This is a genomic window from Pseudomonas sp. UBA6315 (genome assembly GCF_002438125.1).
Lineage (GTDB): Bacteria > Pseudomonadota > Gammaproteobacteria > Pseudomonadales > Pseudomonadaceae > Aquipseudomonas > Aquipseudomonas faucium.
Window position 1 is genome coordinate 1 of sequence record NZ_DJTF01000033.1, and the last position, 89,441, is coordinate 89,441.

The window sequence follows — 89,441 nt, forward strand, 5'->3', positions numbered from 1 at the left end:
CCGGCGATGGGCTGCGCAGCAGACCCCTTACTGCCGCAACCGCTCCAGCGCCTCCAGCACATGCCCGGTGGCCTGCCACAGGGGATTGCGCCAGCTTTCAGTCCTTGTGGGAGCCGGCTTGCCGGCGATGGGCTGCGCAGCAGGCCCCTTACTGACGCAGCCGCTCCAGCGCCTCCAGCACATGCGCGGTGGCCTTCTCCAGCTCCCCTTCCCTGCAGGCAATGCCCAGCTGCCGCCACAACCCCGGCCGCAACGGCCGGCGCAGCACCCGCCGGTCCAGCTCCGCCGCCTCGCCTTCCTGAGGCAGCAAGGTGGCGCCGTAACCGGCGCCCACCAGGCTCTTGATCGCGTCGTTGTAGTTCAGCTCGATCCGCGCCTCGGGGTACAAGCCGGCGGCGGCGAACCATTCACCGATCACCCGCGACAGCTGGGTGCTGCCGTCATTGAGAATCAGCGCCCGCTGCCCCAGCCAGGCCGGGGTGACCTTGGCCGGCGGCTGCCAGTCGGCAGGCACGTAGGCCAGGATCGGGTCGCGCCGCCAGGGGGTGAGCCGCACGCCCTTGCCTGCCACTTGCGGCAAGGCCACCAGGCCGATGTCCAGGGCCCCTTCGCGCAAGCGCGCCAGCGACGCCTGGGAGGTCAGTACCTGCACTTGCACATCGATGCCCGGGTGCGCCACCCGCAAGTGCTCCAGCGCCTTGGGCAGCAGGTGGGCAATGGCACCGGTCGAGGCGCCCAGGCGCACCCGGCCGGTAAGGCCCTGCACTTGCCGGCGCACTTCGTCCAGCGCCTGGTCGGCATCGGCCAGCAGGCGCCGGGCGCGGGCCAGCAGGGTGTCGCCGGTGGGCGTCGGGCGCACCTGGTTGCGGTTGCGGGTCAGCAACGGCGCCCCTACCCGCGCCTCGAGCTCGGCCACGTGCAGGCTGATGGTCGGGGGCGCCAGGTTGAGCTGGCGGGCGGCCTCGGCGAACGAGCCGAGGTCAGCGATGACGACCAGCGTGCGTAGGCGGTCGAGGCTGATTTCGCGCATGGGGGCAGGGACCTTTTGGTTCAGAAAAGATGAACGTGAGCGTCATGATATTCAAATTTCCATTATCTGGGCGACAAGCGAGCATAGGCCATCTTCTTCACACCGGACCCCGACCATGCACACCCCTGTAGTTTTCATCGATGGCGACCAAGGCACCACCGGCCTACAGATCCACGCACGCCTGCACGGGCGTGACGACCTGCAGCTGCTGACCCTGCCCGAAGCCGAGCGCAAGGACCCGCAGCGGCGCAGCGACGCCATCAACAGTGCCGACATCGCCCTGCTCTGCCTGCCCGACGACGCTGCCCGCGACGCCGTGGCCGCCATCCGCAACCCTGCGGTGCGGGTGATCGATGCAAGCTCTGCGCACCGCACCACGCCAGGCTGGGTGTATGGCCTGCCGGAGCTCGATGCACAGCAAGCCGAGCGCATTGCCCAGGCCACCCGCGTCAGCAACCCCGGCTGCTACCCCACCGGCGCCATCGCCCTGTTGCGCCCGCTGGTCAACGCCGGCCTGCTGCCGGCCGACTACCCGCTGAGCATCCACGCCATCTCGGGTTACTCCGGCGGCGGCCGGGCGGCGGTCGAGCGCCATGAGCAGGGGGGCGACGAAACGGCGCCGACCCTGCAGATGTATGGCCTGGAACTGGCCCACAAGCATGTGCCGGAAATCGAGCTGCACGCCGGGCTGTCGGCGCGCCCGGTGTTCCTGCCAGGGTATGCCGCCTACCGCCAGGGCATCGTGCTGAGCATCCCGCTGCAATTGCGCCTGCTGCCGGGCGTCAGCGCCGAGCAGCTGCAGGCCTGCCTGCAGCGTCACTACCAGGGTGCCCGCCATGTGCAGGTCATGCCCCTGCACCAGCACGGCGCGGCCACCGCCCTGGACCCCGAGGCCCTGAACGACAGCAACGACCTGCGCCTGGCGCTGTACGCCAACCCCGAGCACGGCCAGGTGCTGCTGACGGCGGTGTTCGACAACCTCGGCAAAGGCGCCTCGGGCGCGGCGGTGCAGAACCTCGACCTGATGCTCGCGGGCCTGCAGGCAAGAGGCTGACCCGGCAAAAAGGGTTTAGACTGTGCACCCCGCGCCACCCCGGCGCGGGGTGATCCACCTGCAGCCGGAGCCCGCCCCCCGATGTTCATCCTGAGCCGCCTCGACAGCGTGCCGCCCGAATCTTTCCAGAACCAGATCCGTGAGCTGGTGATCCACCACGTCGGCGACCTGAGCAGCGTCGCCATTCGTGCCGACAACCCGCTGTATCCGCTGTACCAGTACGGCGTCGGCATGGAGGTGCATCAGTACCTGCAGGCCATGGACGGCACCCGCGGGCTGGCCGTGCAGCTGACCCTGGCGCTGGATGCCGAAGCGCCGGACCAGCTGCTCGGCTTCGCCCTCACCCTGCCCGCCCAGGACAACCCCCAAGCCTGTGCCCTGGCCTTCCTTGCCGTGGTGCCCGAGCGCCGCCGCGAGGGTGTCGCCCGCGCCCTGCTGGGCGATGTGCAGGCACGCTTTGCCAGCGTCGAACTGAATGCCTTTGTGCACCAGGTGCCGTGGTTCGAGGCCATGGGCATGCAGGTGGTGGCGGCCAGCGGGCCGCAGGTGTTGATGAGCAGTACCGGGGTGGCCAGCGGGGCGTTGATCGGGCGCTTGGACATTGCGCCGATCTACCAGGCCCAAGAGGTGCATCAAATTCACACCTACCTGCTCAATCAGCAGGGTGAAGAGGCGATGATCGAGGCCGAGCAGCAGCGCGATGAGCGCCTGGATGAGTTGGCCGTGCAGGCGCGCGAGTGTGTGAGGCAGCGCAAGACGGTGCATTGAGCCGAGCGCCCTATCGCCGGCAAGCCGGCTCCCACAGGATGCTCACCGCCCTCGATGTGGGAGCCGGCTTGCCGGCGATAGGGCCACACTGGCCCGTCAGGCATGCACCCAGCGCCGATGCAGCCCACGCGCCAGGGCATCGAGCATGAACCCCAGCACGCCGATCAGCAGCACCATGGCCATCAGCTCCGAGTACGCCAGCCGGTCGCGGGTATCCAGAATGAAATACCCCAGCCCCGCACTCACCCCCAGCATCTCGCACGGCACCAGCACGATCCACAAGATGCCGATCGCCAGGCGCACACCCGTCAGCACATGCCCGATCACCCCAGGCACGATCACCTTGCACAAGGTTTCCCAACGCGTGGCGCTGAGGCTGCGGCTCAGCTGCAGCCAGCGCGGGTCGAGCTGGCGCACGCCGGCGGCGGTGTTGAGCAGGATCGGCCACAACGCCGCGAAGGCCAGCAGGAAGTAGATCGGCTGGTCGCCCACCCCCATCAGCATCACCACCACCGGCATCCACGACAGCGGCGAAATCATCCGCAGGAACTGAAATGCCGGGGTGGTCGCCGCTTCCAGGTGCCGGTAGCTGCCCACCAGCAAACCCAGCGGCACACCGATCAGCAAGGCCAGCAGCAAGCCAATCAGGATGCGCTTGAGGCTGACCCAAACGTGCCCGTAGACCTCGCCCTGCCCCAGCAACTCGACCAGGCTGGCCAGGGTAGCCTGGGGCGAGAAGCGCGCCGACAGCCCGTCGGCCTCGCCGAATACCGCCACCCCAGCCCACCACAGCAGCAACAAACCCAGCAGGCCGGCCAAACCCAGGCCGGCATGTACGACGTGCTTGCGCATCAGACCACGAACTCCTCGCTGCGCTCGAAATTGTCGGCAATGCCGAACACCGACGGCCCGCCGACGGCGGCAATGGCGTTGCGCACGAAGCGGTCATCGACCAGGTCGCGTGCGGTCTGCGCAGGGTCCAGGGCGGCCAGGAAGCCGTTGTCTCCTTCGATCAGGGTGTGCTTCAGGCGCTTGACCAGCTCCTCGGTGTAGCTGGGGAACGGGTACGGCTGGAAGTCGATGCGCTTCTCGTCCCATTGCTGGTGGCGGATGGCGCCGCTGGCGATGTAGCCGGCGCGGTCCTCGGCAGCCGGCGCCAGCACCTTGGCCAGCACCGCCGGGTCGTGCGGGGTGTACTTGTTGGGGCCGGCCTTGGACAGCAGCGCGGCGGCTTCGGCGCGGTGGTCGCGCGTCCAGTGCTGGGCCTTGACGATGGCGTTGACCACTTTTTGCGACCACTCGGGGCGGTTGTTCAGGTCATGCTCGTGCATGAACACCACGCAGCAGGCATGGTTGCGCCACACATCGCCGGTAAAGCGCTGCACGCGGCCGACCTTGAGATTCTCGGCCAGGGCGTTGAACGGCTCGGCGACGATGTAGCCGGCAATGCGCTTGCTGGCCAGGGCCGGCGGCATGTCCGAGGGCGGCAGCACCAGCAGGTTGACCTCGTTGGCCGCCAGCTGCGCGTTGGCGGGCTTGGACACCGGCGTCAGGCCGTTGTCGTTGAGCATCTGCTGCAGCACCACGTTGTGGATCGAATACCAGAACGGGATGGCCACGGTCTTGCCGCCCAGCTGCTTCATTTCGGTGATGTCCGGCGCCACGGTCAGGCCCGAGCCACCGACGTGGTTCCACGCCACCACCTTGGCCGGCACCTTGCTGCCATAACGCGCCCACACAGTCATCGGCGACAGCAGGTGAATGACGTTGACCTGCCCGGAGATGAACGCCTCGATCACCTGCGCCCAGCTGCGCAGCAGCACCGGGCGCTCGGCCTTGATGCCTTCGGCCTCGAACAGGCCATTGTTGTGCGCCACCAGCAACGGCGTTGCATCGGTGATCGGCAGGTAGCCGATGCGCACCGGCGCGTCAGGCTCGGCGGCAGCGCGCGCCTGCAGGCTCGACAGCAGCGGCACGGCACCGGCGGCGGTGAGCATGGCGCTGAGCTTGAGGAAATCACGACGCGAGGTGGTGGAACAGCAGTCATCCATGCACATGGACAGGCTCCGAAGGCAACGAGGTGGGGGAAGGTTCGGCTGTGCGGCTGGCCCGCCGTAGGGTTTTCAGAATCTCGATGCGCAGCGCGCCCAGCTCCTCGACCCGCTGCGCACGCGGCTGCGGCAGGTCGATGGGCCATTGGCCGAGGATGTGCGCTGGGTGGTCACCCAGTAGCAGCACCCGGTCGGACAACAGCAGGGCTTCGTCGATATCGTGGGTGATCAGCACCGCGGCCGTGTTGTGCGTGGCGATCAGTTGCAGCAGCAGTTGCTGCATGTCGGCGCGGGTCACTTCGTCCAGCGCGCCGAACGGCTCGTCGAGCAGCAGCACTTCAGGCTGGCGCGCCAGGCAGCGGGCCAGCGCGGTGCGCTGGGCCATGCCGCCGGACAGCTGCGCCGGGTACTGATTTCGCGCATGGGCCAGGCCCACGGCGCTGATCGCATGGTCGATGCGCGCGCGGCGCTCGGCCGCGGCGAGCTTGGGCTGGCGGGCGAAGTCCAGGCCGAAGGCGACGTTCTTTTCCAGGCTCAGCCAGGGCAGCAGGCTGGGGTCCTGGAAGGCCACCGCCAGGCGCGGGTGCGGGCCTTGCAGGGCTTCACCGTGCAGGGTCACGCTGCCGCTGCGCGGCTGCTGCAAACCTGCCAGCACCCGCAGCAGGCTGGACTTGCCGACCCCACTGGGGCCAAGGATGGTGACCACCTCCCCGGGCGCCAGTTGCAGGTCGAAGCGCGCCAGCACCTCCTGCCAGCCGCCCTCGCGCGGGTAGCCCAGGCTGATGTCGCGGGCTTGGAGTAACGCGTGGCTCATGCGGCGGTCGCCTGGCGGTGCAGTTCGGCGCGCAGTTGCACCAGGCTCGGGGTGACGATCGGCACGAACGCCGACTCGCGCCAGCGGCGCGCGAAGCCTGCGCCGAATTCATCGAGGTAGGCCTTGCCGCCACTGGCCTGCAGCTCCAGTTGCACCGCGTCGGCGGCGCTTTCGGCGAGGGTGATGCGCAGCTTGAACAGCGCCGCCGGCTGGCTTTGGAAGCGCCCATCGAGCAGGCCTTGCTTGAGCTCGGCCACGGTGTTTTCCAGGCGCTCTTTCAGGACCTGGCGGTGTTCTTCGAGGAACGACAGGCGCCCGTGCAGGTGCGCGTGCACTTCATCCAGCGAACGGCGCGCCAGGCCGATGGCCATGCCGCACTGCAGCGCGAGGAACGCCGGGCGCACCTTGGGCAGGAATTCGCGGGCGTTTTCATGCAGCAGCCAGTCGCGGCTCAAGGCCACCTGATGGAACGCCAGGGCTGCGGTGTTGCTCGACTGCAGGCCCATCAGCTGCAGGTCGTCGGAGCGCTCAAGGCCTGCGCTTTGCGAGGGGATCGCCAGCACGAACGGCGCACCGCCGGCGTCATCCTCGATGGCCGCGGCCACCACGAAGCCGCTCTTGCGCAGGTTGGTCACCCAGTGCAGGCGGCCTTCCAGGGCCCAGCCGTCGGCCTCGGGGCGGGCGCGCACTTGCAGCGCCTCGATGCCGGAAAGGAACTTCATGGCATTGGACAACCCGGTTGCACCGGCCAGCTCGCCGGTCAGCAGGCCCGGCAGCAGGCGCTCGCGCAAGGCCTGGTTGGGGCTTTGCAGCAGGTACTCGATAAAGGCGCGCTGGCCCCAGCAGACGAAGGCGCTGGCCAGCGAGCGGCTGGCGATGGCCGCGATGGCTTCGACGGCGTCGGTCACCGCACCGCCACTGCCACCCAGCGCCGGGTCGACGCCAACGCGCAGCAACTGCGACTCGGCAATCTGCGCCAGCACCTGCTGGGGGTCGCACTGGCCCTGGTCGATGGCCTCGGCATTGGCATCCAGCCACTTGGCAAATGCAGCATCAAGCATATCCCTACTCCTTTTGGTAACGCAGGCGCCACGGCGCCTTGCGCGGTTTATGCAGAAGGCTGCCAGCGGTACTTGCTCAGCTCGTCGTTGAGCGGCGTCTGGGCGAACACATTAGCAAAGTTGCACAAGGTTGCGAGGCTCACGCCGAGAATCACTTCCAGGGCGTTGCCCTCGGTGAAACCGGCCTGGCGGAAGGCGTTATAGGTGGCTTCGCTGACGTTGCCGCGGGTGGCGATGACTTCGCGGGCGAACTCGGCCAGGGTCTCGTAGCGCGCATCGGGCAGCTCGCCACGGGCGCGCAGGGCATCGACCACGTCCTGCGGCAGCTTGGCCTTGTTCAGCGCCACGGCGGTGTGGCCGGCCACGCAGAAGTCGCAACCGTGCTGGGTGGCGGCAATCAGCTGGACCACTTCGCGCTCGGCCAGGGTCAGCTCGGCCTTGCCATTCAATGCCGACACGGTGACGTAGGTTTCCAGCGCAGCCGGAGCGTTGGCCAGCACGCCCAGCAGGTTGGGGATGAAGCCGGAATTCTTCTGGGCGTTCTCGAGGAACGGGCGGGCCGCTTCCGGGGCGCTCTGCAGAGTGTGTAGAGTAATGCGCGAGGACATGGAGTGGTCTCCTTCGGTGTGTGTGCATACAGTCTGTTGGTTATAAGAAATACCCTCCATATTCGTCAGTCGCCTTTCCTTGCTCCTGAGTCTTTACATTAGATGATTTCGTCCAGCCCACTTGTCGATTGGTTATTAGAGGGCCTAGAGCTCGATGCCAGCCTGTTCCACGTCGGCCGCTACTGCGGCGGCTGGCATGCCAGCACCCAGGGCATGGGCCGGGCCAGTTTTCACCTGGTGGTGCAGGGGCATTGCTGGCTGCATGTCGATGGCCAGGCCGAGGCCCAGCGGCTGGAGGCCGGGGACGCGGTGTTTCTGCTGCGCGACATGGGTTATCGGCTGTCCAGCGACCAGGACCCGCTGAGCGCCTGCGCCCAGCCGCGCCAGGCGATGCAGGCGCTCGATAGCCAGGCGGCGGACGGCGTGGGGCTGGTGTGCGGGTTCTTTCACTTTCGCCCAGGGTTGTCGTCGTTGATCGTCGAGGGGCTGGCCGACCGCATCCTGTTGCGCGCCGATGAGCCTGCCGGGCACGCGGCGCGGGCGCTGTTCCAGTTGATCCTGGACGAATGCCAGCGCCTGCCGGCGCCTTCGCAGACCTTGCTGGAGCGGCTGACGCACTTGTTGTTCCTGTATGTGCTGCGCCAGCAGGTGCATGCCGGGCGCTCCCTGGGCGGTTTGGTGGCGCTGGCCCGGCAGCCGGCATTTGCCGGGCTGCTGGAGCGGCTGATCGAGGAGTCCGGGCAGGCCTGGACGCTGGAGAGCATGGCGGCGGTCACGGGGTTGTCGCGCTCGGCGTTTTTCAAGCGCTTCAACGAACTGGCCGGGCAGTCGCCGGGGCAGGTGCTGCTGGCGCTGCGCATGCGCCATGCCTGCCAGTTGCTGCAGGCGGGCAACACCGTGGAGCAGGTGGGCGCGCAGGTGGGGTATCAGTCGGTGGCGGCGTTTACCCGGGCGTTTGCCAAGGCGGTGGGGGTGCAGCCGGGGGCGTATCGGCGCCAGCATGAGGGGCGCTGAGAAGTGCTTTGACTGTACCGGCCTCTTCGCGGGGCAAGCCCGCTCCCACAAGTTTGTTCTGGACTGCCCCCGATCTTGGGGGCAGTCCATATTCTGTGGGAGCGGGCTTGCCCCGCGAAAGGGCCGGCAAAGGCAGCAGATTCAGACCTGACTGACCGGGATATCTCCCCCACCCTTGTTCTCCCGCCGCTCGCCCATCCACTCACCGACCTGCCGGCCAAACTCCGCCGGGGCCTTGCGCCCGACGCGGCGGGCCAGGTCGAGGATGGTCTGCTGGGCCAGGGCGTCTTCCATGCGCTTCTGCGCGCCCTGCATCACCGCGTGGATCGCGCAGGTGCCTTCGGTTGCCCAGCCCGGTGCAGAACCCTCGAACAGCGAGCAGCGTTCGCGAATCTCGCGGCAGTCGAAGATCTTCTTCGGCCCGTCGATGGCGTTGACGATGTCCAGCACGGTGATTTCGTCCGACGGCCGGGCCAGGCGAAAGCCGCCGCGCACGCCTTCGGTGGCGACCACCAGCTTGGCGCGCGCCAGCTTGGTGAACACCTTGGCCAGGTATTCCTGGGGCACGCCTTGCAGCTCGGCAAGATCACGCACGCTGGACTCGCGCGTGTCACCGCGCTCGTCCACGAGGTAGAGCAGGCAATGGATGCCATATTCGACGCCAGCACTGTAAAGCGACATTTCAATCTCCGACCAACTTTGTCGCAAATCATACGCCGGTCGCGCCGGGTCGCCAACCTCGCCGTGCTGCAACCGCGGGCGGTTACCGGCGCAGGGCCTTGACCTGGGCTTGCTTGCCGTCCGTTTCACGCAGGTATTCCTGCAGCGAGTCGTCCATCGCCTGCAGCCAGCGGGTGTGGTGGGGCACCGCCTGGGTGCCGGTGATCACCGAGCGGTAGGACTTGTCGCGATAACCCATGATGTCGTGCTTCTTGTCCTGCTTCCATTGCAGGAAGATGCGATTGACCGCGTCGATATCGAAGCTTGGGTAGTCGGTCTGCTCGATCAGGTGGCGGATGTAGCGACCCTGGAATTCATACATCGAGGCCGTGGTCTGCAGGCCCTCCTCGTCCTCGCGCCAGCGCTTGCTGTCGGCTTGCATGGCCGCCTTGGCCGGTAGCTCGATGCGCCCGAGCATGTAGTCGCGGGCGAACCAGGCCTGGGCGTCGAACAGATTGAAGCTGTACCACAGATCCTGCATGCCCAGGTACAGCAACTGCGGGTTGCGCTCCCAGACCACGCCCTGGTACAGGCCCGCAGGCCACAGGCGGTTGTTGGTCTTGAGGGTCAGCTCATCGGGCAGGAACGGGAAGTGATGCTGGTAGCCGGTGCACAGGATGATGGCGTCCACGCGCTTGTGCGAGCCATCGGCGAAGTACGCCAGGTCATTCTCCACCCGCACCAGCTGCGGGCGCTCTTCCCAGCCCTTGGGCCATTTGTAGCCCATCGGCTGGGTGCGAAACGCCGTGGTGATCGAGCGCGCGCCGTACTTGTAGCACTGCGAGCCGATGTCTTCGGCCGAGTAGCTACTGCCGACGATGAGCAGGTCCTGGCCCTTGAATTCCACCGCTTCGCGGAAATCGTGGGCGTGCAGGATGCGCCCGGTGAAGCGCTCGAAGCCTGCGAACTCCGGCACGTGCGGGGTGGAGAAGTGGCCGCTGGCGACCACCACGTAATCGAACACCTGCTCGATGCTGGTTCCTGTGCCGTAGTCGTGGGCGCTGACGGTGAACGTGCGCGTCTGCTCATCGAAGCTGACGTGCTTGACCACGGTGTTGAAGCGGATGAAATCGCGCACCCCGGCTTTCTGCACACGGCCTTGGATGTAGTCCCACAGCACCTCGCGCGGCGGATACGAGGAAATCGGCCGGCCGAAATGTTCATCGAAGCTGTAGTCGGCGAACTCCAGGCACTCCTTGGGGCCGTTGGACCACAAGTAGCGGTACATGCTGCCGTGCACCGGCTCGCCATGCTGGTCGAGCCCGGTGCGCCAGGTGTAGTTCCACATGCCGCCCCAGTCGGCCTGCTTTTCGAAGCAGACGATGTGCGGCATGGGGGCGCCCTGGGCATGGGCGGACTGGAAGGCACGCAGTTGCGCTAGGCCGGACGGGCCGGCACCGATGATAGCTACACGAAGAGTCATAGTGATTCCTGAACAGTTGAACGCTGAAAAAGATGCAAAGGCTCCCCAACCCCAAACGGCAAATGGCCGGGGGTGGTGGAATTCAGGCGTTACGGCGCAGGTGGAGGGACGGGGCGTTTGCGCATCTGGCTGAGCAGGATGTTGGCGGGCGGAATCGACAACACGTGGAACAGGCTGAAAAGCGGGGAGAGGGGCATGGGGGTGGGCCCGTATCCATCAGCACAGGGTGCGTAATGGGGGCCTGAGGGGCGCAAGATACGTGTGATCTCGTACATGGGGGCTGAAATGGCCTCTTTTCTTTGTGGTTTCCTTTTTATCTATAACGGATGGGGGTGGTGAGATCAAGGCTTGCGCCCCGCCGCCCTGCCCGCCCGCGAAGCAGAAATCGCCTACAGCCCACCGATCAGTTGCCTGCACGCTACGAAGAAAAAACTTGCAAAGAGAAACTACGACCAATAGAGTCGTAGTTATTCGAGAGACACCTGCCGTGTGATCGAAGCCCTCTTCATTCCCTGTACGACATTTGCGGAGCAGCTGCATGAAATCCAACATCCTGATCATCGGTGCCGGTTTCGCCGGCGTATGGAGCGCCCTGAGTGCCGCTCGCCTGCTCGACCAGGCCCAGCGCGACGACCTGAGCATCAGCGTGCTCGCGCCACAGCCGGAGCTGCACATTCGCCCCCGCCTCTACGAAGCCAACGCGCACACCTTGAAGGCCCCCGTGGGCGAGCTGTTCGAGGCCGTTGGCGTGCGCTTCATCAGCGGCAGCGCCGAGGCCATCGACGCCGACGCCCGCAGCGTGCGCTACACCGACAGCCACGGCCAGCCACAGCAAATCAGCTATGACCGCCTGATCCTGGCCGCCGGCAGCCAGGTTGCACGCCCGGCTGTCCCGGGGCTTGCCGAGCACAGCTTCGATGTCGACCAGATGGCCTCGGCCATGCGCCTTGAGCAGCACCTGGCGAGCCTGGCCGCCCTGCCCGACTCGCCTGCACGCAACACCGTGGTGGTGTGTGGCGGTGGCTTCACCGGCATCGAAACCGCCACTGAAATGCCCGCACGCCTGCGCGCCGTGCTTGGGAACAGCGCTGTGCGGGTGTTGCTGGTCGACCGTGGCGCCAGTGTTGGCGCGGCCTTGGGCGCGGGGATCAAGCCATCGATCGTCGCCGCCTCCAAGCATGCAGGCGTCGAATGGGTGACCGGCAGGTCGGTGGTTGCGGTCGATGCCGGTGGCGTCACCCTGGACAATGGCGACTACATCGCCAGCAAGACCGTGATCTGGACCGTGGGCGTCAAAGCCAGCCCGCTGACTGCGCAGGTTGCCGGCGAGCGCGACGCGTTCGGCCGGCTCAAGGTCGATGACCACCTCAAGGTGGTGGGCCAGCCGCATATCTACGCCACCGGCGATACCGCCTGGGCGGCCGTGGACGAGGTCGGCAACCACGCCCTGATGACCTGCCAGCACGCCATCCCCATGGGCCGTCACAGTGGCAACAACGCCATGGCCGACCTGCTTGGCGTGCAGCCGGTGGTATACCGCCAGCCCAAGTACGTCACCTGCCTGGACCTCGGTGACTGGGGCGCGGCCTACAGTGAGGGCTGGGAGCGCGAACTGAAGCTGCATGGCCAGGAAGGCAAGGACCTCAAGCGCCAGATCAACACCGTCTGGATCTACCCGCCAGCCGCCGACCGCGCCGTGGCGCTGGCAGCGGCAGACCCGCAGATCGCCATCGTTTAAGCGCAATATCCTGGCATATCCGTCAAGTAATGACGGATATGCCTTTTTTTGTCCTTTTATTGAATAGCTGGTCAATCATGATGGCCATATGGCATCATCTAAATCAAAAAGCATGCACGAGGGTGAGACACACACTTAAATCCGCAGCGCATCGAGAGCCCGGCATCCCCCGCTGACCCGGCCTCCCGCCCATGCTCTTGACGCCCTGCACGCCAACGTCAAGGAGCAATTCCATGCAACTCCGGAATATGAAGATCGGCATTCGCGCTGCCAGCGTATTCGCCCTGTTGGGCGTACTGGTCCTGTCCATGGGCCTTATCGCACTCTATGAAACCCGCCAGATGGACAAGGCCACCGACGAAATCCGCATCACCTGGATCCCGGCCGTGGTCGCCCTCAGTGAAATCGGCAGCAACCTCGGCCGCGCCCGCGCGGTCACCCTGCGCGCCGCGCTGGATGACGACGCCAGCGAACGGGCACGCAGCATCGAGATGCTCAACGGCATCAAGGCCCAGCTCGAAGAAGGCCTTAAAGCCTACGAAGACACCATCATCGCCGCCGATGACCGCGCCCTGTTCGACGCCTTCAACAGCGCCCGGCAGCAGTACTTCGGCCTGCAGGCCAAGGTGCTGCAGGACCTTGCCGCCGGCCGCGAGGCAGAGGCCAGGCATCAGATCACCGGCCCGCTGTCGCAGCACGCCGACAGCATGATGAAGGCCATGAGCGCACTGATCGCCTACAACGGCAACGGCGCCGAAGGGGCGTCCGAGCGCAGCAGCCATGTGGCCGAACAGGCCTTTGTCGCCGTCATCGGCTCGCTGCTGGTGATCATGCTCGCCCTGGCCAGCATCGCCATCCTGCTCACCCGCAGCATCGTGGTGCCGCTGGCCGACGCGGTGGCCGTGGCCGAACGGGTGGCCACCGGCGACCTGACCCAGGACATCCAGGTCAGCGGCCGCGACGAACCGGCCATGCTGTTGCGCGCGCTGAGCCGCATGCAGGCCAGCCTGCGTGACACCATCCGCAAGATCGCCGCCTCCTCCGACCAGCTGGCCTCGGCCTCCGAAGAGCTGCACACCGTCACCGAAGACACCAGCCGCGGCCTGCACCAGCAAAGCGCGGAAATCGACCAGGCGGCCACCGCCGTCAACCAGATGACCGCTGCCGTGGAAGAGGTGGCGAACAACGCCGTCAGCACCGCCGACGCCTCCCAGGGCGCCGACCGCACCACCCGTGACGGGCGTGACCAGGTCAACCAGGCACTGGCCTCGCTGCAGCACCTGGTCACGGATGTGACCGGCACCTCTGCCGAAATCGAACAGCTGGCCAGCAACGCCAACGAGATCAGCCGCGTGCTCGATGTGATCGGCGCCATTGCCGGGCAGACCAACCTGCTGGCCTTGAACGCCGCCATCGAGGCGGCGCGGGCCGGCGAAGCGGGCCGTGGCTTTGCCGTGGTGGCCGATGAAGTGCGCGCCCTCGCCCACCGCACCCAACAGTCGACGGCTGAGATCGAGCAGATGATCGCCGGGATCCAGAACGGTACCGAGCGGGCGGTGACGGCCATGCACAGCAGCCAGGGGCGCGCCACCGGCACGCTGGAAGTGGCCGAGGGTGCCGGGCAGGCGCTGGAGGTGATTGCCGAGGCGATCGCCTCGATCAACCAGCGCAACCTGGTGATTGCCAGTGCCTCGGAGCAGCAGGCGCAGGTGGCGCGGGAGGTGGATCGCAATCTGGTCAACATTCGCGACCTGGCGATGCAGACGTCGGCGGGGGCCAATCAGACCAGTGCGGCGGCGCAGGACTTGTCGCGCCTGGCGGTGGACCTGAATGGGATGGTGGCGCAGTTCAAGGTTTGAGCTGAAACAGCGGGGGCCGCGTTGCGGCCCATCGCGGGCAAGCCCGCTCCCACGGAGATGGACTGCCCCCAAGAAGTTGGACACCAATCCAACCCTTGGGGGCAGTCCAGATACCTTTGCAACCCCGAGGTCAGCGGGGTACCTGTGGGAGCGGGCTTGCCCGCGAAGGGGCTGCAAGGCAGCCCCCTTTCACACATCACTCGTTGACACTGACCGCCCGCACCAGCTTCTCGGCAGCCTTGCCCCGGGTAGCCAGGCAGTAGTACAGCGGCACCGTCACCACCAAACCGAACAGCCACGACAGGTCAGCCCCTTCGACGATGTTCGAATACGGCCCCACGTACAGCGACGTATTGGCAAACGGCAGCTGCACCAGGATCCCGCAGGCATAGGCAATGATCGCGTGATGGTTGAAGCGCCCATAAATCCCGCCATCGGCGCTGAAGATCGAGGCGATGTCGTACTGCCCCTTCTTGATCAGGTAGAAGTCGATCAGGTTGATCGACGCCCATGGCACCAGCACCAGCAGCAGCGCCAGGATCAGCCCGATGAACTGGCCGATGAAGCCCGCCGAGGCATTCAGCGCGACCATGCCGCACGCCAGCAGGATCACCGACGCCAAGATCACCCGCACCTTGATGCTCGGCGTCCACTGGGCGACGAAGGTCTGGATGGCGGTGACGATCGACAGCACCGCGCCATACAGGTTGAGGGCGTTGTGGCTGATGATGTTGAGCAGGAACAGCACCATCAAGATCGGCCCCAGCCAGCCGGTGGCCTGCTTGACCGCATCCATCGCGTCGGTGCCCTGCGGCACGCACAGCACCGCCACGGCACCGAAGCTGAAGCACAGGATGGTGCCCAGGGTGGCGCCAAAGTAAGTCGCCCAGAACGGCCTGGCGATGCCCACTTCCTTGGGCAGGTAGCGCGAATAGTCGGAGGTGTAGGGCGAGAAGCTGATCTGCCAGATGGTGCCCAGCGACACCGTGGCGATGAAGCCCGACAGGTTGAACGCGCCGCGGCTGAAGAAGTCGGCCGGCAGTGGCTGCACGAACATCATGATGAAGCCGGCCAGCAATGCCGAGCCCATCACCCAGGTGCCGATGCGGTTGAGGATATGAATGAAGCGGTAGCCGATCACGCCGATGGCCGTGGCGCTCAGGGCACCGATGACGATGGCACCCGGCATCGGCACGCTGGGCGCGATGCCATGGATGGTCTTGCCCGCCAGGACGATGTTGGAAATGAAGAAGCCGACATAGATCAGCGCGGTGAAGAACACGATCAACAGCGCGCCATACCGGCCGAACTGGCCCCGGCTCTGCACCATCTGCGGAATGCCCAGCTGCGGTCCCTGCGCAGAGGCCAGGGCGATGACCACGCCCCCCAGAAGGTGACCCAGCACGATGGCGATCAGGCCCCACAACAGGTTCAGGTGGAACACCTGCACCACCATGGCGCCGGTGACGATGGGCAGTGGCGCGATGTTGGTACTGAACCAGAGGGTGAACAGGTCGCGCGCCTTCCCATGGCGCTCGGCAGGTGGAACGTAATCGACCGTGTGATTCTCGACAAACTGGTGTTGCGATGACGGTTGGGACATGGTTTTCAGCTCGAAAGGTCGTTTTTATCTTTGTAAGGAAACCGCATCTAGGCGGCCTCTCAGCTGCGGACCATATTATGGTATTCCAAATTTTTGACAACACTGCTGCGGTCTATAAATCGCCAACTGATCCGGTTCAGCAACCGCGGCCAAGGCCCGTCGCTTTGGTCAAAGCCCCTGTTCATGCGGCTTTGCGCCATTCATCGTGAATTTTCGCGTTGGCGAAATTCCGCTTGCAAATCGAGTATTACGGTATACCATCAGACACATCAACGATAAAAACCGCGGACCACCGCAGCCCATTCGAGGTACTCGCCATGATCGACGCAACCGTCTACAAGAACGTCCTGGGCTCCTTCCCGTCCGGCGTCACCGTCATCACTACCCTGGACGACGACGGCTCGATCGTCGGCCTCACCGCCAGCGCCTTCTCTTCCCTGTCGATGGACCCGCCGCTGGTGCTGTTCTGCCCCAACTACAGCTCCGACTCCTACCCGGTGCTGATCAAGAACAAGCGTTTCGCCATCCACCTGCTCTCTGGCGAACAGCAGGCCGAAGCCTATGCCTTCGCGAAAAAGGGCAAGGACAAGGCCAGCGGCATCGCCTGGACCTTGAGCGCCCTGGGCAACCCCATCCTGGCCGGTGCCACCGCCGTGATCGAATGCGAGCTGTGGCGCGAGTACGAAGGTGGCGACCACGCCATCATGGTCGGCAAGGTGCACAACCTGATCGTCCCCGAGCAGGCGCCACGGCCGATGGTGTACTGCCGCGGCAAGATGGCCAGCCTGCCCGCCTTTGCCTGATACGCCCAGCTTTATTACTGACGCCTGGCGCGCCAGGCGAGACTTCCAAGCTTTGAGGAAAGCCCCATGAAATTTTCGTTGTTCGTGCACATGGAACGTTGGGATGAACAGGTCAGCCACCGCCAGCTGTTCGAAGACCTGACCGAACTGACCCTGATGGCCGAGAACGGCGGTTTCAGCACCGTGTGGATTGGCGAACACCACGCCATGGAATACACCATTTCGCCAAGCCCGATGCCCCTGCTGGCCTACCTGGCCGCGCGCACCGAGACCATTCGCCTGGGCGCCGGCACCATCATCGCGCCGTTCTGGAACCCGATCCGGGTGGCCGGCGAATGCGCCCTGCTCGACGTCATCAGCAACGGCCGCATGGAAGTCGGCCTGGCTCGCGGCGCCTACCAGTTCGAGTTCGACCGCATGGCCAATGGCATGCCGGCCACCGACGGCGGCAAGGCCCTGCGCGAGATGGTCCCGGCGGTGCGCCAGCTGTGGCAAGGCGACTACGCCCACGAAGGCGAAGTCTACAACTTCCCGACCTCCACCAGCGTGCCCAAGCCGGTGCAAAAAGGCATGCCGCCGATGTGGATCGCCGCCCGCGACCCGGATTCGCACAACTTTGCGGTGAAGAACGGCTGCAACGTGATGGTCACCCCGCTGATGAAAGGCGACGAAGAAGTGCTGGACCTGAAGAACAAGTTCCAGGCCGCGCTCGACAACAACCCCGAGGTGCCGCGCCCGCAACTGATGGTGCTGCGCCACACCCACGTGCACAGCCCGGCCGACCCGGACGGCTGGAAGATTGGTGCCCAGGCCATTTCGCGCTTCTACCGCACCTTCGATGCCTGGTTCGGCAACAAGACCACCCCGGTCAACGGTTTCCTGGAGCCGAGCCCGGAGTCGAAGTTCGCCGAGGTGCCGGCCTTCGCCCTGGAGAACATCCGCAAGAACACCATGATCGGCACCCCCGAAGAAATCATCGCGCGCATCAAGTACTACCAGGAACTGGGCGTCGACGAGTTCAGCTTCTGGTGCGACAACAGCCTGCCCCACGCCGAGAAGAAGAAGTCGCTGGAGCTGTTCATCAAGGAAGTGGTGCCGGCGTTCGCCTGAATTCCCATTGCCTGAACCTGTTGCGGGACAAGCCCGCTCCCGGCGGCCCGCGTGGCCCTCGCGAGCGGGCGTTTTTTTGAATTTGGGGTTGCCCCATCGCCGGCAAGCCGGCTCCCACAGGTACACCACCGCCCTCAAGAGCTGCGACCTACCTGTGGGAGCCGGCTTGCCGGCGATAGGGCCAGTACAGACAGCACAACAATCAAGGTATCAGCCCGCCTTTCGTCCACTCCCAAGAGAAATTTCAGCCCCCCTCTTGCACAACAAATATTATGGTATACCATAAGACAACAAGAGCTGATAACCCTCACCAGGAGCCCCCCATGAGTTTCGAAATCCGCAAGATCGTCACCTACTCCGAAGAGACCCGCATCGAAGGCGGCAAGGCCACCGACAAGCCGGTGACCATGGTCGGCCTGGCCGTCGTGATCAAGAACCCATGGGCCGGTCGCGGTTTCGTTGAAGATCTGAAGCCGGAAATCCGCGCCAACTGCTCCGAGCTCGGTGCCCTGATGGTCGAGCGCCTGACCGCCGCCATCGGCGGTGCCGACAAGATCGAAGCCTATGGCAAGGCAGCCGTGGTCGGCGCCGATGGCGAAATCGAGCACGCCTCCGCCGTGATCCACACCCTGCGTTTCGGCAACCACTACCGCGAAGCCGTGCAGGCCAAGAGCTACCTGAGCTTCACCAACAAGCGCGGCGGCCCGGGCACCTCGATCCAGATCCCGATGATGCAGAAGGACGACGAAGGCCTGCGCTCGCACTACATCACCCTGGAAATGCAGATCGAAGACGCCCCGCGTGCCGACGAAATCGTCGTGGTACTGGGCGCTGCCGACGGCGGCCGCCTGCACCCGCGCATCGGCAACCGCTACATCGACCTGGAAGAACTGGCGGCCGAAAAGGCCAACGCTCAATAACAACAACCAAGACGGGCCGGGGCGTTGCGTGCAAGCGCCACGCCCGACCTTCAAGGAGCGCCCTCCATGATTCAGCCTGTCGCTGAACGTACACCGGCCGGCACCAGTTACCTGGTCCAGGGCCAGGGCCAACCCGTGGTGCTGATCCACGGCGTGGGCCTGAACAAGGAAATGTGGGGCGGGCAGTTCGTGGGCCTGGCCAACGACTACCGCGTCATCGCCTACGACATGCTCGGCCACGGCCACAGCGCCTTGCCAGCGGCCGACATCGGCCTGGAAGGCTACGCCGCGCAACTGGCCGAACTGCTCGACCACCTGCAGATCGCCCAGGCCACCGTGATCGGCTTCTCCATGGGCGGCCTGGTGGCACGCGCCTTTGCCCTGCACTACCCACAGCGCCTGGCTGCGCTGGTGGTGCTCAACAGCGTGTTCAACCGCACGCCAGAACAGAGCGCCGGGGTGATCGCCCGCGCCGCGCAAGCGGCCGAACAGGGCCCCGACGCCAACGTCGACGCCGCCCTGGACCGCTGGTTCAGCCGTGAATACAAGGCGGCCAACCCCGCGCAGGTCGCCGCGATCCGCCAGGTGCTGGCAAGCAACGACCCGCAGGGCTACCACACCACCTATTCGCTGTTCGCCACCCAGGACATGTACCGCGCAGGCGACCTGGGCAGCATCCAGGTGCCGACGCTGATCGCCACCGGCGAACTCGACGCCGGCTCCACCCCGGCCATGACCCGCCAGCTTGCCGCCAGCATTCCCGGCGCGCAGAGCGTGGTGCTGGCCGAGCAACGGCATATGATGCCGGTAGAGGCACCACGGGAAGTCAACAAGATGCTGCTGGACTTCCTCAGCCAAGCCCGCACCCTCACCGAATCCGCCAAGGGGATTGTTGCATGACCCTCGTTCGTTTCCAGATGTGCATCGACGGCCAATGGCTCGATGCCCACAGCGGCAAGACCTTCGACAGCCTCAACCCGGCTACCGCCCAGGCCTGGGCGCAACTGCCCGACGCCGACGAAGCCGACGTCGAGCTGGCCGTGCAGGCCGCCCAGCGCGCCTTCGACAGCCCGGCCTGGCGCAGCATCACCGCCACCGCGCGCGGCAAGCTGCTGCGCCGCCTGGGTGACCTGATCGCCGAAAACAAGGAACACCTGGCCCAGCTCGAAAGCCGTGACAACGGCAAGCTGATCCGCGAAACCCGCGGCCAGGTCGGCTACCTGCCGGAGTTCTTCCACTACACCGCAGGCCTTGCCGACAAGCTCGAAGGCGGCACCCTGCCGCTGGACAAGCCTGACCTGTTCGCCTACACGGTGCACGAACCGATCGGCGTGGTAGCCGGGATCATCCCCTGGAACAGCCCGCTGTACCTGACCGCGATCAAGCTGGCCCCGGCCCTGGCGGCGGGCAATACCATCGTGCTCAAGCCGTCAGAGCATGCCTCGGCGACCATCCTCGAGCTGGCGCGCCTGGCCCATGAAGCCGGCTTCCCGCCGGGTGTGGTCAACGTGGTCACCGGCTACGGCCCAAGCACCGGCGCGGCCCTGACTCGCCACCCGCTGGTGCGCAAGATCGCCTTCACCGGCGGCGCCGCCACCGCCCGCCACGTGGTGCGCAGCAGCGCCGAGAACTTCGCCAAGCTGTCGCTGGAGCTGGGCGGCAAGTCGCCGAACATCATCTTCGCCGACGCCGACCTTGACAGCGCCATCAACGGCGCCGTGGCCGGCATCTATGCCGCCTCCGGGCAGAGCTGCGTGGCCGGCTCGCGCCTGCTGGTGCAAGACGAGATCTTCGATGAGTTCGTGGCCCGCCTGATCGAGCGCGCCAAGCGCATCCGCATCGGCAACCCGCAGGACGACGCCAGCGAGATGGGGCCGATGGCCACCGCCCAGCAACTGGCCGTGGTCGAAGGCCTGGTGGCGGCGGCCAAGGCCGAAGGCGCCAAGCTGCACCTGGGCGGCAAGCGTGCCGAGGTCGAAGGGGATGGCTGGTTCTACGAGCCGACCCTGTTCGAGTGCGACAGCAACTCGATGACCATCATGCAGGAAGAAGTGTTCGGCCCGGTCGCGGCGGTGATCCGCTTCAAGACCGAGGAACAGGCCCTGGCCATGGCCAACGATTCGCAGTTCGGCCTGGCGGCCGGCATCTGGACCCGCGACCTGGGCCGTGCCCACCGCCTGGCCCGCGATGTGCGCTCGGGGATCATCTGGGTCAACACCTACCGCGCAGTGTCGGCCATGGCGCCGATCGGCGGCTTCAAGAACAGCGGCTACGGCCGTGAAAGCGGCATCGATTCGGTGCTGGCCTATACCGAGCTGAAGACCGTGTGGATCAACCTGTCCACCGCGCCGATGCCCGACCCGTTCGTGATGCGTTGAGAGGTAGCACAAGATGATCGAACCCGGCATCTACAAAGACGTGATGGGCTCCTTCCCGTCCGGCGTCACGGTGGTCACCACCCTGGACGCCGACGGCGACATCGTCGGCATCACCGCCAGCGCGTTCAGCGCGCTGTCGATCGAGCCGGCGCTGGTGCTGTTCTGCCCCAACTACGCCTCCGACACCTACCCGATCCTGCGTGACAGCAAGCAGTTCGCCATCCACTTGCTGTCCGCCGACCAGACCGCCGAGGCCTATGCCTTCGCCGGCAAGGGCAAGGACAAGGCCAAGGGCATCGACTGGCACCTGAGCGAGCTGGGCAACCCGCTGCTGGCCAAGGCCACGGCGATCATCGAGTGCGAACTGTGGCGCGAGTACGACGGCGGTGACCACGCGATCATCGTCGGCGCGGTGAAGAACCTGGTGCTGCCGGCCGACCCGGCGACGCCGATGGTCTACCACAAGGGCAAGCTGGGCGCCCTGCCGCCCTTGGGTTGATGCTGAGAGGGGCTGCTTTGCAGCCCAATCGCCGGCAAGCCGGCTCCTACAGGTTTTGTGGGAGCCGGCTTGCCGGCGATTGGGCCGCGCAGCGGCCCTGTGCCACCCCCTTTTTGGGGGCCGCGCTATCCCTCACCACTCGGTTGCGGCCCCTGTTTTTATCCGGAGCGATGCCATGAGCAACGAAAAGTACGAAAAAGGCCTGAAGATCCGCACCCAGGTGCTGGGCGAGGACTACGTCAACCGCTCCATGCAGAACGCCGACGACTTCACCAAGCCCTTGCAGGAGCTGGTTACCGAGTACTGCTGGGGCCACGTCTGGGGCCGCGAAGGCTTGTCGCTCAAAGAGCGCAGCATGATAAACTTGGCAATGATTTCCGCGCTCAACAGGCCCCACGAGCTCAAATTGCACATTCGCGGCGCATTGCGTAATGGCCTGAGCCGTGAACAGATTCGCGAGATCCTGCTCCAGGTCGGTATTTATTGCGGCGTGCCCGCGGCGGTGGACAGTTTCCGCCTGGCCCGCGAAGCGTTCGCCGAAGCCGACACGGAGTCAACCCGTTAACAACGGGCTGTTCGAACCACTGCAAGGAGTGCCCAGGTTCGGGGTGCTCCGTGATGTTGGCGCAACAGCCTCATAAAGAGCGCACCTGATGAAACGCCAGCCACTCGACGACAGCTTCAAGGTCAACCGCAACCCCGTTACCCTGCGTGAAATCGTGCTCGACAAGCTGCGGGGCGCGATCATGAACTTCCACCTGCTGCCGGGCGACCGCCTGGTCGAGCGCGACCTCTGCGACCGCCTCGGCGTCAGCCGCACCTCGGTGCGCGAAGCCCTGCGCCACCTGGAGTCCGAAGGGCTGGTGGAGTTCGCCGACGCCAAGGGCCCGCGCGTGGCCATCATCACTTTGGAAGATGCCCGCGACATCTACGAGCTGCGCTGCGTGCTCGAAGGTTTGATCGTGCAGCTGTTCACCCTCAACGCCAAGGCCAAGGACATCCGCGCCCTGGAGCGGGCGCTGGAGGTCAACCGCGAGGCGCTCGAGGAAGGCGAGCTGCAACAGGTGCTGGATTCGGTGCAGGGCTTTTACGACGTGCTTCTGGAAGGCTCCGGCAACCAGGTGGCGGCGCAGCAGCTGCGCCAGTTGCAGGCACGCATCAGCTACCTGCGCGCCACCTCGGTGTCGCAGGAGAACCGCCGCGGCGCCAGCAACCGTGAAATGGAAAAGATCGTCGAGGCGATCAAGAGCGGCGACCCGCTGGCCGCCCACCAGGCCTCGGTCGATCACGTGCGCGCCGCCGCCAAGGTGGCCCTGGACTACCTGCGCCAGAAGCAGGACGACAACGCCAAGGTGCGCGAAATCGTCGAGCCCCTGGTCCTCAAAGAACCCCGCATAGGCCGCTGAACATGCCCACCGCCCCGCGCTACTGTCCGCACTGCACCACGGAACTGGCCCGGGGCGTTCCCACCGGCGACACCCACGAGCGCCTGCACTGCCCCGGCTGCGGCTACATCCACTACATCAACCCGAAGATCATCGCCGGCTGCATCATCGAGCGCGAGGGCAAGTACCTGCTGTGCCAGCGCGCCATCCCGCCGCGCCCCGGCACCTGGACCTTGCCGGCCGGGTTCATGGAAGCGGGTGAAACCACCGAACAGGCGGCCCTGCGCGAGGTGTGGGAAAAAAGCGGCGTGCGCGGGGAGATCGTCTCGCCGTATTCGATCTTCAGCGTGCCGACCATCTCAGAGGTGTACATCATCTTCCGCGCCATCGCCACCGAAGAGACCGGGCAGTACGGGCCGGAAACCCTGGCCTACAAGTTCTTCGCGCCCGATGAGATCCCTTGGGACGAGATCTACTACCCGGCGATCCGGCAGATCCTCGAGCGCTACATTCTCGAGCGCCAGGCGGGGGTGTATGGCATCTACATGGGCAACGACGATACCGGCAAGGTGCATTTCATCCGCTGAGCCTGAGGCAGTGCATCACCTGTGGGAGCCGGCTTGCCGGCGATGAGGCCTGGCATAATCCCCTCGCCATTTCGCCATTCTCGGTGCACCCTTGTCATCCCGGTCTAAAGGAATGGCAAAACACATGGCGAAATGGCTAGAGGGCGGCGGGCAGATGGCCGAGCGCATCCGCCAGCACGATTGGAGCAACACCCCCCTAGGCCCCTTGGAGACCTGGCCCGACGCCCTGAAACTTTCGGTCGCCCTGTGCCTGGGCTCGCGCTTCCCCCAGGCGGTGCTCTGGGGCCCCGAGCTGATTACCCTGTACAACGACGCCTTCACCCCGATCCTGGGCCGCAAGCCGCTGGCCCTGGGCCGCCCGTTCAGCGACGTGTGGCAGGAAGCCTGGGGCGAAATCGCCGAGATGGCCGCGCGCGCCATGGCCGGCGAAGCGGTGTACATCGAAGACTTCCCGCTGGTCATCGACCGCAACGGCGGCCCCGAACGCGCCTACTTCACCTTCTGCTACAGCCCGATACGGGGCGTCGACGGCCGCGTGCTGGGCATGCTCGACACGGTCACCGAAACCACCACCAACGTGGTCAACAGCCAGCGCCTGAGCTTTCTCGACAGCCTGAGCCGCGAAGTGGCCAACGCCACCGACCCCGAGCGGATCATGGCCATCACCACGGCCATGCTGGTGGAGCACCTGCAGCTGTCCAGCTGCGCCTATGCAGTGATGGACGCCGACCAGGATGGTTTCAACATCTGCGGCGATGCGGTGGCGCCTGGCTCGCCCCGGCTGATCGGGCAGTACCGCCTGGCCGATTTCGGCCGCCTGGCCGTCAGCCGCCTGCGCGCGGGCGAGGCGCTGGTGATCAACGACAACCTCAGCGAACTGCCCCGCGAAGAAGCCGCGACCTTCCAGGCCATCGGCATTACCGCGACCATTTGCATGCCGCTGATCAAGGATGGGCGCCTGACCGCGCTGATGGCCATCCACGACAAGGCGCCGCGGGTGTGGACTGGCTACGAGCTGCGCATGATCCGCGAAGTGACCGAGCGCTGCTGGTCGCATATCCAGCGGGTGCAGGCCCACGCCGAGGTGCGCGAGGCGATGGCGGCCCTGGAAGTGCTCAATGCCACCCTGGAGCAGCGCGTCGAAGAGCGCACGACCCAGCTGCTGCACACCGAAGCCGTGCTGCGCCAGGCGCAGAAGCTCGAAGCCATCGGCCAGTTGACCGGCGGCGTGGCCCATGACTTCAACAACCTGCTGACCATCATCCGTTCGTCGCTGCACTTTCTGCAGCGCCCCGGCCTCGACGAAGGCCGCCGCGAGCGTTACCTCAAGACCATGGCCGACAGCGTCGACCGCGGCGCCAAGCTGACCGGCCAGTTGCTCGCCTTCGCCCGCAAGCAGGCCTTGAGCCCGCAAGTGTTCGAGGCCGGGCCGCGCCTGCAGGCCATGGCCGACATGCTCGACACCGCCACCGGTGCGAGGATCCAGGTGGAGCTGGAGCTGCCCACGCAGCCTTGCCATATCCGCGCCGACCTCGGCCAGCTCGAAACCTCGGTGATCAACCTGATGCTCAATGGCCGCGATGCCATGGCCGGCGAAGGCACCTTGCGCCTGCGCCTGCAGGCCGGCCAGCGCATGCCTGGCCTGCGCGGGCAGCCGGCGCCAGGCGGGGTATTTGCCGCCATTTCGGTGACCGACACCGGCGTCGGTATCGCCGCCGGGCTGCTGGAACGCATCTTCGATCCGTTCTTCACCACCAAGGCGCCCGGTGAGGGCACCGGCCTGGGCCTGTCCCAGGTGTTCGGGTTCGCCAAGCAGTCCGGCGGCGACATCGAGGTGGCCAGCGTCGAGGGCCAGGGCACCACCTTCACCCTGTACCTGCCGCAAGAGGCGCCGCCTGCCGCAGCCGAGGCTACCGCTGCGCTGCCCGCCGCGCCCCATGCGGCAGGTGCACGGCGGCGGATACTGGTGGTGGAGGACAACCCCGACCTGGGCACCTTCACCACGCACATCCTGCAAGATCACGGCTACCAGGTCAGCTGGGCGCACTCGGCCGAAGACGCCCTGGCCCAGTTGGCCGGCCCGGCGGGCGAATTCGATGCGGTGTTTTCCGACGTGGTGATGCCGGGCATGGGCGGCCTGGCACTGGCCCGCGAACTGCGCCGCCAGCGGCCGCAGCTGCCGGTGATCCTGACCTCGGGATACAGCGAGGCGATCGCCGAGGGCGGCCACGACGGCTTTGCCTTCCTGGCCAAACCCTATTCGGCGGAGCAGGTGTGCCAGATGCTGGCTAAGGTGCTGGGTAGGTGAACGTTTGCAGCGGTTTCAGCGCATCTGCCCGATGATCAACCCCGTGGCCACCAGTATCATCGCCAACCCCGACACCCTGCCCACCAGCTTCGCCGCCCCCGGCCGGGTGCTTAGCACCGCCTTGGCGCCATAGCCCACCAGCGAATAGATCACCAGCGAGCTGCACAGGTGCACCAGCCCTAGCAACAGGATCTGCACCGGCACCGGCCAGCTGGATTGCGGGTCGGTGAACTGCGGCAGCAAGGCCAGGAACAGCAAGAACACCTTGGGGTTGAGCCCGCTGACGCAAAAGCCCTTGAAGGCCCAGCGCGACCCCGTTTCCCCGGCACCGCCCTGCCCCGCCTCGGGCAATGCCGGGCTCAGCAGCAGGTTGCCGCCCAGCCACAGCAGGTAGCTGCTGCCAGCCAGGGTCAGCAAGGTCAACGCCAGCGGGTGCCCGGCCAGCAGGCTGCCGACCCCCGCCGCCACCACCAGGGTGGCCAGGAAATGCCCCGACAGCATCCCCGCCACCGCCGGCATCACCCAGCGCCCGCGCATGCCCGCCGAGATGGCGTAGGCCCAGTCGGCGCCGGGAGTAATCACGAACAACAAGGACACGGCCCAGAACGCCGTCAGCACACTGATCGCCACTTCACGTCTTCCTTCACAAGGTTTGCGGTTGCTGGAAAGCGTAAAGATTTCGCCTGAGGATTTTCTTCCGTATATTTCCCCGAAACCTTTATTTACTGGAAGATTCTCCCCAATGGACCGCACAGACCGGAAGATCCTTGCCGAACTGCAAAAAGATGGTCGCCTGTCGGTGACCGAGTTGGCCGACCGCGTGGGCCTGAGCCTGTCGCCGTGCCACCGGCGGCTCAAGGCGCTGGAGGAGAGCGGCGCCATCCTCGGCTACCACGCCCGCCTGGCGCCGAGCGCGCTGGGCTTGAATTTCGCGGCGTTGGTGTTCGTCACCCTGCGCGAAGTGACCCGCCAGCCGGTGGCGGACTTCGAGGCGGCCGTCAGCGCAATACCACAGATCGTCGAGGCGCAGCGGCTGTTTGGCGACCCGGATTACCTGCTGCATGTGGTGGCCAAGGACTTGCCGGCGTTTCAGAAGCTGTATGACGAGCAGTTGACCAGCATTCCCAATGTGAAGCGGCTGAGTTCGACGCTGGTGATGAAAGAGGTGATTCAGGACCGCATGCTGCCGACGTAGATCGGCGTTGATGCCTGGGGCCCCTTTCGCGGGGCAAGCCCGCTCCCACAGTTACATTCCACAGTTCTGCACAGTACCGGTGGGAGCGGGCTTGCCCCGCGAAAGGGCCGGCACAGGCAACACATGCCCTGCCCCGCAATCGCGCACCACGCACCATCCCGGCACATCCGTTTGGATCCATTCCCAACCCAACCGCCCAACCTCGGGCCTTACCGCCCGATGGCCCGCTCCTTGCAGCCACTCGTCCCTTAACCTTTTGTCAGCCTTAGCTTTTTTAACGTTTATGGGCACATATTTACTTATTTCTCCTAACCCCCGCACCCCGCATCATCGCTCCAACAAGAACGCGTCGCCCATCGCCGGCACGTACCCGGGCAGCCCTCGTTGCCCAACCTTGCCTTGGAGTCAGTCATGACCAGTGCAGCCAACTCGGCACCCCTCATAGAAAAACACACGATCGGCTACGTGCCCCCGCAAGACCGCCATGGAAAGGTAAGGGATCTGTTCACACTGTGGTTCGGCGGCAATATCGCGCCGCTACCCATCGTCACCGGCGCGCTGGGCGTGCAGCTGTTTCACCTGAACCTGGTGTGGGGCATCGTCGCCATCCTGGTCGGCCACCTGGTCGGCGGGGTGCTGATGGCGTTGCACTCGGCCCAGGGCCCGCAGATGGGCATCCCGCAGATGATCCAGAGCCGCGCCCAGTTCGGCTCGCTCGGCGCGCTGCTGGTGGTGGTGATCGCCGGGGTGATGTACATCGGCTTCTTCGCCTCCAACATCGTGCTGGCCGGCAAGTCGCTGCATGGCGTGGTCGATTCGGTGCCGGTACCGGTCGGTATCGTCGTCGGCGCGCTGGGCTCGGGGATCATCGGCATCATCGGCTACCGCTTCATCCACGTGCTCAACCGCATCGGCACCTGGGTGCTGGGCATCGGGATCGTGGTCGGCTTCGGCTACATCTTCAGCCATGTGCAAAGTGACGACTTCCTCACCCGCGGCGGCTTCAACCTGGCCGGCTGGCTGGCCACCGTGTCGCTGGCGGCGCTGTGGCAGATCGCCTTCGCCCCCTATGTGTCGGACTACTCGCGCTACCTGCCGGCCGACGTGAAGGTCTCCTCGACCTTCTGGACCACCTACCTGGGCTCGGCCCTGGGTTCGAGCCTGTCGTTCATCTTCGGCGCCGTGGCGGTGCTGGCGATCCCGGCCGGCATGGACACCATGGACGCGGTCAAGCTGGCCACCGGCACCCTCGGCCCGATCATGCTGGTGCTGTTCCTGCTCAGCGTGATCAGCCACAACGCCCTCAACCTGTATGGCGCGGTGCTGTCGATCATCACCCTGATCCAGACCTTCGCCTACCGCTGGATCCCCACCGCCAAGAGCCGTGCGGTGCTGTCGCTGGTGGTGCTGGCGGGCTGCTGCGTGGTGGCGGTGTGCGCCTCGGCGGACTTCATCGGCCACTTCGTCGACATGGTGCTGGTGCTGCTGGTGGTGCTGGTGCCGTGGACGGCGATCAACCTGATCGACTTCTACGTGATCCACAAGGGCGACTACGACATCCAGTCGATCTTCAAGGTCGACGGCGGTATCTACGGCCGCTACAACCCGCAGGCGCTGATCGCCTACGCGGTGGGCATCGTGGTGCAGATTCCGTTCATGAACACGCCGCTGTACGTGGGGCCGATTTCCGCGCACATCAACGGCGCCGACCTGTCCTGGTTGGTGGGCCTGGTGATTACCTCGCCGCTGTACTGGTGGCTGGCCAGCCGCGACAGTGCCTATCGTCGCCGGCAGATGAGTGCCAAGATGGCGGCAGCCTAAGCGGAGCAGTTCGGGTGCATGCCTCGGGATCTGATTGATTTTGAGATCGAGCGCCGCCCGCGCGGCGCTCGATTTCGATACCGCTGCAGAATCCTCGACATGCACCGAACACCGGTGAGCACTGCCTGAACTTTCTCAACGCTTCGACGGCAACACGACGGATGCGAGTGCCGCAGTTGATAATGGGCTTTACAGCCGATGGCCTGGCGGATGCTGCAATATTTAGCGGAGGGCGGGGTTATGCACCCCGCCCGGCATTCATCAGCGAATATTTTTGATATTGCCCTTACTACCGGTTACCTTCACATCCACTTTTTTGAAGATGAAGTAGTCCTCCACGTTTACTTCATAACGCGGCGCTACGATCAAGTCGGAACCTGAACTTTTCACCGCCTTGTAAGCTGCAGCAGCCTTGACCGAGGACACCGGGTCAAAGGCAGCGAAGCTCATCCCTGAACCGCTCTCGGCGCCGTAGGTCACTCCGTCGGCGAACTGATTATCACCACCGAACTTGAATACGCCAAACAGGATATTGACCTGGGATTGGCCACTGATCTCGCCACCCACGGCAACGTCGGCTTTCAAGTCTGTCTTGACCACGCCAGCTACAGGAGCAATTGGCTGGCTAACATTGTAACTGGTGCAACCACTTGCGAGAACGGCAGCAGCGACCAATGCGGCAGCGCTAAGATACTTCTTCATTTCGACTCCTAATTAACATGCTTGTACTGCCCTTTCAAAGGCGGTCACATATTAGGATTCTGACGATGATTTCCTCTATAAGGAAATTCTCAAAAATGAAAATTTTAAAACACTCGCTCGCGCCCCAAACCGACTACAAATACGTCACAGTGAATCTCACACTGGCGTTAGCTGTACCCGCTTTGAGTTCATCATCAGCCAATCTAACGTAGGCAGCAGTGAGGCTAAGCTCCGCGCTTGCCGCACCGGCAGTATAGTTTGCAAGCGTATACCCCTGCTTCATTTTGAGTAGGGTTCCCTTGTCATCCATAAGTTTTAACCCCACGCCCTTTGCAGAAGATTTCGCGTCTAAGGGTATAATGCCGTCGATGGAGGTGACCCCGGGGAGAGTATCGTAAGTAAAGCGCACTCTATTTACGCCCTTGCCGCAATCCTTCACCAATAATTTAAACGGCACCGGCGCGGTGGTGTCGCCAACGTCGCGTAGCATGTGTAATTGATATTTATCGCCCATCTGTACATTAGTACTCTCAACCGAACACGACGACGTAACGACTCGAATTGAGTTCATCAAATTGAAATTGACGATCACCCCGCCACTTTGAGAAACCCAGCTACCCAAAAGCCCTGCTGGAATAGTGGCGCCTGGAGGCACCTCTCGATTCTTGACGAGGTAGAGCCTATAGGGCCCGTCCGGATATTCTACGCGCGTACCATAAGGTATATAAAATTGTGGCTGAGCACTTGCCACTGGAAAAAAAGCAGTAAACCCTTCGATAGTTATTCTGAAATCAAGCCCTGTATCCCCCAGCGGAAATACACTACCCGAAGCGGGGGTTAACCCCCGCGAGGGCTCAACCTTGAGCCCGGTGTATTCACTAGGGTTGCACGTAATCACCAGCGTATTGTTTGCCCCTTTTGAAATAGCGTCGAATACCGTTAGGGCGATACCGTCCGCAGCAACATCGATCGTTGCAGGAGCGGTGAAATTAATCGTCTGCGGTTTAGCTACCGGCTGCCCGGTGCTGGTGTTCAACTGCGAACACTTGGCGTCAGCCGTTGCGACACAACCTAGCGACGTCAAAAGCACAATTAGAACCTGCCAATTCATTGAACAACCTCATTCCATTCAACACAACAACCACTCACCATGGACGTTAAGCACAATACGGCAACGCCTTACCTGTCTGAAAACTACAACACTGCCGCGTTACTAAGGTATTGGCGCTCACTACACTGCAGCCTGTAACGGTCATAATTTAAGGGCGTTTTATCTTTAGCCAAGACGTAGGGCGCTGAACACTGACGACCCTGCCACTTTATAATCAGTGTTCCGCTATCCTCCGTCACCAGCGCAAGCGCTTTACCGGTAGGATCAGATATTGCAAGCTGCTTGCCTTGTTCATCTTCTACTGCAGCGCCGAATGGAATCTTACTGTTTTGAGCATCGAACAGATCGAACTGTACACGCCGGCCCTTCTTGCCTACGAAACGAGCCCGGACTATTGCGCCACGCCGCGGCACCACTTGCTGCGTTGCGCTTTCCAGATCAATAGCGCCCCCCAAGTTACGTGTGTCCAGTGTCACCCAATTCACCCGATAAGGTTGGGCGTTTGGGAGCACGGCGTAACCATTACGACCTGTTTTAACGCCACTGTAACTGGCGACCTCCAAGCCCGTTGCGCCAGGCACTTCAATCAAAGCGAACGTTTCACCCACCGTTTGCCCAAAATTCACGCCACCCGCATGTGCCACAATCGACCCTGAAGCATTGATATTATGAGAGCTGTAACCACTGCCACGACTGTAACTCATTCCCACATCCCCCATGGATGTGCGTGTGTTCAAACTGAACGAACCACTTTGATCACCCTCAACATCGCGACCCGTTTGTGCAGAGTAATAGGTATCGCCTTGTTCTGTCAGGTAACCGTTAACTCCGGCCTGGGAACTTGCGCCCGCTTTCTGATGATTGGTTGAAACATACGCACGGGGCGCACGCACGCTGCCTCCCAACGGGAACGAAATTGAAGCGCTGAACTGAGTATCCTCTCGACTGCCAGCCCCTGCTGTAAACTCTCGTGTTTTACTTAAACTCACGTTGTAGTTCAAATCCCGCCAGTTATTGCTATAGCCTGCAGAAAAACTGCGCGATCCTTTACGATCCCAGTAGCGCTGATCACTGGCATTTAGGTAAAACGCGCCAAACTGCCCGGTGTCGCCCAGTGTCTGGTTTATCGTCAGGTCTGTACGTGTCTTGGAGTTCCCACCGCGCTGGGAAACTCCTTTGCTGACCTCTTCAATGTGATCCTTCAACGTACGATACCCCTCGGTCGAGTAGCGATAAGCCGCCAGGGTAAACGTGGTATCAGTGCCAGTGAAGGTCTTCGCATAGAGCGCTCGGACGCTGCCGCCCTGCACCACCTTGCCGAGGGAGTGGCTCGACGACTGCGTCATGTCCAAGGACATTGCGCCAATGGGCGTATTACGAGCCCCCCCTACCGAAAGTGCCTGGAATCCTGCGCTCGCCTGCACGCCAAAAATGCCTGTAAAGTTGCTGGTCAGACCATAGGCAAACGTGCCGCTCGCAAACGTTGGCGATTTGAAACCATCGGCATTGTTCGTATATTTACCCGCCGAAAAACTATATTTCAACTGGCCTTCCCGAACCATGGTCGGCAGCGCAGCGAATGCCTGCTTACTTACTTTTCGACGACCATCCGCCTCTATAATTACGACTTCCAGATCACCATTAGAGCCAGATGGATATATATCACTAATCTCAAAAGGTCCTGGCGGTACGGCGGTGGTGTAGAGAATGTAGTTATCTTGGCGAATCTCAACGGTGGCATTGGTTTCAGCGACACCACGAATAATAGGTGCATAGCCGCGCTCACTGTCCGCTCGCATGCCTGTATCTGACGCCACTTTCACACCTTGATAACGAATACTGTCGAAGATATCCGAATCGGAAAATATTTCACCCGCACTAAATTGCCCCTTGATCGCAGTCAAGTCATGCTGGACAAAAGTACGATTACTCACGAATCGATCAGGTTGCCCTGTCGAACTGCTGAAATTTGATTCATTTCGCACACGCCATGCACCGAAATTAATTCCGTTGCGCAGGCCTAAATTACTTGATATTTGATTTCCCGTATCTGACCTGTTGCGGGTAGTGCTAAGCTGATAATTGACAAAACCGGCCGTCACACCCTCATCCCATAATTCGGGATCTACATAACCTCGAACGCCACGCGCCATCGCCACTTGGGGCACGCTGACGTCCAGCCTGAGGCGGCTTGCATCAAACCGCAAACTGGCTTGATCAATGAGCAATGGTAAATAATAACTGTGCTGTGGTACTTGCTCATCGATGAGCCCTTGCTGTTGCAGTTTTTTCAGATCCACGCCCAATTGCTTGAGCAATTCCAACGTAATACGCGGCTCAATTCTGTCACTGTGTGGAGAGCGCTCAAATTCAACATCGCGGCGCCCGACCAACGTCCCATTACTATAGACATCCACTCGATATTGACCTGGCAGCACGCTATTGGCATTTAGCAGCGGTTTCAGGTCGACGGCAGAGGAGCCCTGAAGAAAAGATGTGTTAAACGACTCAGCAAGAACACTTTCACTTTCGTTAGCCCTCGCCAAGCTGCACATGGCCAGGCTTATCGCAAGGTAGAGCGGATTAATGCGGCTGCGTGCCAAGTAGAATGTTATTGGCCTCAAATAAAGACGGCGCACTTTCATACGATTTTCAGACGCGCCAAATGAGGAGAAAAACATCTAAATAGCCTTTTTTGATTTTAAAATAAAAAGACCCAAATGAACCAAGCGAGCAACGCTATATCTTTCGAAACTAATAATTACCCCTGATTATTTTTGCATCTCCACGACACGACTGGCGTGCGACACCCCTTCAAACAGGGGCGCTTCAAATGCTTGCTGGGCACCATAATCATTGATTGCCGAGAAATTCAACTCATGCTGAATGCTCATATTCTTCTTACCGAGAGCAAATGACTTTTTTTCACCTGGGCCGATCATCGTTGAGTCGACAATTTTTTCATAGCGCTTCCCCTCCCCCACTTTGATGTCAGCGATGGAAACATAAAACTTACTATCATTTGACACACTCAATGATAACTTCCCAGCATGAGTCTCCAGGCGCCAGGCCAACAGTTCTGGCGCCTTAGCAGGGTCTTCAATCAGCCCATCCGGGCGAAAGAAAACTTTTATACGTTGGCGCACCGCGAGCTGCAGTACATTAGACCCCGGGGCGGAGCTCTGAGGGATTTCCTGCACGTTGAGCCAGACCACGGACTCTTTATCGCTGGGCATTCCTTGCCCTTCATATAGAATTCTTAAAAGCTGTTGCTGATTGGCTTCCGCCCTTGCCAGTGGAGGTGTTACCGCAAATGGAGGGGCCTCTTCATTATTATCACCGCTGTCAAGCCATGACTGTACCAATACAGTCTGCCCGCTATTGCGCACCATAATGTTCGCTTCTCGATGCGCGCCATCAAATATCACCCGAGTTGCACTCAGGGAAATACTGGCAGCTACCGACGGCGCATTAATAAGGCCTGCCAGCCCAAGGCATAAAACAAGGGAACGACATACCATTTGCTATTTACCTGAAAACAATAATTGTCCGGAACGATGCTTCTCAGCATCGTCCCGAGCTAAACAAGGTTTACTCGTACTGAAGAACGAATGGCAGGGTGGCGTTACCGCTACCCGCGGTAGCCGCTTTGATATCGCCCGTGGTGACGTAGGCAGCAGAGAAGGTCAGAGTACCGTCACCACCCGCCGCTGCTTCATCGCCATCGAGCGAAGTTTCGACCTTGGCAGTAGCTTCAGAACTCAGATCAATGAGCTGGCCGCTGCTGTCAATCAGAGCAATACCTACACCTTGAGCCGCATCAGCACCTTGCAGCTTCAGTACGGTTTTACCACTGACCAAGCCGGAGCCACCATTGAGCGTAGGTTTAAACAGCATCGAAACCTTGGTACCGGCATTACAGTTAACTTTCAAATTGAAATCGGTGGCAGCGAGTCGCCCAGCCGTAGGCGCTGCATCAGTACCCATGTCTTTAATAGAAACAGCACCCATATCAACGGAAATCACTTTATCCTTGCCAGTACTGCCGTCAACCGAGCAAGCGTCATTGTTGATACTGCCGGTGAAGTTAATCTGACCGCTACCGCCCTTAACGGCCGCGGCCATTGCTGTTGTGGAGGCTGCCACGAAAGAAAAGGCCAGAACCGCGAACGTAACTTTTCTCATTTTTAATACTCATTGGGGTGGAGTGTTTGGTAGAAATGCCAGCGAAGGATAGGCCGCCCCGATATCAATAGTCATTAAGGATATCCTCAAAATCACAGTCCACTGGTCACGGGGTTAGCCCATGAAAAAGCACCCGCGGAATTGAGACAATCCTTAATGCGGCAATTAAGAATAGTGCCTATAGTCACCGCCCTTGTGTGTCACGATTAATCAGCAAAACTCTAAAATGGGCCCATCATTTCTCGTCGCCAAACTGAAGCCCAGCGACATAAATCTCCTCATCGGCATTGGAGCTTTCAGATTTATGAAGTCACTGCGCATATTGGTTCTGGAAGACCACGCATTCCAAAGAGCGGCGATCGTTAACTTACTCAACCGCCTAGGCCATACTCATGTCATCGAGGCTGCAGACGGAAGAGAAGCGTTATCCTTAATATCCAGTGGCGGCCCCGTCGACATAGCCGTCTGTGATTTAAATATGGCAGGAATGGATGGATTGACATTTCTTCGCCTTGCCCATGACGCCCAGCTAATAAACGCTGTGATCATCTGCAGCTCAGTCACTGATGAATTATTACGAGCCGTGGATCGGATCGTCACAACACAAGGCCTCAAGCTATTAGGCAGTGTCGGCAAACCGTTGCACATTGAATCACTTGAAATGCTTATAGCAAAATATGAGCCCGTGCAGAAAACCAACCCGCTAGTCCTACCAGCAAGTGCCGACGAGCCTACGGAACAAGAAATACGTGATGCCGTTCGGCACCAGGAGTTTCGCGCCTACTTTCAACCGAAATTTCATTTGCAAACCGGAACTATGGATGGCGCAGAAGTGTTGGTGCGCTGGCAGAGCGCTAAACGCGGATTGCTGTCTCCGGCCGCGTTCCTTCCAACGATCGAATGCAACGGACTCGTGGATGATATGTTCTTTAGTCTATTGAGTCAGGGCCTTAGCTTGCAACGAACTGTGCAATCTCGTGAGCATCCGTTCAAGCTCGCTTTCAATGTGGACGCCTCACAGATGTCCAACCCCAATTTCGTCAACAACCTTAAAGAGGCTTTACGTATTCACGGCGCGTCACCTGCCGGATTGATTCTGGAGCTGACCGAGAAGGGACTGATGCATTTACCTGACATCAGTATGGAGAATATGGTACGGCTGCGCATGATGGGCGTCAGTCTCGCCATCGATGATTTTGGAGTGGGGTATTCTTCACTAGAACGTCTTTGCCAGATGCCCTTTAACGAAATCAAATTGGATGCCGGTTTTGTGCAGCATTACGAGGAAGTACGTTACGGCGCAGTGATTAATAGTGCACTCACTCTTGCACGCCAGCTAGGCATACGATTGGTGGCTGAAGGTATCGAGACCGTCGAGCAGCTCAATCATTTGGTTAGCCTCGGCTACGACTGGGGCCAAGGCTATCTTTACGCGAGACCGATGAGCCAGGCGCATTTGGTCGACTGGTATTTTGAGGGCAACAAGTCTTCGTGGCGTCACGCTTTCGGTAGCCAGCATATGCAAGCTTGAAACCCGCAGCCTTGAGGCCTTGCAGGACGTAATTGCTTCTTGAGGGCCCTGTTTCCTCCCGCCGGGTCTTTAACCTGCATCAGGTTCTTGAGCTTTACATTGGCGATATAATGCGTAGGTGCACCAAAGCCACTCTGCGCTCATCATTGGAGTCCAACCATGCACTGGTCAGCCGCAACCCCCTTACGCCTGGCAATCTTGGATGATCACTCACTCATTAGACTCGCGATGAAATCGAGACTCTCTAGCGAGGAAGACTTTAGCGTCGTAGGGCTCTACGCCGGCAGTCCTCAGTTGCTAGAAGGATTGCGCGCGAACGAAGTGGATCTTCTAATTTTGGACTACAAGCTCAACGATGGAGAGCTTGATGGACTTAATTTGATTCGACTGTTGCGCAAACAGTACCCGAAGCTAAACATCCTCATTTCGTCATCCGAGGAGCGTTTGGCAGTCGTCAGTTTGACGCTCAGAGCAGGTGTTAACGGCTTTTTGGGAAAATCACAGTCCGTTGATGATCTCGTTACTGCCATTCGGACGGTGGCATCAGGTAGGCTATACCTGTCAGATTCTCTGAGTTTCGCGCTTGGCGCGATGCAGTCCGATAGCCCCGAGTTTGCTATCGCTGATGGCTGTTCCCCACCCGAAGACCTTTTAAATGCACCTTCCCTTTCACCCAAAGAAAAAGAGGTATTACGCTGTTGCCTTGACGGCATGTCAGTGAATCAAATTGCGTTGAAGTTTTCTCGAAGCCCAAAAACGATTAGCGGTCAAAAGCAGACGGCTTATCGAAAATTGGGAATTGTCACTGATGCCGAATTATTCAAACTGCAAAACAGCCTCCTCGGGCAGGCATGAGAACCAATGATGCTCAAATGGCTTTGCAATGTTATTTTCTGCCCCCTATTATTTTTTATAAGTCTAGATTTCGCACATTCGGCTCCGCTCAACACACTACAAATCTCAAGTCGCTTTGACTGTAAACGCGTGCAACCTCAGCTGACACTGACGAATGAAGAGTGGGCATGGCTACGTGATAAGCGTCGACTGGTAATAGGATACGGCAGCCCTGACTTTCCACCCTACGTCATGACTGCAAGCGGAACTCGATACGAAGGCATTGCTGCCGATATTGCCTGTATCGCCAGAGAGGCACTCCATGTCGATGTGGTCATCAAAGCGTTTGTCGATCGACGTAGTGCGCTCTCCGCACTAGAAAATGGCGAGATCGATCTGCTGGGCAGTTCGAATAGCTATGAGATCACCGATGGGCTTACCGTGTTAAGCGAGCCCTACGCAAAAGATGTACCCGCTGTCTTCATGCGTAGTGATGATCGCCGGCCGATACCCAAGAACTTCGCAGGCCTGCGCGTGGCTGTAACAGATGATTATTTGCCGCTGAACCAACTTCACGCGCTATATCCCAACGCCGAATTCGTATTGTACCCATCCAATGACCAAGGCCTTGCAGCGCTCGCCTTTGGAAAAGTAGATGTTTACTTGGGCGATACCGTATCCAGCAACTACTTGATCAACCTCAACTACTTCAACTATGTTCGCCTGCACTCATTCGTTGAACTGAAAACCGACGGCTTCGCTTTCGCCTTGCGCCGGGACAACGTGCAACTAAAACATTTGATTGACTCGACGATTCAATCCTTGGGTGAGTCCAAAATCGCTGAGATCACCAAACGCTGGTCAGGGGGCGGTGGGCTGTTGACGCCTAACCAGATCGAGCTTACGAACGCTCAGCAACGCTGGCTTGAACAGCACCCTGTGGCACGGCTGTTGGTCAGTGATGACCAAGCACCGTTTGCGTTTTTCGATGCCCACGGTAATTTCAGTGGGATCGGCGCCGATCTACTAGAGCTAATAGAACGGCGCACTGGCCTGCGCGTTGAAATACAGCGCACTGATAGTTTTACAAGCTTGAGCGCCAAACTGCTGAATGGAAGCACGGATCTGGCCCTATTGATTCCCACGTTATCCCGCGAAGCCAGCATACGGTTTACCTCGCCGTTCCTTGCTACGCCGTTGGTTATCGTCACGCCACTCTCCTCCAAATCGCTTTCAAGCCTACCGGAGCTGCGCGGCAAGCGGGTAGCGGTGGCTGCAGACTCGGCGGAACTAGAGTTACTACTCGGCTATCCCGACATCCAGATCATCAGCAGTGCCACAATCCTCGAAGCCATGACGGATGTCACGGAAGGTCGTGCCGATGCGATGATCACAACTTTACATGGCGCCCGATACTACATCGCACACCTTTATAGCGATAAATTGCGAATCAGTGACATTGTTGGCCATGACAAAAATTACCTTTCTTTCGCCACCCGTCGCGCCGATACGGAGCTTGTCAGCATTCTGGATAGTGCGCTCCTGAGCATTCCGCCCGATGAATTAGATGTCATTTTCAATCGCTGGCGACCGATAGCCGCCTTTGCCGGCCTCTCTTGGCGAGACTATAAAACGTTGATCTACCAGATCGGCGCAGGGGCGTTTTTGTTCATCCTATGCTCTGTAGCCTGGAACTTTTATATTCGCCGGCAAATTCGTGAGCGTATACGAGCAGAACGATTGCTCGATGAGCAGCTGAAGTTTATGGGGGCATTGATCGATGGCACACCTCACCCCATCTATGTACGCGATCGCGAAGGTCGACTCTTGACATGCAATGACAATTACCTTGAAACCTTCGGCATGGCGCAAAACGATGTGTTCGGTAAAACCGTGCTTGAAAGCGGAAAACGAAATCGCCAGGAAGTTCTTCAGCTTCATGACGACTATTTGCGTGTCATGGAGCAAGATACCCCCTACCAGTCTGACCGTACGCTGCACATTGGCGAGTCAAAGCTGATTATCTATCATTGGATTCAGCCGTATCACGATACGGCTGGCGAAGTTCGGGGGGTCATCTGCGGCTGGATCGATATCAGTGAGCGACGTGAGTTGCTTGAAAAGCTAAGTGCCGCAAAGGAGCTAGCCGACAAATCAAGCCGGGCCAAAACTACATTTTTGGCGACAATGAGTCACGAGATTCGCACACCGATGAGCGCTGTGATCGGTATGTTAGAGCTTACATTAAAACGCGCTGAGCAAGGCCATTTTGACCGCCCCGCAATCGAAGTGGCATACGACTCTGCCAAGGGTCTTCTTGAGCTGATTGGCGATATCCTGGACGTAGTGCGTATCGAGTCCGGACATGTCAGCTTGTCACCTAAGCGAGCCAATCTCAGAGAGCTGGTGGAATCCGTAGCCCGGGTATTCGATGGCTTGGCTCGACAAAAAAACCTCGCTTTAAAACTCGATATTGACGCCACCGTCAGTTGCGATGTGCTGGTTGACCCTATCCGTTTTCAACAGGTGTTATCGAACTTGGTAGGTAATGCCATCAAGTTTACTGATACGGGTGAAGTCAGCGTCTCAATTCAAGGTAAACGGCTGGCCGATGAACGATTGCAGGTAGATCTCACCGTAAAAGACACCGGAATAGGTATCTCCGCCTCCGATCTAAAGTTGTTGTTTCAACCCTTTTCACAAGCCAATCACGGGGCCTCATCCAAAGGAGGGACAGGCTTGGGGTTGGTGATATCCCGTTCTTTGTGTGAACTCATGGGCGGCCAACTGAACATCACCAGCACGCTGGGCGAAGGCACATCCCTCAGTGTATCTCTATTCTTCAACATCCTAAGTCCGGTACAGGGTAAGGTTTCCCCAACTGCCACTGGCAATCAGCAGCCAGCTTCTGCTTTACGCATACTGGTAGTGGACGATCAAAATACTAATCGTTCGCTGCTGGTACAGCAATTGGAGTTTCTTGAGCAGACGGTACACGACGCACCAGACGGTTTGGCGGCGTTGGCCCTCTGGCGCGAGTCGCCGTTCGACATAGTGATTACCGATTGCAATATGCCCGTTATGGATGGCTATAATCTTTCACGCGCCATCCGCAAGGAAGAAAAAGCCAGTGGCCGCCCACGCTGTACCGTGCTGGGCTTCACCGCGAATGCACAGCTAGAAGAAAAGGAAAAATGCCGAGCCGCAGGCATGGACGACTGCCTGTTCAAACCCATAAGTCTCGCTACATTGACTGGCATTTTGGCAAACTGGTCATTGTCAGTTTCACACCCTGCGATTGAGGCAGGCCCCGTTGCTTTAGTCAGCCCGCACCTCTCAATTGAAGATAATCTCAATGCATTGACCGGAGGCGATTTCGGAATGATGCAGGCATTACTGCAGGAAGCACTTTCCAGCTGCAAAAAGGATCTAGGGGAGCTAAAAGAATTAATGACAGAAAACGATTCGCATGCCCTGGGAAATCACGCGCATCGCATGAAGGGAGCCGCTCGTATCGTCGGGGATGAAAGTGTTATTCAAGCTTGTGAAGATCTAGAACTGGCCTGTTTGGCCCCCGTGATCAACAAAATAGACGTCGAGTGATATTCTGCAATACTTGAACACGCACAGGGTAACTTGATAATGATGCTGAATAACATAGAGCTGAAATAACCCCGAAAACAAACTTGTGCCTGAGCGAACAGGCGAGCAGTACGCTGAGGAGACAGTCGATCCTGTGCGGCGACGAGATGGCGCTCGATCACCAGGTCGCGCAGTTCAGGCAAGCGCACCCCTGAGCCCCGCCTGTTAGCCAAGCGGCATTTACGATGCAACACGTCCAGCTGCCAGTACTTTCGTGCACCCCGTCCGGTAATACAAAAGTACTGGGAGCAACCCGAATGCCGCCAACGTCGGAAGTGAACACAGCCTTTCTGTGTGCATTTCACGAGGTGCAAGATCATGGCTAACGACCAAGGCAAAGGCGGACAACAAGGCACCAGCAACCCTCAGCAGACCCCGGAGCACGTCACCAACGACCCAGGCCAGAAAGGTGGCCAGATGCCGGACGATCAATGGAAAAACGATCAGCAGCGCTCCGGTGGCGGCGCGCAACGTGGCGCAACGGGAGGCCATGGCGCCGGCAGCAAGTCGGAGGGTGAACGTGAGCAAGGCATGGACACGCCGCAGCTCGATGAGGACGACGACAGCGGCAAAAGCGACGAAAACCGTTGATTGCAGCTGGCCAGGGCAAGGGACTGCCCTGCTACACCTGGCACAGTTCGACGAACCGCGCCGCGGCCCGCGAAGGGGTCGCGGCATGCGGCAAGAGGATCGAGAAGTGCCTGACCAACGGCTCGGGCGCAATGTGCAACATCCGCAGCGCACCATCCTCGTGCCTGATCGACATCGCCGACACGAAGCCGATGCCCATCCCCGCCCTTACCGCTTCTTTCACCCCCTCCACCCCGGCGATCTCCAGCGCCACGCGCATCGCCACGCCGTGGCGGGCGAACGCCCGCTCGATGATCTGCCTCACCCCCGAACCGCTCTCGCGCAGCACCAGCGGGTAGCTGCCGAGCGCCTCCAGGGTCTGTTGCTCGTTCACCAGCAGCGGATGGCCGCTGGGCACGATGGCGACGATCTCATCCTCGCGCCAGGGCGTCACCCCCGTACCTAAAGGCAGCTCCTGCCCGGGCGGGCCTTCGATCAGGGCGATATCGACGCTGCCCAGGTTGGCGACGATCTCCGCGGTGTTGCCGTGGGTGGTGCTGACCAGGATGTCCGGGTAGCGGGCATGGAAATCGGCGATCAGGTACGGCAGCAGGTAACTGGCCGGGGTGGTGCTGGCACCGATGCGCAAGGTGCCGCGCTCCAGGCCGCGCATGGCCTCGCGCAGGGCCTGGGCTTGGCGGAAGGTGTCGCGCAGGCGTTCGGCATGGGCCAGCAACTGCTCACCGGCCGCCGTCAGGCGCACGCCGCGGCCGGCGCGCTGGTACAGCGGCTCGCCGAAGGCTTCCTGCAGCAGCTTGAGCTGGCCCGACACAGCCGGCTGCGACAGATGCAGGGCCTGGGCCGCATGGCTGATGTTGCCGTGCTCGGCAACGGTGGCGAAGGTTATCAGCTGTTCCGGGGTCATTTTTTAAAAATATCAGCTAAACGGATATTTCACATCCTAAATTACGATTTTTTATAAGCTTATAACCGGATTAACGTAGGCCATATCGAATCATGTCCCGGAGGACTCACATGGCCACGGTTCCGTCCAACCCCGCGTTTGCGCCCACCCTCTCCACCCGAGGGCAGCTCAACGGCATCCTGTTCGTCGCGTTGTTCGCCATCGCCGTCACCCAGCTGGCGTCGTTGCCGGCCATCGCCAACCTGGGCATCAGCCCGCTGATCGTCGGCATCGTCGCCGGCGCCTTCTACGGCAACGTGCTGCGTGATGGCGTGCCGGCCAGCTGGGCGGCGGGCATCAACTTCTCGGCGCGCAAACTGCTGCGCATCGCCGTGGCCTTCTTCGGCCTGCGGGTGAGCCTGCAGGAAATCGCCGAAGTGGGCTGGTCGGGCCTGACGGTGTCGCTTCTGGTGGTCGCCAGCACCCTTCTGATCGGCCTGTGGGTCGGCATGAAACTGTTCAAGCTGGACCGCGACACCGCCCTGCTGACCGCTGCCGGCAGCGCCATCTGCGGCGCCGCCGCGGTGCTGGCCTTCGAATCGGCGCTGCGCAGCGCGCCGCACAAGAGCGCCATGGCGGTGGGCAGCGTGGTGCTGTTCGGCACCCTGTCGATGTTCATCTTCCCGCTGGCGATCAACGCCGGCTGGCTGCCGCTGGACACCGTCAGCGCCGGCCTGTTCCTCGGCGGCACCGTGCACGAGGTGGCCCAGGTGGTGGGCGCGGCCAGCAACATCAGCCCCGAAGCCACGCACATCGCCACCATCGTCAAGATGACCCGGGTAATGCTGCTGGTGCCGGTGCTGCTGGTGGTGGGGGTGTGGATCAGCCGTGCGCGCCAGCCAGGCCAAGGCCAGGGCAAAGGCCGCATCGCCCTGCCCTGGTTCGCCTTCGGCTTCCTCGGCCTGGTGCTGGTGAACTCGCTGCAGATCCTGCCGGGCAACGTCACCGGGGTGATCAACAGCCTCGACACCTTCGCCCTGACCATGGCAATGACCGCCCTGGGCATGGAGACGCGCTACAGCCAGATCCGCCAGGCAGGGCCGCGTGCACTGGCCACCGGGGCGATCCTCAACCTCTGGCTGCTGGGCGGCGGGCTGGCGATTACGCTGGGTGTGCAAAAGCTCTTCGCATGACTTATGGTGGTGACAGAGAAGGATGTTTTACCTGCACAGGAAAGACTTAGATGCCCCAACGCCATGTCATCAATGCATCCGTCAGCCCCAAAGGCAGCCTGGAGACGCTGTCGCAACGTGAAGTCCAGCAACTGAGCGAAGTCGGTACCGGTAGCCTCTACACCCTGTTCCGCCAGTGCGCCCTCGCCATCCTCAACACTGGCGCGCATGTCGACAATGCCAAGACCATCCTCGAAGCCTACAAGGACTTCGAGGTGCGCATCCACCAACAAGACCGCGGCGTGCGCCTGGAGCTGCTGAATGCTCCGGCGGACGCCTTCGTCGATGGCGAAATGATCGCCAGCACCCGTGAAATGCTGTTCAGCGCCCTGCGCGACATCGTCTACACCGAAAGCGAGCTGGCCAGCCAGCGCATCGACCTGGAAAGCTCCCAGGGCATCACCGACTACGTCTTCCACCTGCTGCGCAACGCCCGCACCCTGCGCCCGGGCGTGGAGCCGAAGATGGTGGTGTGCTGGGGCGGCCACTCGATCAGCACCGAGGAATATCAGTACACCAAGAAGGTCGGCCACGAACTGGGCCTGCGCAAGCTGGACATCTGCACCGGCTGCGGCCCGGGTGTGATGAAGGGCCCGATGAAGGGCGCGACCATCGCCCACGCCAAGCAGCGCATGCACGGCAGCCGCTACCTGGGCCTGACCGAACCGGGCATCATCGCCGCCGAGGCGCCCAACCCGATCGTCAACGAACTGGTGATCCTGCCGGACATCGAGAAGCGCCTGGAAGCCTTCGTGCGTGTCGGCCACGGCATCATCATCTTCCCCGGCGGCGCCGGCACCGCCGAGGAATTCCTCTACCTGCTGGGCATCCTCATGCACCCGGACAACCGCGACCTGCCCTTCCCGGTGGTGCTCACCGGGCCGCGCAGCGCCGAGCCGTTCCTGCTGCAGTTGCATGCCTTCGTCGGCGCCACCCTGGGCGAGGCTGCCCAGCGCCACTACCAGATCATCATCGACGACCCGGCCGAAGTGGCCCGGCAGATGGTCGAGGGGCTCAAGGAGGTCAAGCAGTTCCGCCGCGAGCGCAACGACGCCTTCCACTTCAACTGGCTGCTGAAGATCGACGAGGGCTTCCAGCACCCGTTCGACCCGACCCACGCCAACATGGCCGAACTGGCATTGCGCCGCGAACTGCCGCCGCATGAATTGGCGGCCAACCTGCGCCGGGCGTTTTCCGGGATTGTCGCGGGCAACGTCAAGGACAAGGGCATCCGCCTGATCGAGGAACACGGGCCGTACCAGATCCGCGGTGACAGTGCGGTGCTGGAGCCGCTGGGGCGCCTGTTGCAGGCGTTCGTCGACCAGCACCGGATGAAGTTGCCCGGTGGCGCAGCGTATGTACCTTGCTATCAGGTCGTGACCTGAAGACCTTGCCGGCCCCTTCGCGGGGCAAGCCCGCTCCCACAGGATCTGCTCAGCCTTAGCGGCTTGTGAAAAAACCTGTGGGAGCGGGCTTGCCCCGCGAAGAGGCCGGCATGGCCAACCTGCTAGCGGCCCGAACTCACCATCGTGCGGTCCACCAGCCGAATGCTGTCACGCCCCCCGCGCTTGGACTGATACAGCGCCACATCCCCCTGCTCGATCAACGCCGCCAAGCTCGCCGGCGGCTGGTCGAACACATTGGCACCGATACTCAAGGTAACCGCCTGCGGCGTCGGCACGGCCTGCTCGGCAAAGGCCTGGAACTCCTGGCGCAACTGCCCACCCAGCGCCACCACCTGCTCGGTGCTGGCATCGCTGAGCAAGATGACGAACTCATCCCCGCCCAGCCGCGCCGCCAGCGAGCGCTCCGGCAGCACCGCGCGGATCATCTCGGCCAGCGCCACCAGCAGCCGGTCGCCGGCGGCATGGCCATGCAGGTCGTTGACCAGCTTGAAGTTGTCGATATCGATCAGCAGCAGCGCCCCAGGCCGGGCCGCGCTGACTTCCTTGCACAGGTGCGTGGCCCGTACTTCCAGGGCGCGGCGGTTGTACAGCGCGGTCAAGGGGTCGCGTGCAGCCAGGCGGGCGATGCGTTCCTCGCGCCGGTAACGCACGGTACCGGTCATCGACAAGGCGATCAGCATGATCGCCATCGCCCCTTCGACCAGGGAAACCTGGATGATCAGGCCGCCGAAGGTCGCCAGGTCGATCAGGGTGCCGGGGGTGATCGCAATGACCGCCTTGGCCACATAGAACAGGCCATGGATCAGCAGCACATAGCGCAACTGCACCGCGCCCACGCTCAACGACTTGCCGTGCGGGCGCAGCAGGAAGCTGGCCTGGAGCGTCAGCAGCGCCACCAGGAGCGAGTTGACCATCAGCATGACTTTGGACCACTGCGGCCCCGCCGGCAGCAGCAGCAAGGCGCACCACACCGGCACGATCAGCAGCCAGGCCCGTGACAAGCGCGCCTGGGTAAAGCGCAACACGCCCATCAGGAAAAACCCGTGCGCCACCACCAGCAAGCCGTTGGCGAACCAGATGCCGATCAGCAACAGCCCGATGCCGCGCAGCAGGGCCAGGGTCGAACCGACGGTGATGGTGGCGAACCCCGCGCTCCAGAACAGCAGCGAGGGTTCGCGGACACTGCGCCATTCGATCGCCAGGTACAGGGCAGCGGCGGCTGCCAGGGCGATGGTGATGGTCAGCATCGTGGGTGGGTCGAGCGCCATGAAGGGTTTGGCCTATCTGGTTAACGTGGAAAACGCCAGATTGTATTCCTTTGCCATGACTTTTCAGAGAGGTGTAACGCTTCAAAGTACCCGTTTGATCAGTGGCTCCAGGCGGCTGTAGCGCAAGCGGCGAAGGAACTTGCGCACTTCCTTGGGGTGCTCGGCCTTCACCCCCAGGTCGTGGGCCGAGGCGATCGGCGGTGCATGCCGGCGGATGCCCTCGAGCTCCTCGGCGCGCGGCGCCAGCCACTGGCCCTCGGGGTCGTCGATCAGCAGGCCGTTTTCCAGGTCCAGGTTGAAGCCACGGGGGTTGAGGTTGTTGCCGGTGAGCAGCGAATAGCGCTGGTCGACCCATATCCCCTTGGCATGGAAGGTGTGCCCCGGGTCGTTCCAGATGCGCACCACCAACTGCCCGCTGGTGATGGCCGCGTGGCGGCGACGGGCGAAGGCGCGCAAGTTGTCCTCATAAAGGTACGGCAAGGCGCCGCTGGCACTGAACGGCTCGCCCGGGGCGATATAGAAGTCGTTGGCGGTACGGTCGCCGACGATCAGTTCGACCTGCACGCCGCGATCCAGGGCATGGTCCAGCTCGCGCATCACCACCCGCGGCGGGTTGAAGTACGGCGTGCTGATGACCATCTGCGTACGCGCCGCCGCCAGCAGCGCGCACACGGCCCGGTTGAGCGGGTTGCCGCGGCCCACGCCCAGCAGTGGCACCACCCGCAGGCCCTGCCCTGGCACGGGCGCCGGGGCGTCATAGGCCATGCGCCGCAGGCGTGCGCGCAGGCGGCGGATGTCGCCACGCAGGTTGCGCGTGGAAGGTGGCTCGGGCAGGTCCAGGCGCGGCGTGGCGGTGTCGTGCAGCAGGCGCTGCACCAGATCGACCATGGCGTCGGCCAGCGGCGCGCTGTGGAACAGGTGGTAGCGGTCCAGGCGGTAGCGGTCGAAGCGATGCAGGTAGACGTTGTTGAGGCTCGCGCCGGTGTAGACCACACAGTCGTCGATGACGCTGCCTTTAAGGTGCAGCACGCCGAACAGCTCGCGGGTTTGCACCGGCACCCCGTGGATCGCCACGTCCAGCCCGCGCAATTGGCGCTGGGCCTGGTACCAGGCGGCGTTGCCCGGCTGGCGCCCGGCGCCCAAGAGGCCACGGCGGGCGCGGAACCAGTCGACCACCACGACGATTTCCAGCTGCGGCCGGGCGGCCTTGGCCTGGTACAGGGCATCGAGCACTTCCTGCCCGGCCCCGTCTTCCTGCAGGTACAGCGCGACGATGACGATGCGCCGGGTCGCGGCGGCAATCCGCTCGAGCAGGCACGTGCGGTAGGCCGCGGCGTCGGGCAGCACCTGGATCGCGTCCGGGGCGATGGCGAAGCCTGGCAGCGCCGCCAGCATGGAATCGGGGTTCACGTAGGTCACCTTCTGTCTGCAATCAGGTCCATTCCTGGCCGCTGCCTGCGGGGTGTAAGATCGACCCGGCAACGACCCATAACAACAAGAAACATGCGAGGCCTGTTTTCCCACTGCCCCTGACGAAATCAGTCTCAGCTTGCACAGGAAGATCGCAATGGTCCACCCCGCTTCTGCCATCCTAACGCCTTCGCGCACCAAGACCTTCGGTTTTCTGGTTTTGCCCAACTTCACCACCATCGGCCTGGCCTCGGCGGTCGAGACCCTGCGCATGGCCAACCTGGCCGCCCGGCGCACCTTGTACCGCACCGTGCTGCTGTCCACCAGCCAGGCGCCGGTGATGGCCAGCAATGGCATGCGCATCTTGCCCGACCGCGGCATCGCCGACGCCCCGGCGCTGGATGCCTTGTTCGTGGTGGGCGCCAACCCGATCGACCGCAGCCGCGGCACCCGGCCGCTGACCGACTGGCTGCGCCAGCTGGCCCGCCAGCAGGTGCCGCTGGGCGGTATCTGCACCGGCAGCTACCTGCTGGCCAAGGCCGACCTGCTCAAGGGCTACCGCTGCACCATCCACTGGGAGGACATCCAGGCCCTGCAGGAGCACTTCCCCGGCATCGTCATCTCCAGCCAGCTGTTCGAACTGGACCGCGACCGCTACACCTGCTCTGGCGGGGTGGCGGCCATGGACATGATGCTGCAGCTGGTCGCCCGCGAGGCCGGCGGCCAGGACATTGCCGCCAAGGCCGCCGAGCTGCTGCTGTGTGACCGCATGCGTGGCGAGCGTGAGCGCCAGCGGGTGCCGCTGCGCACCTTGCTGGGCAGCGCCCAGCCGAAGTTGAGCCAGGTGGTGGCGATCATGGAGGCCAACCTGGAGGAGCCTTTGGGGCTCGAAGAGCTGGCCAGCCTCAACGAAGTGACCGTGCGCCAGCTGGAGCGCCTGTTCCACAAGTACCTGCAGCGCACGCCCAGCCAGTACTACCTGGAGCTGCGCCTGTCGCGGGCGCGGGAGCTGCTGCTGCGCAGCGATGTGCAGGTGCGCGAGGTGGCGCTGGCGTGCGGGTTCAGCTCGCCGGCGCACTTTTCCAAGAGTTACAGCCGCTTCTTCGGCTTGTCGCCTCTGGGGGAGCGGCGCCAGGCGTCCTTGCACTGATTGCGTTGGCTCCCACACCGATCGGGTCAACCCTGAAGATCGGTGTGGGAGCCGGCTTGCCGGCGATAGGGCCAGTACTGGCTCAGTCCTTCAATGCCCCATGCGCCGTCTCCCGGCACATCAACATCGCCACCAGCGCCACCAGGGCCGCCGCCAGCAGGTACCCCGCCGGCGCCAGCTTGCTGCCGGTGGCCTGGATCAGCCAAGTGGCGATGAACGGCGCCGTGCCGCCAAACAAGGCATTGGCCAGGTTGAAGCTCAAGGCGAAGCCGCTGAAACGCACCCGGGTCGGGAAGATCTCCGCCAGCAGGCACGGCAAGGTGCCGTCGTTCATCGCCAGCATCGCGCCGAACAGGATCTGGATGGCCAGGATCACCAGCAGCGGCTGCCCATCGAGCAACTTGAACAGCGGCACGGTCAGCCCCAGGAACAGCAGCGAGGCGATCACCAGCATGGTCTTGCGCCCGAACTGGTCCGACAGCCTCCCCATCAGGAAGATCAGGCCGATATAGGTGGCCAGCGACACCGTCGAGGCAATGAACGAGTCGCGCTCGCTCATGCCCATTTCGGTCGACAGGTAGGTGGGCATGTAGCTGAGCAGCAGGTAGAAGGCCACGGCATTCAGGCAGGTGACGCCAATGCCGATGCCCAGGCTGCGCCGGTGCCGGGTCAGCAGTTCGCGGATTGGTGCCGGGGTCATACAGGCCTTGCTTTCCAGGCGCTGCTCCATCTCCAGGAATTTCGGCGTGTCCTGCAAGCTCATGCGGATGTAGCGCCCGACCAGGCCGAACGGCGCGGCCAACAGGAACGGCAGGCGCCAGCCCCAGCTGTGCAGGTCTTCGCTGCTGAGCAGTTCATGCAGCACGGCGACGAACGCCGCGCCGAACAACAGCCCCGCCGCCGTGCTCGCCGGCACGATGCTGGTGTACAGGCCACGCCGCCCGGGCGGCGCGTATTCGGCGAGAAACGCCGAGGCGCCGGCATACTCGCCCGAGGCGGAAAAGCCCTGCACCAGGCGGATCAGCAATAACAGGCACGGGGCCCACAGGCCGATCTGCGCATGGCCGGGCAGCAGGCCGATGCAGAAGGTCGAGATCGACATGATCAGGATCGACAGCGACAGCGCGTTGCGCCGGCCATGGCGGTCGCCGAAGTGGCCCCAGACCACGCCGCCCAGGGGGCGGACCAGAAATGACAGGGCGAACACCGCGAACGTCGCCAGAAGGCCAGTGGTCTTGTCGGTTTGCGGGAAGAAGGTGGCGGCGATGATGGTGGCGAGGTAGCCGTAGGCGGCGTAGTCGAACCATTCGACGAAGTTGCCCATGAAGCTGGCCCGGGCGGCCTTGCGCAAGGCTTGGCGTTCGGCGCTCGGGGTGGCGCCTTCGAGGGTGGGAGCGTTAAGGGTGGTGCTGGACATGACGGGTACCCTCTGATTGTTCTAATTGGAGGCAGGGTCTGGTGGTCATTCGATGGTTTCTTGTTATGTCTGTGCCGGCCTCGCACAACGAGGCCGGCACCGCACCGCGGCTTATTTGCGGATGATGTTGTGCTCCGGGCCATACGGGAACTGGGTGATGTTCTCGGCGCCCGTCTCGTTGACGATGAGGATGTCGTGCTCGCGGTAGCCGCCCGCCCCCGGCCGCCCTTCGGGCAGCATGATCATCGGCTCGATCGACACCACCATGCCCGGCTCCAGCACCGTGTCGATGTCCTCGCGCAGCTCCAGCCCCGCCTCGCGGCCGTAGTAGTGGCTGAGGGTGCCGAACGAGTGGCCGTAGCCGAAGGTGCGGTACTGCAGCAGGTCGTGGCGCAGGAAGATCTCGTTCAGCTCGCGGGCGATGTCGCTGCAGCGCATGCCCGGGCGCACCAGCTTGAGCCCCGCCTCGTGCACCTCGACGTTGGCCTGCCACAGGCGCAGGTGGTCGTCCGGGCAGTGGTCGAGGAACAGCGTGCGCTCAAGGGCGGTGTAGTAGCCGGCGATCATCGGGAAGCAGTTGAGGCTGAGGATGTCGCCCTTGTTGACCTTGCGGCTGGTGACCGGGTTGTGCGCGCCGTCGGTGTTGAGGCCGGACTGGAACCAGGTCCAGGTGTCCATCAGTTCGCCGTCGGGGAAGCTGCGGGCGATTTCACGGACCATCGCCTGGGTGGCATGCAGCGCCACCTCGTACTCCGGCACCTGGTCACGCAGCGCCTCGACCACCGCCGCGCCGCCGATATCGGCAACGCGGGCGCCGTGGCGGATCAACGCCTGCTCCTCGGCAGACTTGATCATGCGCATGCGCATGCACGGCGCGCCGATGTCCAGCAGCTCGGCCCGTGGGTAGCAGGCCGCGAGCTTGCTGTGGTTCTGCAGGTTCAGGTGGTCGAATTCGACGCCGATGCGCGAGGCCAGCGGCAGTGCCTGCTGGATGGCGACGAAGTAGTTGTCGCGCTGCCAGTCGGTGTAGACGATGTTGTCGGTACCGACCGTGCGCCGCCAGGGCTGGCCACCGTCGATGTTGGCGCTGATCGAGACCACCTTGTCCTGGGTCACCACCAGGGCGTAGGGGCGGCCGAACGAGCAGTAGAGGAAGTCGCTGTAGTAGTTGACGTTGTGGTAGGAGGTGAAGATCGCCGCTTCGATGTCCTGCTCGGCCATGTAGGCCCGCAGGCGGGCATGGCGGGCGGCGTACTCCTGTGCGGAAAAGGTCGGTTTGGCCTTGTCGCCGTTGCGGATTTTCAGGGTCTGGGGCATTTGCATGGTCGGTGTTCCTTGTCGTTGTGAGCACGCTGTTCAGGCCGGCCGCCTGGGAAGCATTGCAACAGAACCAACGAGGACGCTTTTGTATCTATCCGACCTGGAATTGGCGCGATGGCACCGAAGGCGGGGCAGCTGCGCTGCCCAATCGCCGGCAAGCCGGCTCCCACAGGGACCGCACCATGGTCAATGTGGGAGCCGGCTTGCCGGCGATTGGGCTGCAAGGCAGCCCTGATGCACAGTTACTTCAGATCAAACCGGTCCAACTCCATGACTTTCACCCAAGCCGCCACGAAGTCCCTGACGAACTTGTCCTGGCCATCGCTGCTGCCATACACCTCGCTCAACGCCCGCAACTGCGCATGCGAGCCAAACACCAGGTCGACCCGGCTGCCCGTCCACTTCACCTGCCCGGTCTTGCGGTCACGGCCTTCGAAGGTTTCGTTGTCGGCCGAGGTCGGCTTCCACTCCACGCCCATGTCCAGCAGGTTGCGGAAGAAGTCGTTGCTCAGGGTGCCTGGCCTGTCGGTGAACACGCCGTGCTTGCTGCCGCCATGGTTGGCGCCCAGCACGCGCAGGCCACCGATCAGCGCGGTCAGCTCGGGTGCGGTCAGGGTGAGCAACTGCGCCTTGTCCAGCAGCAGCTTCTCGGCCTTGACGCTGTAGCGGGCCTTGCTGAAGTTGCGGAAACCATCGGCCAGCGGCTCCAGCACAGCGAACGACTCGACATCGGTCTGCGCCTGGGAGGCATCCACACGGCCCGGGCGGAAGCCCACGCTGCCAGTGAAGCCGGCCTCCTTGGCGGCCTTTTCCACGGCGGCGGTACCGGCCAGCACGATCAAATCGGCCAGGGACACCTTGTTGCCACCCTCGGCGCGGATTTTCTCCAGTGCCGCCAGCACCTTGTCCGTGCCCTGGTTGGCCGCCCAACCTTTCTGCGGCTCCAGGCGCAGGCGCCCGCCATTGGCACCGCCGCGCTTGTCGGAACCGCGGAAGGTCGAGGCTGCGGCCCAGGCGGTGGACACCAGCTCGCCCACGGAAAGGCCCGAAGCCAGGACCTTGGACTTGAGTGCGGCAATGTCCTGCTCGCCCAGCGCTGGCTGGTCGGCCTTGGGCAGCGGGTCTTGCCAGAGCAGTTCCTCGTTGGGCATTTCCGGCCCCAGGTAGCGCGCCAGCGGGCCCATGTCGCGGTGGATCAGCTTGTACCAGGCGCGGGCGAAGGCGTCGGCCAGCTGCTCGGGGTTGTCCTTGAAGCGCCGGGCGATCGGCTCGTAGATCGGGTCGAAGCGCAGCGCCAGGTCGGAGGTGAGCATGGACGGCGCATGTTTCTTGGCCGGGTCATGGGCATCCGGCACGGTGCCTGCGCCCTTGCCCTCCTTCGGCCGCCACTGGTTGGCGCCGGCCGGGCTCTTGGTCAGTTCCCACTCGAAGTTGAACAGGTTGTTGAGGTACTCGTTGCTCCATTTCGTCGGGGTCGAGGTCCAGGTCACTTCCAGGCCGCTGGTGATGGTGTCGCCCCCCTTGCCGGTGCCGAACTTGTTGGCCCAGCCCAGGCCCTGCTGCTCCAGGCCCGCGGCTTCCGGCTCGGCGCCGACGTTATCGGCGGGGCCGGCGCCGTGGGTCTTGCCGAAGGCGTGGCCACCGGCGATCAGCGCCACGGTTTCTTCGTCGTTCATGGCCATGCGGCCGAAGGTTTCGCGGATGTCCTTGCCCGAGGCCACCGGGTCGGGGTTGCCTTCCGGGCCTTCGGGGTTCACGTAGATCAGCCCCATCTGCACGGCGGCCAGTGGGTTTTCCAGGTTGCGCTCGGCCTGCAGGTCACGGCTCTGTTCTTCGCCGTGCTTGGCAGGTTCGGCCACCAGGTCGCCCTGGCCGGGGGCTTCGGTCGGGCCCTGGTCCTTGCCATAGCGGGTGTCGCCGCCCAGCCAGACCTTTTCCGAACCCCAGTACACGTCTTCGTCCGGTTCCCACACGTCGGCGCGCCCGCCGGAGAAGCCGAAGGTCTTGAAGCCCATGGATTCCAGGGCGACGTTGCCGGTGAGCACGATCAGGTCGGCCCAGGAGATCTTGTTGCCGTACTTCTGCTTGATCGGCCACAGCAGGCGCCGGGCCTTGTCCAGGCTGACGTTGTCGGGCCAGCTGTTGAGCGGGGCGAAGCGCTGCTGGCCGGAGCCGGCGCCGCCGCGGCCGTCGCCGATGCGATAGGTGCCGGCACTGTGCCAGGCCATGCGGATGAACAGCGGGCCGTAGTGGCCGAAGTCGGCCGGCCACCAGTCCTGGGAGTCGGTCATCAGGGCGGTGAGGTCGCGCTTCAGGGCCTGGAAGTCGAGGCTCTTGAAGGCCTTGGCGTAGTCGAAGTCCGGGTCGGGACTGGACTTGGCAGAATGCTGGTGGAGGATTCTCAAGTTGAGCTGGTCAGGCCACCAGTCACGGTTGGTGGTGCCGCCACCTGCGGTTTGATGGAACGGGCATTTCGATTCGTTCGACATCTGCGGTTACCTTTGGGTCGGTTATCCAGATTTCCGGTCTATGCCAGGTGTTCTTTCCAGCCGAGCACATGGGCTCATGCCTACCCCTTATCAGGTCTGGTCGGTCACGTTCCGACACGGGGGCGCACGCACTTGCTGCGGGGCCAGGGGAAAGACTAGTCGAGCTTGGGCAGACTTCTAATAGAGTGGCTATTGGGGGGCGATAGGCTGGCTCTACGGCTGCCACGATCCATTGCCGGGAGCAGATGCCTAGGGAACTACCACCACTGTCCCGCTTTCTTACATTCTGAGTGGTACTTTCCTTTGGGCTTCACGCTACTGGAGAACACGACATGCGCCGCATAATCCTCGCCCCTGCCCTGCTGCTGTTGTTGCCTGCCGGTGTTGCCCTGGCCGGCGTCGATGCAGGCGACGTCGCCACCTCAGCGGGCGTCTCCGCCTCGCTGTACTCGACCTTCAAGGATCACAAACTGATCATCCCGGCCCGAGACGACCTTTCCGCGTTCGTCGCCAGCAACGGTGCCATCCGTGGCGCCTACGTGGAATCGGCGCTGGAACAAGTGCGCAAGCAGCACCCTGGCCTGCAGGCCAGCGACGAAGAATTGGCCAAGGCCATCCTCTCCCAGGAAGACCCGGTGGCCAATCACTAGGGCCCACTCGCGGGCGAGCCTATGCCTGCTGCATGCGCAGGCGCCGGGCTCGCCCGCGAAGGGCCGCCATTTTCTACACGGTATTGCCCCACACGGCTGTAGCCAGGAACCCGGCTCGGCCGTTCACGTAAAACAAGGAAGACTACATGCCATTGCTCCGCCCTCCCCACGCCATCGCCATGGCGCTGTTGCTCGCCTGTACCCAGGCAAATGCCGCCGACGCCTCCCCCGAAGCCTTGCTCAAGCAGGCCCAAGGTGAGCAGCCGGCTTACCTGGACACCCTCAAGGCGCTGGTCTCGGTGGATACCGGCACCGGTACCGAGCCTGGCCTGACCCAGGTCAGCGCCGAGCTGGTCAAGCGCCTCAAGGCCCTGGGTGCCGACGTGCAGACCCACCCTGCCACGCCTTCGGTGGGCGACAACATCGTCGGCACCTTCAAGGGCACGGGCAGCAAGGACTTCCTGTTGATGGTGCACTACGACACGGTGTTCGTCCCCGGCACCGTGGCCAAGCGCCCCTTCCGGGTCGACGGCCCGCGCGCCTATGGCCCCGGGGTTGCCGACGCCAAGGGCGGGGTGGCGATGATCCTGCACGCGGTGAAGCTATTGCAGGACCAACAGTTCAAGGGTTACCGCACCCTGACCGTGCTGTTCAACCCGGACGAGGAAATGGGCTCGGCGGGCTCCCGGCAGATCATTGCCGAGTTGGCCCGCAAGCATGACTACGTGTTCTCCTACGAGCCACCTGACAAGGACGCGGTCACCGTCGCCACCAATGGCATCAACCGCCTCAAGCTCGAGGTCAAGGGCCGCGCCTCCCACGCCGGCTCCGCGCCCGAGGAAGGCCGCAACGCCCTGACCGAACTGGCCCACCAGATTCTCCAGCTCAAGGACCTGGGCGATGCGAGCAAAGGCACCACGGTGAACTGGACCCTGGCCAAGGCGGGTGAAAAGGCCAATATCATCCCGGCGCTGGCCACGGCCGAAGCCGACATGCGCTATTCGGATCTAAGCGAAACCGAGCGGGTGCAGGCCGATGCCCAGCGCATCGTGAAGACGCCGCTGGTGGCCGATACCCAGGCCACGGTCACCGTGGAAAAGGGCCGCCCGCCCCTGGCGCGCAACGAGGCCTCGACCAAGCTCGCACAAACGGCGCAGCAGCTGTATGGCGAGGTTGGCCACAAGATCGAGCCGATCGCTATGCGCTTCGGCACCGATGCCGGCTATGCCTATGTACCGGGCAGCGACAAGCCAGCGGTGCTGGAAACCATGGGCGTGGTAGGGGCTGGGTTGCATGGTGATGATGAGTACATCGAACTGGCCAGCATTGCGCCGCGGCTGTATCTGACGGTGGCGATGATTCAGCACCTGGCCAAGTGATGCAGTGCCTGGGTGGGCCCTATCGCCGGCAAGCCGGCTCCCACAAATGTAGCCCGCGATAGGGCCCTTCAGCCCCAACCGTCCATGCGCATCGTTGCCCGCACCAGGCGCTGCTCTTCCTGTTCGATCTCGCGCAGGCTGTCGCGAATGCCGTTGATGTGCTCGCGCGCCGCGCGCTGCGCCTGCTCGGGCAACTGCTCCATCACCGCGTGATACAAGCGGGCATGCTGGCGATCGATCTGGCGCTTCTGCGGTGGCCGGCAATACAGGTTGTTCACCGATGCGAACACCGTGCTCAAGGTCAGGTCGCTGAGCGACTGCAAGGTGTGCACCAGCACCGGGTTGTGCGAGGCCTCGCTGATCGCCCGGTGGAACGCGTGGTCGCGCCGGGCATGCTCGCGTGGGTCCAGCGCCTCGCCTGCGGCATGGGCCGCGAGCATGTCTTCGTAGCGCCGACGGATCAGCAGCCGGTCCACATCGGTGGCGCGCAATGCCGCCAGGCGCGCCGATTCGGCTTCGAGCAAGGCGCGCACTTCGAGCAGGTCGAACAGCGTGCGCGGTTGCGAGCTGAACAGGTGCATCAGCGGCGTGGCGCCCGGCTGCCCGGTCAGGTCGGCGACGAACGAACCGCGCCCTTGCTCGGTGTCGATGATGCCGCGCCCGCGCAGGATGCGCAGGCCCTCGCGCAACGCCGAGCGCGAGCAGCCAAGTTTGTCCACCAGGCGCCGCTCCGATGGCAATGCCTGGCCCACCTTCAGCACGCCTTCGACGATCAGCCGTTCGACCCGTTCGGCCACCTGGTCCGCGACCTTGGCTTTGCCTTGCGCACCCATCAGCACTCTCCAACTGGTAGGACCACTGCTGCAATGCCCCCCAATGTAGCTGTTCAATGCCGCGAATGAACAGCGTCATATCGAGAAACTGGTAGGACCAGTTACCAACCCTCTCGACCTGGCAGCCCACCCCGGCGCAGGCTGCGAGCAGAGGCAAACAACAACAAGAACCGAGTGAGCCCATGAACATTCTGTACGACGAACGCGTCGACGGTGCGTTGCCGGCCGTGGACCTGCCGAGTTTGCTGCAGGCGCTGCGTGATGCCCTGCCCGATCTTGAGATTCTGCACCGCGCAGAAGACCTCAAGCCCTACGAGTGCGATGGCCTCTCGGCCTACCGCACAGTGCCAATGCTGGTGGTGCTGCCCGAGCGCCTGGAGCAGGTGCAGATGCTGCTCAAGCTCTGCCACCAGCGCGGCGTGCCGGTGGTGGCCCGTGGCGCCGGCACCGGGCTGTCGGGTGGTGCACTGCCACTGGCCAAAGGCATCCTGCTGGTGATGGCGCGCTTCAACCGCATTCTCGAGGTCAACCCCCAAGGCCGTTTCGCCCGGGTGCAGCCGGGCGTGCGCAACCTGGCGATTTCCCAGGCCGCCGCGCCCTTTGGCCTGTACTACGCACCCGACCCCTCCTCCCAAATCGCCTGCTCGATCGGCGGCAACGTCGCTGAAAACGCGGGCGGCGTGCACTGCCTGAAGTACGGCCTGACCGTGCACAACCTGCTCAAGGTGGAGATCCTCAGCGTCGAAGGCGAACGCCTGACCCTGGGCAGCGACGCCCTCGACAGCCCGGGCTTCGACCTGCTGGCGTTGTTCACCGGCTCCGAGGGCATGCTCGGCATCGTCACCGAAGTGACCGTGAAACTGCTGCCCAAGCCCCAAGTGGCGCGGGTGCTGCTGGCCAGCTTCGACAGCGTCGAGGACGCTGGCCGGGCGGTGGCCGAGATCATCGCCGCCGGCATCATCCCCGGCGGCCTGGAAATGATGGACAACCTGGCGATTCGCGCCGCCGAAGACTTCATCCACGCCGGCTACCCGGTGGACGCCGCGGCCATCCTGCTGTGCGAGCTCGATGGCGTGGAGGCCGACGTGCAGGACGATTGCGAGCGGGTGGCGGCGGTGCTGCAGCAGGCCGGCGCGCGCGAGGTACGCCTGGCCTGCGATGAAGCCGAACGCGTGCGCTTCTGGGCCGGGCGCAAGAACGCCTTCCCGGCGGTGGGGCGGATTTCGCCGGACTACTACTGCATGGATGGCACCATCCCGCGCCGCGAGCTGCCACGGGTGCTCAAGGGCATCAGCGCGCTTTCCGAGGAATACGGCCTGCGCGTGGCCAACGTGTTCCATGCCGGCGACGGCAACATGCACCCGCTGATCCTGTTCGATGCCAACCTGCCGGGCGAGCTGGAGCGCGCCGAAGCCATCGGTGGGCGCATCCTCGAACTGTGCGTGGCGGTGGGCGGCAGCATCACCGGCGAGCACGGCGTGGGGCGCGAGAAGATCAACCAGATGTGCGCCCAGTTCAACAGCGACGAAATCACCCTGTTCCACGCCGTGAAGGCCGCCTTCGACCCGCAAGGGCTGCTCAACCCGGGCAAGAACATCCCCACCCTGCACCGCTGCGCCGAATTCGGCGCCCTGCACGTGCACCACGGGCAGCTGCCCTTCCCCGAACTGGAGCGCTTCTGATGAGCCTGGACCGCGACATCAGCCAGGACCTGCTCGAACAGGTCAACCAGGCCCTGAACCTGGGCACGCCACTGCGCATCCAGGGCAGCAACAGCAAGGCCATGCTCGGCTGCCCGGTGGCCGGCGAAGTGGTCGATACCCGCCGCCACCGCGGCATCGTCAGCTACGACCCCACCGAACTGGTGCTCACCGCCCGCGCCGGCACGCCGTTGCTGGAGATCGAGGCGGCCCTGCACGAGGCCGGGCAGATGCTGCCTTGCGAGCCACCGCACCTGGGCCCCGAGGCGACCCTTGGCGGCATGGTTGCGGCCGGTTTGTCCGGGCCACGCCGGCCCTGGGCCGGCGCGGTGCGCGATTACGTGCTGGGCACGCGGGTCATCACCGGCCACGGCAAGTTGCTGCGCTTTGGCGGCGAGGTGATGAAGAACGTTGCCGGCTACGACGTGTCGCGCTTGATGGCCGGCAGCTTCGGCTGCCTCGGGCTGCTGACCGAGGTGTCGCTCAAGGTGCTGCCACGCCCCCGCCAATGCCTGAGCCTGCGCCTGGAAATGGACCGCCACCACGCCCTGGCCGAACTCGCCGAATGGGGCCAGCAGCCGTTGCCGATCAGCGCCGCCTGCCACGACGGCCAAGCCCTCTACCTGCGCCTGGAAGGCGGCGAAGGCTCGGTGCAATCGGCCCGCCAGCGCCTGGGTGGCGAGGTGCTCGACAGCCGCTTCTGGAGTGACCTGCGTGAACAGCGCCTGGCCTTTTTTAATGACCCTGCGCCACTGTGGCGGCTGTCGCTGCCCATCGCCACGGCCGAGCTGGACCTGCCCGGCCAGCAACTGATCGACTGGGGCGGCGCGCAGCGCTGGCTGAAAGCGAGCGCGCCGGCGCAGCAAATCCGCGAACAGGTGGCCAAGGCCGGCGGCCACGCCACCGGCTACGCCCCAGGCGAGGCCAGCAGCGCCCCCCTGCCCGCCGCACTGATGCGCTACCACCGCGCGCTCAAGCAGCAACTGGACCCCCAGGGCGTATTCAACCCTGGCCGCTTGTACCCCGACCTGTGAGGCACCGCCATGCAAACCAACCTGAGCGATAGCGCCAAGGGCCTGGCCCGTGCCGAGGAGGCCGAAAGCATCCTGCGCAGCTGCGTGCACTGCGGCTTCTGCACCGCCACCTGCCCCACCTACCAGCTGCTCGGCGATGAGCTGGACGGGCCGCGCGGGCGCATCTACCTGATCAAGCAGGTGCTCGAAGGCGCACCGGTCAGCGCCAGCACGCAACTGCACCTGGACCGCTGCCTGACTTGCCGCAACTGCGAAACCACCTGCCCGTCGGGGGTGAAATACCATGACCTGCTGGACATCGGCCGCGCCGTGGTCGAGCAGCAGGTGACCCGCCCGCTCGGCCAGCGCCTGCTGCGCCAGGGCCTGCGCGCCGTGGTCCCGCGCCCGGCGTTGTTCAAGGCCCTGGCCCGCACCGGGCAAGCCCTGCGCCCGGTGCTACCGGCCACCCTGAAGAACAAGCTGCCGGCCCAGGTGGCTGCCCCCGGCGAACGCCCGACGCCGCGCCACCCGCGCCGGGTGCTGCTGCTCGAAGGCTGCGTGCAACCTGCCCTGTCGCCCAACACCAATGCCGCAGCGGCGCGCCTGCTGGACCGCCTGGGCATCAGCGTGGAGCCTGCGCGCGAAGCGGGCTGCTGCGGCGCGGTGGATTACCACCTCAATGCCCAGGCGCAGGGCCTGCAACGTGCAAGGCGCAACATCGACGCCTGGTGGCCGGCGATCGAGGCCGGGGCCGAGGCCATCGTGCAGACCGCCAGCGGTTGCGGCGCCTTCGTGCGCGACTATGGCCACCTGCTGGAAAACGACCCGCACTATGCCGCCAAGGCGGCACGCGTCAGCGCGCTGTCACGCGACCTGGTGGAAGTGCTGCGCGACGAGCCGGTCGAGCAACTGGGCCTGTGCGCCGAGCAGCGCCTGGCCTTCCACTGCCCGTGCACCCTGCAACATGCCCTCAAGCTCGGCGGCCAGGTGGAGAGCCTGCTGACGCGCCTGGGCTTCACCCTCACCGCAGTGCCGGACGGGCACCTGTGCTGCGGCTCCGCCGGCACCTATTCGCTGACCCAGCCGGCGCTGTCGCGGCAGTTGCGCGACAACCGCCTGAACGCGCTGGAAAGCGGCAAACCGCAAGTGATCGCCACCGCCAACATCGGCTGCCAGACGCACCTCGACGGTGCCGGGCGCACGCCGGTGCGGCACTGGGTCGAAATCGTCGAAGCAGCCTTGAACCAGGAGAACCGCCATGCATAACAAGCCCGTGATCGGCCAGGACGAGGTGGCCCGGGTAATCGCCGCCGCCCGCCAGGAGGCCGAGGCGCAAACGTGGAGCGTGACCATCGCCGTGGTCGATGACGGTGGCCACCCGCTGGGCCTGCTGCGCCTGGACGGCTGCGCCCCGGCCAGCGCCTACATCGCCGTGGAAAAGGCCCGCAGCGCAGCGCTCGGGCGCAAGGAAACCCGCGATTACGAACAGATGGTCAACAACGGGCGCACCGCGTTCGTCACCGCCCCGCTGCTCACCAGCCTGGAAGGCGGCGTGCCCCTGCGCATCGATGGGCAGGTGGTGGGCGCCATCGGCGTGTCCGGGGTCAAGCCCGAGCAGGATGCCCAGGTGGCCAAGGCGGGCGCCGGGGCTTTGTGATCGGCAGTGCCGGCCCTTTCGCGGGACAAGCCCGCTCCCACAGATGCACCACCGAATTCAGGTGCAGCGGTGTACCTGTGGGAGCCGGGGCTTTGTGATCGGCAGTGCCGGCCCTTTCGCGGGACAAGCCCGCTCCCACAGATGCACCACTGACTTCAGGTGTAGCGGTGTACCTGTGGGAGCGGGCTTGCCCCGCGAAAGGGCCGGCGCAGACACCCTCTCATTCGAATGAACATGAACAGTGAGACACCCATGAACCCACTCAAGGTCGCACCCATTCTGCAGCGCTTCATCGAAGACGAAGTGCTGCCCGGCGCAAGTATCGACGCCACTGCCTTCTGGCAAGGCTTCGCCAGCCTGGTCCACGACCTCGCTCCGCGCAACCGTGAACTGCTGGCCGAACGCGAACGCCTGCAAGCCGAGCTGGACAGCTGGCATCGCCAGCACCCCGGGCCAATCGCCGACATGCCCGCCTACCAGGCCTTCCTGCGCAGCATCGGCTACCTGGTCGACAGCCCCGAAAGCGTGAGAATCAGCACCGCCAACGTCGACCGCGAAATCGCCGAGCAGGCCGGCCCGCAGCTGGTGGTACCGCTGAGCAACGCCCGCTATGCCCTCAATGCCGCCAACGCCCGCTGGGGTTCGTTGTATGACGCGCTGTACGGCACCGACGCGATCGCCGACAGCGACGGCGCCGAGCGCGGTCAAGGCTACAACCCGCGCCGCGGTGCCAAGGTGATCGCCTTCGGGCGGCAGTTCCTCGACCAGGCCGCGCCGCTGGCGGGCGCTTCCCATGCCGATGTCGAGGCCTATGCGATCGAGCAAGGCGCACTGCGCGCCACGCTCAAGGATGGCCGCCAGGTCGGCCTGCAAAGCGCTGCGCAATTGCGCGGTTACCAGGGCGAGCCGAAGCAGCCCACCGCCATCCTCCTGCAACACCACCGGCTGCACTTCGAAATCCAGATCGACGCCAGCAGCGCGATCGGCCAAAGCGACCTGGCCGGGGTCAAGGACATCCTCATGGAGGCCGCGCTGACCACCATCATCGACTGCGAAGACTCGGTGGCGGCCGTGGATGCCGAGGACAAGGTCAACGTCTACCGCAACTGGCTGGGCCTGATGAAGGGTGACCTCAGCGAGCAGGTCAGCAAGGGCGGCAAGACCTTCACCCGGGCGCTGGCCGAGGACCGCCAGTACCAGGGTAGCGATGGCCAGCCACTGACCCTGCCGGGGCGCTCGCTGCTGTTCATCCGCAACGTCGGCCACCTGATGACCAACCCGGCGATCCACGACCGTGACGGCCACGAAATCCCCGAAGGCATTCTCGACGCGGTGGTCACCAGCCTGATCGGCCTGCACGACCTCAAGCGCCGCGGCAATTCGCGTCAGGGCAGCCTGTACATCGTCAAGCCGAAGATGCACGGCCCGGCCGAGGTGGCCTTCGCCGACCAGCTGTTCGGCCGCGTCGAAGGCTTGCTGGGCCTGCCCCGCCATACCCTGAAGATGGGCATCATGGACGAAGAGCGGCGCACCAGTATCAACCTGCAGGCATGCATCGCCAGTGCCTCGGCGCGGGTGGTGTTCATCAACACGGGCTTCCTCGACCGCACCGGCGACGAGATGCACAGCGCCATGCAGGCCGGCGCCATGCTGCGCAAGGGCGACATGAAGCACAGCCCCTGGATCCAGGCCTACGAACGCAACAACGTGCTGGTGGGCCTGGCCTGCGGCCTGCGCGGCAAGGCGCAGATCGGCAAGGGCATGTGGGCCATGCCCGACCTGATGGCCGCCATGCTCGAGCAGAAAATCGCCCAGCCCAAGGCCGGCGCCAACACCGCCTGGGTGCCCTCGCCCACGGCCGCGACCCTGCATGCGCTGCACTACCACCAGGTGGATGTGGCGACGGTGCAGCAGGCCCTGGAGCACGCCGACCCGACCGCCGAGCGCGAGGCGTTGCTGCATGGCCTGCTGAGCATCCCGGTCAGCCCGGACCGGCCTTGGAGTGCAGCGGACATCCAGGCCGAGCTGGACAACAACTGCCAAGGCATCCTGGGCTACGTGGTGCGCTGGGTGGAGCAAGGGGTGGGCTGCTCCAAGGTGCCCGATATCCATGACGTGGGCCTGATGGAAGACCGCGCCACCCTGCGCATCTCGGCCCAGCACATCGCCAACTGGCTGCTGCATGGGGTGGTGACGGCAGATCAGGTAGAGGCGACGCTGCAGCGGATGGCCAAGGTGGTCGACCAGCAGAATGCCGGCGATGCGGTTTATCGGCCGATGGCCGGGGACTTTGCCGGGTCGTATGCGTACCGGGCGGCGCAGGCGCTGGTGTTCGAAGGGCGGGAGCAGCCGAGCGGGTATACCGAGCCGCTGCTGCATGGGTGGCGGTTGCGGTTCAAGCAGCAGGTTTTGGGGTGAAGCACTGAGGGGCCGCTGCGCGGCCCCATCGCCGGCAAGCCGGCTCCCACAGATGCCCCGCAGCGCGCCGGTAGGTTCAGCCCTGCGCGTCGACCACCACCGCCTCGCCGATCGCATAGAAATGCCCACCGGCCACATAGTGCAGGCTGCGCCACTGCGGGTCGGCATGCTCATAGGCCCAGTGGCCGTCCTTGAACACCCGGTCATCCGCCCACGCCGCCACCACTTCGCCTATGAACAGGTCGTAGGTGCTCTGGTTGTGCGGCTCGTCGATCACCCGGCACATCAGCCACGCCGAGCAGCCTTCCACCAGCGGCGCCGCATGCCCTTCCACCCGTGCCAGCTCGACGCCGATGCGGGCCAGCTTGTCGGGCTGGTCGAGCAGGCTGCGGGTACCGACCTGATGGGTCAGCTGCGCCTGGGCCGCGGTGGGCACCTGCAGCGCGAACCAGCCACTGCCTTCGACCAGCTGCCGGGTGCGGGTGCCCTTGTCCAGCACCACGGTGACCTTGGGCGGGTCGAAGTCCAGCGCGCAGGCCCAGGCCGCGGCCATCACGTTGTCCACGCCCTGGTGGCTGGCCGATACCAGCACGGTCGGGCCGTGGTTGAGCAGGCGGTAGGCCTTTTTCAGGTCGACGGCTTGGAAGTGGCTGTTCATCGGAGTCCTCAGGTCAGGGTGCACAGGAGCGGGCAATTGTGCAGCATCGGCAGGGCTGGAAGCATCCTTTCAGCACCTTCAGATATTTCCTACGCACCGCTCGGAAGTTTCTTAATTGCCGTCGCCCTCTGCGGAAAACACCATCGCTCCTGGACGGCGCCAGCTACAGCCGGCGCCCGCGCTCGATCGACAGGAGGCTCCGCATGCACCCGCACCTCAGCACCACCGCCGAACTGCGCAAGACCCTGCGTGAACTCATGGCCCACAAGGTCAGCAACCCGGACGACGACCCGCACCTCTCGGGGGTGCTGTTTTTCTGCGTGACCGATGAGCGCACGCGCCAACTGGTCGAGCGCATCGAGCTGCTGGCCAGCGAGGCGTTCTTCGACCCCTGCGGGCGCGCCATCGCCCAGCAGATGCGCGCGGCAGCCATCGAAGGGGTGTGCATCAAGCAGAAGCGCAAGGCCAGCGTCGAGGAAACGGTGATCCGCATCGCCCTGCTCGACAAGGGCTACATCACCGTCAGCAGCGCACGCCTGTGACGCCTGGCGGGCGGCCTCAGCCGTACAGGTAGTCGATGTCCTTGTAGACCAGCGCCGGCACCTGGCCGAGCAGGAAGTCGCGCAACTTGTGCATCTGCCGGGCCTTGGGGCTGGATTTGAGCCAGGTCATGTAATAGCCATCGCCGGTGGAAACGGCATGCTTGAACGGCGTGACCAGGCGCCCGGCGCCAAGGTCGGCGGTGGCCAGCACCAGGTCGACCACGGAAATGCCCAGGCCCTGCTGGGCCGCCGAGATGCCCTGGTCGAGGGTGTCGAACACCTGGCCCTGGTCGATGCTGATGTCCAGCGCATCCATGCGCGCCAGCCAGCGGCGCCAGTCGCGGCGGTCCGGGGACGGGTGCAGGAACTCGCAGTGGCGCAGGTCCGCCAGCTCCGGCTGGGCGCGCGGCATGTAGTCGGGGTGGCACACCGGGATCAGCCATTCATCGAACAGCTTGAAGCTTTCGACGTCGGCCGGAAAACGCCCGTTGGCCAGCAGGATCGCGCAATCGTAGGGCTCGGAATAGAAGTCCACCGTGTCGATGTCCATCCACACGCTCGACAACTGCACGCTGCAGGCATCGTCGGCCTTCTTGAAGGCATCCAGGGCCCGCAGCAACCAGCGCACGGTGAGTGTGGAAGGCGCCTTGAGGCGCAGGCCGTAGCGGTCTTGGCGCAGCAGCGCGCAGGCATTTTCGATGATCTTGAAGCCGACCTTGAGCTCCTGGGACAGCACCCGGCCGTGTTCGGTCAGGCTCAGCTTGGGGCCGCGGCGCTCGAACAGGTCGCAGCCGAACATGGCTTCGAGGGTCTTGATGTGATGGCTGACCGCGCCCTGGGTCAGCGCCAGCTCTTCGGCCGCCCGGGTGAACGACCCATAACGCGAAGCGACCTCGAAGGCGCGTAGCGCGTGCAAAGCCTGGATTCGTTCCGACATGAAGCCCCCGAAGCATGAGTAAGACTAATAGTAGGTCATAGTTCCACGCGTTTTACAACGTTAAGTGCGTCTCAGAAAATGCAGGTAAATAACAAAGATAAGCCAACAACCTGCCTGCATATGACTGGAACTTTCTATTAATTAAACGCCTGGGGATATCATGTTTACGGGTTATGGAAATTGCTTACGCCTGGATGCGCTAGAGCTGACCGCCGAACATGAGCGGAACACGCATCACTGGACTTACCAGACACTACAACACTTTCGCAGCATTCTCGCCAACCCCGAGTTTCCGTGCCTGTTCGGGCGCAAGGCGGTCAATGGCGCCACCTGCCACATCCTCTTCGCCCGCGCCGAGCAACTGGCCGACGACATTGCCCAGGGCCTGGCCGACTACGTGCGCCACATCGCCCCGGTACCGGTCAAGCAACGCATCGGCAGCCCGCTGGTGGTGTTTCTCGAAACCCCCAGCGACATCACCCTTGCCGAACAACAGGCACTGGCCTGGAAGGTGCTGCGCGGCGTGCACGCGCGCGACCCGCAGCCCTGGCCACCGTCGATCCCCACCGACCCGGACGACAACGGCTGGTCATTCTGCTACGCCGGCATGCCGCTGTTCATCAACATGAACTTCCCCGGCCACCGGCAGATGAAAAGCCGCAACCTGGGCAAGCACATCACCTTCGTCATCAACCCGCGGGAAAACTTCGACGAGGTGGCCAACGCCGGCACCGAAAGCGGCCAGCGCATCCGTGCGCGCATTCGCGACCGCGTGCGCCACTACAACGACGGCGTCATGCCGGACAGCCTGGGCTTCTTCGGCGACGACGACAACTTCGAATGGAAGCAATACCAACTGCAGGAAGCAGGCTCGCTCAAGCCCTCGCGCTGCCCCTTTCATGCCCACGCCCACGCCACGCCTGACACACTGATCGAGAACTGACCGTGAATACCGCACTCACCCTCACCTACGCACTGACCGTCCTGCTGCTGATCGCCACCCCGGGCCCGGTGGTGGCATTGATCGTCAACACCGCCGCCGCTTCCGGCTCGCGCAAGGCCATCTTCACCGCCGTCGGCACCAACTGGGCGTCGTTGGTGCTGATCGGTGCCGCCGCCTGGGTCATCCTCACCAGCGCGGCCATCGACAAGGCCTGGCTCAGCGGCATGAGCCTGCTCGGCTGCCTGTTCATCGGCTACATCGCCGTGGGCACCTTGCGCGAATGCCTGCAGGCACCGGCCGCCAGCGAAACCGCCGAGCCCGCGCCCAAGGCTGGCCGCGGCGGCCTCTGGCAAGGCTTCATGGTGGGGATTTCCAACCCCAAGGACATCATCTTCTTCATCGCCTTCTTCCCGCAGTTCATCCAGATCACCGAGTCGTTCGGCAAGAGCATGGTGGTGCTGTCGCTGCTGTGGGTGTTCATCGATTTCGCCGTGCTCAGCCTGTACATCTTCGCCATCGGCAAGATCAGCTCGCCACGCAGCAACCGCATCATTTCCCTGGCCTCGGGCGTTGCCCTGCTGCTGATCGCCGCCGGTGGCCTGGCCTACAACCTCAAGGCACTGGCGGGCTGAACCGGCCAGTGAAACGGAAGCGCCCATGACCACCCTCGATACCGCCGCACGCGGCCAGGGCCTGCCCTCGCCGCTGCAGCAGGATTACCAGCGCTTCCTGCAACTGGGCAGCCGCCGCGCCCCGCAAACCTTGCACGTTCACGAGCGCGGCTATCGCTCCGGCACCATCAACACCGATGCGCTGGGGCTGCGCTACAGCCATTGCGCCGGCAAGCGCTTCTCGGCCGCCGAGCGCGGCGGTGCGGGGCGCATCAACCTGCTGGTGGGTGGCTCCACGGCCATGGGCATCGGTGCCAGCAGCGATGAACACACGGTGGCCTCGCACCTGTCGATGCTGACCGGCGAGGTGTGGCTGAACCTCGCCGGCTGCGGGCTCAATGCCAGCCAGGAGCTGCTGCTGTTTCTCACCCACCAGCACCGCCTGGGTGAAATTGGCCACGTGGTGCTGCTCAGCGGGCTCAACAGCCTGGCCCACGAAGCCCTCGGCGAAGTGTTGGCCGGCCCGCACGCTGCGCAGTACGCCAAGGCCCACCAGGCCTACCTGAACAGCTTCAACGAAGGCATGCCGGCCCAGGGCGCAGCGCGCCAAGCGTCGTGGTTGCAGCGCCTTGCCCAGGCGCTCGCCCCGCGTCGCCCGGAGCCCCTGGCAGACTGGCCGCTGTGCGCGCCAGAGAAGCGCCTGGCACGCGCCGCCGACAGCATCGGCCGCACCCTGCGCCAATGGGAGCGGATGCTGGCCGACAGCCACGCCACCCTCACCTTCATCCTGCAACCCTTGCTGCCCTGGTGCCGCGAGGCCCTGCCGGCCGGTGAAGTCGCCATGCTCGCGGCCCTGGACCGGCAACCCAGCAATTTCGATCGCCTGCTGCAGGGCACCTTCGACAGTCAGCTGCACATGGCCTTCTTCCGCCGCATCAAGAGCCAGGCCGACCCGGTGCCGTGCTACGACATGAACAGCATGCTCAGCAGCTCGCCGGTGTTCGGCGCCGACCTGTTCATCGACCGCCTGCACCTGAACGACCTGGGCAACAATGCGCTGGCCAAGGTGATCACCGCCAAGCTCGGCCTGGCCCAGGAAAAACACGCCCAGCGCAAGGTCACGCCGATCAAGCTTGTCTGACAATTGCACGCCGAGCTTTCGGTCTGGCCACAGGCTTGGCTAGAATACGGCGTCGTTCCGATACGCCCGAGGCGCAGCTGCAATTGTCATGAACACCCGAGCCATCCCCCCGTACCTGGCTGCGCTGCTCATCACACTGGTGCCGCAGGCATCGCTTGCGCTCGATGTGCGCATCGACCCGCATGCCGATCTGCTCTACCGCCAGGCCCTGCCGCTGCTGGAGCAGGCCGACCACCCGGACGACAGCGCCAGCCCCCTGCGCACTGCCGTAGGCGGCGACCCGGAGCTCAATCGCCAGGGCCAGGCCCTGGCCCGTACCCTGCCAACCGCGGTGGCCTTGCTGGAAAAGTCGGTGGAACTCGGCCACCCCGTGGCGCAGTACCGCCTGGCGCTGTACTACACGACCTACCTGCCGGCCGCGCAGATCGCGGATGCCGCCTGCCCGCTGCTCGAAGCGAGCCTGCAGCAGGGCTTTGCCCCGCCGGCAACGGCGATCGCCAGCTGGTGCCCGCCGTACAACGTCAGCAGCGCCTACCGCGAAGCGCTCGAAGCGGTGCCGAGCATGGCCACCCTGTATGCCGCCTATTACCCGCAACCGGCCACCCGCCTGGCCTGCAGCCGCAGCCAGCCGCAGGGGCTGGAAATGCAGTGGGGCCGGCAACGGGATTACCAGGCCGAGGTGTATCGGCTGCTCGGCGACCTCGACCCACTGCATCGCCAGGCCCTGCTGCAGAAGGCCGTGGACATCAACGGCTGCGTCGCCGCCCAGCAGCGCCTGACCAGCCACCGCTGAGCCTGCGGCGCCTGCCGCAGGCAAACCAGCAAGATCGTTCAAGCCAGCCGCGCTGCACTCTGGCAAGCTGCTCTACCGAGTAACCGTGTCGCAGCCATCATGCCCAGCCATCCGCCCATCGCTCGCCAAGCTTTCCTTCACGGCGCCATCGCCATCCTTCCGCTATCACTTGCCGTCGCCCCCTGGGGCCTGCTGGCCGGCTCCATGGCCATCGAAGCCAACCTCAGCGCCTGGGAAGGCCAGGGCCTGTCGGCGATCGTCTTCGCCGGCGCGGCGCAGCTGGTGGCCATCGGCATGCTCAAGGGCGGCGCCAACCTGCTGTCGATCCTTTTGACCACCCTGCTGCTGACCTCCCAACACCTGCTGTATGGGCTGTCGATGCGCCCGGTGCTTTCCAGCCAGCCTTTGCGCTGGCGGCTGGGGCTGGGCTTTCTGCTCACCGACGAATTTTTCGCCCTCACCAGCCACTACGACCAGCAGCAGTTCAACCGCTGGTACGCGCTCGGCGTCGGCCTGACCTTTTACGTGGCCTGGAACCTGTTCACCCTGGCCGGCATCGTGCTGGGCCAGAACATCCCGCACCTTGACCAGCTGGGCCTGGACTTTTCCATCGTCGCCACCTTCGTCGCGCTGATTGCGCCGCTGGTGCGCAACCTCGCCACCGTGGTGTGCGTGGCGGTGTCGCTGTTCTGCTCGGTGCTGTTCAGCCACTGGCACTGGGAGACCGCGCTGGTGGCTGCCGGCCTGCTGGGCATGGCCGCCGGTTTCATCTGCCAGAAGTTTTCGGGAGCACGCGCATGACCTGGCTACTGATTTTCGCCATGGGCGCCGTGGTGTTCCTCAACCGCTATGCCTTTCTCGAGCCTCGCTTGCCGCTGCGCCTGAGCTCCAATGCACGCCAGTTCCTCGGCTTCGCCGTGCCCGGCATGCTCACCGCCATCTGCGGGCCGATCATCTTCCTGCCCGGCCACCAGCTCGACCTGAGCCCGCTCAACCCTTACCTGCTCGGCGCGCTGGTCGCCATCGCTCTGGTGCTGTTGACCCGCAGCGTGTTGCTGAGCATGCTGGTGAGCATGTTGATCTTCTTCCTGCTGCGCAGCTGGCTGGCATGACCAGGCCCCTGCGCGAACAAGCCCATCTCTGGCAGGCGCCCGCCCTGGGCGATGTCGAGATGCTGCACGCGCGCTACATCCAGCAGCGCTTCGCGCCCCATGTGCATGAAGGCTACGTGTTCACCGTGATCGAGTCCGGCGCCCAGAGCTTCTGGCACCGCGGCAGCGAGCACCTGGCGCCGGTCGGCAGCATGGTGCTGATCAACCCCGACGAACTGCACACCGGCGCCACCGCCCACGAGGCCGGTTGGCGCTACCGCGGCTTCTACCCCGAGCATGAACGGGTCACCGGCGTGCTCGACGAGCTGGAACTGGGCCGCCACGGCATGCCGCGCTTTCGCGAAAGCGTGATCCAGGACCCTGCGCTGGCCTCGGCCTTCAGCCAGCTGCACCGCTTGTCCGAGCTGGGCGCCAGCGCCCTCGAACAACAGACCGCCTGGCGCCAGGCGGTGCTGGCGCTGGTGCAGCGCCACGGCCATTGCCCCGAACCCACGGCCCCCGGCAACGAGCCCGTGGCCGTGGCCCGCGCCCGCGAGCTGCTGGAAAGCCAACTGGCCGACCCACCTTCGCTGGAAGCATTGGCGGCGGCGGTCAACTTGTCGCCCTTCCATTTTGCCCGCGTGTTCCGCCAGGCCACCGGGTTGCCGCCGCACGCCTGGTTGAAACAGCGCCGCCTCACCCACGCCCGTGATCTGTTGAAAAGGGGCCAGGCTGCCTCTGAGGTGGCGTTCGCGCTAGGGTTTGCCGACCAGAGCCATTTGAGCCGGCAGTTCAAGCAGGCCTACGGGGTGACACCGGGGGCCTATCGCAAAGCATGCGTCGACGCAGCATTGCCTGCCCGGCTGCTCACAATCCCAACTCAAGTTGCAACGGGTCCGGCAGGCTTCTGCGGATCTTGACGGCAATACCGACCAGGCGCACGGCTCGCCCCTGCCGCTTGGTATTCCAAAGCATGCGGCACAGGCCATGCACCACCTGCGGCTCCAATGCCAGGGCGCCCGCCTCGGCACTGGCCATGGTGAAATCGGCGAACTTCAGTTTGACCTGGTTCCTGACAATCGGCGGCGCATCGCCAAGCGCCTCCATGCGCAGCGCCAGGGCCGCCAGCAGTCCATCCAGTTCGCTGGCGCAGCGCGCAAAGTCATGGCAGTCGCTGGGCAAGGTATGCTCGACGCCCAGTGACTGCACACCGCCCGCCTTGCCTTCGTAACCCTCCTGCCCGCGGCACCGCTCCCACACATAGAAACCATGCGCCCCGAGCTGGCGCAGCAGCGCAGGGATCATCTGCTCGGTGACATCAGCGCATTTGACGCACCCCATGGCCTGCAGCACAGCCCAGGTCTTGGGCCCCACCCCGGGGATCTTGCGAATGTCCAGGTTCGCAAGAAAGGCCTGCACCTGATCCGGTGCAACCACGAACTGGCCATTGGGCTTGTTCACTTCAGAGGCCATCTTCGCCAGGTACTTCAAAGGTGCGATGCCCGCCGAAGCCGTCAACTGCAGCTCCCGCTCGATGGTTGCCCGGATGCGGCTGGCCATGTGCGTTGCCGAACCGTTGCAGTGCGGCTGCCCTGTGACATCCAGCGTGGCCTCATCCAGCGAGAGAAACTCCACGCTCGGCGTGAAGCGCCGGAAAATCTCCTCCAGCCTGCCAGTGACTGCCTCGTAACGCTCGAAGCGCACAGGCAACAGCACCAGGTCCGGGCACAGGCGCTGCGCGGTGGCGGTTGCCATGCCGCTTCTGACGCCAAACGCCCTGGCAATGTAGTTGGAGGTACTGATCACGCCCCGCTCCAGCGCCGTGCCGCCCACAGCGACCGGCCGATCGCGCAACCAGGGCGCATCCAGGAGCTCGACGGCGACGAAATAGGAGTCCATGTCGACGTGAATGAACTTGCGCGCACCGCCAGGCCGCTGAGGGTGTTCAGTCAAGCACGAATACCCCCAACGAGGCAGAGCCATCGGCATTGCGCACTTCATGGACACCCTGGATATGCGGGGCGAACTCGCAGTACTGCGCGGCCAACGCCTCGACGGCTTGCAGGTAGTCGACCAACGCAGCCGTCCAGCGCTCGCCGGGGGCGATGCACATGATCCCAGGTGGATACGGGATCACCCCCTCGGCCGCCACTTGGCCCAGCACCTCCTTCACACAGCGCAAGCGGGCCTCGCCACGCACGAACTGCTGGTTGGCCTGGTAAGGCGAGCGATCGCACTGCGCCGCCCCGATTGCGCTGAAAATCTCGCTTTGCCGCTGCTCGACCTGATGCGTGCGATAAAGCGCATTGATGCGCTCGCCCAGCTCAGCAATGGACAGCCCCTCGTAAGTAGCTGCAGCTCCACGCAACGAAGGCAGCACCTGCAGCGCCGCAGTACCCGTGTGCCAATGCGCTTCGAACGCTTCGAGCGCGTCCACCAGCCGGCTCAAGGCGGCGCTGTCACTGGAGGGCGTCATCAGCAGGGTGAAGGTGTAGAAGTCGGTTTTTTCCGGCGTGAACTCGCAGTCCTGCAGGTAGCGGGTGAGCAGGCAGGCCGGGATATCCAGCGGCCCGCGGGTGAGGAAAATGACTTTGCACGGGTCGACATGGTGCAGGCCAGGCTCGATCGCCAAGGCACCTTGTGGCTGGTATTGGCTCGAGGCATTCGAGACGGTCGGCATCAGCGGCCGGATCAAGCGACAGCGGCGCGCCACCTGCTCGCGCAACCACTGCGCAGCCGCCAACGCCTGGCGCCAGTGGCGCTCGCCTTCACCCTCGGCGAGCATGGCCGCATTCACTTCCAGCGACATGAACAGCGGATAAGAAGGGCTGGTCGAGGCGTGCTGCATGAAGGCGGCGTTGAACACTGGCCAGCTGCAGTAGCGGCGCAGGTGGCTGATATGCCGGTCCTTCTTGTGAATCTGTGAGGTTTGCGAGAGCCCGGACATCTGCTTGTGCACCGACTGGGTCACGACAATGCCAGGCGAGGCGTCCGTCAGTTGCACGTTCAGCGGCGATAACCCGGCCAGCGCCGGCACGAAAGGCTCATACCCGGCCCAGGCGCCATCGAACAGCACGTAATCACACAAATGGCCGATGCGCGCCAACAAGGCTGACACATCGACCACCACCCCATCGCACGTTGCCTGCTGGATCACCGCCAGGCGAAAGGGCCTGGGCTCGCGCGCCCGGCGCTCACAGACCTGCCCCGCCCAGCTGCGCAGATGGGCTTCATCCAGGGCACCGACGCGATAGCCGCCCAGCAACCCACGCTCATCGCGCACATTATCCAGGTACACCGGCAAGGCGCCGCACTGCACCAAGGCGCCAAGAAACACCGACTTGTGGCTGTTGCGATCCAGCAAAACCAGGTCGCCGGCCGCCAGCAGCGCGCTGGCAACCACCTTGTTGGCGGTGGACGTGCCATTGAGCACGAACCACGTCTCGTCGGCGCCAAACACCCTTGCGGCCAGTTGCTCCGCCTCCAGCACCGGGCCTTCATGGCTCAGCACATCACCCAGCTCGGGCGCGGCATGGGGCACATCCACCTGGAACACGCCCTGCCCCAGCAAGCTCATGAAACGGGCCCCGGCAGGATGCTGCTGCAAACACGCGCCAACTTGGTGCCCAGGGCAGGCGAAGGTAGGCCGGCGCTTGCCAACGAAAGACGCAACCGTGCGCGTGAAAGGGGGCAGCGCCTGGTGTTCGAAAGCGAGCGCGGCAGCCATCAACCGAGCCCTGTCGTGTGCCGACAAGGGTATGTCCACTCGCTGCTCATCGCCTGCCTCTAGCGGGCTATGCCGATGTTCCGCGGCGATAAACAGCGGCAGGCCCCAACGCTCCACCGCCTCACGCACTGCGGGTTGCAGCGCATCTTCAGGCTTCAATAGCAAAACGGAAGCGAGCGCGAGGTTGGCTGACGAATTGAAAACGCTCGCCTGCATGCCCTCCCATGCAGCCATGGGCAGCCCCGCGCTATAGAGGATGGTCGGTGTCATGGGCAGTTCCTTTGAGGTTCCAGCGCACGGGCGCGATGAACAGCATGAGCGTCATCCAGATGAACGTTGCCGGGCCCGCAAGCACGAAGACCAGGCTGGCAACCAACCCTGAAACGGCGTCCCCAATGACGGCCGTGAAGTAATAGAGGGAAAAGTTGCGGCCAACTTCATGCTCGCTCGACAAGCATTGGATGTTGGTGACGATGGCGATATCGACGAATGCACCAATGAAGCCGACCAGAAACAGCACCAGCAGAAACAGCCAGCTGTTGAATTGCAGCGCCACTGCAGCCGCAAAGAACAGTGCGCCGTACAGCACCCAGTAACGCAGCACCAGGCGCGCAGTTGTACGCGGGTTGAAGCGTGTGTAGAGCACGCCACCCAACACGGTGCCTGCCGCCAACAGCGAGAACACGTAACCGACCGCCGCTTCAGAGGCAAAGTGCTCCAGCACCGAAGCCGGAAGAATGAAGCGAATCACCGACGTCGCGAACATCGCACAGAGCGTGGTGCAGCCGATGACAGCAAACAACGGCGCATTGCTGGCCCTGAGCTGGCCAACACTGCGCGCCGCATCGCGGATGATGGCGCGGCCTTCGAATGCCTGCCGGGCGCCTTGCCTGGCAGGCCCCAACGTTGCGATGGAAATGGCCGACAACACCAGGCATATGGCAAAGAACAGGAACGTTGCATCGCGAGACAGCAGCAACACGCACATCGAGAAAACCAGCGGGCCGATAATCGAGGCAGCATCTTCGATCACCTGGATTCCGCTGTTGACCGAGGCCAACTGGTCCTTTTCGACAAGGTCGGGAAAGTACGCGCGAAACGTCGGCACATACAAACACTCGAGCGCGGTCATGACCATCGCCAGGCCAACCAACACGGGCAATACTGGCGCGAACAGGCTGAACGCCATGAAGAAGGCAAGTGCCAGGATGCCTTTGGCGGCCTCTACCAGAAACAGTGTGCGTTTCTTGTCGGCGTTATCCGCAAGCCACCCCCCCAAGGGCGAAAAAACCATGCTCGGCAAGTAGCGGAAAAAATAGGCAATGCCAATCAACAGCAGATCCGCATCGGTCATGGACACGATTGCCACGGCAAAGGCCGCTTCGAAGGCAAACTCGCCACATTTGGAAAAGCAGTAGCCCAACGTCAGGGAACGCGCGCCGCTGTTAAGACTCAACGCCTGCATATTTAATGCTTTCCTCAGCCAGCGGCATAAATCAATTCATGTTCCGTGATGTCCCGCCCAGGGACATCGAGCCGTTCGAACACCAGCTTTCGGAGAATGTCCTGCTCACTTGCAGGCATCAGGTAGAACATGATGTTGCTGTACCAAAGCCAACCAAGCCGGGTCAGCCGGTAGTAATGGTTGTCCTCCACCACCAGGCCGGACTGGACCAATGCATCGAGCCGCTGCATCAGCGCCTTGGGCACACGGCCCAGCTCGACCAGCCGCATGTCGACCGAACCGTGGTAGGCCAGGCGCAGCACAAGCGGCTTGACCACATCCAGCACCGGGTCGTGCCGGCTGACCTGGCACAGGTGCTCGCCTGCCGTCATGCGTTGGGTATATTTTTCGCGCAGGGAAACGTTGGTAATGACGTGCCCTGCCACCGACGAGATAGCGCCCACACCAAAGCCCAATAGGTCGTGATCGGCATAGCCGTAGACATGTTCGTGGTAGATGAACGCGTAATCATCGCTGAACAGTTCACCGGACTGTGCGGGCCTGTGCACATAGCCATGGCCGTTGTACGGCACATAACCATACTGGCGCAGGTGCTCATCGAGCATGAACTTCATGTTGAGCTTGCGCATGGCGGGCATTACCTCCGTGGAGCGTGCCCTGATCTGCTTGTGCAACTTGACGGAGGTGGCGGCATTGTTGATGGGGTAGATATCGACATTGCTGACACCCATGGCGACAGCCTTGTCGATGTCGGCGAGTGTCTGTTGTTCGTTGCTGCCGTTCATGCCGTAGAGAATGTCACACAGCACATGGCCGAAATGGGCGCGCAACTGTTCAACGGCACGCTCGATCTTGCCAATGTCGGGGTCGAGGTTAAATAGCTGGCGCCATTCGCTGTCTACCGTTTGCAGCCCAAAGCGCGCATGGGTCACCCCGATATCGGCCAGCGCCCGCGCACGCATTTCGGTGACACTGGTGACATTGAATTCGAATGAAAACTCCTTCACTTCGCTCATATCGAAGTGACGATGCAATGCCTCGCCAATGTCCTGGATATTTCGCGGCGACAACAGTGAAGGGGTGCCGCCACCAAAAAATATTGCCCTGACTGGCACCGCTTTCAAATCGATCATCTGCGCCTTGTATTCGATCTCCCGGATCAGCGCCTGCGTATATCGGTCAATGTCGTCGGCACTCTTGTACAGCCCCCGCGTGAAAGGGCAGAACGAACAAATGGCTTCGCAAAAGGGCACATGAAAATACAACGCACGCGAACGTGCCGATTGATTGGCGCCGGCCATGATTTCTGAAAATTGGCTTGTGTCGGGCGCATAGCAGTTGTGCGTCTGAGCCGGGAAGAAGAAGTTATAGAGCGGAAATTGATAATCGAACTTTACCAGGCCTTTATCGAGCAGTCGCATATCGCCCCCCCGACAAGCCAGTCACCACACTGCCGCGCAACAGCGTCCTCCTGTTGACCTGGACGTCCTCACCAAAAAACGCTGCAATCCGTTCATTGATCGAGTGGTTGCCTTTGCCGCAGGTATAGACATCGATACTGATATACCCACGCTCGGGGTAGGTATGGTAGGAAAGGTGCGACTCCGACAATAGAAAGATCCCCGTCACACCCTCCCCGCCTGAAGAAAACTTGTGGAGCATATCGCTGATGACGGTGAACCCGGACGCCTGCAATACAGTTAGAAAAAAGCGATGCAATGTCTTATCGTTGGTCAGCAACTTTGCGCTGGCACCGGTTATATCCCAAATGGTGTGGTAGCCACGATCATCCATAAACCATGCTCCTTTCAAGAGGTAGAGAGGGGCGGCACTAGGCCGCCCCCTTGCTTACCACATGCACACACCTTGGGTAGTAACGCCCGTTACATCGGTGCGGAACAGTTCGATTGCAGATTTCATAAGAGAACTCCTTTCAGATTATTGAAATCGCCCTTGGTTGGTGCGGGCAATATCAATCTAGGACCATTTTCAGGTTTCGCTCAATGCCCAAACTCTAAAAACCCAGATACTGGCTGGAGGCGCAGGTCAGTGCGTAGGAATATTCCTACGTACAATTCTCTTCTATACTTCGACTGCCAGACCGCTCTACCAGGCGCTACAACCATTTAACTTCAGATGCCGAGCATCACCCGAAGACAACGCAATGGCAGTAACTTTAAACATACTGTTTATAAGTAACGAGTTGTTTCTGCGCCTTGGAAGCGCGCCTTAAATGCGTCCTGGCAAAGCCAGCAGAGCCCGGCCAATCCTCTGCTACACTCACAGGGCTGAACGGAGGATCCCGCCATGTCCGAAAGAGAGCTCACCACCCTGCTGTCGCTGATGAACCAGCGCCAAGCCTGCCTGAGCAGTGCCTGCAAGGAGATTGCCGACTGGATCGACCGGCAGGGCGATGTGCCCGCCGCTGGCAAGATCCGCGCAAGCCTCAAGGCCTTGGAGGCCGACGAGGCCCAGGTGCGAAAGACCTTGACGTCGTTGACGCTCGACAGGCCTTTGCCACGCTTTCGTAGCTGAACGAACAGGGGCCGCATTGCGCGGCCCCCGGTGCATCAGTTGAATCAGTGCTTCATGTGCATGTGGTCATGCCCGCCGGCCTCGGCGGTCAGGGCCTTCACTTCTGCCTGCACGTTCAACGTTTCCTTCCCGCCCTTGGCATCTTCGATGGTCAGGGTCAGTGGCACTTTCTCGCCTTCCTTCACCTGCTGGTTAAGGCCCATCAGCATCACGTGGTAGCCGTTGGGGTCCAGGCTCACCGGCTTGCCCGCCGGCAGCTCGACGGCCTTCACTTCCTTCATGCCCATCACGTCACCGTTCATGGTCATCTCGTGCACCTGCACGGTCTTGGCCACGGGCGAAGCCACGCCCACCAGCTTGCTGTCGCTGCTGGCGGTGAGGGTCATGAAGGCACCGGTGGACTGCTGGTGTGGCACGCTGGCACGCACCCAGGCATCGCTCACGGTGGTTTCGGCCAGGGCCGGCAGGGCCAGACCCATCAGTGCCAGCACGGCCAGGCCGCGCTTGATTGGTTGCATCGACATTCAGCAGATCTCCATCAGGGTACGCAGGTCTTCGGCACATTCCTGGGCGTTCAGGGAATGGCCCAGGCTCAAGCGCAGGGTGCCACGCGTGTCGTAGACGTAGCTGGTGGACGAATGGGAAATGGTGTAGGTGTCACCGGCAGGCACCTTCTCGTAGAAGACCTTGAACTCCTTGGCCACCGCGGCGATTTCCTCGGGGGTACCGGTGAGCGCGGTGAACGTCGGGTCGAAGGCCTTGACGTAGGCATCGAGCACTTCGGGGGTGTCGCGCTCCGGGTCCAGGGTGATGAACACCACCTGGAACAGGTCGCGGTCGCGGCCCCTGAGCAGCTTGCGGATTTGCGCCGCGCGCGCCAGGGTCGTCGGGCACACCGCCGGGCACTGGGTGAAACCGAAGAAGATCATCGGCATGCTGCCGTAGAAGCTCGACAGGGTGCGTTCGTTGCCCTGGGGGTCCTTGAGGCGGAACTTGCGCCCGAGGATCTCGTTGCTCATGTTCTTGCCGTACTTGAAATCAAGCCCCCGGGCCGGGCTGCAGCCGGCCAGCAGGCCGAGCCCGAGAACGCCCATCCCGGCGACTACGGCGCGCCGGGTCAACAGATCATTCATGAAACCATCCTTTACAGGGAAGGTGCCCGCCCCAGAAGCGGGCCGGCCGAAAAACCGGGGCATTCTTGCATGACGCCCCGAGGGCTTCTACCCGACCAAGGCCAAGATGGCCCGCAGCCCTTTAAACACGGGCTGCGGCCTGTTGTCGCAGGGGTTGAAACCGTAACAGTTTGTTGCTAGAGACCCACAAAAACCCTATCAGTAGTAGGCGTTTTCTTTCTGGGTGTGGTCGGTCACGTCACGCACGCCCTTGAGCTCCGGAATGCGCTCGAGCAGGGTGCGCTCGATGCCTTCCTTCAAGGTCACGTCGGCCTGGCCGCAGCCCTGGCAACCGCCACCGAACTGCAGCACCGCGATGCCATCGTCGACCACGTCGACCAGGCTCACCTGGCCGCCGTGGCTGGCCAGGCCCGGGTTGATCTCGGTCTGCAGGTAGTAGTTGATGCGCTCGTTGATCGGGCTGTCTTCGTTGACCATCGGCACCTTGGCGTTAGGCGCCTTGATGGTCAGCTGGCCACCCATGCGGTCGGTGGCGTAGTCGACCAGTGCGTCTTCCAGGAACGGCAGGCTGACCGCGTCGAGGTAGGCGGTGAAGCTCTTCAGGCCCACCGGCTCGTCGTCGGGCTTCTCTTCGCCCGGCTTGCAGTAGGCGATGCAGGTTTCGGCGTACTGGGTGCCCGGCTGGGTGATGAAAATGCGAATGCCGATGCCAGGCGTGTTCTGCTTGGAAAGCAGATCGGCCAGGTAATCATGGGCGGCGTCGGTAATGGTTATAGCGCTCATGGAAGTTCCTCACAGACTTGCGGCCAAGTGTACGCCAACCTGGCCCTTGAACAAAGTCCTAGTATTTGACTCGGGATAGCGCCAATGCCGGGCTCTGGCCCCGTGGCGCCGCCAGCCAGGCCTGCATTCGGCGGTACAGGCCACGTTCCAGCCATTGGTAGCTGAACCACGACATTAGTCCAATGGACGGCACGCACAGGGCGAACACCAGGTAGGGGTTCAGGTGCAGGCGCTGGCTGGCGAACCAGCCGGCATACAGCACCAGCACGTGCACCAGGTACACCGAGTACGAGCAGTCGCCCAGCGCCTTGAGCACCCGGTTGCCCTGGAAGTACGGCTCCAGGGCGACGAACGCCAGCACCACCAGCGCGCTGGGCAAGCCCCAGTGCAGCAGGCGCTGGGAAGCGTCGAGGTGATACAGCGCGTAGCCCGCCAGGCCCAGTATCGCCAACGGCAGCCACACACCCTCGCGGATCAGGCCACGGCGATACAGCACACCCAGGCCGATGCCGAGCAGGAACTCGTAGATGATGTCGTTGTTGTAGAAGCGGCTGAGCACGCCCAGGCGGCCCAGCACTTCGCTGACCAGCAGCAAGGCGAACGTCACCAGCAGCAGGTGATGGCGCTGGCGAACCAGGAACGCCAGGCCGAACAGCAGGTAGAAGAACATCTCGAAATTCAGCGTCCAGCCCACGTTCAGGGTCGGGTACAGGCCATAGCCACCGGGGTTTTCCGCCGGGATGAACAGCAGCGACAGCAACAGGTGGTGCCAGGCGAATTCCTGATGCGGCATCCACTGGCTGAAGGCCAACAGCAGCGCCGCCATCAGCGCGGTGTAGAACCAGTAGGCAGGGACGATACGCAGGGCTCGGTTGAGCAGGAACTGACGCGGTTCGATGGCCTTGTCACGGGTCGAGAGGTAGATCACCAGCCCGCTGATGACGAAGAAGATGTCGACGCCCACCGCGCCGCGGTCGGTGAGCAACTGGCCGATGGGGCCGGTGGCGTGGAAGTCGAAGAAGATCTGCATGAAGTGGTGGCAAACCACCACCCAGGCGGCGAACGCCCGCAGTGCCTGAAGCGAATACAGCATGAAATACCCTGCGATTGCCGGTGCATTGAGGCCCGGCGAGCGCGTCGCGCTCGTTCGCCGGCAAGCCGGCTCCCACAAAGCTCAGGTGCAGCATCGATCCTTGTGGGAGCCGGCTTGCCGGCGATTGGGCCACCCACCGTTTCCGACCGCAGGGCCTTCGGAAAGGTCAGCCAACCCGATCAGAGGTTCTCGTAGCGGTTCATGTCCAGCACACCCGCCTCGACCGGGGTGGTTTCCTTGATGTAGCTGTTGAGGTCGTGGAAGTAGCGCCAGAACTCTGGATGGCTGCGGCGCACGCCCCAGCGCATGACGATGCGCTCGAACTTGGCAGCATCATCGCGGGCGTACTCCATGTCTTCGACGAACTCCGGCACATCCTTGGTCGGGATGTTGAAGATGAAGTTCGGGTAGCTGCTGAGCACCCCCGGGTACAGGGTCAAGGTATCCAGCCCCGGCTGGTAGCGCGAGGCTTCGCCGAGCAGGAACGCCACGTTGCTGTGCGCGCGGTTGCGCAACAGGCTGTAGACCTGGCGCTGGCCGCCCTCGCCTTCGATGCGCAGCATGGTCGCCTCGGGCAGCTGGTTGATCACCTTCAGGCCCGCGGCCGGGCGCGACACCAGGCGGCTGAGCGACTGCTCGGCATTGCGGAACTCTTCGCTGACCTGCGGCCGCGAGCAGTAGGCGCCCTGGCAGCGGTTGATCGGGTCAGGCGCGGCATTGAGGCTGCCGGTGCGCTGCAGCAGCTTGAGGCCGAAGTCGCGCTTGGGGTCGCGCGGGTCGAGCGCGATGCCGGTCGGGGTGTCGGTGTCGATGTCTTCGTAGTCGAGCCACATCTTCACCTTGCCGCTGTTCTGGTACCAGTTGCTGAGGATCGCCCCGCGCTGGCCGGCCGGCATCAGGCGCAGGAAGTTGACCTCGGCGCCGTTGCGGATCAGGTCGAAGTACAAGCGCGTCTGCAACTGGTGCGAGACGTTGCCGAACACATCGAAGTTGACCGCCAGCTGGTAATAGGTGCGCTCGAACAGTGGGTAGTCGAACAGCCACACGGTCAGCGGCACGTCGCCGATCAGGCCCTTGGTCACCGAGGCGCTGTCGAAGTGGCGGAAGATGCTCAGCAAGGCATTGTCGTTGCCGGCCCACAGCGTGGCCCAGCCCGGTGCCGGCATTTCGGCGTAGGCTTCGCGGCGCAGCTTTTCATAGTCGTTGCGTTTGTCGCGGTAGGCGTGCCACAGCGACAGTACGCTGCCCACGTCGTCGATCTGGCCTGGCATCGCCAGCAGCGGCGTGGCCTCGCCCCGGTACTTGGCGTCGGTGATGTAGCGGTCGTGGGCCGGCTCCTGGAACAGCGCCCAGAAGTTGTCGCGGATCACGTCGGTGGCGATCTGCCCGCGGCACACCGGGCCGCGGATGAAGGTGCGCACGAAATACTCGGCGTTGTCGAGCATGAACTGGTAACGCGCCACCGCCGGGATCGCCTCGAAGGTCTCGAACGGGTTGGCCCGGTGGCGCGGGCCATAGCCCGGGAGTGCCGTGGCATGCCAGTCGCCGGCATAGAACAGCTGCTTCACCCGCTTGAGCTTCTGCGGCCCCATGGGGTAGGTGATGTGGGTCTTGTGCACGATCACGCCCTGCACCGGAATCAACCGATAGTAGAAATCGGTGCCGGGCGGGTCGTTGGGGCGCCGCGTGGCGATCAGGTCGACCGGCTGGCCGCTTGGCGTGCGCGAGCGCACCCACTGGAAGAAGTGGCCCTGCTCGCCGCCGACGAAGTAGATGTGCGCCAGGAACAGGTGCTCGTACAACCAGCGGCCGACCAGGGCTTCGGTCGAGCCCGGGCGGTTGAGCAGCTCTTCCCAGTCGGCAATCTGCCGGGCTTCGGCGTCGCTGGGCTTGATCGGCTGGTACTCCACCGGGGCACCGGCGGCCAGCCAGCGGCGCATGGTGTCGTATTCCTTGTCGGTCAGGCCGGTCACGGCCAGCGGCATGCCCTCTTGTGGGTGGGCGCCGGCGTAGGCGTCGAACTCGTGGGGCAACGGGCACATGTTGGTGCGGTTCAGGCCCAGGACGATGTCATCGGGCAGCTTGGCATTGGGGGTGATGGGCGTCTTGTGCCCCAGCTCGAGCATGCGCGCCATCAGCGCGGCCTGGCTGCCCAGGTTGTCGAGCACCGAATAGAAGCCTTTCTTGCGCCACTCCTGTTCGCTGTGGGCGTCGTAGAACAGCCGCGTGGTGGGCACCGCCTTGCTCCGGTCACCTTGGTACACCGGTACCTTGGTGGCGCCGCGTACCGCCCCTTCGGGGCTTTCCAGCTTGAGCTGGCAGGCGGCGTCGTTGCACGCGTGGCAGGCCACGCACTTCTCGGTGAAGATCGGCTGGATATCCCGGGTGTAGGAAATTGCCGGGCTCGATTGGGGGGGCTGCGCGAACGCCATGCTGCTGGTCAGCAAGGCGAAAGCGGCAACCATAAGGCGATGCACCATGTGCCGTAAGTCCTGGTTCTTGAAAGCTATCACGATATGCCTGGTCGTCCTGGGTGCTTGCGCCTGAACATGAACAGAATTCATGCAAATGGCCGATGCGCCTAAAAACCGCGCAGCTTTGTTATGATTCCGCACCTTCTGATATTTGCCCGACCAGGTAGTTCCTATGTCCGACCGCAGCGCTCGTCTCCAAGCACTCCAGCACGCACTCAAAGAGCGCATCCTGATCCTCGACGGCGGCATGGGTACTATGATCCAAAGCTATCGCCTCGAGGAACACGACTATCGTGGCACGCGTTTCGCCGATTGGCCAAGCGACGTCAAGGGCAACAACGACCTGCTGCTGCTCAGCCGCCCGGATGTGATCGCCGCGATCGAGAAAGCCTACCTCGATGCCGGCGCCGATATCCTCGAAACCAACACCTTCAACGCCACGCAGATTTCCCAGGCCGACTACGGCATGGAATCGCTGGTCTACGAGCTGAACGTCGAGGGCGCGCGCGTCGCCCGCCAGGTGGCCGATGCCAAGACCCTGGAAACGCCCGACAAGCCGCGCTTCGTCGCCGGCGTGCTCGGCCCGACCAGCCGCACTTGCTCGATCTCCCCGGACGTCAACGACCCGGGCTATCGCAACGTCACCTTCGATGAGCTGGTGACCAACTACATCGAAGCCACCCGCGGCCTGATCGAGGGCGGCGCCGACCTGATCCTGATCGAGACCATCTTCGACACCCTCAACGCCAAGGCCGCGATCTTCGCCGTGCAGCAGGTGTTCGAGGACGACGGCGTCGAACTGCCGATCATGATCTCCGGCACCATCACCGACGCCTCCGGGCGCACCCTGTCGGGCCAGACCACCGAAGCGTTCTGGAACTCGGTGCGCCACGCCAAGCCGATTTCCGTGGGCCTCAACTGCGCCCTGGGCGCCAAGGACCTGCGCCCGTACCTGGAAGAGCTGTCGACCAAGGCCGACACCCACGTCTCGGCCCACCCCAACGCCGGCCTGCCCAACGCCTTCGGCGAATACGACGAAACCCCGGCCGAGATGGCCGCAGTGGTCGAAGAATTCGCCGCCAGTGGCTTCCTCAACATCATCGGCGGCTGCTGCGGCACCACCCCGGGCCACATCCAGGCCATTGCCGAAGCGGTCGCCAAGTACAAGCCGCGCGAGATCCCGGAAATCCCCAAGGCCTGCCGCCTGTCGGGCCTGGAGCCGTTCACCATCGATCGCCAGTCGTTGTTCGTCAACGTCGGTGAGCGCACCAACATCACCGGCTCCGCCAAGTTCGCCCGGCTGATCCGCGAAGAGAACTACACCGAGGCTCTGGAAGTCGCCCTGCAGCAGGTCGAGGCCGGCGCCCAGGTGATCGACATCAACATGGACGAAGGGATGCTCGACTCCCAGGCCGCCATGGTCCGCTTCCTCAACATGATCGCCGGCGAACCGGACATCTCCCGCGTGCCGATCATGATCGACTCCTCCAAGTGGGAAGTGATCGAGGCGGGCCTCAAGTGCATCCAGGGCAAGGGCATCGTCAACTCGATTTCCATGAAAGAAGGCGTCGAGCAGTTCAAGCACCACGCCCGCCTGTGCAAGCGCTATGGCGCCGCCGTGGTGGTGATGGCCTTCGACGAGGTCGGCCAGGCCGACACTGCCGCGCGCAAGAAGGAAATCTGCCAGCGCAGCTACGACATCCTGGTCAACGAAGTGGGCTTCCCGCCGGAAGACATCATCTTCGACCCGAACATCTTCGCCGTCGCCACCGGCATCGAAGAGCACAACAACTACGCCGTCGACTTCATCGAGGCCTGCGCCTACATCCGCGACCACCTGCCCCATGCCCTGAGCTCGGGCGGCGTGTCCAACGTGTCGTTCTCGTTCCGCGGCAACAACCCGGTGCGTGAGGCGATCCACTCGGTGTTCCTCTACCACGCCATCCGCAACGGCCTGACCATGGGTATCGTCAACGCCGGCCAGCTGGAGATCTACGACGAGATCCCCGCCGAGCTGCGCGAGAAGGTCGAGGACGTGGTGCTCAACCGCACCCCGGAAGGCACCGACGCGCTGCTGGCCATCGCCGACAACTACAGAGGCGGCGGCGCCACCAAGGAAGTGGAAAACGAAGCCTGGCGTTCGCTGCCGGTCGGCAAGCGCCTGGAGCACGCGCTGGTCAAGGGCATCACCGCGCACATCGTCGAGGACACCGAAGAGTGCCGCCAGCAGTGCGCGCGCCCCATCGAGGTCATCGAAGGCCCGCTGATGAGCGGCATGAACGTGGTGGGCGACCTGTTCGGTGCGGGCAAGATGTTCCTGCCGCAGGTGGTGAAATCCGCCCGCGTGATGAAGCAGGCGGTGGCCCACCTGATTCCGTTCATCGAAGCCGAAAAAGGCGACAAGCCCGAAGCCAAGGGCAAGATCCTCATGGCCACGGTCAAGGGCGACGTGCACGACATCGGCAAGAACATCGTCGGCGTGGTGCTGGGCTGCAACGGTTACGACATCGTCGACCTCGGCGTGATGGTGCCGGCCGAGAAGATCCTGCAGACCGCCCGCGACGAGAAGTGCGACATCATCGGCCTGTCGGGCCTGATCACCCCGTCGTTGGACGAGATGGTCCACGTCGCCCGCGAAATGCAGCGCCAGGGCTTCAACCTGCCGCTGATGATCGGCGGCGCCACCACCTCCAAGGCGCACACCGCAGTCAAGATCGAGCCCAAGTACAGCAACGATGCGGTCATCTACGTCACCGACGCCTCGCGCGCGGTGGGCGTCGCGACGCAGCTGCTGTCCAAGGAACTCAAGCCGGGCTTCGTCGAGAAGACCCGCCAGGACTACGTCGAAGTGCGTGAGCGCACCGCCAACCGCAGCGCCCGCACCGAGCGCCTGAGCTATGCCCAGGCGGTGGCGACCAAGCCGCAATACGACTGGGCCGGCTACCAGCCGGCGGTGCCCTCCTTCACCGGCGTCAAGGTGCTGGAGAACATCGACCTGCGCACCCTGGCCGAATACATCGACTGGACCCCGTTCTTCATCTCCTGGGACCTGGCCGGCAAGTTCCCGCGCATCCTCACCGACGAAGTGGTCGGCGAGGCAGCCACCGCGCTGTACCAGGACGCCCGCGAGATGCTCGACAAGCTGATCGACGAGAAGCTGATCAGTGCCCGTGCGGTGTTCGGCTTCTGGCCGGCCAACCAGGTGGCCGACGACGACATCGAAGTGTACGGCGACGATGGCCAGCCACTGGCCACCCTGCACCACCTGCGCCAGCAGACCATCAAGCCCGATGGCAAGCCGAACCTGTCCCTGGCCGACTTCGTCGCGCCCAAGGGCAGCGGCGTGACCGACTATGTCGGCGGCTTCATCACCACCGCCGGCATCGGCGCCGAGGAAGTGGCCAAGGCCTACCAGGACAAGGGCGACGACTACAGCTCGATCATGGTCAAGGCCCTGGCCGACCGCCTGGCCGAAGCCTGCGCCGAATGGCTGCACGAACAGGTGCGCAAGGAGCACTGGGGTTATGCCCGCGACGAGCATCTGGACAACGAGGCGCTGATCAAGGAGCAGTACAGCGGCATCCGCCCTGCCCCTGGCTACCCGGCCTGCCCGGACCACACCGAGAAGGAAACGCTGTTCCGCCTGCTCGACGGCAGCGCGATTGGCGAGACCGGGCCAAGCGGCGTGTTCCTCACCGAGCATTTTGCGATGTTCCCGGCGGCAGCGGTCAGCGGCTGGTACTTTGCCCACCCGCAGGCGCAGTACTTTGCCGTGGGCAAGGTGGACAAGGACCAGATCGACAGCTACAGCGCGCGCAAAGGGCAGGATGTGAGCGTCAGCGAGCGCTGGCTGGCGCCTAACCTTGGGTACGACAGCTAAGACTGTTTGGGCCCCCATCGCCGGCAAGCCGGCTCCCACAGGGACAGCGCAGGCCTTGAGTGCGCTGCGCTACTTGTGTGAGCCGGCTTGCCGGCGATAGGTCCGGTACATTCACCTACACTGTCCCTGATTGCCTCCGATTCCCCAGGAGCCCCCATGGACGATTCCAGCCAAGGCAAGCCCCCAACCTTCTGGCAAATGCTGCACAGCATCCTCGCCGCCGCCTTCGGCGTGCAGAGCGGCAAGAACCGCGCGCGCGACTTCACCCACGGCAAGGCCAGCCATTTCATCGCATTGGGTACGTTATTCACCCTGGTATTCATCGCAGTGCTGATCGGCCTGGTGCAGCTGGCCCTGCACCTCACCGCCCGCTAGAACGCAACCCGCCCGCGGAAATCCCTTCCGCGGGCGGCTCAGGTGGCATCACGGTCTGAAAACAAGGTGCTACTGGTGGCTGACCCAATACACGGCAGTGACCACCACCAGGACGATCAAGCAGAGAATCGCCCAGGCATCGACGCTGCTGTCAGCTTTGCGGACCTTGGTAGAGTTTCCCATTGCATTGCCTCTTGTAGTGTTTATGGGAATGCACTTCACCACCAGCAGTTAAGACGAGCCATGCCCTTTGCTCAAGCAGGGTCTTTCAATAGTCGACGGGTGACGCAAGAAAAGGATACTGGTAGCTCGAAGGCCGCCCTTGGGCACTGTAATGCTGGAAATCGACGCCGTAATCGTCCTTTTCCAGCAGCTTGAGCCAGCGCCTGGCCTTGGCCGGGTCGATCGACTGCAACACCGGCAAGCTGTGCTCGTCGCGCCCGTCGCGGTTCATCGCCAGGCCCTGGGCGTCATCATGCAGCATCACCATGGCCCAGCCACCCAAACTGAAATGCCCGCCCATCAGCACGCCCAGGCGCCCGTCGATACGTGCGCGCAGCGCTTCGGGCGAGCTGTTGACCGCGCTGAACACCACGTCGCGCCCCGGCTTGCGCCCGGCGGCCTCAAAGGCCTGCATGGCGCCGAAGGCCATTTCGTCATTGGCCGACCACACCAGTTTGGTTTGCGGGTAACGCTGCAGCAGCTGCTGGGCCTGTTCGAAGGCGCGTTGCCGGCTCCAACCGCCGTACACCACCTGGCGCAAACGCACCCGCGGGAAATCGGCCAGGGCGCGGCGCATGCCCTGCTCGCGCAGTTGCGAGGCCGGGGTGGTCTTGACCCCGGAAAAGGCCACCAGGTCGATGAAGTCGTCGCTGGGCGGCAGCAACGCAACCATCTGGTGCAGCATCTGGTAGCCCGCCTGTTCGTCGTTGCCGGTCAGGGTGCCCAGCAACTGCCCGTACTTGCCCGGCTGCGCCTCGATGCTTTCGGCCTGGCCTGCGGTCAGGCCATTGTTGACCAGGAACAGCTTGACCCCGGTTCCCTTGGAAAGCCTGATGATTTCCGGCGCCACGTACTGCTCGTTGACCAGCACCAGGTAGTCGGGCCGCTGCGGCCCTTCGAGCACCGCTCGCGCCTGGGTCAGCGCCCGCTCGGCATTGCGCTCGCCATACTCCACGCGCAAGGTCATGCCCAGGTCGTCGGCCGCCGCCTGCATGAAGCGCGAATAGCTGAGCCAGAAGGTTTCGGTGGATTGCCCGGGGTTGAGGAACACCACCGAAGCAGCCTGGGCCGTGGCTGCCAGCGGCAAGCTCAGGCACAAGCTTTGGCACAGCGCCTTGAGCATGCGGTCCCCCTTGGGCAAACCGCGGAGTATAAACGCCAGAGGGCCAATCACGAACAAATGCCAGTCAGTCTCAGTTAGTTCGTTTGGTTCTTTTCATATGCAAAAACATCACTTTAGCGCATAACCCCAACCTGATATCGTTCCTCGGCTCCGAACCGGAGTGCGCGGCCGTGCGCGCGAATAGCTGCATGCAGCCTGAGACAGGACTTTTATGTACGTATACGACGAGTACGATCAGCGGATCATCGAGGACCGCGTCAAGCAGTTCCGTGATCAGACCCGCCGCTACCTGGCCGGTGAGCTGAGCGAAGAAGAATTCCGCCCTCTGCGCCTGCAGAACGGCCT

The 89,441-nt window shown here is 63.3% G+C and carries 78 protein-coding genes and 1 pseudogene; 44 read left to right on the forward strand and 35 right to left on the reverse strand.

The window, feature by feature from the left end:
• Window positions 1-148: 148 nt before the first annotated feature.
• Complete coding sequence (locus tag B3E94_RS03845; RefSeq protein ID WP_286912385.1) at window positions 149-1,030, reverse strand: LysR family transcriptional regulator; 882 nt, start codon at window positions 1,028-1,030, stop codon at window positions 149-151.
• Between the two features lie 115 nt (window positions 1,031-1,145).
• Here B3E94_RS03845 and argC point away from each other — a divergent pair, with 115 nt between their 5' ends.
• Together argC and B3E94_RS03855 are read left to right on the forward strand one after the other, a co-directional pair.
• Window positions 1,146-2,084 carry an N-acetyl-gamma-glutamyl-phosphate reductase gene (gene argC / locus B3E94_RS03850; protein WP_286912386.1) on the forward strand — a complete coding sequence of 313 codons (939 nt, stop codon included), beginning with the start codon at window positions 1,146-1,148 and terminating at the stop codon, window positions 2,082-2,084.
• Window positions 2,085-2,165: 81 nt separating this feature from the next.
• Complete coding sequence (locus tag B3E94_RS03855) at window positions 2,166-2,852, forward strand: GNAT family N-acetyltransferase (RefSeq protein WP_286912387.1); 687 nt, start codon at window positions 2,166-2,168, stop codon at window positions 2,850-2,852.
• Window positions 2,853-2,948: 96 nt separating this feature from the next.
• Here the strand turns inward: B3E94_RS03855 and B3E94_RS03860 are convergent, their stop codons facing one another.
• Genes B3E94_RS03860 through B3E94_RS03880 form a run of 5 tightly spaced genes read right to left on the reverse strand, consistent with a single transcriptional unit; the run spans window position 2,949 to window position 7,386 of the window.
• Entirely contained in the window at window positions 2,949-3,704 is a 756-nt protein-coding gene (locus B3E94_RS03860) for an ABC transporter permease (protein WP_176514914.1), read from the reverse strand.
• Window positions 3,704-4,909 (reverse strand): ABC transporter substrate-binding protein, encoded by a 1,206-nt coding sequence (locus B3E94_RS03865; protein WP_286912388.1) that lies wholly within the window; start codon window positions 4,907-4,909, stop codon window positions 3,704-3,706. The genes B3E94_RS03860 and B3E94_RS03865 overlap by 1 nt, the downstream gene beginning before the upstream one ends.
• Window positions 4,896-5,717, reverse strand: coding sequence for an ABC transporter ATP-binding protein (locus tag B3E94_RS03870; protein WP_236237886.1), 822 nt, complete (start codon window positions 5,715-5,717; stop codon window positions 4,896-4,898). Before B3E94_RS03870 ends, B3E94_RS03865 begins: the two co-directional genes overlap by 14 nt.
• Window positions 5,714-6,778, reverse strand: coding sequence for an acyl-CoA dehydrogenase family protein (locus B3E94_RS03875; RefSeq protein WP_176514919.1), 1,065 nt, complete (start codon window positions 6,776-6,778; stop codon window positions 5,714-5,716). The genes B3E94_RS03870 and B3E94_RS03875 overlap by 4 nt, the downstream gene beginning before the upstream one ends.
• Window positions 6,779-6,825: 47 nt before the next feature.
• Window positions 6,826-7,386, reverse strand: a complete 561-nt coding sequence (locus B3E94_RS03880) for a carboxymuconolactone decarboxylase family protein (protein WP_286912390.1) — start codon at window positions 7,384-7,386, stop codon at window positions 6,826-6,828.
• 102 nt (window positions 7,387-7,488) lie between these two features.
• Between B3E94_RS03880 and B3E94_RS03885 the strand changes: the two genes are divergently transcribed.
• Window positions 7,489-8,400: an AraC family transcriptional regulator gene (locus tag B3E94_RS03885; protein ID WP_286912391.1), complete on the forward strand. Its 912-nt coding sequence runs from the start codon at window positions 7,489-7,491 to the stop codon at window positions 8,398-8,400.
• A 141-nt stretch (window positions 8,401-8,541) separates the two neighbouring features.
• On the opposite strand, the gene B3E94_RS03890 is transcribed toward B3E94_RS03885, so the two are convergent.
• Both B3E94_RS03890 and B3E94_RS03895 read right to left on the reverse strand, forming a co-directional pair.
• Entirely contained in the window at window positions 8,542-9,081 is a 540-nt protein-coding gene (locus B3E94_RS03890; protein ID WP_286912393.1) for an RrF2 family transcriptional regulator, read from the reverse strand.
• A gap of 82 nt (window positions 9,082-9,163) precedes the next feature.
• Complete coding sequence (locus B3E94_RS03895) at window positions 9,164-10,543, reverse strand: NAD(P)-binding domain-containing protein (protein ID WP_286912394.1); 1,380 nt, start codon at window positions 10,541-10,543, stop codon at window positions 9,164-9,166.
• 538 nt (window positions 10,544-11,081) lie between these two features.
• Between B3E94_RS03895 and B3E94_RS03900 the strand changes: the two genes are divergently transcribed.
• The 3 genes and pseudogenes from B3E94_RS03900 to B3E94_RS25465 all read left to right on the forward strand — a co-directional run bounded on the left by B3E94_RS03900 (window position 11,082) and on the right by B3E94_RS25465 (window position 14,140).
• A complete protein-coding gene (locus B3E94_RS03900) occupies window positions 11,082-12,281 on the forward strand; it encodes an NAD(P)/FAD-dependent oxidoreductase (protein WP_286912395.1) in 1,200 nt (399 codons plus the stop codon).
• A gap of 248 nt (window positions 12,282-12,529) precedes the next feature.
• A pseudogene (locus tag B3E94_RS25460) lies at window positions 12,530-13,285 on the forward strand (MCP four helix bundle domain-containing protein); the annotation flags it as partial.
• Entirely contained in the window at window positions 13,277-14,140 is an 864-nt protein-coding gene (locus tag B3E94_RS25465) for a methyl-accepting chemotaxis protein (RefSeq protein WP_371871962.1), read from the forward strand. The pseudogene B3E94_RS25460 and the gene B3E94_RS25465, both read left to right, overlap by 9 nt.
• Before the next feature lie 196 nt (window positions 14,141-14,336).
• Here the strand turns inward: B3E94_RS25465 and B3E94_RS03910 are convergent, their stop codons facing one another.
• Window positions 14,337-15,743, reverse strand: coding sequence for a purine-cytosine permease family protein (locus B3E94_RS03910; protein WP_176514933.1), 1,407 nt, complete (start codon window positions 15,741-15,743; stop codon window positions 14,337-14,339).
• A 317-nt stretch (window positions 15,744-16,060) separates the two neighbouring features.
• On the opposite strand from B3E94_RS03910, the gene B3E94_RS03915 reads away from it, so the two are divergent.
• From B3E94_RS03915 to B3E94_RS03960, 10 genes are all read left to right on the forward strand, one after another.
• The gene (locus B3E94_RS03915) at window positions 16,061-16,546 is read left to right on the forward strand and encodes a flavin reductase family protein (RefSeq protein ID WP_286912397.1); all 486 of its coding nucleotides are present in this window, start codon (window positions 16,061-16,063) and stop codon (window positions 16,544-16,546) included.
• A gap of 66 nt (window positions 16,547-16,612) precedes the next feature.
• Window positions 16,613-17,656, forward strand: a complete 1,044-nt coding sequence (locus tag B3E94_RS03920) for an LLM class flavin-dependent oxidoreductase (protein ID WP_236238434.1) — start codon at window positions 16,613-16,615, stop codon at window positions 17,654-17,656.
• Between the two features lie 323 nt (window positions 17,657-17,979).
• Window positions 17,980-18,576 carry an amino acid synthesis family protein gene (locus B3E94_RS03925; RefSeq protein WP_003256068.1) on the forward strand — a complete coding sequence of 199 codons (597 nt, stop codon included), beginning with the start codon at window positions 17,980-17,982 and terminating at the stop codon, window positions 18,574-18,576.
• Window positions 18,577-18,642: 66 nt separating this feature from the next.
• Window positions 18,643-19,476: an alpha/beta fold hydrolase gene (locus B3E94_RS03930; RefSeq protein ID WP_236235691.1), complete on the forward strand. Its 834-nt coding sequence runs from the start codon at window positions 18,643-18,645 to the stop codon at window positions 19,474-19,476.
• Window positions 19,473-20,954 carry an aldehyde dehydrogenase gene (locus B3E94_RS03935; protein WP_236235690.1) on the forward strand — a complete coding sequence of 494 codons (1,482 nt, stop codon included), beginning with the start codon at window positions 19,473-19,475 and terminating at the stop codon, window positions 20,952-20,954. Before B3E94_RS03930 ends, B3E94_RS03935 begins: the two co-directional genes overlap by 4 nt.
• Before the next feature lie 13 nt (window positions 20,955-20,967).
• Window positions 20,968-21,453: a flavin reductase family protein gene (locus B3E94_RS03940; protein WP_286912404.1), complete on the forward strand. Its 486-nt coding sequence runs from the start codon at window positions 20,968-20,970 to the stop codon at window positions 21,451-21,453.
• A 175-nt stretch (window positions 21,454-21,628) separates the two neighbouring features.
• The gene (locus B3E94_RS03945) at window positions 21,629-22,018 is read left to right on the forward strand and encodes a carboxymuconolactone decarboxylase family protein (protein WP_176514945.1); all 390 of its coding nucleotides are present in this window, start codon (window positions 21,629-21,631) and stop codon (window positions 22,016-22,018) included.
• Between the two features lie 88 nt (window positions 22,019-22,106).
• Window positions 22,107-22,859: a GntR family transcriptional regulator gene (locus B3E94_RS03950; RefSeq protein ID WP_176514947.1), complete on the forward strand. Its 753-nt coding sequence runs from the start codon at window positions 22,107-22,109 to the stop codon at window positions 22,857-22,859.
• A 2-nt stretch (window positions 22,860-22,861) separates the two neighbouring features.
• Window positions 22,862-23,425, forward strand: coding sequence for an NUDIX hydrolase (locus B3E94_RS03955; protein ID WP_286912405.1), 564 nt, complete (start codon window positions 22,862-22,864; stop codon window positions 23,423-23,425).
• Window positions 23,426-23,549: 124 nt separating this feature from the next.
• The gene (locus B3E94_RS03960; RefSeq protein WP_286912406.1) at window positions 23,550-25,733 is read left to right on the forward strand and encodes a response regulator; all 2,184 of its coding nucleotides are present in this window, start codon (window positions 23,550-23,552) and stop codon (window positions 25,731-25,733) included.
• A 15-nt stretch (window positions 25,734-25,748) separates the two neighbouring features.
• On the opposite strand, the gene B3E94_RS03965 is transcribed toward B3E94_RS03960, so the two are convergent.
• Window positions 25,749-26,363, reverse strand: coding sequence for a LysE family translocator (locus B3E94_RS03965; RefSeq protein ID WP_286912407.1), 615 nt, complete (start codon window positions 26,361-26,363; stop codon window positions 25,749-25,751).
• A 112-nt stretch (window positions 26,364-26,475) separates the two neighbouring features.
• On the opposite strand from B3E94_RS03965, the gene B3E94_RS03970 reads away from it, so the two are divergent.
• Entirely contained in the window at window positions 26,476-26,928 is a 453-nt protein-coding gene (locus B3E94_RS03970) for an Lrp/AsnC family transcriptional regulator (RefSeq protein ID WP_286912408.1), read from the forward strand.
• 411 nt (window positions 26,929-27,339) lie between these two features.
• On the forward strand, window positions 27,340-28,749 hold the full coding sequence (locus B3E94_RS03975; protein WP_176514961.1) for a purine-cytosine permease family protein: 1,410 nt from the start codon (window positions 27,340-27,342) through the stop codon (window positions 28,747-28,749).
• A gap of 261 nt (window positions 28,750-29,010) precedes the next feature.
• Here the strand turns inward: B3E94_RS03975 and B3E94_RS03980 are convergent, their stop codons facing one another.
• The 5 genes from B3E94_RS03980 to B3E94_RS04000 form a co-directional block, all read right to left on the reverse strand.
• The gene (locus B3E94_RS03980) at window positions 29,011-29,451 is read right to left on the reverse strand and encodes a hypothetical protein (RefSeq protein ID WP_286912409.1); all 441 of its coding nucleotides are present in this window, start codon (window positions 29,449-29,451) and stop codon (window positions 29,011-29,013) included.
• Between the two features lie 133 nt (window positions 29,452-29,584).
• Window positions 29,585-30,487 carry a fimbrial protein gene (locus tag B3E94_RS03985; protein ID WP_286912410.1) on the reverse strand — a complete coding sequence of 301 codons (903 nt, stop codon included), beginning with the start codon at window positions 30,485-30,487 and terminating at the stop codon, window positions 29,585-29,587.
• Between the two features lie 158 nt (window positions 30,488-30,645).
• Window positions 30,646-33,207, reverse strand: coding sequence for a fimbria/pilus outer membrane usher protein (locus B3E94_RS03990; protein WP_409521183.1), 2,562 nt, complete (start codon window positions 33,205-33,207; stop codon window positions 30,646-30,648).
• 126 nt (window positions 33,208-33,333) lie between these two features.
• A complete protein-coding gene (locus tag B3E94_RS03995) occupies window positions 33,334-34,083 on the reverse strand; it encodes a fimbrial biogenesis chaperone (protein ID WP_286912411.1) in 750 nt (249 codons plus the stop codon).
• A gap of 70 nt (window positions 34,084-34,153) precedes the next feature.
• On the reverse strand, window positions 34,154-34,747 hold the full coding sequence (locus tag B3E94_RS04000) for a fimbrial protein (protein ID WP_286912412.1): 594 nt from the start codon (window positions 34,745-34,747) through the stop codon (window positions 34,154-34,156).
• A 304-nt stretch (window positions 34,748-35,051) separates the two neighbouring features.
• Here B3E94_RS04000 and B3E94_RS04005 point away from each other — a divergent pair, with 304 nt between their 5' ends.
• The 4 genes from B3E94_RS04005 to B3E94_RS04020 all read left to right on the forward strand — a co-directional run bounded on the left by B3E94_RS04005 (window position 35,052) and on the right by B3E94_RS04020 (window position 41,345).
• Window positions 35,052-36,278 carry an EAL domain-containing response regulator gene (locus B3E94_RS04005; RefSeq protein ID WP_286912413.1) on the forward strand — a complete coding sequence of 409 codons (1,227 nt, stop codon included), beginning with the start codon at window positions 35,052-35,054 and terminating at the stop codon, window positions 36,276-36,278.
• A 159-nt stretch (window positions 36,279-36,437) separates the two neighbouring features.
• Window positions 36,438-37,133 carry a response regulator transcription factor gene (locus B3E94_RS04010; protein WP_286912414.1) on the forward strand — a complete coding sequence of 232 codons (696 nt, stop codon included), beginning with the start codon at window positions 36,438-36,440 and terminating at the stop codon, window positions 37,131-37,133.
• A gap of 6 nt (window positions 37,134-37,139) precedes the next feature.
• Entirely contained in the window at window positions 37,140-40,715 is a 3,576-nt protein-coding gene (locus tag B3E94_RS04015) for a transporter substrate-binding domain-containing protein (RefSeq protein ID WP_286912415.1), read from the forward strand.
• A 357-nt stretch (window positions 40,716-41,072) separates the two neighbouring features.
• Window positions 41,073-41,345, forward strand: a complete 273-nt coding sequence (locus B3E94_RS04020; protein ID WP_286912416.1) for a stress-induced protein — start codon at window positions 41,073-41,075, stop codon at window positions 41,343-41,345.
• Between the two features lie 31 nt (window positions 41,346-41,376).
• On the opposite strand, the gene B3E94_RS04025 is transcribed toward B3E94_RS04020, so the two are convergent.
• Window positions 41,377-42,249, reverse strand: coding sequence for a LysR family transcriptional regulator (locus tag B3E94_RS04025; protein ID WP_176514969.1), 873 nt, complete (start codon window positions 42,247-42,249; stop codon window positions 41,377-41,379).
• A gap of 110 nt (window positions 42,250-42,359) precedes the next feature.
• Here B3E94_RS04025 and B3E94_RS04030 point away from each other — a divergent pair, with 110 nt between their 5' ends.
• Together B3E94_RS04030 and ppnN are read left to right on the forward strand one after the other, a co-directional pair.
• Window positions 42,360-43,421, forward strand: a complete 1,062-nt coding sequence (locus B3E94_RS04030) for a YeiH family protein (RefSeq protein ID WP_176514970.1) — start codon at window positions 42,360-42,362, stop codon at window positions 43,419-43,421.
• Between the two features lie 50 nt (window positions 43,422-43,471).
• Complete coding sequence (gene ppnN / locus B3E94_RS04035) at window positions 43,472-44,845, forward strand: nucleotide 5'-monophosphate nucleosidase PpnN (RefSeq protein ID WP_176514972.1); 1,374 nt, start codon at window positions 43,472-43,474, stop codon at window positions 44,843-44,845.
• Window positions 44,846-44,967: 122 nt separating this feature from the next.
• On the opposite strand, the gene B3E94_RS04040 is transcribed toward ppnN, so the two are convergent.
• Both B3E94_RS04040 and pssA read right to left on the reverse strand, forming a co-directional pair.
• Window positions 44,968-46,134 (reverse strand): GGDEF domain-containing protein, encoded by a 1,167-nt coding sequence (locus tag B3E94_RS04040; RefSeq protein ID WP_286912418.1) that lies wholly within the window; start codon window positions 46,132-46,134, stop codon window positions 44,968-44,970.
• Window positions 46,135-46,215: 81 nt separating this feature from the next.
• A complete protein-coding gene (gene pssA / locus B3E94_RS04045; protein WP_409521182.1) occupies window positions 46,216-47,544 on the reverse strand; it encodes a CDP-diacylglycerol--serine O-phosphatidyltransferase in 1,329 nt (442 codons plus the stop codon).
• A 157-nt stretch (window positions 47,545-47,701) separates the two neighbouring features.
• Here pssA and B3E94_RS04050 point away from each other — a divergent pair, with 157 nt between their 5' ends.
• Window positions 47,702-48,694, forward strand: a complete 993-nt coding sequence (locus B3E94_RS04050; RefSeq protein WP_286912420.1) for a GlxA family transcriptional regulator — start codon at window positions 47,702-47,704, stop codon at window positions 48,692-48,694.
• A gap of 82 nt (window positions 48,695-48,776) precedes the next feature.
• Here the strand turns inward: B3E94_RS04050 and B3E94_RS04055 are convergent, their stop codons facing one another.
• The 3 genes from B3E94_RS04055 to katG form a co-directional block, all read right to left on the reverse strand.
• The gene (locus tag B3E94_RS04055; protein WP_236235680.1) at window positions 48,777-50,111 is read right to left on the reverse strand and encodes an MFS transporter; all 1,335 of its coding nucleotides are present in this window, start codon (window positions 50,109-50,111) and stop codon (window positions 48,777-48,779) included.
• 111 nt (window positions 50,112-50,222) lie between these two features.
• The gene (locus B3E94_RS04060; RefSeq protein WP_286912422.1) at window positions 50,223-51,434 is read right to left on the reverse strand and encodes a M24 family metallopeptidase; all 1,212 of its coding nucleotides are present in this window, start codon (window positions 51,432-51,434) and stop codon (window positions 50,223-50,225) included.
• A 239-nt stretch (window positions 51,435-51,673) separates the two neighbouring features.
• Window positions 51,674-53,920: a catalase/peroxidase HPI gene (katG, locus tag B3E94_RS04065; RefSeq protein ID WP_286912423.1), complete on the reverse strand. Its 2,247-nt coding sequence runs from the start codon at window positions 53,918-53,920 to the stop codon at window positions 51,674-51,676.
• A gap of 332 nt (window positions 53,921-54,252) precedes the next feature.
• On the opposite strand from katG, the gene B3E94_RS04070 reads away from it, so the two are divergent.
• Window positions 54,253-54,570 (forward strand): DUF2388 domain-containing protein, encoded by a 318-nt coding sequence (locus tag B3E94_RS04070; RefSeq protein WP_176514983.1) that lies wholly within the window; start codon window positions 54,253-54,255, stop codon window positions 54,568-54,570.
• 146 nt (window positions 54,571-54,716) lie between these two features.
• Window positions 54,717-55,949, forward strand: coding sequence for a M20/M25/M40 family metallo-hydrolase (locus tag B3E94_RS04075; protein WP_286912424.1), 1,233 nt, complete (start codon window positions 54,717-54,719; stop codon window positions 55,947-55,949).
• A 68-nt stretch (window positions 55,950-56,017) separates the two neighbouring features.
• Here the strand turns inward: B3E94_RS04075 and glcC are convergent, their stop codons facing one another.
• The gene (gene glcC, locus B3E94_RS04080) at window positions 56,018-56,782 is read right to left on the reverse strand and encodes a transcriptional regulator GlcC (protein ID WP_176514987.1); all 765 of its coding nucleotides are present in this window, start codon (window positions 56,780-56,782) and stop codon (window positions 56,018-56,020) included.
• Window positions 56,783-56,964: 182 nt separating this feature from the next.
• On the opposite strand from glcC, the gene glcD reads away from it, so the two are divergent.
• The 5 genes from glcD (at window position 56,965) to B3E94_RS04105 (ending at window position 63,570) form a co-directional block, all read left to right on the forward strand.
• Entirely contained in the window at window positions 56,965-58,464 is a 1,500-nt protein-coding gene (gene glcD / locus B3E94_RS04085) for a glycolate oxidase subunit GlcD (RefSeq protein WP_286912425.1), read from the forward strand.
• A complete protein-coding gene (gene glcE / locus B3E94_RS04090; RefSeq protein ID WP_286912426.1) occupies window positions 58,464-59,516 on the forward strand; it encodes a glycolate oxidase subunit GlcE in 1,053 nt (350 codons plus the stop codon). The genes glcD and glcE overlap by 1 nt, the downstream gene beginning before the upstream one ends.
• Window positions 59,517-59,525: 9 nt before the next feature.
• Complete coding sequence (gene glcF, locus B3E94_RS04095; RefSeq protein ID WP_286912428.1) at window positions 59,526-60,761, forward strand: glycolate oxidase subunit GlcF; 1,236 nt, start codon at window positions 59,526-59,528, stop codon at window positions 60,759-60,761.
• On the forward strand, window positions 60,754-61,152 hold the full coding sequence (locus tag B3E94_RS04100) for a heme-binding protein (protein ID WP_176514996.1): 399 nt from the start codon (window positions 60,754-60,756) through the stop codon (window positions 61,150-61,152). Before glcF ends, B3E94_RS04100 begins: the two co-directional genes overlap by 8 nt.
• A 234-nt stretch (window positions 61,153-61,386) precedes the next feature.
• A complete protein-coding gene (locus tag B3E94_RS04105; RefSeq protein WP_409521181.1) occupies window positions 61,387-63,570 on the forward strand; it encodes a malate synthase G in 2,184 nt (727 codons plus the stop codon).
• 76 nt (window positions 63,571-63,646) lie between these two features.
• Here B3E94_RS04105 and B3E94_RS04110 read toward each other — a convergent pair whose 3' ends face one another.
• On the reverse strand, window positions 63,647-64,228 hold the full coding sequence (locus B3E94_RS04110; RefSeq protein ID WP_236235672.1) for a flavin reductase family protein: 582 nt from the start codon (window positions 64,226-64,228) through the stop codon (window positions 63,647-63,649).
• 203 nt (window positions 64,229-64,431) lie between these two features.
• Here B3E94_RS04110 and B3E94_RS04115 point away from each other — a divergent pair, with 203 nt between their 5' ends.
• Window positions 64,432-64,770: a hypothetical protein gene (locus B3E94_RS04115; protein WP_176516784.1), complete on the forward strand. Its 339-nt coding sequence runs from the start codon at window positions 64,432-64,434 to the stop codon at window positions 64,768-64,770.
• A 16-nt stretch (window positions 64,771-64,786) separates the two neighbouring features.
• On the opposite strand, the gene B3E94_RS04120 is transcribed toward B3E94_RS04115, so the two are convergent.
• A complete protein-coding gene (locus B3E94_RS04120) occupies window positions 64,787-65,707 on the reverse strand; it encodes a LysR substrate-binding domain-containing protein (RefSeq protein WP_286912433.1) in 921 nt (306 codons plus the stop codon).
• A gap of 160 nt (window positions 65,708-65,867) precedes the next feature.
• On the opposite strand from B3E94_RS04120, the gene B3E94_RS04125 reads away from it, so the two are divergent.
• From B3E94_RS04125 to B3E94_RS04155, 7 genes are all read left to right on the forward strand, one after another.
• Complete coding sequence (locus B3E94_RS04125; RefSeq protein WP_236235671.1) at window positions 65,868-66,650, forward strand: YqcI/YcgG family protein; 783 nt, start codon at window positions 65,868-65,870, stop codon at window positions 66,648-66,650.
• Window positions 66,651-66,652: 2 nt separating this feature from the next.
• Window positions 66,653-67,282, forward strand: a complete 630-nt coding sequence (locus B3E94_RS04130; RefSeq protein ID WP_286912435.1) for a LysE family translocator — start codon at window positions 66,653-66,655, stop codon at window positions 67,280-67,282.
• Window positions 67,283-67,307: 25 nt separating this feature from the next.
• The gene (locus tag B3E94_RS04135; protein WP_176516778.1) at window positions 67,308-68,402 is read left to right on the forward strand and encodes a hypothetical protein; all 1,095 of its coding nucleotides are present in this window, start codon (window positions 67,308-67,310) and stop codon (window positions 68,400-68,402) included.
• Between the two features lie 88 nt (window positions 68,403-68,490).
• Window positions 68,491-69,195: a sel1 repeat family protein gene (locus B3E94_RS04140; RefSeq protein WP_176516777.1), complete on the forward strand. Its 705-nt coding sequence runs from the start codon at window positions 68,491-68,493 to the stop codon at window positions 69,193-69,195.
• A gap of 99 nt (window positions 69,196-69,294) precedes the next feature.
• On the forward strand, window positions 69,295-69,996 hold the full coding sequence (locus B3E94_RS04145) for an AzlC family ABC transporter permease (RefSeq protein ID WP_286912436.1): 702 nt from the start codon (window positions 69,295-69,297) through the stop codon (window positions 69,994-69,996).
• A complete protein-coding gene (locus B3E94_RS04150) occupies window positions 69,993-70,307 on the forward strand; it encodes an AzlD domain-containing protein (protein ID WP_176516775.1) in 315 nt (104 codons plus the stop codon). Before B3E94_RS04145 ends, B3E94_RS04150 begins: the two co-directional genes overlap by 4 nt.
• Window positions 70,304-71,206 (forward strand): helix-turn-helix transcriptional regulator, encoded by a 903-nt coding sequence (locus B3E94_RS04155; RefSeq protein ID WP_286912437.1) that lies wholly within the window; start codon window positions 70,304-70,306, stop codon window positions 71,204-71,206. Before B3E94_RS04150 ends, B3E94_RS04155 begins: the two co-directional genes overlap by 4 nt.
• Here the strand turns inward: B3E94_RS04155 and dinB are convergent.
• Genes dinB through speD form a run of 5 tightly spaced genes read right to left on the reverse strand, consistent with a single transcriptional unit; the run spans window position 71,154 to window position 77,272 of the window.
• Window positions 71,154-72,239 carry a DNA polymerase IV gene (gene dinB / locus B3E94_RS04160; RefSeq protein WP_286912438.1) on the reverse strand — a complete coding sequence of 362 codons (1,086 nt, stop codon included), beginning with the start codon at window positions 72,237-72,239 and terminating at the stop codon, window positions 71,154-71,156. The two genes, B3E94_RS04155 and dinB, sit on opposite strands and share 53 nt — an antisense overlap.
• Window positions 72,232-74,283 carry an ornithine decarboxylase gene (locus tag B3E94_RS04165; RefSeq protein WP_349681706.1) on the reverse strand — a complete coding sequence of 684 codons (2,052 nt, stop codon included), beginning with the start codon at window positions 74,281-74,283 and terminating at the stop codon, window positions 72,232-72,234. Before B3E94_RS04165 ends, dinB begins: the two co-directional genes overlap by 8 nt.
• Window positions 74,261-75,478 carry an MFS transporter gene (locus B3E94_RS04170; RefSeq protein WP_286912440.1) on the reverse strand — a complete coding sequence of 406 codons (1,218 nt, stop codon included), beginning with the start codon at window positions 75,476-75,478 and terminating at the stop codon, window positions 74,261-74,263. Before B3E94_RS04170 ends, B3E94_RS04165 begins: the two co-directional genes overlap by 23 nt.
• Before the next feature lie 14 nt (window positions 75,479-75,492).
• Window positions 75,493-76,899: a coproporphyrinogen-III oxidase family protein gene (locus tag B3E94_RS04175; RefSeq protein WP_286912441.1), complete on the reverse strand. Its 1,407-nt coding sequence runs from the start codon at window positions 76,897-76,899 to the stop codon at window positions 75,493-75,495.
• Entirely contained in the window at window positions 76,883-77,272 is a 390-nt protein-coding gene (gene speD / locus B3E94_RS04180) for an adenosylmethionine decarboxylase (protein ID WP_286912442.1), read from the reverse strand. Before speD ends, B3E94_RS04175 begins: the two co-directional genes overlap by 17 nt.
• 513 nt (window positions 77,273-77,785) lie before the next feature.
• On the opposite strand from speD, the gene B3E94_RS04185 reads away from it, so the two are divergent.
• Entirely contained in the window at window positions 77,786-78,013 is a 228-nt protein-coding gene (locus B3E94_RS04185) for a hypothetical protein (protein ID WP_003250422.1), read from the forward strand.
• A 44-nt stretch (window positions 78,014-78,057) separates the two neighbouring features.
• On the opposite strand, the gene B3E94_RS04190 is transcribed toward B3E94_RS04185, so the two are convergent.
• From B3E94_RS04190 to B3E94_RS04210, 5 genes are all read right to left on the reverse strand, one after another.
• The gene (locus B3E94_RS04190) at window positions 78,058-78,537 is read right to left on the reverse strand and encodes a copper chaperone PCu(A)C (protein WP_176516766.1); all 480 of its coding nucleotides are present in this window, start codon (window positions 78,535-78,537) and stop codon (window positions 78,058-78,060) included.
• Window positions 78,538-79,146, reverse strand: coding sequence for an SCO family protein (locus B3E94_RS04195; RefSeq protein WP_176516765.1), 609 nt, complete (start codon window positions 79,144-79,146; stop codon window positions 78,538-78,540). It lies immediately after the preceding gene.
• A 198-nt stretch (window positions 79,147-79,344) separates the two neighbouring features.
• On the reverse strand, window positions 79,345-79,929 hold the full coding sequence (gene nfuA / locus B3E94_RS04200; protein WP_176516764.1) for a Fe-S biogenesis protein NfuA: 585 nt from the start codon (window positions 79,927-79,929) through the stop codon (window positions 79,345-79,347).
• A gap of 58 nt (window positions 79,930-79,987) precedes the next feature.
• Window positions 79,988-81,022, reverse strand: a complete 1,035-nt coding sequence (locus tag B3E94_RS04205; RefSeq protein ID WP_176516763.1) for an acyltransferase family protein — start codon at window positions 81,020-81,022, stop codon at window positions 79,988-79,990.
• Between the two features lie 179 nt (window positions 81,023-81,201).
• Complete coding sequence (locus B3E94_RS04210) at window positions 81,202-83,502, reverse strand: fatty acid cis/trans isomerase (RefSeq protein ID WP_286912443.1); 2,301 nt, start codon at window positions 83,500-83,502, stop codon at window positions 81,202-81,204.
• 166 nt (window positions 83,503-83,668) lie between these two features.
• On the opposite strand from B3E94_RS04210, the gene metH reads away from it, so the two are divergent.
• Window positions 83,669-87,376, forward strand: a complete 3,708-nt coding sequence (metH, locus tag B3E94_RS04215) for a methionine synthase (RefSeq protein WP_286912444.1) — start codon at window positions 83,669-83,671, stop codon at window positions 87,374-87,376.
• Between the two features lie 156 nt (window positions 87,377-87,532).
• A complete protein-coding gene (locus B3E94_RS04220; protein ID WP_012271636.1) occupies window positions 87,533-87,751 on the forward strand; it encodes a DUF2970 domain-containing protein in 219 nt (72 codons plus the stop codon).
• Window positions 87,752-88,019: 268 nt separating this feature from the next.
• Here B3E94_RS04220 and B3E94_RS04225 read toward each other — a convergent pair whose 3' ends face one another.
• The gene (locus B3E94_RS04225) at window positions 88,020-89,096 is read right to left on the reverse strand and encodes an ABC transporter substrate-binding protein (RefSeq protein ID WP_176516757.1); all 1,077 of its coding nucleotides are present in this window, start codon (window positions 89,094-89,096) and stop codon (window positions 88,020-88,022) included.
• A gap of 211 nt (window positions 89,097-89,307) precedes the next feature.
• Between B3E94_RS04225 and B3E94_RS04230 the strand changes: the two genes are divergently transcribed.
• A partial coding sequence (locus B3E94_RS04230; RefSeq protein ID WP_286912448.1) for a hypothetical protein occupies window positions 89,308-89,441 on the forward strand: 134 nt, incomplete at its 3' end.

Excerpts from the sequence above, each read along its gene's own strand:
- B3E94_RS03845 (WP_286912385.1), bottom strand. The coding sequence starts at position 1,030 with ATGCGCGAAATCAGCCTCGACCGCCTACGCACGCTGGTCGTCATCGCT.
- argC (WP_286912386.1), top strand. The coding sequence starts at position 1,146 with ATGCACACCCCTGTAGTTTTCATCGATGGCGACCAAGGCACCACCGGC.
- B3E94_RS03855 (WP_286912387.1), top strand. The coding sequence starts at position 2,166 with ATGTTCATCCTGAGCCGCCTCGACAGCGTGCCGCCCGAATCTTTCCAG.
- B3E94_RS03860 (WP_176514914.1), bottom strand. The coding sequence starts at position 3,704 with ATGCGCAAGCACGTCGTACATGCCGGCCTGGGTTTGGCCGGCCTGCTG.
- B3E94_RS03865 (WP_286912388.1), bottom strand. The coding sequence starts at position 4,909 with ATGTGCATGGATGACTGCTGTTCCACCACCTCGCGTCGTGATTTCCTC.
- B3E94_RS03870 (WP_236237886.1), bottom strand. The coding sequence starts at position 5,717 with ATGAGCCACGCGTTACTCCAAGCCCGCGACATCAGCCTGGGCTACCCG.
- B3E94_RS03875 (WP_176514919.1), bottom strand. The coding sequence starts at position 6,778 with ATGCTTGATGCTGCATTTGCCAAGTGGCTGGATGCCAATGCCGAGGCC.
- B3E94_RS03880 (WP_286912390.1), bottom strand. The coding sequence starts at position 7,386 with ATGTCCTCGCGCATTACTCTACACACTCTGCAGAGCGCCCCGGAAGCG.
- B3E94_RS03885 (WP_286912391.1), top strand. The coding sequence starts at position 7,489 with ATGATTTCGTCCAGCCCACTTGTCGATTGGTTATTAGAGGGCCTAGAG.
- B3E94_RS03890 (WP_286912393.1), bottom strand. The coding sequence starts at position 9,081 with ATGTCGCTTTACAGTGCTGGCGTCGAATATGGCATCCATTGCCTGCTC.
- B3E94_RS03895 (WP_286912394.1), bottom strand. The coding sequence starts at position 10,543 with ATGACTCTTCGTGTAGCTATCATCGGTGCCGGCCCGTCCGGCCTAGCG.
- B3E94_RS03900 (WP_286912395.1), top strand. The coding sequence starts at position 11,082 with ATGAAATCCAACATCCTGATCATCGGTGCCGGTTTCGCCGGCGTATGG.
- B3E94_RS25465 (WP_371871962.1), top strand. The coding sequence starts at position 13,277 with ATGCAGGCCAGCCTGCGTGACACCATCCGCAAGATCGCCGCCTCCTCC.
- B3E94_RS03910 (WP_176514933.1), bottom strand. The coding sequence starts at position 15,743 with ATGTCCCAACCGTCATCGCAACACCAGTTTGTCGAGAATCACACGGTC.
- B3E94_RS03915 (WP_286912397.1), top strand. The coding sequence starts at position 16,061 with ATGATCGACGCAACCGTCTACAAGAACGTCCTGGGCTCCTTCCCGTCC.
- B3E94_RS03920 (WP_236238434.1), top strand. The coding sequence starts at position 16,613 with ATGAAATTTTCGTTGTTCGTGCACATGGAACGTTGGGATGAACAGGTC.
- B3E94_RS03925 (WP_003256068.1), top strand. The coding sequence starts at position 17,980 with ATGAGTTTCGAAATCCGCAAGATCGTCACCTACTCCGAAGAGACCCGC.
- B3E94_RS03930 (WP_236235691.1), top strand. The coding sequence starts at position 18,643 with ATGATTCAGCCTGTCGCTGAACGTACACCGGCCGGCACCAGTTACCTG.
- B3E94_RS03935 (WP_236235690.1), top strand. The coding sequence starts at position 19,473 with ATGACCCTCGTTCGTTTCCAGATGTGCATCGACGGCCAATGGCTCGAT.
- B3E94_RS03940 (WP_286912404.1), top strand. The coding sequence starts at position 20,968 with ATGATCGAACCCGGCATCTACAAAGACGTGATGGGCTCCTTCCCGTCC.
- B3E94_RS03945 (WP_176514945.1), top strand. The coding sequence starts at position 21,629 with ATGAGCAACGAAAAGTACGAAAAAGGCCTGAAGATCCGCACCCAGGTG.
- B3E94_RS03950 (WP_176514947.1), top strand. The coding sequence starts at position 22,107 with ATGAAACGCCAGCCACTCGACGACAGCTTCAAGGTCAACCGCAACCCC.
- B3E94_RS03955 (WP_286912405.1), top strand. The coding sequence starts at position 22,862 with ATGCCCACCGCCCCGCGCTACTGTCCGCACTGCACCACGGAACTGGCC.
- B3E94_RS03960 (WP_286912406.1), top strand. The coding sequence starts at position 23,550 with ATGGCGAAATGGCTAGAGGGCGGCGGGCAGATGGCCGAGCGCATCCGC.
- B3E94_RS03970 (WP_286912408.1), top strand. The coding sequence starts at position 26,476 with ATGGACCGCACAGACCGGAAGATCCTTGCCGAACTGCAAAAAGATGGT.
- B3E94_RS03975 (WP_176514961.1), top strand. The coding sequence starts at position 27,340 with ATGACCAGTGCAGCCAACTCGGCACCCCTCATAGAAAAACACACGATC.
- B3E94_RS03980 (WP_286912409.1), bottom strand. The coding sequence starts at position 29,451 with ATGAAGAAGTATCTTAGCGCTGCCGCATTGGTCGCTGCTGCCGTTCTC.
- B3E94_RS03990 (WP_409521183.1), bottom strand. The coding sequence starts at position 33,207 with ATGAAAGTGCGCCGTCTTTATTTGAGGCCAATAACATTCTACTTGGCA.
- B3E94_RS03995 (WP_286912411.1), bottom strand. The coding sequence starts at position 34,083 with ATGGTATGTCGTTCCCTTGTTTTATGCCTTGGGCTGGCAGGCCTTATT.
- B3E94_RS04000 (WP_286912412.1), bottom strand. The coding sequence starts at position 34,747 with ATGAGAAAAGTTACGTTCGCGGTTCTGGCCTTTTCTTTCGTGGCAGCC.
- B3E94_RS04005 (WP_286912413.1), top strand. The coding sequence starts at position 35,052 with ATGAAGTCACTGCGCATATTGGTTCTGGAAGACCACGCATTCCAAAGA.
- B3E94_RS04010 (WP_286912414.1), top strand. The coding sequence starts at position 36,438 with ATGCACTGGTCAGCCGCAACCCCCTTACGCCTGGCAATCTTGGATGAT.
- B3E94_RS04015 (WP_286912415.1), top strand. The coding sequence starts at position 37,140 with ATGATGCTCAAATGGCTTTGCAATGTTATTTTCTGCCCCCTATTATTT.
- B3E94_RS04020 (WP_286912416.1), top strand. The coding sequence starts at position 41,073 with ATGGCTAACGACCAAGGCAAAGGCGGACAACAAGGCACCAGCAACCCT.
- B3E94_RS04025 (WP_176514969.1), bottom strand. The coding sequence starts at position 42,249 with ATGACCCCGGAACAGCTGATAACCTTCGCCACCGTTGCCGAGCACGGC.
- B3E94_RS04030 (WP_176514970.1), top strand. The coding sequence starts at position 42,360 with ATGGCCACGGTTCCGTCCAACCCCGCGTTTGCGCCCACCCTCTCCACC.
- ppnN (WP_176514972.1), top strand. The coding sequence starts at position 43,472 with ATGCCCCAACGCCATGTCATCAATGCATCCGTCAGCCCCAAAGGCAGC.
- B3E94_RS04040 (WP_286912418.1), bottom strand. The coding sequence starts at position 46,134 with ATGGCGCTCGACCCACCCACGATGCTGACCATCACCATCGCCCTGGCA.
- B3E94_RS04050 (WP_286912420.1), top strand. The coding sequence starts at position 47,702 with ATGGTCCACCCCGCTTCTGCCATCCTAACGCCTTCGCGCACCAAGACC.
- B3E94_RS04055 (WP_236235680.1), bottom strand. The coding sequence starts at position 50,111 with ATGTCCAGCACCACCCTTAACGCTCCCACCCTCGAAGGCGCCACCCCG.
- B3E94_RS04060 (WP_286912422.1), bottom strand. The coding sequence starts at position 51,434 with ATGCAAATGCCCCAGACCCTGAAAATCCGCAACGGCGACAAGGCCAAA.
- katG (WP_286912423.1), bottom strand. The coding sequence starts at position 53,920 with ATGTCGAACGAATCGAAATGCCCGTTCCATCAAACCGCAGGTGGCGGC.
- B3E94_RS04070 (WP_176514983.1), top strand. The coding sequence starts at position 54,253 with ATGCGCCGCATAATCCTCGCCCCTGCCCTGCTGCTGTTGTTGCCTGCC.
- B3E94_RS04075 (WP_286912424.1), top strand. The coding sequence starts at position 54,717 with ATGCCATTGCTCCGCCCTCCCCACGCCATCGCCATGGCGCTGTTGCTC.
- glcC (WP_176514987.1), bottom strand. The coding sequence starts at position 56,782 with ATGGGTGCGCAAGGCAAAGCCAAGGTCGCGGACCAGGTGGCCGAACGG.
- glcD (WP_286912425.1), top strand. The coding sequence starts at position 56,965 with ATGAACATTCTGTACGACGAACGCGTCGACGGTGCGTTGCCGGCCGTG.
- glcE (WP_286912426.1), top strand. The coding sequence starts at position 58,464 with ATGAGCCTGGACCGCGACATCAGCCAGGACCTGCTCGAACAGGTCAAC.
- glcF (WP_286912428.1), top strand. The coding sequence starts at position 59,526 with ATGCAAACCAACCTGAGCGATAGCGCCAAGGGCCTGGCCCGTGCCGAG.
- B3E94_RS04100 (WP_176514996.1), top strand. The coding sequence starts at position 60,754 with ATGCATAACAAGCCCGTGATCGGCCAGGACGAGGTGGCCCGGGTAATC.
- B3E94_RS04105 (WP_409521181.1), top strand. The coding sequence starts at position 61,387 with ATGAACAGTGAGACACCCATGAACCCACTCAAGGTCGCACCCATTCTG.
- B3E94_RS04110 (WP_236235672.1), bottom strand. The coding sequence starts at position 64,228 with ATGAACAGCCACTTCCAAGCCGTCGACCTGAAAAAGGCCTACCGCCTG.
- B3E94_RS04115 (WP_176516784.1), top strand. The coding sequence starts at position 64,432 with ATGCACCCGCACCTCAGCACCACCGCCGAACTGCGCAAGACCCTGCGT.
- B3E94_RS04120 (WP_286912433.1), bottom strand. The coding sequence starts at position 65,707 with ATGTCGGAACGAATCCAGGCTTTGCACGCGCTACGCGCCTTCGAGGTC.
- B3E94_RS04125 (WP_236235671.1), top strand. The coding sequence starts at position 65,868 with ATGTTTACGGGTTATGGAAATTGCTTACGCCTGGATGCGCTAGAGCTG.
- B3E94_RS04135 (WP_176516778.1), top strand. The coding sequence starts at position 67,308 with ATGACCACCCTCGATACCGCCGCACGCGGCCAGGGCCTGCCCTCGCCG.
- B3E94_RS04140 (WP_176516777.1), top strand. The coding sequence starts at position 68,491 with ATGAACACCCGAGCCATCCCCCCGTACCTGGCTGCGCTGCTCATCACA.
- B3E94_RS04145 (WP_286912436.1), top strand. The coding sequence starts at position 69,295 with ATGCCCAGCCATCCGCCCATCGCTCGCCAAGCTTTCCTTCACGGCGCC.
- B3E94_RS04150 (WP_176516775.1), top strand. The coding sequence starts at position 69,993 with ATGACCTGGCTACTGATTTTCGCCATGGGCGCCGTGGTGTTCCTCAAC.
- B3E94_RS04155 (WP_286912437.1), top strand. The coding sequence starts at position 70,304 with ATGACCAGGCCCCTGCGCGAACAAGCCCATCTCTGGCAGGCGCCCGCC.
- B3E94_RS04165 (WP_349681706.1), bottom strand. The coding sequence starts at position 74,283 with ATGACACCGACCATCCTCTATAGCGCGGGGCTGCCCATGGCTGCATGG.
- B3E94_RS04170 (WP_286912440.1), bottom strand. The coding sequence starts at position 75,478 with ATGCAGGCGTTGAGTCTTAACAGCGGCGCGCGTTCCCTGACGTTGGGC.
- B3E94_RS04175 (WP_286912441.1), bottom strand. The coding sequence starts at position 76,899 with ATGCGACTGCTCGATAAAGGCCTGGTAAAGTTCGATTATCAATTTCCG.
- speD (WP_286912442.1), bottom strand. The coding sequence starts at position 77,272 with ATGGATGATCGTGGCTACCACACCATTTGGGATATAACCGGTGCCAGC.
- B3E94_RS04185 (WP_003250422.1), top strand. The coding sequence starts at position 77,786 with ATGTCCGAAAGAGAGCTCACCACCCTGCTGTCGCTGATGAACCAGCGC.
- B3E94_RS04190 (WP_176516766.1), bottom strand. The coding sequence starts at position 78,537 with ATGTCGATGCAACCAATCAAGCGCGGCCTGGCCGTGCTGGCACTGATG.
- B3E94_RS04195 (WP_176516765.1), bottom strand. The coding sequence starts at position 79,146 with ATGAATGATCTGTTGACCCGGCGCGCCGTAGTCGCCGGGATGGGCGTT.
- nfuA (WP_176516764.1), bottom strand. The coding sequence starts at position 79,929 with ATGAGCGCTATAACCATTACCGACGCCGCCCATGATTACCTGGCCGAT.
- B3E94_RS04205 (WP_176516763.1), bottom strand. The coding sequence starts at position 81,022 with ATGCTGTATTCGCTTCAGGCACTGCGGGCGTTCGCCGCCTGGGTGGTG.
- B3E94_RS04210 (WP_286912443.1), bottom strand. The coding sequence starts at position 83,502 with ATGGTGCATCGCCTTATGGTTGCCGCTTTCGCCTTGCTGACCAGCAGC.
- metH (WP_286912444.1), top strand. The coding sequence starts at position 83,669 with ATGTCCGACCGCAGCGCTCGTCTCCAAGCACTCCAGCACGCACTCAAA.
- B3E94_RS04220 (WP_012271636.1), top strand. The coding sequence starts at position 87,533 with ATGGACGATTCCAGCCAAGGCAAGCCCCCAACCTTCTGGCAAATGCTG.
- B3E94_RS04225 (WP_176516757.1), bottom strand. The coding sequence starts at position 89,096 with ATGCTCAAGGCGCTGTGCCAAAGCTTGTGCCTGAGCTTGCCGCTGGCA.